The organism is Mycolicibacterium sp. TUM20985 (assembly GCF_030295745.1).
GTDB lineage: Bacteria > Actinomycetota > Actinomycetes > Mycobacteriales > Mycobacteriaceae > Mycobacterium.
Genome location: NZ_AP027291.1, coordinates 2,953,896 through 3,069,238 on the forward strand (window position 1 = coordinate 2,953,896; position 115,343 = coordinate 3,069,238).

99 protein-coding genes, 2 tRNA genes, 3 rRNA genes and 2 pseudogenes (2 of these 106 cut by a window edge) are annotated in these 115,343 nt (G+C 66.6%); 30 read left to right on the forward strand and 76 right to left on the reverse strand.

Annotated elements, in window-relative coordinates; all coding sequences use genetic code 11:
* Window positions 1–1,616: the 5' portion of an apolipoprotein N-acyltransferase gene (gene lnt / locus QUE68_RS14565; RefSeq protein ID WP_284235957.1), read on the reverse strand. Its footprint begins 1 nt before the window's first position; the window shows 1,616 of its 1,617 coding nt (coding positions 1–1,616); the start codon lies at window positions 1,614–1,616; its stop codon straddles the left edge of the window (only 2 of its three bases are visible, at window positions 1–2).
* A 159-nt stretch (window positions 1,617–1,775) separates the two neighbouring features.
* Between lnt and QUE68_RS14570 the strand changes: the two genes are divergently transcribed.
* Window positions 1,776–3,011, forward strand: a complete 1,236-nt coding sequence (locus tag QUE68_RS14570; RefSeq protein ID WP_284236232.1) for a L,D-transpeptidase — start codon at window positions 1,776–1,778, stop codon at window positions 3,009–3,011.
* Here QUE68_RS14570 and ripC read toward each other — a convergent pair.
* On the reverse strand, window positions 3,008–4,105 hold the full coding sequence (gene ripC, locus QUE68_RS14575; protein ID WP_454786507.1) for a peptidoglycan hydrolase RipC: 1,098 nt from the start codon (window positions 4,103–4,105) through the stop codon (window positions 3,008–3,010). The two genes, QUE68_RS14570 and ripC, sit on opposite strands and share 4 nt — an antisense overlap.
* 295 nt (window positions 4,106–4,400) lie before the next feature.
* On the opposite strand from ripC, the gene ctaE reads away from it, so the two are divergent.
* On the forward strand, window positions 4,401–4,994 hold the full coding sequence (ctaE, locus tag QUE68_RS14580) for an aa3-type cytochrome oxidase subunit III (RefSeq protein WP_284235955.1): 594 nt from the start codon (window positions 4,401–4,403) through the stop codon (window positions 4,992–4,994).
* 361 nt (window positions 4,995–5,355) lie between these two features.
* Here the strand turns inward: ctaE and QUE68_RS14585 are convergent.
* Window positions 5,356–6,504: pseudogene (locus QUE68_RS14585) on the reverse strand (hypothetical protein); the annotation flags it as partial.
* A gap of 139 nt (window positions 6,505–6,643) precedes the next feature.
* On the opposite strand from QUE68_RS14585, the gene QUE68_RS14590 reads away from it, so the two are divergent.
* Complete coding sequence (locus QUE68_RS14590; RefSeq protein WP_284235953.1) at window positions 6,644–7,270, forward strand: copper resistance CopC family protein; 627 nt, start codon at window positions 6,644–6,646, stop codon at window positions 7,268–7,270.
* A 560-nt stretch (window positions 7,271–7,830) separates the two neighbouring features.
* Here QUE68_RS14590 and QUE68_RS14595 read toward each other — a convergent pair.
* The 9 genes from QUE68_RS14595 to istA form a co-directional block, all read right to left on the reverse strand.
* Window positions 7,831–8,892 (reverse strand): tyrosine-type recombinase/integrase, encoded by a 1,062-nt coding sequence (locus tag QUE68_RS14595; protein WP_284235952.1) that lies wholly within the window; start codon window positions 8,890–8,892, stop codon window positions 7,831–7,833.
* A gap of 420 nt (window positions 8,893–9,312) precedes the next feature.
* Entirely contained in the window at window positions 9,313–9,486 is a 174-nt protein-coding gene (locus tag QUE68_RS29500) for a type II toxin-antitoxin system Phd/YefM family antitoxin (protein ID WP_353507029.1), read from the reverse strand.
* Between the two features lie 127 nt (window positions 9,487–9,613).
* Window positions 9,614–12,016 carry a hypothetical protein gene (locus tag QUE68_RS14600; protein WP_286275826.1) on the reverse strand — a complete coding sequence of 801 codons (2,403 nt, stop codon included), beginning with the start codon at window positions 12,014–12,016 and terminating at the stop codon, window positions 9,614–9,616.
* Complete coding sequence (locus QUE68_RS14605; protein WP_284235951.1) at window positions 12,016–12,540, reverse strand: hypothetical protein; 525 nt, start codon at window positions 12,538–12,540, stop codon at window positions 12,016–12,018. Before QUE68_RS14605 ends, QUE68_RS14600 begins: the two co-directional genes overlap by 1 nt.
* A 247-nt stretch (window positions 12,541–12,787) precedes the next feature.
* On the reverse strand, window positions 12,788–12,934 hold the full coding sequence (locus QUE68_RS14610; protein ID WP_284235949.1) for a hypothetical protein: 147 nt from the start codon (window positions 12,932–12,934) through the stop codon (window positions 12,788–12,790).
* A 220-nt stretch (window positions 12,935–13,154) separates the two neighbouring features.
* A complete protein-coding gene (locus tag QUE68_RS14615; protein ID WP_284235948.1) occupies window positions 13,155–13,769 on the reverse strand; it encodes a hypothetical protein in 615 nt (204 codons plus the stop codon).
* Between the two features lie 834 nt (window positions 13,770–14,603).
* Entirely contained in the window at window positions 14,604–15,881 is a 1,278-nt protein-coding gene (locus tag QUE68_RS14620) for an IS256 family transposase (RefSeq protein WP_286274351.1), read from the reverse strand.
* A 208-nt stretch (window positions 15,882–16,089) separates the two neighbouring features.
* The gene (istB, locus tag QUE68_RS14625; RefSeq protein WP_284226300.1) at window positions 16,090–16,890 is read right to left on the reverse strand and encodes an IS21-like element helper ATPase IstB; all 801 of its coding nucleotides are present in this window, start codon (window positions 16,888–16,890) and stop codon (window positions 16,090–16,092) included.
* Window position 16,891: 1 nt separating this feature from the next.
* Window positions 16,892–18,514: an IS21 family transposase gene (gene istA / locus QUE68_RS14630; RefSeq protein WP_284226301.1), complete on the reverse strand. Its 1,623-nt coding sequence runs from the start codon at window positions 18,512–18,514 to the stop codon at window positions 16,892–16,894.
* Between the two features lie 145 nt (window positions 18,515–18,659).
* Here istA and QUE68_RS14635 point away from each other — a divergent pair, with 145 nt between their 5' ends.
* The 4 genes from QUE68_RS14635 (at window position 18,660) to QUE68_RS14650 (ending at window position 22,576) form a co-directional block, all read left to right on the forward strand.
* A complete protein-coding gene (locus tag QUE68_RS14635; RefSeq protein WP_284236230.1) occupies window positions 18,660–19,424 on the forward strand; it encodes a helix-turn-helix domain-containing protein in 765 nt (254 codons plus the stop codon).
* A 284-nt stretch (window positions 19,425–19,708) separates the two neighbouring features.
* Window positions 19,709–20,311, forward strand: coding sequence for a hypothetical protein (locus QUE68_RS14640; protein ID WP_284235947.1), 603 nt, complete (start codon window positions 19,709–19,711; stop codon window positions 20,309–20,311).
* A gap of 561 nt (window positions 20,312–20,872) precedes the next feature.
* Window positions 20,873–21,055 carry a helix-turn-helix domain-containing protein gene (locus QUE68_RS14645; protein ID WP_284235946.1) on the forward strand — a complete coding sequence of 61 codons (183 nt, stop codon included), beginning with the start codon at window positions 20,873–20,875 and terminating at the stop codon, window positions 21,053–21,055.
* A 249-nt stretch (window positions 21,056–21,304) separates the two neighbouring features.
* Window positions 21,305–22,576, forward strand: a complete 1,272-nt coding sequence (locus QUE68_RS14650; protein ID WP_284235945.1) for a tyrosine-type recombinase/integrase — start codon at window positions 21,305–21,307, stop codon at window positions 22,574–22,576.
* A 111-nt stretch (window positions 22,577–22,687) separates the two neighbouring features.
* Here QUE68_RS14650 and QUE68_RS14655 read toward each other — a convergent pair.
* Window positions 22,688–22,761 (reverse strand) — tRNA-Pro (locus QUE68_RS14655).
* Between the two features lie 170 nt (window positions 22,762–22,931).
* Here QUE68_RS14655 and QUE68_RS14660 point away from each other — a divergent pair.
* Both QUE68_RS14660 and QUE68_RS14665 read left to right on the forward strand, forming a co-directional pair.
* Window positions 22,932–24,362 carry a cryptochrome/photolyase family protein gene (locus tag QUE68_RS14660; RefSeq protein ID WP_286275827.1) on the forward strand — a complete coding sequence of 477 codons (1,431 nt, stop codon included), beginning with the start codon at window positions 22,932–22,934 and terminating at the stop codon, window positions 24,360–24,362.
* 22 nt (window positions 24,363–24,384) lie between these two features.
* The gene (locus QUE68_RS14665; protein ID WP_284226763.1) at window positions 24,385–25,455 is read left to right on the forward strand and encodes an aldo/keto reductase; all 1,071 of its coding nucleotides are present in this window, start codon (window positions 24,385–24,387) and stop codon (window positions 25,453–25,455) included.
* Here the strand turns inward: QUE68_RS14665 and QUE68_RS14670 are convergent.
* From QUE68_RS14670 to QUE68_RS14790, 25 genes are all read right to left on the reverse strand, one after another.
* The gene (locus tag QUE68_RS14670; protein WP_284226764.1) at window positions 25,452–26,225 is read right to left on the reverse strand and encodes a sulfite exporter TauE/SafE family protein; all 774 of its coding nucleotides are present in this window, start codon (window positions 26,223–26,225) and stop codon (window positions 25,452–25,454) included. The genes QUE68_RS14665 and QUE68_RS14670 overlap by 4 nt on opposite strands.
* 36 nt (window positions 26,226–26,261) lie before the next feature.
* The gene (locus tag QUE68_RS14675; protein WP_284226765.1) at window positions 26,262–27,176 is read right to left on the reverse strand and encodes a sulfite exporter TauE/SafE family protein; all 915 of its coding nucleotides are present in this window, start codon (window positions 27,174–27,176) and stop codon (window positions 26,262–26,264) included.
* Between the two features lie 196 nt (window positions 27,177–27,372).
* Complete coding sequence (der, locus tag QUE68_RS14680; RefSeq protein WP_284226766.1) at window positions 27,373–28,806, reverse strand: ribosome biogenesis GTPase Der; 1,434 nt, start codon at window positions 28,804–28,806, stop codon at window positions 27,373–27,375.
* Window positions 28,803–29,474: a (d)CMP kinase gene (gene cmk / locus QUE68_RS14685; RefSeq protein WP_284230937.1), complete on the reverse strand. Its 672-nt coding sequence runs from the start codon at window positions 29,472–29,474 to the stop codon at window positions 28,803–28,805. Before cmk ends, der begins: the two co-directional genes overlap by 4 nt.
* Before the next feature lie 23 nt (window positions 29,475–29,497).
* On the reverse strand, window positions 29,498–30,244 hold the full coding sequence (locus QUE68_RS14690; RefSeq protein WP_284226767.1) for a pseudouridine synthase: 747 nt from the start codon (window positions 30,242–30,244) through the stop codon (window positions 29,498–29,500).
* 1 nt (window position 30,245) lies between these two features.
* Window positions 30,246–30,965 carry an SMC-Scp complex subunit ScpB gene (gene scpB / locus QUE68_RS14695; RefSeq protein WP_284226768.1) on the reverse strand — a complete coding sequence of 240 codons (720 nt, stop codon included), beginning with the start codon at window positions 30,963–30,965 and terminating at the stop codon, window positions 30,246–30,248.
* Window positions 30,966–30,975: 10 nt separating this feature from the next.
* Window positions 30,976–31,788 carry a segregation/condensation protein A gene (locus tag QUE68_RS14700; RefSeq protein ID WP_284226769.1) on the reverse strand — a complete coding sequence of 271 codons (813 nt, stop codon included), beginning with the start codon at window positions 31,786–31,788 and terminating at the stop codon, window positions 30,976–30,978.
* Window positions 31,785–32,666: a ParA family protein gene (locus QUE68_RS14705; protein WP_284226770.1), complete on the reverse strand. Its 882-nt coding sequence runs from the start codon at window positions 32,664–32,666 to the stop codon at window positions 31,785–31,787. The genes QUE68_RS14700 and QUE68_RS14705 overlap by 4 nt, the downstream gene beginning before the upstream one ends.
* A 111-nt stretch (window positions 32,667–32,777) precedes the next feature.
* Window positions 32,778–33,947: a flavin-containing monooxygenase gene (locus QUE68_RS14710; protein WP_286275709.1), complete on the reverse strand. Its 1,170-nt coding sequence runs from the start codon at window positions 33,945–33,947 to the stop codon at window positions 32,778–32,780.
* A 2-nt stretch (window positions 33,948–33,949) separates the two neighbouring features.
* Window positions 33,950–34,897, reverse strand: coding sequence for a site-specific tyrosine recombinase XerD (xerD, locus tag QUE68_RS14715; protein ID WP_284226773.1), 948 nt, complete (start codon window positions 34,895–34,897; stop codon window positions 33,950–33,952).
* Window positions 34,894–35,517, reverse strand: coding sequence for an NUDIX domain-containing protein (locus QUE68_RS14720; protein ID WP_286275710.1), 624 nt, complete (start codon window positions 35,515–35,517; stop codon window positions 34,894–34,896). Before QUE68_RS14720 ends, xerD begins: the two co-directional genes overlap by 4 nt.
* Entirely contained in the window at window positions 35,510–37,258 is a 1,749-nt protein-coding gene (locus QUE68_RS14725) for a CTP synthase (protein WP_284226775.1), read from the reverse strand. The genes QUE68_RS14720 and QUE68_RS14725 overlap by 8 nt, the downstream gene beginning before the upstream one ends.
* A 92-nt stretch (window positions 37,259–37,350) precedes the next feature.
* Window positions 37,351–38,292: a copper transporter gene (locus QUE68_RS14730; protein WP_286275711.1), complete on the reverse strand. Its 942-nt coding sequence runs from the start codon at window positions 38,290–38,292 to the stop codon at window positions 37,351–37,353.
* Window positions 38,293–38,323: 31 nt separating this feature from the next.
* Entirely contained in the window at window positions 38,324–39,508 is a 1,185-nt protein-coding gene (gene steA / locus QUE68_RS14735; RefSeq protein ID WP_286275712.1) for a putative cytokinetic ring protein SteA, read from the reverse strand.
* A gap of 93 nt (window positions 39,509–39,601) precedes the next feature.
* Window positions 39,602–41,374, reverse strand: coding sequence for a DNA repair protein RecN (gene recN / locus QUE68_RS14740; protein ID WP_284226778.1), 1,773 nt, complete (start codon window positions 41,372–41,374; stop codon window positions 39,602–39,604).
* A complete protein-coding gene (locus tag QUE68_RS14745; RefSeq protein ID WP_284226779.1) occupies window positions 41,364–42,296 on the reverse strand; it encodes an NAD kinase in 933 nt (310 codons plus the stop codon). Before QUE68_RS14745 ends, recN begins: the two co-directional genes overlap by 11 nt.
* Window positions 42,293–43,099 carry a TlyA family RNA methyltransferase gene (locus QUE68_RS14750; protein ID WP_286275713.1) on the reverse strand — a complete coding sequence of 269 codons (807 nt, stop codon included), beginning with the start codon at window positions 43,097–43,099 and terminating at the stop codon, window positions 42,293–42,295. Before QUE68_RS14750 ends, QUE68_RS14745 begins: the two co-directional genes overlap by 4 nt.
* A 6-nt stretch (window positions 43,100–43,105) precedes the next feature.
* On the reverse strand, window positions 43,106–43,273 hold the full coding sequence (locus QUE68_RS14755) for a hypothetical protein (RefSeq protein WP_284226781.1): 168 nt from the start codon (window positions 43,271–43,273) through the stop codon (window positions 43,106–43,108).
* 13 nt (window positions 43,274–43,286) lie between these two features.
* Window positions 43,287–44,291 (reverse strand): HAD-IIA family hydrolase, encoded by a 1,005-nt coding sequence (locus QUE68_RS14760; protein ID WP_286275714.1) that lies wholly within the window; start codon window positions 44,289–44,291, stop codon window positions 43,287–43,289.
* A complete protein-coding gene (locus QUE68_RS14765) occupies window positions 44,292–45,146 on the reverse strand; it encodes a tetratricopeptide repeat protein (protein ID WP_284226784.1) in 855 nt (284 codons plus the stop codon).
* Window positions 45,147–45,288: 142 nt separating this feature from the next.
* Window positions 45,289–45,401: ribosomal RNA gene (gene rrf, locus QUE68_RS14770) — 5S ribosomal RNA — on the reverse strand.
* A gap of 126 nt (window positions 45,402–45,527) precedes the next feature.
* Window positions 45,528–48,661: ribosomal RNA gene (locus QUE68_RS14775) — 23S ribosomal RNA — on the reverse strand.
* A gap of 384 nt (window positions 48,662–49,045) precedes the next feature.
* Window positions 49,046–50,565: ribosomal RNA gene (locus QUE68_RS14780) — 16S ribosomal RNA — on the reverse strand.
* The 16S, 23S and 5S rRNA genes sit together here, the layout of an rRNA operon.
* A 402-nt stretch (window positions 50,566–50,967) precedes the next feature.
* On the reverse strand, window positions 50,968–52,236 hold the full coding sequence (tyrS, locus tag QUE68_RS14785; RefSeq protein ID WP_284236229.1) for a tyrosine--tRNA ligase: 1,269 nt from the start codon (window positions 52,234–52,236) through the stop codon (window positions 50,968–50,970).
* A 39-nt stretch (window positions 52,237–52,275) separates the two neighbouring features.
* Window positions 52,276–52,938: a DNA-3-methyladenine glycosylase gene (locus QUE68_RS14790; protein ID WP_284235942.1), complete on the reverse strand. Its 663-nt coding sequence runs from the start codon at window positions 52,936–52,938 to the stop codon at window positions 52,276–52,278.
* A 3-nt stretch (window positions 52,939–52,941) separates the two neighbouring features.
* Between QUE68_RS14790 and QUE68_RS14795 the strand changes: the two genes are divergently transcribed.
* The 3 genes from QUE68_RS14795 to QUE68_RS14805 are packed head-to-tail and all read left to right on the forward strand — an operon-like array spanning window position 52,942 to window position 55,066.
* On the forward strand, window positions 52,942–53,706 hold the full coding sequence (locus QUE68_RS14795) for an ABC transporter ATP-binding protein (RefSeq protein WP_284226787.1): 765 nt from the start codon (window positions 52,942–52,944) through the stop codon (window positions 53,704–53,706).
* Window positions 53,640–54,458 (forward strand): ABC transporter permease, encoded by an 819-nt coding sequence (locus QUE68_RS14800; RefSeq protein ID WP_284235941.1) that lies wholly within the window; start codon window positions 53,640–53,642, stop codon window positions 54,456–54,458. Before QUE68_RS14795 ends, QUE68_RS14800 begins: the two co-directional genes overlap by 67 nt.
* Window positions 54,455–55,066, forward strand: a complete 612-nt coding sequence (locus QUE68_RS14805; protein ID WP_284226789.1) for a TetR/AcrR family transcriptional regulator — start codon at window positions 54,455–54,457, stop codon at window positions 55,064–55,066. Before QUE68_RS14800 ends, QUE68_RS14805 begins: the two co-directional genes overlap by 4 nt.
* On the opposite strand, the gene QUE68_RS14810 is transcribed toward QUE68_RS14805, so the two are convergent.
* From QUE68_RS14810 to QUE68_RS14820, 3 genes are all read right to left on the reverse strand, one after another.
* Window positions 55,063–55,269 (reverse strand): Trm112 family protein, encoded by a 207-nt coding sequence (locus QUE68_RS14810; protein WP_284226790.1) that lies wholly within the window; start codon window positions 55,267–55,269, stop codon window positions 55,063–55,065. The two genes, QUE68_RS14805 and QUE68_RS14810, sit on opposite strands and share 4 nt — an antisense overlap.
* Window positions 55,270–55,273: 4 nt before the next feature.
* Window positions 55,274–55,774, reverse strand: a complete 501-nt coding sequence (locus QUE68_RS14815) for a hypothetical protein (RefSeq protein ID WP_284235940.1) — start codon at window positions 55,772–55,774, stop codon at window positions 55,274–55,276.
* A gap of 118 nt (window positions 55,775–55,892) precedes the next feature.
* On the reverse strand, window positions 55,893–58,865 hold the full coding sequence (locus tag QUE68_RS14820) for an acyl-CoA synthetase (RefSeq protein WP_284235939.1): 2,973 nt from the start codon (window positions 58,863–58,865) through the stop codon (window positions 55,893–55,895).
* Window positions 58,866–58,969: 104 nt separating this feature from the next.
* Here QUE68_RS14820 and QUE68_RS14825 point away from each other — a divergent pair, with 104 nt between their 5' ends.
* Entirely contained in the window at window positions 58,970–60,718 is a 1,749-nt protein-coding gene (locus tag QUE68_RS14825) for an ABC-F family ATP-binding cassette domain-containing protein (RefSeq protein WP_284235937.1), read from the forward strand.
* Here the strand turns inward: QUE68_RS14825 and QUE68_RS14830 are convergent.
* The 12 genes from QUE68_RS14830 to pheS form a co-directional block, all read right to left on the reverse strand.
* Window positions 60,715–61,269: a dihydrofolate reductase family protein gene (locus QUE68_RS14830; protein ID WP_349816664.1), complete on the reverse strand. Its 555-nt coding sequence runs from the start codon at window positions 61,267–61,269 to the stop codon at window positions 60,715–60,717. The genes QUE68_RS14825 and QUE68_RS14830 overlap by 4 nt on opposite strands.
* Before the next feature lie 73 nt (window positions 61,270–61,342).
* Window positions 61,343–62,755, reverse strand: a complete 1,413-nt coding sequence (gene argH / locus QUE68_RS14835; protein WP_284226798.1) for an argininosuccinate lyase — start codon at window positions 62,753–62,755, stop codon at window positions 61,343–61,345.
* Window positions 62,756–62,827: 72 nt separating this feature from the next.
* On the reverse strand, window positions 62,828–64,036 hold the full coding sequence (locus QUE68_RS14840; protein ID WP_284235935.1) for an argininosuccinate synthase: 1,209 nt from the start codon (window positions 64,034–64,036) through the stop codon (window positions 62,828–62,830).
* Between the two features lie 13 nt (window positions 64,037–64,049).
* Entirely contained in the window at window positions 64,050–64,526 is a 477-nt protein-coding gene (locus QUE68_RS14845) for an arginine repressor (RefSeq protein WP_284226800.1), read from the reverse strand.
* Between the two features lie 7 nt (window positions 64,527–64,533).
* Window positions 64,534–65,469, reverse strand: coding sequence for an ornithine carbamoyltransferase (gene argF, locus QUE68_RS14850; protein WP_286275715.1), 936 nt, complete (start codon window positions 65,467–65,469; stop codon window positions 64,534–64,536).
* Window positions 65,466–66,614: an acetylornithine transaminase gene (locus QUE68_RS14855; RefSeq protein ID WP_286275828.1), complete on the reverse strand. Its 1,149-nt coding sequence runs from the start codon at window positions 66,612–66,614 to the stop codon at window positions 65,466–65,468. The genes argF and QUE68_RS14855 overlap by 4 nt, the downstream gene beginning before the upstream one ends.
* A 44-nt stretch (window positions 66,615–66,658) precedes the next feature.
* Window positions 66,659–67,534, reverse strand: coding sequence for an acetylglutamate kinase (gene argB, locus QUE68_RS14860; protein ID WP_286275716.1), 876 nt, complete (start codon window positions 67,532–67,534; stop codon window positions 66,659–66,661).
* Window positions 67,531–68,724 (reverse strand): bifunctional glutamate N-acetyltransferase/amino-acid acetyltransferase ArgJ, encoded by a 1,194-nt coding sequence (gene argJ / locus QUE68_RS14865; protein ID WP_286275717.1) that lies wholly within the window; start codon window positions 68,722–68,724, stop codon window positions 67,531–67,533. Before argJ ends, argB begins: the two co-directional genes overlap by 4 nt.
* Entirely contained in the window at window positions 68,721–69,755 is a 1,035-nt protein-coding gene (argC, locus tag QUE68_RS14870; protein WP_286275718.1) for an N-acetyl-gamma-glutamyl-phosphate reductase, read from the reverse strand. Before argC ends, argJ begins: the two co-directional genes overlap by 4 nt.
* Before the next feature lie 75 nt (window positions 69,756–69,830).
* The gene (locus QUE68_RS14875) at window positions 69,831–70,355 is read right to left on the reverse strand and encodes a GNAT family N-acetyltransferase (RefSeq protein WP_286275719.1); all 525 of its coding nucleotides are present in this window, start codon (window positions 70,353–70,355) and stop codon (window positions 69,831–69,833) included.
* Between the two features lie 5 nt (window positions 70,356–70,360).
* Window positions 70,361–72,862, reverse strand: coding sequence for a phenylalanine--tRNA ligase subunit beta (gene pheT / locus QUE68_RS14880; protein ID WP_284226808.1), 2,502 nt, complete (start codon window positions 72,860–72,862; stop codon window positions 70,361–70,363).
* Entirely contained in the window at window positions 72,862–73,911 is a 1,050-nt protein-coding gene (pheS, locus tag QUE68_RS14885) for a phenylalanine--tRNA ligase subunit alpha (RefSeq protein WP_284226810.1), read from the reverse strand. Before pheS ends, pheT begins: the two co-directional genes overlap by 1 nt.
* Window positions 73,912–73,966: 55 nt before the next feature.
* Here pheS and QUE68_RS14890 point away from each other — a divergent pair, with 55 nt between their 5' ends.
* On the forward strand, window positions 73,967–75,544 hold the full coding sequence (locus tag QUE68_RS14890) for an FMN-binding glutamate synthase family protein (protein WP_454786531.1): 1,578 nt from the start codon (window positions 73,967–73,969) through the stop codon (window positions 75,542–75,544).
* On the opposite strand, the gene QUE68_RS14895 is transcribed toward QUE68_RS14890, so the two are convergent.
* The gene (locus QUE68_RS14895) at window positions 75,451–76,284 is read right to left on the reverse strand and encodes a rhomboid-like protein (RefSeq protein WP_286274072.1); all 834 of its coding nucleotides are present in this window, start codon (window positions 76,282–76,284) and stop codon (window positions 75,451–75,453) included. The genes QUE68_RS14890 and QUE68_RS14895 overlap by 94 nt on opposite strands.
* A 3-nt stretch (window positions 76,285–76,287) precedes the next feature.
* The gene (locus QUE68_RS14900; protein WP_284235933.1) at window positions 76,288–77,157 is read right to left on the reverse strand and encodes an adenylate/guanylate cyclase domain-containing protein; all 870 of its coding nucleotides are present in this window, start codon (window positions 77,155–77,157) and stop codon (window positions 76,288–76,290) included.
* Window positions 77,158–77,265: 108 nt separating this feature from the next.
* Here QUE68_RS14900 and QUE68_RS14905 point away from each other — a divergent pair, with 108 nt between their 5' ends.
* Both QUE68_RS14905 and QUE68_RS14910 read left to right on the forward strand, forming a co-directional pair.
* Window positions 77,266–78,294, forward strand: a complete 1,029-nt coding sequence (locus QUE68_RS14905) for an oxygenase MpaB family protein (RefSeq protein ID WP_284235932.1) — start codon at window positions 77,266–77,268, stop codon at window positions 78,292–78,294.
* 4 nt (window positions 78,295–78,298) lie between these two features.
* Entirely contained in the window at window positions 78,299–79,549 is a 1,251-nt protein-coding gene (locus tag QUE68_RS14910) for an acyl-CoA dehydrogenase family protein (RefSeq protein ID WP_284226814.1), read from the forward strand.
* On the opposite strand, the gene QUE68_RS14915 is transcribed toward QUE68_RS14910, so the two are convergent.
* The 5 genes from QUE68_RS14915 to infC all read right to left on the reverse strand — a co-directional run bounded on the left by QUE68_RS14915 (window position 79,533) and on the right by infC (window position 83,312).
* Window positions 79,533–81,140 (reverse strand): GMC family oxidoreductase, encoded by a 1,608-nt coding sequence (locus QUE68_RS14915; protein ID WP_286274075.1) that lies wholly within the window; start codon window positions 81,138–81,140, stop codon window positions 79,533–79,535. The genes QUE68_RS14910 and QUE68_RS14915 overlap by 17 nt on opposite strands.
* A 75-nt stretch (window positions 81,141–81,215) precedes the next feature.
* Complete coding sequence (locus tag QUE68_RS14920) at window positions 81,216–81,962, reverse strand: TrmH family RNA methyltransferase (RefSeq protein WP_284226816.1); 747 nt, start codon at window positions 81,960–81,962, stop codon at window positions 81,216–81,218.
* A gap of 29 nt (window positions 81,963–81,991) precedes the next feature.
* Entirely contained in the window at window positions 81,992–82,381 is a 390-nt protein-coding gene (rplT, locus tag QUE68_RS14925; protein WP_284226817.1) for a 50S ribosomal protein L20, read from the reverse strand.
* Between the two features lie 35 nt (window positions 82,382–82,416).
* A complete protein-coding gene (gene rpmI, locus QUE68_RS14930) occupies window positions 82,417–82,611 on the reverse strand; it encodes a 50S ribosomal protein L35 (RefSeq protein WP_140694803.1) in 195 nt (64 codons plus the stop codon).
* A gap of 29 nt (window positions 82,612–82,640) precedes the next feature.
* The gene (gene infC / locus QUE68_RS14935; protein ID WP_284226820.1) at window positions 82,641–83,312 is read right to left on the reverse strand and encodes a translation initiation factor IF-3; all 672 of its coding nucleotides are present in this window, start codon (window positions 83,310–83,312) and stop codon (window positions 82,641–82,643) included.
* A gap of 195 nt (window positions 83,313–83,507) precedes the next feature.
* Between infC and QUE68_RS14940 the strand changes: the two genes are divergently transcribed.
* From QUE68_RS14940 to QUE68_RS14950, 3 genes are all read left to right on the forward strand, one after another.
* Window positions 83,508–83,843, forward strand: coding sequence for a DUF1844 domain-containing protein (locus tag QUE68_RS14940; protein WP_284235929.1), 336 nt, complete (start codon window positions 83,508–83,510; stop codon window positions 83,841–83,843).
* A gap of 46 nt (window positions 83,844–83,889) precedes the next feature.
* Window positions 83,890–87,204: a bifunctional lysylphosphatidylglycerol synthetase/lysine--tRNA ligase LysX gene (gene lysX, locus QUE68_RS14945; protein WP_284226823.1), complete on the forward strand. Its 3,315-nt coding sequence runs from the start codon at window positions 83,890–83,892 to the stop codon at window positions 87,202–87,204.
* A gap of 96 nt (window positions 87,205–87,300) precedes the next feature.
* Window positions 87,301–88,677, forward strand: coding sequence for an alpha/beta hydrolase (locus QUE68_RS14950; protein ID WP_284230943.1), 1,377 nt, complete (start codon window positions 87,301–87,303; stop codon window positions 88,675–88,677).
* On the opposite strand, the gene QUE68_RS14955 is transcribed toward QUE68_RS14950, so the two are convergent.
* Together QUE68_RS14955 and QUE68_RS14960 are read right to left on the reverse strand one after the other, a co-directional pair.
* A complete protein-coding gene (locus QUE68_RS14955; RefSeq protein WP_284226825.1) occupies window positions 88,671–89,756 on the reverse strand; it encodes a hypothetical protein in 1,086 nt (361 codons plus the stop codon). The two genes, QUE68_RS14950 and QUE68_RS14955, sit on opposite strands and share 7 nt — an antisense overlap.
* Window positions 89,753–91,102, reverse strand: a complete 1,350-nt coding sequence (locus QUE68_RS14960; protein WP_284226827.1) for a hypothetical protein — start codon at window positions 91,100–91,102, stop codon at window positions 89,753–89,755. Before QUE68_RS14960 ends, QUE68_RS14955 begins: the two co-directional genes overlap by 4 nt.
* A gap of 332 nt (window positions 91,103–91,434) precedes the next feature.
* Here QUE68_RS14960 and QUE68_RS29640 point away from each other — a divergent pair, with 332 nt between their 5' ends.
* Window positions 91,435–91,830, forward strand: coding sequence for a hypothetical protein (locus tag QUE68_RS29640; protein WP_455013462.1), 396 nt, complete (start codon window positions 91,435–91,437; stop codon window positions 91,828–91,830).
* Window positions 91,831–91,834: 4 nt separating this feature from the next.
* On the opposite strand, the gene QUE68_RS14970 is transcribed toward QUE68_RS29640, so the two are convergent.
* The 3 genes from QUE68_RS14970 to QUE68_RS14980 form a co-directional block, all read right to left on the reverse strand.
* Window positions 91,835–93,043, reverse strand: a complete 1,209-nt coding sequence (locus QUE68_RS14970; protein WP_286274077.1) for a CHAT domain-containing protein — start codon at window positions 93,041–93,043, stop codon at window positions 91,835–91,837.
* Window positions 93,025–94,758, reverse strand: a complete 1,734-nt coding sequence (locus QUE68_RS14975; RefSeq protein WP_286274078.1) for a hypothetical protein — start codon at window positions 94,756–94,758, stop codon at window positions 93,025–93,027. Before QUE68_RS14975 ends, QUE68_RS14970 begins: the two co-directional genes overlap by 19 nt.
* Before the next feature lie 110 nt (window positions 94,759–94,868).
* Entirely contained in the window at window positions 94,869–95,360 is a 492-nt protein-coding gene (locus tag QUE68_RS14980; protein WP_286274079.1) for a lipoprotein LpqH, read from the reverse strand.
* Window positions 95,361–95,466: 106 nt separating this feature from the next.
* On the opposite strand from QUE68_RS14980, the gene QUE68_RS14985 reads away from it, so the two are divergent.
* Together QUE68_RS14985 and QUE68_RS14990 are read left to right on the forward strand one after the other, a co-directional pair.
* Window positions 95,467–95,751 carry a hypothetical protein gene (locus QUE68_RS14985; protein WP_454786261.1) on the forward strand — a complete coding sequence of 95 codons (285 nt, stop codon included), beginning with the start codon at window positions 95,467–95,469 and terminating at the stop codon, window positions 95,749–95,751.
* Window positions 95,752–95,755: 4 nt separating this feature from the next.
* Window positions 95,756–96,922: a winged helix DNA-binding domain-containing protein gene (locus tag QUE68_RS14990; protein ID WP_286275830.1), complete on the forward strand. Its 1,167-nt coding sequence runs from the start codon at window positions 95,756–95,758 to the stop codon at window positions 96,920–96,922.
* A 3-nt stretch (window positions 96,923–96,925) separates the two neighbouring features.
* Here QUE68_RS14990 and uvrA read toward each other — a convergent pair whose 3' ends face one another.
* Window positions 96,926–99,814 (reverse strand): excinuclease ABC subunit UvrA, encoded by a 2,889-nt coding sequence (gene uvrA / locus QUE68_RS14995; protein WP_284230948.1) that lies wholly within the window; start codon window positions 99,812–99,814, stop codon window positions 96,926–96,928.
* Window positions 99,815–99,935: 121 nt separating this feature from the next.
* On the opposite strand from uvrA, the gene QUE68_RS15000 reads away from it, so the two are divergent.
* Both QUE68_RS15000 and QUE68_RS15005 read left to right on the forward strand, forming a co-directional pair.
* Window positions 99,936–100,613 (forward strand): MBL fold metallo-hydrolase, encoded by a 678-nt coding sequence (locus QUE68_RS15000; RefSeq protein WP_286274080.1) that lies wholly within the window; start codon window positions 99,936–99,938, stop codon window positions 100,611–100,613.
* A gap of 31 nt (window positions 100,614–100,644) precedes the next feature.
* A complete protein-coding gene (locus QUE68_RS15005; protein ID WP_284226833.1) occupies window positions 100,645–101,145 on the forward strand; it encodes a DUF427 domain-containing protein in 501 nt (166 codons plus the stop codon).
* A 9-nt stretch (window positions 101,146–101,154) separates the two neighbouring features.
* Here QUE68_RS15005 and QUE68_RS15010 read toward each other — a convergent pair whose 3' ends face one another.
* Window positions 101,155–101,598, reverse strand: coding sequence for a universal stress protein (locus QUE68_RS15010; protein WP_284226834.1), 444 nt, complete (start codon window positions 101,596–101,598; stop codon window positions 101,155–101,157).
* Window positions 101,599–101,846: 248 nt separating this feature from the next.
* On the opposite strand from QUE68_RS15010, the gene QUE68_RS15015 reads away from it, so the two are divergent.
* The gene (locus tag QUE68_RS15015) at window positions 101,847–102,062 is read left to right on the forward strand and encodes a hypothetical protein (RefSeq protein ID WP_286274081.1); all 216 of its coding nucleotides are present in this window, start codon (window positions 101,847–101,849) and stop codon (window positions 102,060–102,062) included.
* Here the strand turns inward: QUE68_RS15015 and QUE68_RS15020 are convergent.
* The 4 genes and pseudogenes from QUE68_RS15020 to QUE68_RS15035 form a co-directional block, all read right to left on the reverse strand.
* On the reverse strand, window positions 102,059–102,919 hold the full coding sequence (locus QUE68_RS15020) for an acyl-CoA thioesterase (protein ID WP_286274082.1): 861 nt from the start codon (window positions 102,917–102,919) through the stop codon (window positions 102,059–102,061). The genes QUE68_RS15015 and QUE68_RS15020 overlap by 4 nt on opposite strands.
* 62 nt (window positions 102,920–102,981) lie before the next feature.
* Window positions 102,982–104,250, reverse strand: a pseudogene (locus QUE68_RS15025) (amidohydrolase family protein).
* Window positions 104,251–104,283: 33 nt separating this feature from the next.
* Window positions 104,284–105,057: a class II aldolase/adducin family protein gene (locus tag QUE68_RS15030; RefSeq protein WP_286274083.1), complete on the reverse strand. Its 774-nt coding sequence runs from the start codon at window positions 105,055–105,057 to the stop codon at window positions 104,284–104,286.
* 73 nt (window positions 105,058–105,130) lie between these two features.
* Window positions 105,131–106,732, reverse strand: a complete 1,602-nt coding sequence (locus tag QUE68_RS15035) for a class I adenylate-forming enzyme family protein (RefSeq protein ID WP_286274084.1) — start codon at window positions 106,730–106,732, stop codon at window positions 105,131–105,133.
* Window positions 106,733–106,912: 180 nt separating this feature from the next.
* Here QUE68_RS15035 and QUE68_RS15040 point away from each other — a divergent pair, with 180 nt between their 5' ends.
* The gene (locus QUE68_RS15040; protein WP_286274085.1) at window positions 106,913–107,296 is read left to right on the forward strand and encodes a DUF4189 domain-containing protein; all 384 of its coding nucleotides are present in this window, start codon (window positions 106,913–106,915) and stop codon (window positions 107,294–107,296) included.
* Between the two features lie 120 nt (window positions 107,297–107,416).
* On the forward strand, window positions 107,417–108,772 hold the full coding sequence (locus tag QUE68_RS15045) for an RNA polymerase sigma factor (protein WP_286274086.1): 1,356 nt from the start codon (window positions 107,417–107,419) through the stop codon (window positions 108,770–108,772).
* Window positions 108,773–108,795: 23 nt separating this feature from the next.
* Here QUE68_RS15045 and QUE68_RS15050 read toward each other — a convergent pair.
* Together QUE68_RS15050 and QUE68_RS15055 are read right to left on the reverse strand one after the other, a co-directional pair.
* Window positions 108,796–108,866, reverse strand: a tRNA-Cys gene (locus QUE68_RS15050).
* A gap of 144 nt (window positions 108,867–109,010) precedes the next feature.
* On the reverse strand, window positions 109,011–109,676 hold the full coding sequence (locus QUE68_RS15055; RefSeq protein ID WP_286274087.1) for a DUF899 domain-containing protein: 666 nt from the start codon (window positions 109,674–109,676) through the stop codon (window positions 109,011–109,013).
* A gap of 150 nt (window positions 109,677–109,826) precedes the next feature.
* Between QUE68_RS15055 and QUE68_RS15060 the strand changes: the two genes are divergently transcribed.
* Complete coding sequence (locus tag QUE68_RS15060; protein WP_284226846.1) at window positions 109,827–110,531, forward strand: MgtC/SapB family protein; 705 nt, start codon at window positions 109,827–109,829, stop codon at window positions 110,529–110,531.
* Here the strand turns inward: QUE68_RS15060 and QUE68_RS15065 are convergent.
* Window positions 110,528–111,931: an MFS transporter gene (locus tag QUE68_RS15065; protein WP_286274089.1), complete on the reverse strand. Its 1,404-nt coding sequence runs from the start codon at window positions 111,929–111,931 to the stop codon at window positions 110,528–110,530. The genes QUE68_RS15060 and QUE68_RS15065 overlap by 4 nt on opposite strands.
* Window positions 111,932–111,984: 53 nt before the next feature.
* Window positions 111,985–114,147, reverse strand: a complete 2,163-nt coding sequence (gene uvrB, locus QUE68_RS15070; protein ID WP_284226848.1) for an excinuclease ABC subunit UvrB — start codon at window positions 114,145–114,147, stop codon at window positions 111,985–111,987.
* 69 nt (window positions 114,148–114,216) lie between these two features.
* Between uvrB and QUE68_RS15075 the strand changes: the two genes are divergently transcribed.
* Together QUE68_RS15075 and QUE68_RS15080 are read left to right on the forward strand one after the other, a co-directional pair.
* On the forward strand, window positions 114,217–114,723 hold the full coding sequence (locus QUE68_RS15075) for a DUF402 domain-containing protein (RefSeq protein WP_286275831.1): 507 nt from the start codon (window positions 114,217–114,219) through the stop codon (window positions 114,721–114,723).
* 11 nt (window positions 114,724–114,734) lie between these two features.
* Window positions 114,735–115,310, forward strand: coding sequence for a hypothetical protein (locus QUE68_RS15080; protein ID WP_286274090.1), 576 nt, complete (start codon window positions 114,735–114,737; stop codon window positions 115,308–115,310).
* Window positions 115,311–115,317: 7 nt separating this feature from the next.
* Here QUE68_RS15080 and coaE read toward each other — a convergent pair whose 3' ends face one another.
* Window positions 115,318–115,343 carry the 3' portion of a dephospho-CoA kinase gene (gene coaE / locus QUE68_RS15085; protein WP_284226851.1) on the reverse strand. The gene runs 1,150 nt beyond the window's last position, so only the last 26 of its 1,176 coding nucleotides appear in the window; its start codon lies off the right edge, out of view — the gene reads right to left on this strand; its stop codon occupies window positions 115,318–115,320.

Genomic DNA, 115,343 nt, shown 5'->3' on the forward strand with positions numbered 1-115,343 from the left:
TATCGCTGCTCGCCACTGGCTGCCACTCCCGCCTGCGAAACGGTCTGGCATGCCCGGCGTCTCCAGGTAGCCGCGGCGATCGCACCACCGCTGATGATGAGAAGCAGAGTTTGCAGGGACGGCGCCCACCGGGTCGCGGGGGACTCCTTAGACGTCGGCGTCACCGCGTCCACGAGGTATGCAGCCGTGAAGAATTCGGTCTCGCGCGTCACCGTTCCGTCGGGTTCGATGATAGCGCTGATACCGGTGGTGGCGGCGACGACGACGGGCCGGTCATGTTCTATTGCACGAATCTTGGCAAACGCCAACTGTTGTCGACTCATCGTTTCGTTGAACGTCGCGTTGTTCGACGGCACGACCAGCACTTGTGCACCGTTGCGCACGGCATCTCGCGGCGCCCGGTCGAAGACCACTTCCCAACACGTGGTGACGCCGACCGTCGTTCCCGCGACTTGGACTACGCCCGCGCCGTTGCCGGGCACGAAGTTGCCCGCTCGGTCGGCGTAGTTGGAGAAGTTCTGGACGACGTTGCGAAGGGGCAAGTATTCGCCGAAGGGCTGCAGGATCTTCTTGTCGTGGCGTTCGCCTGGGCCACTGCTGGGCGACCACACGATCACGCTGTTCGTGGCGGTGGCCGGCTCAGACGCCGCCGGGGTGGGCCCGGCCAGTACCGCTCCCACCATGATGGGCGCCGCTACGGCGTACACCGCGGACGATATCTGCGCTGCCGCGATGGGATCGAGGAGGGGATCGACGTCCGAGGAGTTCTCCGGCCAGATCACTAGCTGTGGTCGATCGACGGTGCCCGCAGCGACGTCGTCGGCGAGTCGCAGGGTTTCCTCGACGTGGTTGGCCAGCACCGCGCGGCGTTGTGCGTTGAAGTCCAGGCCAAGCCGTGGCACGTTTCCTTGCACTGCGGCGACGGTGAGCGTCTCGGATGCCTCGGCGCCGCTGCGCTTCCCGACGAGCATGCTCGACGCCAGGCAGCCCAGGACCACCAACAGCAACGCCAATGCCGCGTGAACCGCGATCGGGTCGGCGAGCAGGCGTGTTCGCCGCCGAACACGACCCGCCAGCACGGATACCAGGAATCCGGAGAGGACGACGATGAGCGACACCAGCGTCACACCGCCGATCCGCGCGTATGAGGCTAGCGGCCCATCAGCCTGACCGAAACCTACGACGCCCCAAGGAAATCCGCCGAACGGGATACTGCACTTGAGCCACTCGATGCTCACCCAACACGACGCCCACCAGAGCGGCCAGCCAGGGAGTCGGCGCAATGTGACCGCAACGCCGCCGAAGAGAGCGGGGAACAGTGCGCACATCGTGCTGAGGGCGACCCATGGGAGGGCTCCGACGAAGATGCCGGTCCACGGAAGCAGTGGCAGGTAGAACGACAAGCCGAACAGGAACCCGAACCCCATCCCACCGATCGCCGTCGTCGAACGGTCGCCGAGCACCCATGCCAGCAGAGCGAAGCCGACGATCGCGGCGGGCCACACACCGTATGGCGGGAAGCTGGCGCATACGGCCAACCCGGCGGCCACTGCCAACGCGACCCGACACCACTTCGCCCGCATCCAGCTACGGCGATCCCGACACTGGGTGGGCATTCCCGAACGTCGGGTCCGCGTCGTGGACAAGCGCTACCTCCGTGGCCAGGCAGAACGAGCGCGCCCGCCTCGGGACCGGAACATCTCGGATCTCCTCTACGTAGATAGTACGTAAGATGTTGGTGTGACAGTTCCACGACGAAGGACGGGATGACCCTGATGAGGGGGATCGACTCCGCGGCGACCACCCGGCGCAGGGGCATCTGGTGGACGACGGTGGCATTGTTGACCACCGCAGGCGTGGTCCTCGGCGTGAGCGCGTGCGGCGGTCCGACGCCGCCGCCCCAGCAGCCCGAAGCCATCGTCGACAAGGGCACCCCGTACGCCGACCTCCTCGTCCCCGATGTACGGACGTCGGTCACCGAGGGCGCCGTGGGAGTCTCGGTGGACTCGCCGGTGACGGTCAACGCGGCGACCGGTGTCCTCGGGGCGGTGACCTTGGTCAACGAACAGGGGCGCGCGGTCAAGGGTGACCTGAGCGCTGATGGCGTCACGTGGCGCTCGGCGGAGCCCCTGGGCTACAACCGCACGTACACCTTGAACGCCGAGGCGCTGGGCCTCGGTGGCGTCGCCCGCAGCACAGCGACGTTCGCAACCGCGTCGCCGAAGAGCCTCACCATGCCCTACGTGCTACCCAATGACGGTGAGGTCGTCGGCGTCGGCCAACCCATTTCCGTGCGTTTCGATGAGAACATCCCCGACCGGCTCGCCGCTCAGCGAGCCATCGCCGTCACGACCGAACCTCCCGTGGAGGGCGCCTTCTACTGGCTCAGCGATCGCGAGGTGCGTTGGCGCCCAGCGCAGTACTGGAAGCCCGGAACGGCGGTCAACGTCGAGGTCAACACCTACGGCGTCGACCTGGGCCAAGGATTGTTCGGCCAGGAAGACGTCTCACGCAACTTCACGGTTGGTGACGAGGTCATCGCGACGGCAGACGACGCCACCAAGACGATGACCGTGCGCGTCAACGGCGCGGTGGTCAGAACCATGCCGATCTCCATGGGAAAGAACTCCTCTCCCACCGACAACGGCACGTACATCATCGGCGACCGATACTCGTTCCTCGTCATGGACTCCTCGACCTACGGCGTCCCGGTGAACTCAGCCGAGGGATACCGCACCGAGGTCAACTGGGCCACTCAGATGTCCTACAGTGGGATCTACGTTCACTCCGCACCGTGGTCGGTGGGCAGCCAGGGCCGCGCCAACGTCAGCCATGGCTGCCTCAACGTCAACCCCGACAACGCCAAGTGGTTCTACGACACGGCCAAGCGCGGAGACGTCGTCCAGGTCATCAACACCGTCGGGCCCACGCTGCCCGGCATCGACGGGCTCGGCGATTGGAACATTCCATGGGATCAATGGAAGGCGGGCAACGCTACCGTCAGTGGCTAGTAGCGCCGCACGTTGTAGATGGGCGCCGACGATATCGGAGCCACCCTCACCGGCGTTCCATACGTCGAGGCGTGCACCATGTTTCCATCACCAATGTAGATGCCCGCATGTGAGGCGTCGGAGTAGAACGTGACGATGTCACCGGGCTGGACGTCGGACGCCGCGACGGGCTGTCCCCCCGCCGCAAGCGCTTGGCTCGATCGCGGGAGTGACTTGCCGTTCTGCAGGAACGCCCACTTGATCAGCCCCGAGCAGTCGAATGCGTCCGGCCCCGTGGCGCCCCAGGAGTACGGCGCACCCACCCGGGTCAGTGCCGCCTGCACGACGGGCATCCCGTCCCCCGCCGAACCGGGCAACGCTGCGGTGGTGTCCGGCAGCGACGGCTCGGGCATCGCGACGATGGCGGGGTCAGTGGGCGGCGGCGACTGCTCGGCGGGCACGGGCCCCGGGTCGGCCAGCACCGAGCGCTGCTCGGGAGTCAACACCCGGTACAGCGCCTCCACTTGGGTTATCTGCCCGCGTAGCCGACTCTGCCTGGCCTGCAGGCCATCACGGACCGACGTCGCCTGCTCGGCTGCCGCCCGTGCTTGCAGCGTCGATGCCTCCGCAGCGCGAGCGGCCACGTCGGCACGCGTCGACGCCGCCCGGAATGCCGTCATGCGCTCCGAGATCTGGCGGGCCATGACCTCCTTCACCGACAGGTCGTCGAGCAGTCGTTGCGGTGATTGCGCCGTCAACACCGTGCTGACACCGGTGGAACCGCCCATGTAGGACGCCGCCGCCGCAGCATCGACCGCGTCCTGATATCTGCCCAGGTCGGCTCGCGCGGCGGCCAACGCCCAGGATTCCGCACGCTGGCGATCCTCGGCCCCGCGTCGCGCTGCCAGCTTGGCCTCGAGATCCAGTTGAGCAGAGTAAATGGCTTCGGCGGTCCGCTCGGCTTCCCGTGATAGCTCCGTCATACGCGCCAACGCGTCGGATGCCGGGTCCGCCCGACCAGTGCCCGCTGAATTTCCGAGCGTCACCGCCACCAAGACTGCCCCGACGAGAGCAACAGTCGATTGGCATATCGGAGCAGAACGGCCGAATCTCAAGACGTGGATCCTCACACCGCAGGGACATCTATGGTTTAGCTACGTAGGTCACGGAAAGGTTACGATTAAACGCGCCCAATGTCCACGTATGCGAATCGTGTCGCGGCCGTGCACACCGGTTCGCCCGGAGGGTGACCCCTATAGGCATCGCGAAACCTTCACGAGTGCAACGTGTCACGAAGTGGCAGCAACCTTGTATTGACGTGAGTTCCGGCGACGACACGTCACTACCTACTATGTGCCACAGTAGGTAGTGACTCAGTAGATGAACCGTGGACTTGGCGCGAGGAACGACATGACAAGCGGAACCGCCATCACGGCGCGGGTTCACTCACTCAATCGACCCAACATGGTCGCCGTCGGCACCATCGTCTGGCTCTCCAGCGAGCTGATGTTCTTCGCGGGGTTGTTCGCGATGTACTTCACCGCCCGCGCGCAGTCCGAGGCGTGGCCCCCACCCCCCACGGAACTCAACCTCGCCCTCGCCGTACCCGTGACGTTGATCCTGATCGCGTCCTCCTTCACCTGTCAGATGGGAGTCTTCGCCGCCGAACGCGGCGACGTGTTCGGCTTACGCCGCTGGTACGTCGCCACCTTCGCCATGGGGCTGCTCTTCGTACTCGGACAGGCCTATGAGTACTACAACCTCGTGCGCGAGGGAACCACCATCTCCAGCAGCGCCTACGGCTCGGTCTTCTACCTGACCACTGGTTTTCACGGGCTGCACGTCATCGGCGGTCTTGTCGCCTTCATCATGTTGCTCATGCGCACGCGCATGAGCAAGTTCACCCCCGCCCAGGCGACGGCGGCCATCGTCGTCTCCTACTACTGGCACTTCGTGGACATCGTGTGGATCGCGCTGTTCGCCACCATTTACTTCGTACGGTGACCACGGGCCCGCCATGCTCGCATCGCCGAGTCTGGCGGGTGCTTGCTAGACGAACGGGTAGTGCGCTCATACTTTTGCTCACCACCGTCGTCCTCGAATGTGCGCCAACCGCGGCTTCGTCGGTCGCCGTAGAACCGGGGCGAGCGTCGTCGCCGACGGCGCCGGCCTCTCCGAGCCCTTCGGTTCCGACGCCCACCACGCACTCGTACGACGACGCGGACATCGAGCAACGATCCGAAGGTTCCAGTCCCGCGCTGTGGATCCTGGTGGGCGCCCTGGCCGGACTCGTCGCCATTGGGGCCATCTTGCTGCGCGCCGGCACGTCACCGCGCGATCACCACGTGTGAGGCGTGGTCCGGGTTCAGCCATCGAACAACAGATACAACCCCGAGAAGGTGTACCCCACCATCGTGAGCATGATCGCCAACTGACCGATGATCTGATGCCGTCTAGGAAGCAGGTGCAGAGCCCGGTCGTGGGCCTCGACGACCGCGACGATGCGCCCGATCACGACACAGGAAACCTTGAGTATCCACAACAACGACGGGTCCTGAGACAGCCGTAGAAGACGTCAGTGGAGTCCAATCCGAGCAGGTGCCAACCTCGACCCGGGGGTCGGCCAATCGCACGATCGTCTCCTGGCTGCGCTCCACCAGATAGGACAAGTAGTGGGCGAAGATGTAGCCGACGACGATCGGAATCAACGAGTGCGCCAATTCGCCGGGCAGCCACCGACGTCTGTCCGCCGTCACCCCGCCGGTGGCCCTTGCCGCGGCCCAGGAGGTCACGCCGACGACCGAGACGAACACAACCAGGCCGACGGTTCGGAGCAGGGAGGCGGCCCAGGCCTCGCTGGGCACGGGTACTGACGCCGCACACTGGTCGACGAGGTTTCGGAAGGCGGGCGACTGCGAGAAACCGCCGAAGGCCGTGGACCCGACCAGCACCGCGAGGACGGACACCCCTCCCGGACTCACGGGCATGGTCGTCAGATGGTCCATCGGATTGATCGCCGTGATCCGGCCAGTGACGGGGCTGCGACGGAACGGAGCCAGCCGCGACACCGCCATACTGTAGACCTCGAACGGAGCGGCCCGGGCGAAACACCGCGAGCCGAACGCCCACGCGCCCAACAACATCAGGACGGTGTACGCCAACAGCCAGGATCTGATTGCCACCAGCGAACCGGCATCAGGACTGGCCAGTTCGAGCCACGCGAAGATCAGCAGACCGAACGCCGCCGGCCGGCATCCCCATGTCAGCGGATACTTGCGCATTGCGGGCCGATCAGATGTCTTCCGGCGCGTCATCCCGCGTAAGCGCCACACCGTGCGCAACGGCGAGACGGCCCTCCAGACCGGGCCGATCAGCACCGAAACGGCGACCAGCCCGACCCAGAGCAGCACGCAGAACACCTCAGGCAAGGCGTTGTCGCTGCCGTCCGGCCCGAACAAGGCCGCGATACTACCCAGACCGCGAACAGGAGAGCCGTCAGCGCAACGCCCCAGCGCACGGGACACCGTCTCGGCAGAGGCGTCCGCACCTATCGCCTAGGTCCGTACGTACCATCCCCATAGGTCGCAGACCGAAACATACACTCGGGTGTGGGCGGCACGTAGCCGCACTTGCTATCGAACTGAAGGAGGACCGTGACCAAGACCGTCCTGCGCACCATCGCGGCGTCGCTGATAGCGCTGGTCCTCTCATTGCTGGGAGCGGGCATCGCCGCCGCTCACACTGCGCTCGTGGATTCCGATCCTGCCAGGGACGCGAACCTAACATCGTCGCCGACCGCGATCCTGTTGACCTTCAGCGAAGACATCAACCCCGCGTTCGCCACCGTCGTCGTCAGCGGTGCCGACGGCCGCAACTGGGTGTCTGGATCTCCCAAAGTAGAAGGGCCGCGTCTGACCGCTGTCGTGGGGCCGAACCGCCCCGCTACCGGCGTGTACACCGTCGGCTACCGCGTGGTGTCAACCGATGGCCACCCCGTGACCGGGTCCTACACCTTCACCATCGCCGGCGTTCCCGGCGAGGGGCCACCCTCGCCCGCACCGACCGAACCCGCACCGAACGCCGGCGCTGCGCCTTCACAATCAGCCCCCGAGGGGTCGGACACCAAGACAACGGTCATCACCGCAGCCGTTGCCGGCCTGGCCCTCGGTGCGGCGATCGCCTTCTGGCAATCGAGGAAGCACCGGCGCAAGGATGCAGCCGCCGACGCAATGGGACCGGCGAATCCCACCGACCTCGGCGAGGAATCTGACACGCGGTAACCGCGGTTCAGTGGCGCAACGGCGGCGTCATCATGGAACAGCGGCGGTCCGAGGTGACCAGCGCGGTCACCGGTACATGACCGACACTGCCAACCGAACCCGATGGCTGTGGCACGCCGGGCCCCGGGACTCACGGCTCGCTAATCGTCGAGTGGCACCTCGAGTTTTTCATGGATATCCGCAGTTATACATGTCCTTGCATACTGTAGGAGTGCTTAAATACGTTCCGCTGCAGCAGTTTGCACCGCCTTCCAATTGTTGCGCACGCGCCGCATCACGCAGCGGTGATGTTGCGCGACGTTTTGACGTCGCGGGGCGCAGACAGCGCTCTTAGGCGAGCAGCCGACCCATGGTGAGTACGTGACGTCCTACGCACACCTGGAGGTGGTTGACCGACATGGCCCCGTCAGCGGCGTATCGGGGACACTGGCGCGCCGTTGGCGAAGAGTCTCGCAGGGGCGGAACTGAGCTCAGTGCGGTTGCGAACGGGAGGAGTTCCGTGGACGCACCCAGCCCCGGTGGAGCAGCAGCAGGCCGGCACGCGGTGGGTGAGCCTCGGGTCACCGCCTTCGCGAATGCCGCTCGAGAGTTCGGAGCAGGTCGTAGAGGGGGTTGAGTTCGGCGGCGGTTCGGGTCTCGGTGCCGGCGCCATCGACGTAGCGTTGTGACGTGGCCATGGATTCGTGACCGAGCAGCTTCATAAGCGTGTAGACGCTGACGTTAGCGTTGGCGAGTTCGGTGGCGAACGTGTGGCGCAGACCGTGCACAAGGACACCGGGTGGTCGCTCGCCGTTGATGCCGGCTTTCTTAAAGGCTCTCAGGACTCGATACTGGAGCGTTCCGCGGGTGATGCGTCCTCCGTCGACGCCTAAGAAGAGGGGAGCAGTCGGGGGTAAATGATAGTGCAGCGCGTCACCCTCGGCTGTTTCCTCGCGCGTCTGAGGAAAACGGGTGGTGCGAGTTCGCAGGTAGTCGTCAAGCAGCTCGAGAAGGTCTCCGGCAACCGGTACGCGACGGTCCTTATTCCCTTTTCCGCGTACATGGAATACGCCGCCGTCGTCTGTTCGGCGAATGTCGCCGAAATTGGCGTTAAGCAGTTCCTCGGCCCTCAGACCAGCTAAGAGCGAGGTAAAGAGAATAGCGCGATCGCGTTCGGGCCAGTCGCTGTTGCGGGCGGATCCTCGGTCAGCGTCGATAGCGGCGACCAGATCGGTTACGGCTCGACCGGGGTAGCTCTTTGGGAGAGTCTTTGGCACCTTCGGGCGACCAATTAGCGGCATAGGATTGGTCTGGACGAGCTCTGCGGTTATTAGAAAGGTGCACAACGTGTTCCACGTCGACCAGCACCGCCGGACCGACGCCGCCGAGTGTGTGTCGGCGTAACCGGCAAAGGCAGAACGAAGCGATACTTTGGTCAGCTCGTCCGTTCGGAGGTTGCGAATGGCGTCGGCGGTACCGACTACCTGCCTAGCAATCGCGTGGAAGTCCTGACAATACGCCTTAATCGTGTAGGGCGAGAGCTTGCGAATTGCGCGATCAGATAGGAAGTCTTTGAACCATCCGGGGTAGTTCCGCGATGCATTCGCGGCATCGACTTCATGTTTCGCCCCGGCAGACGACATTGGCCTGCTGTTAGATGACTGGTTCATCATGAGCCCCGGTTTGTTGTCGCACTCGCGCTGCCCGGACACCCCGCGGCGACGACTCCGCTTGCGATAGGCGGCGCGTCGGATGCGGGCGCGGGCGGAACCCCCCGGTCACAAGTGAGGAAGAAGCGATGTGATCAATCGGCTGGATCGCAGCGGTCCGGATATCACAGTCCGAAACCGTTGGCTCACATGCGATGTAAGCGAAGGACGGGCGCTCTCCGCGGAATACAGACGCTGATCGGAAGATCGACGGCTTCAAATTCAGCCCGCCCGAGGCCGCCAGTACCGCCAGATTCTCAGAAGAATTCACCGGCCGAGGGCTCCACGCTGGCAGGGTCCGTGCACATCGACACGTCGTACACCGAACGCATGAGGATCGCCCCCACCACCCGCTCATTCGCGTCCTCTTTTTAAACGGCTGTACTCCGCAGCTGGGATGAGCAGAGCGACTTCGCGCCCACGCCTTGTGATTACGTAGGTGTGTCCCCGTTCCACTTCATCGAGTATTCGGCCGAATTGGCGGCGTAGGTCAGTCATGCTGACCCGCGGCAGCGAGGGATCGATCATCGGCACCAACGGTTTAAACCCGGCATCTCGTCCGCAAGTTTCCGAGGATTCGTTGGCTTCGCACACCTCGCGGGCACACGTACTGGTGGCTCGGGCCCCTCATGTTGGAGCTCCCACATGGCTGGACTCATGGGCCGACCGCGAGGTCCTCTTCGACGCTGGCAAGCGCGTTCACTATAAGGTCCCGGTGGTGGATGTTGCCGACGGCAGCGGCGGCATAGCACATATCGGCAAGCGGCAATGGACGTGTTGCCCACCCGCCGATGTGCTCGGCGGTGCGGGCCACTAGCCAGTGAGCTCGGTACCTTGCCAGTTCACCGATCGTGTCGCTGGGGTCGGCGGTGGAACCGTTGGCGAACGCAGGCCGGCAGATGGACGTCACCGTATTGAATGTTTTCGCGTCCTCGTCGTACTTAGCCCATTGTTGGGGGGTGGGCTCGCGGTCGCCACCGCGGGTTGACCATATCTGCCGCATGGAGTCGGGGATGCCGTCGTCGACCGCATTAACCTGCGTAGCCGCCGAGTTCACCAACGACGCGCTCGTCGCTGACACGATCCGGTCCTGGAAGATCGGGTGGGCATCCATGACGCGCAATAACCGTGGGTACACGTCGGGCCATAGCACCGCCAACCGGTGCACGTGCATGCTGTCGATGTGTTGGGCTGCCACCTGTTGGCCTGGCTGTAGAAGCGGGTTTGTCTGACGAGTGCACGACGGTGGGTGCTCCACCCCGGTGTCGCGCAGCACACTCACTCCGACCGTGGTCGCTGCCGCGACCAGACGCCAGCCAAGCTCGGCCCGCAGCTGTGCGTACTCGAGGAGGATCCGCGCGGGATCAGACCAGCCGAACCACAACTGCCGAAAATGGTCATCCACCAACGGATCTGTGGCCAATACACGAACCGATCGAGGAACGAATACGCCCGCGGGAATATAACTCGCACCGTCATTGGAAGTGATGACAGTTTCCGTGCCGATCGGTGAGCGGAAGACCCCCACTGCCCACTCGATCGGATAGTTGACTGCTTGAGCTGCGTGCTGAAGCTTCCAGGCCAGCTCCTTGGCCGCCGCGGCGTTGGCCGACTCCTGCCGATCGCGAGCCGCAGCCGTCTGCCCCGCGGCCACTACGCTCGCCGGAATCAGCGTCGCGCCCGCACCAGAGAGCGGCGGCGAAGCCGATGGAGTATTACTGGCGGCGCCAACCGGGACAGTCGCCGCTGGCGGCGGAACAGCACCAGCTGGCGGCCCCATCGAGCCCGGGGGAAGCATCATCGCCGCAACCCCGCCGGTACCCGTGCCCCCGGTCAGAGTCACAGCAGAAGCGGCAGGGGTGACCGTGCCTGGCTGCGCTGAGACCGGCGCCGCGCCACTGCCCGCCGTCGACACTGGCGTCGCAGACCCGCCCGCCGACAAGGCCTGCGACGGACTCGCCGAAGCGGGTGGCGGTGGGGGTGCCGTGGGCATCCCACCGCCGACGCCGCTCGTCGTCGACATTCCCTGAGTGAACGCAGACAGAGGTGACCCGGCCCCTGCACCTGAGCCGGGCACTCCCCCGGCATTCGGCAAACCGGTTACAGCTCCAGGCATTCGACCCGCACCGGTACTCAGCGGATTGGATCCCATTCCGGGCATGCCGCCACCTCCCAGGCCGCCAGGCATCTTCGGCACACCACCACCCGAACCCATCCCGCCACTGCCGCCTCTGCCGCCCACTGACGGCATACCGCTCAGCGGTGAGGACGCTGCTGGCGGAGAAGCCACACCCAGCGCTGCTTGGGTCGCAGGCCCACTCGTTTTCTTGATCCCTTCATCATCTGTAGTCGTCTTGATCCCGGGGCCGACTCCAGGCTGAGTGGTGGAAAAACCCGTGGTCGGATCAGCCGGCGCATCGGCAGGATGTTTCTCGTCGCTGCCGTTCTCCCGCGAGGTGTTCCACGGGTCATCTACTTGCTCGACGCCCGGCGACGTCTCATGATCGACCGGTTGCGCGGGAGGTGCCGCGGGAACGTCACCCCACTTCGCCAAAAGGTAGAGCGCTCTTGTACTTTCAGTACTCTTCTTGAACGAGGCGTGGGATGCCATCGCGGCGGTTACTCCCGCTTCGGTCTGGTACCGGGCTATGCCGTGGTACTCGGTCACCAGGGCTTCGGCTTCGCCCGGCAATTTCGCGCTCGCGATCTTGGCGTCCGCGTCGCGGACGAGTTGCTCCTGCCCTGACCGCGTATCGCGAAGCACCGTGGCGATATCGGCGCACTTGTCTCCCACTTTGGCGTGCCATTCCGCGATCGTCTTGGCTTCTTCGGCCAACGCCGCGTTCACCCGGTGAACTTCGTCGAAACCCTGTGAATCGGCCGCATCGCGTAATCTTGCGCTGTCAGTAACGATCTGCTGGTGGACTCCATTCCACGACGTCGCACCAGCTCGGTAGGTCTGCTCCTGGGCATCCCAACACGCCGCATCCGGTGGTTCCATATCGGGTGTAACTATCAGCCGCCCATACGATCCCACAGACCTTCCGGTATCTAGCATCAGCGCAACCCACATTCGATAACGATCTTCGAGGCCAGTTCGTTGGCCCGAGCGGTGGCTACGTTGGATGCGTTCCAGTCGCGCATATTCACTGCGTGCAGTCTGTCGATCTGCGCAACGATCCAGTTTCTGATCGGTGTCGAGACCGCCGCCGGTGCGCTTGGTCCCATCTTGGTTCTGAGATAGACCAGCACCGACACACCAACCCGCTTTTCATCGGTGCGAGCGTTCCGCGCCTCTGGGCTGGACCCGTTGTCCTCGGCTATTGCCGCGCGCAATTTCGATGTCGACGCAAGCGTCCGTGCGGCTTGGTCCCAAACCGCACATGTGGTGCCCCTGTCGGCCTCGACGTCACCCTTGCCGTACGTCAATGACGGTGGTGCCACGACTAGTGTGTGCCGCGCCGGTTCGATTGGACGGATAAGGGCCGAGCCGGTGGCCAGCACGGCACCTATTGTGACCAGGCACGCCACCGCGGCGGCAATCAGCCCGTTGCGGTGACGCCTCCAGCACTCCGCGGTCACGAAAAAGACCCTATTGCGAGTACGGAGTACTCGTCCACTAGCGCAGAAACATCTCCAAAATGCTTCATTCGCAGAAGATGTCGCCTATCGGCAACATCATGCAACTCCGTGCGGCGAAACGACATCTCGTCATCAGGCTCGAAATTGGGACGGCGACACTGACATGCAGACCGACCCATCTGGCGCTCCCCCAGCCCAGGTCCAAGTGTTCGACGGGCCGTCACACGACAAGAGGGCGTGCGGCGTCTCATTGGAGGATGGCGCGTGGCTCGAATGGTTCGCCAGCGTTGAGTTCACGTTCGAGCTGGTCGCACAACATCAAGATCGCCCGGCGGATGAACGCCTGCTGAGTGCTGATGCCGGTGTAGGGCTGTGTCCATGTAATGACGTTCACCATCCGCTCCTTCAACTCTTCAGGGACCGAGAGCAAGATATCGACGGCCTTCCGACCAGGGGCGCAACGCGCTTTTTCGACGTCCCCGGCTACGTCGCTCAATGCATCGCCCGTGAGATGTGGGGTCGAATGACACTGTCACTTGAAGCTGACCCCTCGGGCTCATGACGCACTCGACTAAAGCGGCCGGCCACGACACCAATTGCCGATATGACAATGCTCATTCTTCAAGCAGCCAAACACTTTTACTGTCAAGACAGTAGGACACCGCGTCGGGTGACGTCACTGCCGGATCACGCAATTCCGCGACACACTCGTCGAAGCTGAACCCACCATCAGCCAGCGCTTTCATCCACGCGACGAGTACGCGTCCCTCATCGGCTGGTGCCGCACGCGCCCAAATCCGTCCATACGTCGCCCCGACCGCGTTCGCATAGGCACTCCGTACCGTTGAAGAAGCATCATTGAAAAGTGCCTGTGAGATGGCGGCATACCGTTCCAGCTCGTCGGTACAGATACCGGCGACACTGAGATAGAGCGACGCGTTCGTCAGCTCGGTTCGCCAAAAGTCAAGCATGGTAGGGCCGTAGAAGCTTCTTGACTGCAGGAGACGCACGAAATACGCGCCTTGCACGTAATTCGTTGACTGACTTGCAGATTCGTCGCTTAGCTGCGTCGCTGAAATCTCTTGGCTATTCATGCCCTCACCAAGTGATGAGGCAAGGTCGGCGCACGCGCCACCGAGACGATCCCAAAGCTCGATCAGGTGGGCAGCATGACCCTCGAGCGGGGATGTCACGAATGCGGATCCGTCGGGTAGAAGATCTGCGGTCACGAACCTGAAAGTGCAGGCCCAGAGTGCGGCTTGCCCAATGACCTCCGCTAGCGCGGCATGCCTCCTGCCAAGTTCGAATCCTCGACTATTTGCCTGGCTCAGTTCATCGTTCAAGGATCACCTCCGCGACTCCGGGCAGTGTCTTGGCGCAGGGACGGGCCGCATACCACCGAGAACGACGAGCAGGTGTGGTCAGTGGACGTACAGCGCTTACTGGGGTCCTATAGCCACGTATGCGGTCCACCCTCCCTACGGTACTGGTATCCGGTATGGATTGGCCACCGATTGAAAGATATTGCCTAAGAATACATCTGGTCGACTTAGAGATCCGTGCGCGCTGAACAAGAATCTCATGGCAACAAGTGCACAAGCAGTGCTCAACTAGTGACCATCATTGCTCAACTAATGCACAACTAATGCACAACTAGTGCCTAACTACTGCCCAACTATGTTTCGTAGCCGGTGGTTTGAGTTTCTGCCGACGTGCGAACCTAGTGTCACAACGACGAACTTGATCACGACCGGTAGGCAGCCGGGATGGCGGATCATTTCGAGCATCAGCGCTTCTGCCAGAATTCGCCGATCGTCCCAGCCTGGTGAAGACAAGCGTTGATTCTTTCTCATGTTGCCCAGGGTGGTGGACGCTGTTTCACCCGTTCGTCTACGTTCCAGTCATTACATGTCCACGACATGCGCGGCCGACAGCGGGACGCCGCACCGACCGTCCACCAAACACGTTCTCCATCAGTAGATCCAAATACTGAATGGTCCAGGAGGCTCAAAGATGCGTGGGTATCGGGACTATCTCGTTAACGGTGTTTCCGGCGGTTTTCATCAGTAGGTTTCGGCTGCCGGGAATCGGTCGCCGAAGGTGATCGCGAACGCATTCAGCGCGGGTTTCCACCGCATCGTCCATCGTGCCCTGCCGACGCCGGTCGGGTCCAGGGATCGGGTGACGAGGTACAGGCATTTCAGGGCGGCCTGCTCGGAGGGGAAGTGCCCGCGGGCCTTGATTGCGCGGCGGTAGCGGGCGTTGAGTGACTCGATGGCATTCGTCGAGCAGATCACCTTCCGTATCTCCACGTCGTAGTCCAGGAACGGGATGAACTCGTTCCAGGCGTTGTCCCAGAGTTTGATCACCGCTGGGTAGCGCTGTCCCCATTTCTCGGCCAGATCATCGAACGCCGAGCGGGCCGCAGTAGCATTGACCGCGGTGTAGATCGGCTTCACATCGCGTTTGATCTCATCCCAGTACTTGCGGGACGTGAGCCGAAAGGTGTTGCGTATCAAGTGAATGATGCACGTTTGGACGATCGCTTGGGGCCACACGTTGCTCACCACTTCGGGCAGTCCCTTGAGGCCGTCGCAGACCACGAAGAAGGTGTCCTTGACGCCGCGGTTTCGTAGGTCGGTGAGCACGGCCATCCAGAACTTGGCGCCTTCACCGCCGGTGCCGGCCCACAGGCCGAGGATGTCGCGTTCCCCGCCCAGGGTGACCCCGATGGCGGCGTAGAACGGTCGGTTGGCGACCTGGCCGTCGCGGACCTTCACCACGATCGCGTCGATGAAGATCGCGGCGTAGGTCTCATCCAGAGGCCGTACCGTCCATTCGTTCATCTCCTCGAGTACCTTGTCGGTGATTCGGCTGATCGTCTCCTTGGAGACCGAGGCACCGTAGATCTCGGCGAAGTGCGCCGAAATCTCGCCGGTGGTAAGCCCTTTGGCGTACAACGACAGCACGACCTCATCGACACCGGTGAGCCGGCGCTGCCGTTTCTTGACGATCTGCGGCTCGAACGTCGCCGCCCGATCCCGCGGTACGTCGATCTCGACCGGGCCGGTGGTGTCGGTCAGGACAGTCTTGGACCGGGTGCCGTTGCGGATGTTGCTCGACCCCGCCTCGGGCGGGTCGTGTTTTTCATAACCGAGGTGCTCGGTCATCTCCTCGTTCAGCGCGGCCTCGATCACCGTCTTGGTCAGCTGTTTGAGCAGCCCATCGGGTCCGGTCAGTGACAGGCCCTGTTCCTGGGCCAGCCGCACCAGCTCGACCGCGGCCTTCTGCTCAGCGGACTGCTCAGCCTTCTTCTTGGTCACGTCATTCAGTGTCGTCATCGTGGCGACCTTTCTCGCCGAGCATCGCTCAGCGTGTCAGGCCGGAAACACCGTTAAATCCACAGTCCCTGGGTATCACGGATGAGCTGGAAAGCACTCAACTGGTCGTTAACCGTCGAGGTTGAAACCTCGATGATGCGTCTAGTTTGTCGCTTGCCAGGGTGATGGGACCACCTGATTGCCAGGAGGATGGGACCACCGTGGCGCGTTATTGAGGATGCTCGGCGGGGTGGTCTGGGTCAAGCTGGCCGGGCCGGGCGCGTTGGCGGTAGGACGGTCCTTCGATGACCAGGGTGTGGGCCGCCGCGGTCAGTCGGTCGATGGCTGATTGAGCCAATAGCGTGTCGGCGGTCATGGTCAGCCATTCGGCGGGTTCCCGGTTGGAGGTCACGATGGTGGTCTTGGTGCGGTGACGTTCGACGACGATTTCGTAGAAGTCGCTGGTTTCGGTGGCATCGAGCGAGCGCAGCGCGAAGTCGTCGATGATGAGGACGTCAATCGCGGCCAGGCGGCGGATCTCGGTGTCGACGGTGTGGTCGAGTCGGGCTGCGCGTAGCCGGGTGAACAGTTTGTCGGCGCGACCGAATATGACGGTGTGCCGTCGGCGAATAGCCATGTGCCCCAACGCTGTTGCCAAATGCGTCTTGCCTACTCCGACGGGCCCGAGGACGATCGCGGACTGGCCGGCGTCGAGGAACCGCAGCGAGGTCAGATCCCCGAGCAGGGTGCGGTCATAGCGGAGGTCCTCTTGTGCGGTCCAGGTGTCGAAACGCATGCTCGGGTCGAGTCCGGCTTTGGTCGCCCGTAAGGCGGCTGAGCGGGATTCGCGTCGGGATACCTCATCAGCCAGCAGAGTTTCGAGGAACCCGATGTGGCTGAGTTTGTGTTGGCGGGCCAGGGCGGCACGTTCGGGCAGGGTGTCGGCCAACGCGCCGAGTTTGAGTGCTTTGAGCAGTCGGAGCAGATCAGCGCCGACCGGGTCGGCGGCTGCGCGGTTGGTCGTGGTCATGTCAGCGGGTCTCCTCGGGTTGCGCATCGGCCACGACGGTCAATGATGCTGGGGTGTTGGTGAATTCGGATGGATCACGCGAGAACCGGGTAGCTGACTGCCCGACCGCCCGGGGCAATGCCGGAGTGGTGGTTTCGGTGGCGCGTTCCAGCATGGAAGCGATCTTGTTGACCGAGACGACGTCGAGGTCCAACGCGAGTGAACATGCTCGATCGACGCGCTCAGCGCCGTAACGGCGCACCAGACCCTGGAGCCGGTAGACGGTCCGCATCCGGGTCCAGGGCAGCGGGTCATCGAGGATGCGTTCGGCGTAGATCCCGACATTCGGCCCGTGGCTGGCACACGCCGCGATCAACGCCGCCAAGTCCCGCAGCGCATAGCTGGCCTTGTGCTCAGGCAGATCATTGCGGTCGGTGCTGCGCCCACCTGCCGGTTGGCGGGGATGGACCTTCACCAGCGTGCCGCGGTGATAGAACTTCACCAGCTCGCTATCGGCGCGCACGTCCACCGTGGTGCCGATCCACTGCTCGGGCAACGAGTACAGGGCTTTGCCGACCTCGGCGTGGAAGTCGCGGTGCACCTTGACCGCCTTGAACACCGGCACGTCGTAGGCCCCCGGCACCGGCAGCAGGAGTCGCTGTTCTTCGGCGGTGAACACCTCCACCGGCCGTGCGCAGGTGGTGCCGTGGATGCGCATACCGGCCGTCCGCTCACACCACGCGGTCGCCGCCTGCTGCGCCTGCTCGAGACTGGTGAATGTTTCACCGTCCCAGAAGTTTCCACGCACATACTGCACCGTGCGTTCGACCCGCGGCTTGTCCTTGGGCGAGCGCACCCGGGCCGGGTCGGTGAGGAACCCGCCATGACCGGCGTAATCGAGCCAGCCCGCGGTGAACCGGGGGTTGACCGCATCGGCAGCGGCGATCACCGGTTTCAAGTTATCCGGGATCAGCACCGCGAAGACGCCGCCGAAGAACTCCCACGCCGCCTGAGCGCCAGCGATCACCGCCGCCAAGGTCTGCGAATACGACAACCACACGAACATGTGCCGGCTGTAGACGGCGGTGAAGATCAACGCGTGCACCTTGCGGCGACGACCATCACCGGTGTCGGTGAGCATCCCCAGGTAGCCGAAATCGATCTGGCATTCCACCCCCGGGTCGCCGTCGGCGACTCGCACCGTGGTGTCCTTACGTCCGAAACCGCAACGTTCACTGGCGAATCGGTTCAACGTCCGATACGGAACCACACACCCTCGGCGGTCCAACAGCGTCGCGATCTTGGTGATCGTCAACGGCCGCGCCTCGCCCTCGCCGGCCACCCACGCGGTGATCTGCTCCTCGAATTCGAGCAGCCGATCCCAGGCCGCGCCGTGACCATCGGGGCGCACCGGGCGGACCGCTTCGGCGACCGCACCGATCAACCCGTCATCGAGCGCGCTGACATCGTCGTCTCGGCGCAGCCCCGCTGCCTGGGCGGCCTCCACGTAGCGGCGCACCGTTTTGCGGTCCACACCGCAATGCGCGGCGATCCTGCGGTACCCCGGCGCCGGTAACCCCACCACCCCGAGCCACACCCGCAGCACTTCCCTGATCTCGTTCACACTGACCTCCCGAAAAGCCATGCCCGTGCCTCCGTGACTTGAACTGTCACGGCGATCGAACGGGCAAACGAAGAGACCACCGACGCGGCGCGCCGGTGGTCCCATAACTGGCAATCCAGGTGGTCCCATCCCACTGGCAAAATCAGGTCACAGTGGTCCCATGCTCATGGCAAACGACATAGTTCTCATCTTGCTCGCGAATCGCGCAGACGAGAAGTTCTCATGCTACCCATCGGTTCGTACGCTCGCCTCTGAGTCGTGCGCCGCACGGAGCACCATCTTGGCGACGCTTGGCAAGCTCGAAAGGCAAGGGCTCATACAGCGAGTCGCGCAGTATCACGACTCCGGTGCCAGACGCCCAAGTAGTTACCTTCTCAATCATCCCGATGCGCCGCACAGGCGCGCCAGTCCAGATCTCGGACACCCCCAGTCCGTGGACACCACCGGGGCCGTCCGATCCCTGGAGAGGGAAGGTCCACCGCCTATACCTCAGCGGGTCCACGAGGCGGACCCCTTGAACCGTGTAAGAGAACCTCCATCTGAACCATCCACGGCATTCGTACTGGAATCGCTTCCCACGCCGTGGCGAGTTAGCGGTAAGGATGCAAGGAAGCTGTCACCCGCAATCGAGGCAGCCTTCGCTGCGGGCTGGACATCGCAGACTCTGGTGGCCCACCTGTCGTCTCGACCCGAGGGCGTCCGCCACCCCGCCGCCGTCCTCGCGCGGCGACTGAATGAGTTACCGACCCCACCTTCCATCTCGGCGGGACGGAGGACGCCGTGGTGCGGCGAGTGCGAGGACCCGCTGTCGCGCACCATCACAATCTCACAGTCGGACGGCACGGATGCAGCATCGTTCTGTCCACGCTGTAGCCCACAAATGCAACCAAGGGCCACCATTGAGCCGAATCGAAAAGACTATAGGAGCTGAACGTCGTTGTCATCCAATGTGTTTAACCCTCATCCGCTGCTCGTGCCTTCTCCCCGCGCAGTGAGTAATCCGGGGGTTAGGCGCTCTGCCACGTACCGGCTCGCTGCATCGGGAGAACTCCTAGTCGGCGAACGCTGGCGGAAATGTCGTCCGGACGTCCCGCCGTCCGCGGTTGCCCGGACCCCGCCATTACCAGCCTGGCCAGGAAAGTGTGAGCCGCAGCAGAGCACCGGACCCGAACCAGCCGGATCTGTTCAGGACCCTCCGCGAGGCAGGTGGTGACGATGATCGATCCGGAGATTGTGCGGGTGGTGCAAACGGTCTACACGACCGATCTGAGCCTGCCCGGGGAGTGGACACCGGAGCGCCGCAGCCAATTTCTGATGGCCGAAGCGGACAAGATCAGCTCGATGGCGTCCACCATGGCCGAAGATCTGTGGGAGAAGGCCATCGCGGTGTGGAGCCGCAACCGCAACGGAAAGACACTGAATCACGCAACCAAGGTGGCGCTGCTGGAGGCGGCGCGAGCCCAAGCAGCCCGGACGGTGCTCAAGAACGAGCTGTACGACCTGATTTCGACCGACGAGACCCCGCCGCCATGGGAGACACCCGACCCGATTCCGGACCGGGCCCAAGTCAGCTGGGAGCAACGCTGGACGAACCCGGCCCTGCAGAGCGAACCCAACGAGGACCACGAAGCGCTGATCGACCAACTGTGGCCGGCCCCGGACTTCTCGGGACCGTTCCGCATCAAGGCGGGATACCTGATCTCGGCCCGGGCTGAGGACGGCCTGGCGCCACCCGACCACCGCGAGGACCCGCAGACCGACGAGTTGGCGCTGATGATCTACCACGACCTACACGCGGACGGCCTACCCGAGCGGTAGGCCCAGATCCCACTCTTCGAAGACCCTGACGGCGCTAGCGAGCCTCCCGTGGTCGACGTCGAATCCGTTGCGACGCAACTGTCCCGGGGACAACAACCGTTCCCGAACTACTCGGCGCTACCGACTCTGCCGCCGAGGAGTTTCCGCGACAACCGGAAGGTAGTCGGCGGGCACGCGAGATAGAGCCGGTGGCAAGACGTGGGCATCGAGAAGTGTTGTGCAAAAGTGGCTTCAACATTGTCGACCCCCTTGAATCACCGACAGGCACGCGCACCTCGAATCGCATTTTGGAGTCATCGGCAGCTGCGACAGCCTATGACTACTGCCGTTCCGGTCAACAGGCATCCTGTCGCTACTTGTCCGCGTCCGATCGAGACACTCGACGAATTTCCCTGTTCAAAAACATGTCTCACCGGAAAGTGCCCGATGCTGGTGGACGCGGGGTCGCAATGTCTCATACGCTTCCAATCATCGCAAGGAGACATTCACGGCACCGCTAAGCGAATCGGTTCAGATCGTTCGCTCCTGGCGATGCCCTCGTCACTAAGGAGACGTAAAAGCATGTCCAGCAATACGTTTGAAGGACTACCACTTCTTCTGCCCGTACCGCAGGCGGCCAAGCTTCTGGGAATCAGTCGGGCCTCGGCCTACCGGCTCGCTGGCACGGGAGAGTTGCCGTCGCGACGGCTCGGCGGGCGTATCTATATCGTCACAGCTGAGCTGCGCGTAATCGTTGCCGCATGAGAGGTGGACGAGATTCACTCTAGCTCGTTCCTGCATGACGCGTCCCGGGCTGCTCGGTACCCGCGGCAGCTGACGCTCGCCTGGTGATCTCCTAGTCCTCACCGAAGAGAATGGATCACGTTGACTTCCCAAACTGGTGCCGGTTCGGACAGCAGCGGGGCTCCTCGGACCGTGCGCGCGCGGCGTGCTGAGCCAATCACCAGAAGGACATCGAAGAGCGGCTCGGTCACCTATGAGTTTCGGGCCGACGTGGGCAGCAAGCCGGACGGCACCCGCGACCGCAGGCGGTTTACGTACCGAACTTTGGCAGAGGCGAGACGCGAATTCCGTCGAATCACAACCGAAGTCGCTTCCGGTAGTTACGCACGGAAGTCCGCGATCACCGTCGAAGATGCATGCGAACAGTGGCTGGCAGGCCGCCGCGGCGTCCGTAGAGTGACTCTTGAGGGCTACACCCACGACTTGAAAGCCGTTCGCCGCTACCTTGGCGGCAAAAAGCTGCAGCAGCTAACCAAAGCTGACGGTGACGCCCTAGTGGACTGGATGCTCACCGAGGGACGCAGCTCGCGAAAACGCTATCAGGCAGAAAGCCTTGCAACGCGTGTTGCGACGCTCATCTCAAAGCACCCGCTTGGAGTGAGCGCGGCAGAATTGGCGGCCGCCTTTCCCGAGAATGACGTGCACACATGCTTGGCTGGCCTTCGAAGAGCGAACCGTGTTACCCGCGTGCGGCGAGGTGTCTACGTCCTCGACGAACTCGACACCGGAAGAAGTGCGGTGAGTGGCGTGAAGCCAATCACAGTCAGGTCGACGTTAACCACCTTCGGAATGGTCGTCCAATCCTTCGTTGATCAGGGTGCACTGACCCGCAACATCGTCTCGCTCGTCGAGCGCCCCACCGACGAGCTCATCGAGGACCGACCTGAGACAGCGAAGTCCTGGTCACTAGCCGATGTCGAACGGTTCCGCGCTTCGGTGCGTGAAGACCGCCTATTCGCCTGTTGGCTGCTGAGTTGCTACGGATTACGTCGTTCCGAGGTGCTCGCTGTTCGATGGTCCGCCCTGGACGGTGACACGCTTGCCATCCGCCGAAGCCGCGTCGTGGTGGGCAACCAGTCGATTGAGGGCCTGCCGAAGTCCCGACGCAGCTTGCGAGACCTGCCACTTCCCGCCGAGCTGTCGAACGCGCTCGGAGACCTTCGATCCCGTCAGCAGAAGGAAGCCGAAGCGTTCGGAGTTCCCTGGTCGGTCGATTGCTTGATCGCGGTGCGCGAAGATGGCACCCCCATCCGCCACGAGTGGTACTCCGACGAGTTCCAGCGGCTGCGTGCACGAGCCGGTCTGCGCCGGATACATCTCAAGGGACTCCGCAACACGAGCGTCAGTTTGATGTTGGCAGGCGGTTTACCGGTGCACGTCGTGGCCGCGTGGCATGGCCATGATCCGGCAGTCTCCCTGTCGATCTACTCCGACGCCCAGCGCGACGATTTGCGAGCCGCTGGCGCCGCACTCTTCGGCTAAGGACGGGACGCTCATGGGCCGTTGGGACACTCTTGGCCCACTGGCTCCAACCACCACAATCTGCAAGATGCGGAAACCCGCTCCGACCGTGGTCAGAGCGGGTTTTCACGGTCGGGCTGACAGGATTCGAACCTGCGACCCCTTGACCCCCAGTCAAGTGCGCTACCAAGCTGCGCCACAGCCCGCGACCGCTGCCGGGATCGCCGGCAGCGGTCGAAATGCTACCGCAGCGACCACCGGCAATCCCAACTGCGTCAGCTTCGACCTCGGCGATGCCGGGTAAGAAGGAGACGTGAGTCCGACGACGCGCGACGACACCCCCCTGTGGCTCTTCGCCGACCAACTCGGGCCCGCGATGTACGGCGGCGAGCACGCCCACCGCGAGGTGCTGCTCGTCGAGGCCACCTCCGCCCTTCGGAAGCGTCGCTATCACCGCCAGAAGTTGCATCTAGTCCTCTCGGCGCTGCGCCACGCCGACCAGGATCTCGGTGATCGCACCACCTTGCTCCAGGCCGACACCTACACCGACGCCCTCGAGCGATTTGGGCGACCGGTCCTGGTGCACCAGCCCACGTCGTTCGCCGCGGAGAGATTCGTCAACCGGCTGCAGGAGCAAGGTCTCGTCGCCGACGTCCTGCCGACACCCATGTTTGCGTTGCCACGCAAGGACTTCGAACACTGGGCCGGCAATCGCCAACGGTTCAGGATGGAGGACTTCTACCGCGACCAGCGCCGACGCTTCAACGTGCTGATGGACGGTAGCGAACCCGTCGGCAACCGGTGGAACTACGACGAGGACAACCGCGAGCCGCCGCCCAAGAAGCAGAAGACGCTCGGCCTGCCCAAGCCCTACCAACCCCGCGAGGACGAGATCGACGCGCAGGTGCGCCGCGACCTCGACGGGATGGACCTCGACACCGTCGGCGTCGACGGCCCGCGCCTGTTCGCCGTCACCCCCGACGAGGCCCAGCGCGCACTCAAGAGGTTCGTCGAGCAGCGGCTGCCGGATTTCGGCCGCTACGAGGACGCCATCATGGGTGAGGACTGGGCGATGTCGCACTCGTTGCTGTCGGTGCCCCTCAACCTCGGCGTCCTGCATCCACTCGACGCGGTCGAGGCCGCCGAACAGGCCTACCGCCGCGAGGAAGCGCCGCTGGCCGCCGTCGAGGGATTCATCCGCCAGATCCTCGGCTGGCGTGAGTACATGTGGCACCTGTACTGGCACTTCGGGCCGGAGTACACCGATAACAACGCCCTCGGTGCCACCACCGAACTGCCGCAGTGGTGGACTGATCTCGACGCCGACGCCGTCACCGCCGAGTGTCTACGGCACGCGCTGATGGGGGTCCGCGACCGCGGCTGGAGCCATCACATCCAGCGCCTCATGGTGCTCGGCAACCATGCGCTCCAGCGTGGTTACAAACCCGACGACCTGACCGAATGGTTCGCCACGGCCTACGTCGACGGGTTCCGCTGGGTGATGCCGACCAACGTCATCGGCATGAGCCAGCATGCCGACGGCGGCCGGCTCGCCACCAAGCCATACGCGTCCGGCGGCGCGTACATCAACAAGATGAGCGACCACTGCGGCGACTGCGCCTACGACCCGAAGAAGCGCCTCGGTGACGACGCCTGCCCGTTCACCGCCGGCTACTGGAACTTCGTCCACCACAACCGCGACATGCTGGCCAAGAACAATCGGACCCAACGGGTCGTCGCCAACATGGACCGGCTCACGGATCTCGACGCCGTTCTCGAGCAAGAAGCAGACCGCCAACAGTTCTGACCGTCAAACCTAGGAGTGACCCATGACCGACGACCTCGCCATCACCGACGTTCCCTTCACCCACGACCCCTGGGCGGCGGCCCGCGACCGATACGACGCGATGCCCTACCGACGCGTGGGCACCTCCGGCCTGCTGCTTCCGGCCATCTCGCTGGGCCTTTGGTACAACTTCGGCGACAACCGGCCCTTCGACGTGATCCGCGAGGTGCTCCGCCACGCGTTCGACCGCGGCATCACCCACTTCGATCTCGCCAACAACTACGGTCCGCCGTACGGATCCGCCGAGGAGAACTTCGGCCGGATGATGCGCCGCGACTTCAAGCCGTACCGCAACGAGATGATCATCTCCACCAAGGCCGGCTGGGACATGTGGCCTGGGCCGTACGGTCAGCTCGGCGGCCGTGCCTACCTGCTCGCGAGCCTCGACGAGTCGCTCGACCGCATGGGGCTCGACTACGTCGACGTCTTCTACTCCCACCGCATCGATCCGGTCACTCCACTCGAGGAGACCATCGGCGCCCTCGACACGGCCGTGCGCGCGGGAAAGACACGCTACGTGGGCATTTCGTCGTACTCGCCCGCCAAGACGGCGGAGGCATCGGCTATCGCGGAGCGCCTCGGCACGCCGCTGGTCATCCACCAGCCCTCCTACTCGTTGCTCAACCGGTGGATCGAGGGCGGGCTCACCACCGAGCTCACCAAGGCCGGCATGGGTGCGATCGCCTTCACCGCATTGGGCCAGGGCCTGCTGACCGACCGCTACCTTCAGCGGGCCGCGGCCGACGTCGACCGCGCCACGGCGCGACCCACCTTCGACGACGACCTCGTGACCGACGAGGTTCTCGACCAACTGCGGGGACTCGCCGGCATCGCCAAGCAACGCGGCCAGTCCTTGGCGCAGCTCGCGCTGGCCTGGGTGCTGCGTGACCCCGCGGTGGCGTCGACCCTCATCGGCGCGTCCAGCGTCGAGCAGCTCGACGAGAACCTCGGCGCCCTCGACAACCTGGACTTCACGGCCGACGAGCTCTCCGAAATCGATAAGTACGCCTCGGATTCGGGGATCGACCTGTGGCGTGAGAGCTCGGACGTCTAGACGGCCAGCAGGCGGTAGAGGCCGATCAGACCGACGACGACGATCACCACCCGCAGGGCGTTCGGGGAGAGCCGACGCCCGTAGTGGGCGCCCAGGAACCCGCCGAGCAGCGACCCCACGGCGATCAGACCCGCGGCCAGCCAACTGATCCGGTCGAACGCCACCAGCGTGTACGCGGCCGCGGCGACCACGTTCACCAGCAGAGACAGCAGGTTCTTCGCCGCGTTCATGCGCTGCATCGACTCCGGCAGCAGCGCGCCCATCACCCCGATCAGCAGAATGCCTTGCGCCGCAGTGAAATAGCCGCCGTAGATCCCGACCGCGAACGTGCCGAGCACCACTAGGACCATCCGCTTGGTCGACACGGGCTCGGCCTCGTCCGCCGATCTGCCCCGCGCCCAGGCCTGGATCCGCGGCCCGAACACCACCAGCAGCAGGGCACCGATCAACAGCACCGGCACCACGGAGATGAAGACCTTCTCGGGCAGGTGCAGCAGCAGCCACGCCCCGACCAGCGCGCCCAGCAGGGAGGCCGGGATCTGCCACTTCAGCCGGTCCCATTGCCCCGTGAGTTCCCGCCGATAGCCCCAGGTGCCCGAGATGCCGCCGGCCACTAGGCCCACCGCATTGGACATGGTCGCGGTCACCGGCGGCAAGCCGAGCGCGACCAGGGTCGGGAACGTGATCAGGGTGCCGGAGCCGACGATCGCGTTGATCGCACCAGCCCCCACACCCGCCAACGCGATCAGGATCATCTGGGCGACGGACATCGCTGACAACCCTATCGGGCGGCGAACTGCCCGCCGTCAGCGCGCGTCGGTCACCGGTTGTGGGTCAGGCACTTCGTCCGGCACGAACGTGGGCGCCTTCGACAGCTTCCAGGCGAGGTACCCGAACGCCGCCCACGCCACGACTATGGCCGCGAAGATCAGCGTGCCCCATGGGGATTCGATCTTGAAGTACGTCACCAGCTTCTGCGCATTCGTCAGCACGATGACGCCACCCACCGCCGCGCCCAGCATCGCCGGGCTGACCCGGCTCACCAGCCACGCGGCGAACGGCGCGGCGATCACGCCACCGGCCGCGAGGCCCAGCACGATGGGCAAGTTGTCGAAGAACTCCGCGCGCAGCCCGACGAGGAACCCCAGGGACGCCGACACCGCGACCAGGAACTCCGATGCGCTCACCGAGCCGATGACCGTCCGCGGCGCCGTCTTGCCTCGCGACAGCAGGGTGCTGGTCGTGACCGGGCCCCAGCCACCGCCTCCGGAGGCATCGATGAAGCCGCCGAACAGGCCCAGTGGCACCAGGAACTTCGCGCCGTGCTTGGTCGTGCCGACCTCGATCGAGGGCGGTGTCTTGAGCGAGAAGCGCAGCAGCACGTAGACGCCGATCGCCAAGAGGATCGCCGCCATCACCGGCGCCGCGTCCTCGGTCGACAGCGACGACAGCAACGTGGCGCCGAGGAACGCTCCGATCGCTCCCGGCACGCCGAGCCGAAGGACCAGCCCCCAGTCGATGTTCTTGAACTTCCAGTGGGAGAGGCCCGACGCGAACGTGGTGCCCACCTCGGCGAGATGCACGGCGGCGCTGGCCTGAGCGGACGCCACACCGCTGAGGACCAGCAGTGTGGAGGCCGTGACGCCGAACGCCATGCCGAGGGCGCCGTCGACCAGCTGGGCGCCCACGCCGACGAGGGTGAAGATGATGAGCGAACGCACGAGGTTCGTTACTTTCGATGAAACGGCGAGTGCGCCGACGGGTCAATGGACGCGAATCAGGTTCGCGTACAACACCATTCATCGAAGGCCATGAAACGGCGCGACGGCCAGAACGGCTCGAGCGCGCAGACCCGGGAGGGTGCGGTGCGCAAGGCGCGTTCGGCCATCATCATTCGAGCTTACCCACGGTCGAAACTCAACGCTTCTTCGGAGCTCCCCGCTTCTCGCGCACCCGGACGTTGATCTTGATGGGGCTGCCCTCGAACCCGAACTTCTCCCGCAGCTTGCGCTCGAGGAACCGTCGGTAACCCGCCTCCAAAAAGCCCGAGGTGAAGAGCACGAAGGTCGGCGGCCGCGCCGTCGCCTGGGTGGCGAAGAGGATCTTGGGTTGCTTGCCGCCACGCACCGGCGGTGGGGTCGCAGCGACGATCTCCTTCAGGAACGTGTTGAGCTGACCCGTCGTGATCCGCTTGTCCCAGGACGCCAGCGCACTCTCCAGCGCGGGCACCAGCTTCTGCACCGCACGGCCCGTCTTGGCCGAGATGTTCACCCGTTGCGCCCACTGCACCTGCTCCAGCGACAGGTCGATCTCGCGGTCCAGCAGGAAGCGCCGGTCCTCGTCCATCAGATCCCACTTGTTGAACGCCAACACCAGCGCGCGGCCCGCCTCGATCACCATCGTCAGCACCCGCTGGTCCTGCTCGGTCAGCGGCTGTGACGAGTCGATGAGGACGACGACCACCTCGGCCGCGTCGATCGCGCCATGGGTGCGCACCGAGGCGTAGAACTCGTGGCCGCTGGCCTGGCCGACCTTGCGCCGAAGACCCGCGGTGTCGACGAAGCGCCACAGCTTTCCGTCCAGTTCGATCAGAGAGTCGACGGGGTCCACCGTCGTCCCGGCCACGTCGTGCACCACCGACCGCTCCTCGTCGGCGAGCCGGTTGATCAGCGAGCTCTTCCCGACGTTGGGCTTGCCGACGAGCGCCACGCGCCGCGGCCCGCCCGTGGTCGAGCCCATCTCGGACACTTCGGGAAGCGACTCGAGCACCGCGTCCAGGAGGTCGGCGACGCCGCGCCCGTGCATGGCACTGACCGAATGCGGCTGCCCCAACCCCAGCGACCACAACAACGCCGCCTCGGACTCCATCTTCTCGTTGTCGACCTTGTTGGCCGCCAGGAAGACGGGCTTGCCGGCACGTTGCAGACGTTTGGCCGCCGCTTCGTCGGCGCTGGTCGCGCCGGTGACCGCGTCGACCACCAGGATGATCGCGTCGGCGGTGCGCATCGCGACGGTCGCCTGCTCGGCCACCAGCTGCTGCAGCCCCTTCGCGTCGGGCTCCCACCCGCCGGTGTCCTGCACCATGAACCGACGGCCGAGCCAGCTGGCGTCGTAGGAGACCCGGTCGCGGGTGACCCCGGGAATGTCTTGCACGACGGCTTCTCGGCGGCCCAGGATCCGGTTCACCAGAGTCGACTTGCCGACGTTGGGCCGTCCCACCACCGCGACGACCGGTGGCGGCGCGTACTCCGCCTCCAGATCGCCGATTTCGATCCCCTCGGGCGGCAGTTCCCAGTCGCCTTCGTCGACCCAGGTGCCATCCGAGTCGGGCACGCCTTCGATCTCGCTCATCGGGAGGCTCCCGCCCGTTGTGTCACGAGGTCGAGAAGGTATGCCACGACCTCGGATTCGGACATGTCGCTGCTGTCCACGACGACCGCGTCGTCTGCGGCCCGCAGCGGTGACACGGCGCGCGTGGAATCCAGATGGTCGCGGCGCTTCACGTCGGCCAGCACGGCGTCGTAGTCACCGGCGAGCCCCGAGGCGACGTTCTGGTCGTCGCGCCGCCGCGCCCGCTCCTCCGCCGACGCCGTCAGGAAGACCTTGACGTCGGCGTCGGGGAGTACGACGGTGCCGATGTCGCGGCCCTCGACGACGACGGGCACGGAACCGTCGGCGAGTTCACGCTGCCGGTCCACCAACCGGGTACGCACCATGGGCACCGCGGAGACCGCAGACACCGCCTTGGTCACCGCATCACCACGGATTTCAGCGGAGACGTCCTCTCCCCCAAGGAAGTAGAGATCCTCGTCTGGATCGAAGCCCACTGCCAGGTCGACCCGTGACGCGAGTGCGGCGATGGCCGCGACATCCTCGAGGTCCACGCCCGCACGCAGTACCGCCAGCGTCACGATCCGGTACATCGCGCCGGTGTTGAGATAGCGCGCACTCAGTGCCCGCGCCAAACCCCGTGACACCGAAGACTTCCCGGTGCCTGCCGGCCCGTCGACCGCAATCATCAGGGGCCGATCCGATGGGCCGCTCACATTCCCACCGCCTTGTACAGTTCGCCGACCTCTTTGCTGGTCAGGACTCGGATGCTGCCGGGTTTCTGTTCGCCGAGGGACACCGTGCCGATGTCGGTCCGCACCAGATCGGTCACCGGGAAGCCGACCGCGGCCAGCATCCGCCGCACGATCCGCTTGCGTCCCTCGTGCAGGGTGACCGTCACCAGCGACTTGCCCGGGATGGCGTCGACCATGGCGAAGTCGTCGACGTGAATGGGACCGTCGTCCAACTCGATGCCTGCCTTCAGCTTCTTGCCGAGCCCACGTGGCACCGAGCCGATGACCGTCGCGAGATAGGTCTTGGGCACTTCGTAGGAGGGATGCATGAGGCGGTGTGCCAGCTCGCCGTCGTTGGTGAGGATCAGCAGGCCCTCGGTGTCGGCGTCGAGGCGCCCGACGTGGAAGAGCTTCTTGTTGCCCCGAACCCGGTACTCGACCAGGTCGCCGACGCACGGCCTGCCCTGATCGTCGGACATCGTCGAGTGCATGCCGCGCTCTTTGTTGATCGCCAGGTACACCATGGTGTCGTCGAACCGGACCTTGACGCCGTCGACGCGGATCTCCGACGTCTCGGGATCCACGCGCGTGCCCATCTCGGTGACGATGTGCCCATCGACCTCGATCCGGCCGTCCCGGATCATCCGTTCGGCGACGCGGCGCGACGCCACTCCCGCCTGCGACAGCACCTTCTGCAGTCGGGTGCCTTCTTCATCGTCGGCCATGTCAGTCCTTGTCCACGTCGAAGGCCAGCGGTTGGTTGTTCGGCACGATGCCGAGTTTCACGAAGCGCGGCTCGTCACCGAGAGATTCGGTGATGTCGTCGATGTTGTCTATGTCGGGTAGAAGCGGTGCGATGTCGGGCAGATCGGTCAGCGACGACAACCCCAACCGTTCCAGGAAGAGCTCGGTCGTCGCGAATGTCGTTGCACCGGTATCGGAGTCGACACCCGACTCGATGATCAGACCGCGGGCCAGCAGCGTGCGCATCACCGCGTCGCAGTTGACGCCACGCACGGCACTCACCCGCACCCGGCTCACCGGCTGCCGGTAGGCCACGACGGCCAGGGTCTCCAACGCCGCCCGGGTCAGCTTGGAGCGGGTGCCGTCGAGCAGCAGTCGCTCGACGTACGGCGCGTAGCGCGCCCTGGTGTACATCCGCCACCCGCCACCCGCCTCGCGGAGGTCGATACCGCCCTCGCGGGCAGTCAAGTCGTCGGCCATCAGCCGCAGTTTGGCGGCCACCCGATACGCGGGCTGGTCCACCGCCGCCGCGAGTGCATCGACCGGCACCGGCGTGTCCACCACCAGCAGCAGGCTCTCCAGCACCGCACCCAGTTCGGCGTCGTCCATCTCGGGTTGCAGTGCGACGTCGATACCGAGATCGGAATCCACGGCTACCCCCAGATCGAGGGCAGGCGCGGGTTCGGGATGCTCGTCAGTCATTGCGTGTTTCTCACTCTTCCACCGCCGTGGCCAGGTACTCGTCGGTCGGGCGATCCCCGGTCCACGAAACCTGCAGCACACCAAGCGGTTCTGGCTGGTCAAATGCTACCGCGTGGGCACGGAACAATTCGAGCAGCGCCATGAAGCGGCCGACGATCTCGATCGTCGCCCCGCAGTCGGCGACCAGGTCCGAGAACGACGCCCACGCCCCGATCCCGCGCTCCTCGAGCATGCTCAGCAATCGCCGCGCCTGCTCGGGGACCGACACGCCTTGGACGTGCAAATGGTCGGTGCCGACGGTCGGGACCGGCCGCGGCGTGAATGCCGCCGCCGCGATCTGGGCGAAGCTATCGGCGTCGACACCCAGCATGACCTCGGGTAACAGGTCGGCGAACTGGTCCTCGAGCGACACCGCCCGCGGATAGCTGCGCAAGGCGGCGGCCTCGAGTTCGGCGAACATCACGGCGACGTGCTTGAACGCGCGGTACTGCAGCAGCCGAGCGAACAGCAGATCGCGAACCTCGAGCAGGGCGAGGTCCTCCTCGTCGTGCACCTCGCCCGCGGGCAGCAATCGGGCCGCCTTGAGGTCCAGGAGGGTGGCGGCAATCACGAGGAATGCGGTGGTCTCGTCGAGCTCCAGCTGCGGGCCGATGTGCTTGGTGTAGGCGATGAAGTCGTCGGTCACCTGGTGCAGTGCGACCTCGGTCACGTCCATCCGATGCGCGAAGATCAGCTGTAGCAGCAGGTCGAAGGGGCCTTCGAAGTTGCTGAGCCGAACCTGGAATCCCGCCTGCGGTGACGCTTCCCGTGCCGGCGAACTCACGCGCCGAACCGGTCGATGACCTCACGCGCCAGCGCCCGATATGCCACCGCGCCACCGGATTTCGGTGCCCACGTCGTGATCGGTTCACCGGCCACGCTGGTCTCGGGGAAGCGCACGGTGCGGGTGATGACGGTGTCGAACACCAAGTCGCCGAACTGTTCGAGCACCCTGGCCATCACCTCTCGCGAGTTGACGGTGCGTGGGTCGAACCGGGTGATCAGGATGCCGCCGATGTCCAGCTTCGGGTTGAGCCGGTCCTTCACCTTGGCGACCGTGTCGGTCAGCAGGGCCAGGCCACGAAGCGAGAAGTACTCGCACTCGGTCGGGATGATGACACTGTCTGCGCAGGCCAGCCCGTTGACGGTGAGCAGGCCGAGGGACGGCTGGCAGTCGATCAGGACGTAGTCGTACCGGTCCAGTACCGGATGTAGCGACCGGGACAGGGAGTGCTCGCGGCCGACCTCGTTGACCAGCTGGATCTCCGCCGCCGACAGGTCGATGTTGCTCGGCACGAGGTCCATGCCCTTGACGCGGGTCTTGATCAGTACGTCGTCGATCGACACCCGTGGCTCGATCAGCAGGTTGTGCACGGTGTGGTCCAGCTCGTAGTGCGGGACGCCGAGCCCGGCGGACAGCGCACCCTGGGGGTCGAGGTCGACGAGCAATACCCGTCGCCCGTACTCGGCGAGGCTGGCTCCCAGATTGATGGTCGACGTGGTCTTGCCGACGCCGCCCTTCTGGTTGCACATCGCGATGACCTTGGCCGGGCCGTGCACGCTCTTCGGTTTGGGTTCCGGGACTAGCCGGGGTGGACGACCCGTGTGCCCCGCCGCGTCTGAGATTCCAGAGCCGTCGGTGGTACCAGCGTCGTCGGTCACGCGGGACCGCCGCCGGTCAGACAACCTACGGGCTTGGCGAACATCGCTTGGAGTTTAACGGGATGAGAACGCCGTGGACGCCAGACCCGCGAGGCGGAGGTCGAGAACAATCTAGAAGAGCTTGTTCTTCTTCGGTCGACTGGCCTCCGCGATCGCCCGGGCGATGCGGGCCGCCATCCGCTCCGCCTGCGTGGACGTGTAGCCGATCAGCGACGGCCTCGACCACAGCCCGAGGAACCACAGCCCGGGTTCGGCGGCGACGTCACCACCAAACCAGGGCATACCTGCGTCGGTCAGCACCCCGAGGTGGCCCACCAGGGGCTCCAGCCCGCAACGGTAGCCCGTCGCGGCGATCACCACGTCGGCGTCCAGGCGGGTGCGGTCGGTCAGCACGGCCAAGCCGTCGTCGAACGAGGTCAGCGCCTCGACGACCTCGATGGAGCGGTCCCGGATCGCGTCGATCACCTCGTCGTCGACCAGCGAGGGCGCCACCTGCAACCGATGGGCCCGGGTGAACGGACCCTCCTCGGGGATCGGCAGGCCGAACTCGCTCAGGTCGCCGAACGCCGACAACCGGGCGCGCCGCGAGATTGCGTCCGCCAGCCGCGGCGGCAAATGGAACAACGGCCGTGAGACGACGTCGTTCGACCGGCCGGCGGGCCCATTGCGCGGCATCACGTTGGGCGGGGTGCGGACCGACAGCCACACCTTGGCGGCTCCCCCGGTCGCGAGGTCGTGGGCGATCTCCATGCCCGATGAGCCCGCGCCGACGACCACCACCCGCTGGCCGGCGAACGGCGTCGGGTTCCGGTACGCCGAGGAATGCAGCACCTCACCGGTGAACGACGCCGCGCCGGGCCAGTCCGGCAGGAAGGGCGTGTGGGCGTAACCGGTCGCGACCACGACGTGCGCGGCGCCGATGATGCCGTCCGGGGTGACGACGCCCCACCCGCTGGGCTTGCGCCGCACCACCCGTTCGACGGCTGTGCCGAGCCGGAGCTCGATACCCCGCTCACCGCAGTGTTCCTCGAGGTGGGCAACGACGTGGTCGCGTGTCGGGAATAGCGGAGTTCCCGTGGGATACGGGCGTTTTGGCAGATGTGAGTACTGGCGTCCGGTATTGAGGCGTAGCCGGTCATACCGGGACCGCCACGACGCTCCGACCCGTTCGGCTCGATCCACCACCACCGACTTGACCGAGAGGTCACCGAGGCACAGAGCAGCCGCCAGACCCGCCGTGCCCGCACCGATGACGACCACGTCGTTCTCCGGTGCGTTCATCGTCACCGCGCCCGCGGATGCGCGCCGGCCCACACCTCTCGCAGCGCCGACACCGTCACCAGCGTGTAGATCTGGGTGGTGGTCACCGAGGCGTGGCCCAGCAGTTCCTGCACGACGCGGACGTCGGCGCCACCTTCGAGCAGATGCGTCGCGAACGAGTGCCGCAGCGTGTGCGGTGACACCGACGCCGAGATGCCGGCTCGTTCGGCGGAGTCCTGCAGTACCTGCCAGGCGCTCTGCCGGGACAGTCGGCCGCCACGGGCGTTGAGGAAGATGGCGGGCGTGCTCTTGCCGCGCAGGGCAAGATCCGGACGGCCGCGGACGAAGTAGGCATCGAGGGCGCTGACCGCGGGTCTGCCGATCGGCACCAGCCGCTGCTTGCCGCCCTTGCCGCGGAGCAGAACCGACCGGGACTGGGTGTCGACGTCATCGACGTCGAGGCCCACCGCCTCGGAGATCCGCGCGCCGGTCGAGTACAGCACCTCCAGCAGCGCACGGTTCCGCAGGGTCAGCGGGCCGTCGGTCTCGCTGTCACCGCCCGCACCCTCCAGGAGCGCGACCACCTCGTCGAGGCTGATGCTCTTCGGGAGGCGACGGGTCGGCGTGGGCGGCTTGACCGCACGGGCCACGTCGAGTGTGGTCAACCCCTCGGCCTCGGCGAAGCGGTGAAATCCGCGCACCGCGATCAGGGCGCGGGCCGCCGACACCGCCGACAGCGGCACACTGCCCTGATCCTCGTCACCCAGTCGCAGCGCCACGAGGAAGTCGCTGACGTCGTCCTCGACGACCTTGTCCACGTCGTCGATGCCGCGCGCCGAGAGGTGTGCGGCGTACCGGCGCAGGTCCCGGCGATACGAGCTGAGGGTGTTGGCGGCCACGCCGCGTTCGATCGTCAGGTGGTCCAGGTACCCCTGAAGTTGGTCGTCGAGTAGCCGGACCGCGATGGTCACCCGGCGGTCTTCCTGGCGGCGAAGCGGGTGGGCTTGTCGGGCCATGGCGCATCGACCGGGCGGAGCTCGCGCACGTCGCGGTCGATGGTTTGGGCAGCCAGAATGCCAGCCACGGCAAGGGAATTCACGATCTCACCGCGAAGTACCATCTCGACGGCGTCGGCGAGCGGGAACCATTCGAGTCTCAGGTCCGCCTCTTCGTCGTGCGCGTCGGGCCTGCCGACGTCGGTGATGCCGGTCGCCAGGTAGATGCGCACGCACTCGTCGCTGAATCCGGCCGCCGAGATGACGTCGACCAGGACACCCCAGTCGCTCGCCTCGAGGCCGGCTTCCTCCTCGAGTTCCCGGGCGGCGCTGAGATGCGGCGCCTCACCGTTCACGTCGAGGAGCCCCGCGGGCAGCTCCCACAGCCGGTGACCCACCGGGTGGCGGTACTGGTACACCATGGCGACGTTGTTGCTCTCGTCGAGCGCCACGACCCCCACGGCACCGTAGTGCTCCACCACCTCGCGGCGGGCGGTCCGGTCACCCGGCATGCGTACTTCGTCGGCGCGCAGCGCGAAGATCTTCCCGACGTAGATCGTCTCGCTGTCGACCGTGACGAAGTCGTGGTCAGCCACGGCGTACGGGCTCGGGCAGCTCGGCGCCATTGGCCCGTTGGGTGGCGAGCTCGACGGGCAGGCGTTCGGCAGCCTTGTAGTCCAGGGCCGCCCCGACGAAGGCCACGAACAGCGGATGCGGTCGCGTCGGTCGGCTCTTCAGTTCGGGGTGGGCCTGCGTCCCGACGATGAACGGGTGCACGGCGCGATCGTATTCGACGAACTCCACCAGATGGCCGTCCGGCGAGGTACCCGAGAATCGCAGCCCGCTCTCCGCGATGCGGTCGCGGTAGGAGTTGTTGACCTCGTAGCGGTGGCGATGCCGCTCGGACACCCTGGTCGCCTGGTAGGCCTCGGCCACCAGTGAACCCTCTTGCAGGACAGCGGGATACGCGCCGAGACGCATGGTCCCGCCCAGATCGGCCTCGCCGGCCACGATGTCCTGCTGGTCGGCCATCGTCGAGATCACCGGGTTGAGGGTGTCGGGTTCGAACTCCGCGGAGTTGGCGTCCTCGATGCCCACCGAGCGGGCCGCCTCGATGACGATGCACTGCAGACCCAGGCACAGCCCGAGCACCGGAATGCCGTGCTTGCGGGCGAATTTGATGGCTCCGAGCTTGCCCTCGATGCCACGGATGCCGAACCCGCCCGGGATCAGCACCCCGTGCACGTCGTTCAGTGCCAACGCCGCGCTGGGATCGGTCTCGCAGTCGTCGGAGGCCACCCAGCGGATCTCGACCTTGGCGTGGTGACGGAAACCGCCGGCCCTCAGCGCCTCGGCCACCGAGAGATACGCGTCCGACAGGTCGATGTACTTGCCCACCAATGCGATCCGCACGGTCTCCTGCGGTTCGTGCACGCGGCGCAGCAGGTCGTCCCACTCGGTCCAGTCGACGTCGCGGAACGGCAGGTTCAGGCGCCGCACCACGTAGGCGTCGAGCTCCTCGCGGTGCAGCACCTTTGGGATGTCGTAGATCGACGGCGCGTCCGGGGTGGAGATGACGCCGTCGATGTCGACGTCGCACATCAGCGCGATCTTGTTCTTCAGCGGCTCGGGCACGTCACGGTCACAGCGCAAGATCAGTGCATCCGGACTGATGCCGATGCTGCGCAGGGCCGCTACCGAGTGCTGCGTGGGCTTGGTCTTGAGTTCACCGGACGGTGCCAGGTAGGGCACCAGCGACACGTGCAGGAAGAACACGTTGTCCCGGCCCACCTCGTGGCGGACCTGACGGGCGGCCTCGAGGAACGGCAGCGATTCGATGTCGCCGACGGTGCCGCCGATCTCGGTGATGACGACGTCGGGCCGGTGACCGTGTTCGTCGGGGTCGGACATCGCCAGGATGCGGCGCTTGATCTCATCGGTGATGTGCGGGATCACCTGCACGGTGTCACCGAGGTACTCGCCGCGACGCTCCTTGGCGATCACCGTCGAATACACCTGCCCGGTGGTCACATTCGCCGATCCCGACAGATTGCGGTCGAGGAAGCGCTCGTAGTGGCCGACGTCGAGGTCGGTCTCCGCGCCGTCCTCGGTGACGAAGACCTCGCCGTGCTGGAACGGGTTCATGGTGCCCGGATCCACGTTGAGGTACGGGTCGAGCTTCTGCATCGTGACCTGGAGGCCGCGGGCAGTGAGAAGCTGGCCGAGGCTACTGGCGGTGAGACCCTTGCCGAGTGAGGACGCGACACCACCACTGACGAAGAGATGCCTGGTCGTCGTCTGCGGGTGCCTGCGTAGCGGCTTCGATTGGCCTGGCAAGAGCGACCTCCGTGGCGAATGGCTGGGGGCCTGCCGACCCACGGAAATTCACCCTAACACCGACACCGACAAGTCGTCGCTGACGCGCCGGTCTACTGGGCGACGGTGACCGACGCGGCGCCACGGCCGATGCCGTACTGCCCGGGGCGACCACCATCGGTCATCTCCTGCAGTGCCAGCACCGCGGTGATGCGACCGGACGGACTGTCGACGTCGTCGACGGTGCTCACCGCATCGGCGAGGCCGGCGTCCGACCGGACCACCGCAACGGCACCCGTCCCGGTGGCCGAGCCGTCACGCCCCGCGATGAGCGTGCCGGCGCCGTGCGGTGCCAGACCCGCCGCGAATCGTGCGACGGTCGCACCCTGGTTGCCCGCGTCGTCGGCCAAGCCGCCGCCGGTGACCACGAGCGCCGTATCCGCCGCGCCGATCCGTTCCGTGCCGTAGGTGAGGAAGCCGGTGTCGCGCAGGGCCGTCAGCACCGCGTCGCGCTGGGGGTCGTCGACGGCCGGGGCGGCCGGGTCCCTGCCGGTCAACATCGCGATGCCGAGCAGGTCACCCGCCTGCGAACCCTGGTCGACCGACGTGGTGCTCAGCTGTCGACCGGCCGGCACGATCGGCGAATTCACCACGGACAGCAGCTTTTCCGAGGAGTTGGCGTCGACGAATTCCTGTGTCAGGGCGATGGTGCCCGTCACCGCGCCGCCGGCGTCACCGATCAGCCGTGACATCGCGTCGACGTCGTCGTCGGCGGCATCCGGGGTGCGGAACATCACCACCGACTTGCCCTTCAACGCGTCGCGCAGGATGCGCGGTGACATCTGCGCATCGAACTCGCCTGCCGCCCCGAGCTTCTCGTTGAGGACGTTCTTCTCGTCGGTCAGCCCGTTGATCTGATTCTGCATCTGGGTCTTGTCGTCCTTGAGACCCGCGAGGAGCGTGTTGGACAACAGACCGGACCCCAGGGCCACGCCGATCGCCAGCGCCAGGAAGACGGCGGCCAGCGAGATGGCATGCGAGCGTAGGGAAATCACGAAACCTCCGACAGAAGTGACGAGCTGAGGGTCAGGTGACCAGGCCCTGCACCCACAGGGAGAACTGATTCCAGTACTGCGTCACCCATTCGATGACGACGGCATCCGCCCGCGACACCCACAGGGCCGCGATGACGGCGATCAGCATCGCGAGCACCAGCAGGGCGATCGCCCCGCCGGACACCCGGCTGCGGTAGAGCGTGGCGACGGCCTTGGCGTCGACCAACTTCTCGCCGACCTTGAGACGGGTCAGGAACGTCGACGGGTTGCTCTGCTGACGGGTGCGATCGAAGAACTCCTCGATGCTGGCCTTGTGGCCGGCGGTGACGATCAGCGACGCGCCGTGGTGGTCGCAGAGCAGCATCGCCAGGTCGGCGGCCGACCCGGCGGCGGGGAACGTCATCGCGCCCACACCGAGGTCCTGAATGCGTTCGAGGCCCTTGGCGTGCCCATCGGCGTCGGCAGGCAGCACCACCTGGGCGCCGGACCGCAGTACCTCGACGCTCATCTCCTCGGGATCGCCGACGATCAGCGCCGGGCGATGACCCGCCTTGCGCAGCACGTCCGCGCCTGCGCCGACGCCGACCAGCACCGGCTGATACTCCTTGATGAACGGCTTGAGCGCCTTGAGGTCCTCGGCGGCGTCGGCCTCGTCGGCGACGATCACGACGTGTCGGCGGTGCAGATCGATGTCGATGTCCGGGATGCCCATGCCGTCGATCAGCAGCGGGCTCTCGCTGCGGATGAACTCGATGGTGTTGCCCGCGAACGCTTCCAGGTGCGCGACCAGACCGCTCTTCGCCTCGTGCATGAGGTCGCGGATCTCTTCGTCGGTGCGCTCGGTGCCTACCGCGAGGCGGCGGTCACCGGAGTACACGCCGCCGTTGTACAGCCGGACCTTGGCACCGTCCTTGATCTTCTTGAAGACCTCGGGGCCCGCCTCGTCGATCAGCATGACGCCGTTGGCCACCAACACCTCGGGGCCCAGGTTCGGGTAACGACCGGAGATGGACGGCGACGCGTTGACCACGGCGGCGACGTTCGCTTCGACCAGTGCATCGGCGGTGATGCGGTCGAGGTCGAGGGCATCCATGACGACGACGTCACCGGGTCCGACCCGTCGCAGCAGCCGGTCGATGTCGCGATCGACGCGGGCCGTGCCGGACACCCCGGGTCGTGAACCGGCATTACGCGAGAGCAACGCTGACATCTTCATGGTGGGGATTCTGTCGGCCAACCCTCAAGTTGAGGTGGAGGCGCGCCGTAACACCAGCCTCAGAAGTTACATTCCGTCACATCCGCAACACGATCAGGCGGGCGTTTGGGTCTCGGATTCCCGTTGCGCGGATTCGAGCAGTTCGCGCGCGTGGGCGCGACCGCTGTCCGACTCGCCGAGTCCCGCCAGCATCCGGGCCAGCTCGCCGACCCTGTCGTCATCGTCGAGGCGTCGCACCTCGCTGGACTTGCCCTTGCCGCTGCTGCTGTCGACGACGAGGTGGACGTCGGCGTAGGCGGCCACCTGCGGTAGGTGCGTGACGACGATGACCTGGTGGGTGCGGGCCAGGCGGGCCAGGCGGCGTCCGATCTGCACCGCGGCCCGACCGCCGACGCCGGCATCCACCTCGTCGAACACCATCGTCGTACCCTCTGCCGACGCGGCCAGTACCACCTCGAGCGCCAGCATCACCCGGGACAGCTCGCCTCCCGATGCACTCTTGGCCAGCGGCAACACGTCGGATCCGGTGTGCGGCGTGAAGCCGAACTCGACGGCGTCGACGCCGTCATGCCCGGCATGGACCGCCTCACCGGACGACAGTTTCAGAGGGGCGGAGTCGTCGGCCCGTGCCAGCAGAGGGCCCACCCCGATGCTGAATCCGGCCCCCGACATCGCCAGTCCGGCCAGCTCCGCGGTGACCGCCTTCGACATCGCCTTGGCGGCCTTGGTGCGTACCTTCGTGACGTCGGCCGCCGCGGCCACCACCTTGCCCTCGAGTTCGTCGACCCGTCGCTGCAGTCCGGTCAGAGCCTCTTCGGAGACGTCGAGCTGGGCCAACCGGGAGCGGGCGTCCAGGGCCCACGCCAACACACCGTCGACGTCGGCGGCGTATTTGCGGGTGAGGTTGCGCAGCTCGCCCTGCCGCGACAGCTTGCCCTCCAGAGTGCTTGCATCACTTGGTAATTCGGCCAGGTAGTCACCCAGCTCGGTCGACACGTCAGCGGAGATTGCCAGAACCTCACCGAGCCGGTCCCCCAGCGCACGCAGTGCCGAGTCGTCGGTCGCCTGCAGCGCGGCCTTGGCCTGACCGATCCAGTCGATCGCCGACACCGCGCCCTGGGCGGGCTCGTCGAGGTCACCGGACAGTGCCACCCGCGCCGTCTGGGCCGCGTCGCGCAGGGCATCCAGCTCGGACAGCCGGCGAATATCGGCCACCAGCGCGTCGTCCTCGCCGAGCTGCGGCGCGACGGCGTCGATCTCGTCGAGACCGAATTGCAGGCGGTCGGCCTCCAGCGCCAGTTCGCGGGCCCGTTGCCGGCGGTCGATTAGGTCGCGCCGCAGCGTCAGCCACTCGTCGCGCAGCGCCCGATAGCGCGCCAACGGCGACTCGACGTCGGCGAATCGGTCGAGTGCGGAACGCTGTTCATCGGACCGCATCAACCGCAGCTGATCGTTCTGACCATGCAGCGCAAGGAGTTCGGTGGTGAAGGTGCTCAGCGACTTCGCAGGCACACTTCGACCGCCGAGGTATGCCCGCGACGGACCGTCCCGGCTCACCGAGCGCGCGGCGATGACGCTGCCGTCGTCGTCGCGGTCCGCCCCCGAGGAGTCCAGGATCTCGTCCACGCGCTCGGCGACCGTTCCGGCGAGCTCGGTGGTGGTGAAGCGACCCTCGACGACGGCGCGCTCCGAACCCGACCGGACCCGGCTGGCGTCGGCGCGCGCCCCGCCGAGGAGGTGCAGGCCGGTCACGACCATCGTCTTGCCCGCGCCGGTCTCCCCGGTCAGGACGGTGAGCCCACGGTCGAACTCGGCGGTGGCAGTCCTGATCGCGCCGAGTTCCTGGATGCGGATCTCAGCGAGCACTTTGCCCCCGCCAGCCGGTGACGGGCAACTGGAACTTGCGTACCAGTCGGTCGGTGAACGGTGCGCTGTCCAGGCGGATCCACTTCAGCGGCGTGCCGCAGCGGGTGACCTCGAGGCGTCCGCCGGCGGGCACCACCATTTCGCGACGACCGTCGCAGAACACCATCGCGTCGTAGCCGGTGGACTCGACCTCGATCGCGATCGACGCGTCCGGACTGGTCACCATCGGCCGCGCGAACAGGGCGTGCGCATTGTTGGGGACCACCAGGATCGACTCGAGGTCGGGCCACAGAATGGGTCCGCCCGCCGAGAACGCGTACGCCGTGGACCCGGTCGGCGTCGAGACCAGCACGCCGTCGCACCCGAACGCCGAGACCGGGCGGCCGTCGACCTCGAGCACCACGCCCAGCACGCCCAGCCGCGGCCCCTTCTCGAGGCTGGCCTCGTTCAGCGCCCACCCGCGCTGCGTGATCTGGCCGTCCACGCGCACCACGATGTCGAGCGTCATCCGCTCCTCGACGCGGTAGTTGCGGGTGACCACCTGGTCGAGCACGGTGTCGATGGCGCCGGCCTCGGCTTCGGCGAGGAATCCGATGCGGCCGAGGTTGACCCCCAGCACCGGGATCTCGACGTTGCGCGCGAGCTCGGCGGCACGCAGGAAGGTGCCGTCGCCGCCGAGGACGAGCACCAGCTCGCACCCCTCGGCGGCGTGTTCGTCGGCGTCGACGACGTGGATGTCGGTCCCGAGCGCGCTGATGTCGGCGGCACCGGAATAGAACGGCTGATGGTCCACCTGCTCGGCGGCGAGCACCTTCAGCCCGATGCCGTGCTCGGTCAGCACCTTCTCTACGCGGCGGGCGGTGTCGGTGGCCTCGTCACGACCGGTGTGCACGACGAGCAGAACCTGGCGTTCGCCGGTCATTGGGGCCCTTCTTCGATGGCTCGGCGCACGGCATCCTCCAGTGACTCGCCCCGGAGGGGACTGTCGGTGGTGGCGCGAAGGCGGAGGAAGAACTCGACGTTCCCGGATGGGCCCGGCAGCGGACTGGAGGTGACGTCGACAGGATGCCAGCCGAGGTCGGCGGCCCGCCGCGCCACCGAGAGCACCGCGTCGGCCCTGATCGCTGGATCCGATACGACGCCACCCGGTCCGACGCGGTCCTTGCCCACTTCGAACTGTGGTTTCACCATGGGAACGATATCCGCGTCCGCCGACGCGCAGGACACCAGCGCAGGCAACACCGTCGCCAGCGAGATGAACGACAGGTCGGCGACCACCAGGTCGACCGGTCCGCCGATGGCCTCGGCGGTCAAGGCGCGGACGTTGGTGCGCTCCATGACGACCACCCGGTCATCGGACCGCAACGACCACGCCAGCTGGCCGTAGCCGACGTCGGCCGCGACGACCTCGCGCGCGCCACGATCCAGGAGCACCTCGGTGAAGCCGCCGGTCGACGCACCGGCATCCAGGCATCGGCGGCCGTCGGCCGTCACACCGAACGCGTCCAGCGCGCCGATGAGCTTGTGCGCGCCGCGCGACACCCAGCTGCGTTCGTCGGTGGTCACGGTGAGCTTGGCGTCGAGGCTCACGGCCGTCGCGGGCTTGGCGGCCGGCAAGCCGTCGATGCTGACGCGGCCGGCGCCGATCAGCTCCGCCGCCTGCTGGCGCGACCGCGCCAGGCCACGCCGGACCAGCTCGGCATCAACACGAGCGCGCCGAGTCACGTGTGCTTACCTCTCGACGGATTCCAGCGCCCGAACCAGCAGATCGTGTGCCTCTTCGAGGCGCGACGCGATGGTCTCCACGTCGACGTGGGCGGCGTCCTCGGCATTCGGGTCGGGCAGCTCGGCGAGCAGTGCCGCAACGCGAGCGCGGATCTGGTCGGGATCGGTCGTCATCTCGACGTTCACGCTATCGGATCAGCGACCAGCGGTGCAGCGCCTCCCGCGCCGTGTCGTCGCCCGCGCGGACGGCGAATTGCACGCCGTCCAGGCTCGAGCCCCACACGGTGTTGGCGAGCGCGCGTACGACGCTCAGCGCGTTCTCGGGCTCGCTTCCCGTCGAGTGCACGGTGGCCTCCTGCAGGCCGACCTCGACGCGCCACGCGGGATGCGGTCCGACGCGCAGCGTGCTGCTCTCGGCGTACAGCGATCGCAGATCGTCGGCCAGGTAGGTGGGCCGTTCGGCGGCGTCTGCGTGCAGCATGTCCACGACCGTGCTGACACCGGTGAGCACCAGCAAGCTCGGCAAACCGGTGGCGTTGGCGCCGGAGATGTCGGTGTCGATGCGGTCGCCGATCACCAGCGGACGCTCGAACTCGTCGCGGGCGAGCGCATCGAGGAGCAGTGGTGGCTGCGGCTTGCCCGCCACCTGTGGTCTCTGGTCGGTCGCGGTCTCCAACGCAGCGACCATGGACCCGTTGCCAGGCAGCAGACCGAGTTCGGACGGCAGGGTGCGGTCGACATTCGCCGCTACCCACAGCGCGCCGTCGCGGATGGCCAGCGCGGCCTCGGCGAGGTCGGCCCACCCGGTCTCCGGTGAGTGGCCCTGCACCACAGCCGCGGGCTTGTCGGCGAATTTGCGCACGGGCCGCAGACCGACCTTGCGAACCTCGTCGGCCAGCGACTCTGTACCGATCACCAAAACGCTTGAGCCGGAGGCGATTTGAGTGGCTAGCAGTCGCGCGGCACTCTGCGCGCTGGTGACGACGTCCTCAGGCGCGGCGGCGAATCCCATCGCGACGAGGTTCTTCGCGACCTCGTCCGGCCCGCGGGACGCGTTGTTCGTGACGAACAGCGTGCGGGCCTCGATCGTCGCCAGGGTCTCGACGGAGCCCTCGGTGGGCTGCTGTCCCCGGAACACGGTCCCGTCGAGGTCGAGCAGCAGGCAGTCGTGTTCTTGCGCAAGTGTCGTCACTCAGCTGAGCTCCGTGATCCGCTCGTCGGCGTCGGTCACGCCGTCGACGTCGGCCGCCTCGGCGTTGATGAACCATTGCAGAGCCTCGTCATTGCGGCCCAGTGTCAGAAGGATATCGGCGTAGGCGTAGAAGAGTCGTGTGGCGGTGAGCCCGGTCCGCTCGGGGTACAGCGCGGGTGTGGAGAGGGCCGCGAGGGCTTGTTCGAGCTGGCCGAGATCGGAGCGTGCGCCCGCGACGACGATCCGCAGTTCGTCGGCGTCGTCGCCGGTCAGCTCCTCTGCCTCGGGGGTGCGCGACAGGTCGATCGCCCGCTGCGGACGGCCGACGCCACGCTCGCAGTCGGCGATGAGCGGCAGGAGTGGCGACTTGCTGCCCATGCGTCGGGCTGCCCGGAACTCCGAGAGTGCCTGCGCCCAATCGCCACAGTGGTACGCGGCGATGCCGACGGCCTCCCGCACGGCGGCGATGCGACCGGACCGCGTCCGTGCCGCCTGCGCGTGCTTCAGCGCCAGCTCGGGATCGACCTCGAGGAGATCGCCGGCCGCGACCAGATGTTTGGCCACGTAGTCGGCGGTTGCCTTGTCGAGGGTCATCAACTCGCCGCGAACGTCGGGCGCTAGCTGCTTGGCCTCGACATCGGCGGGGATGGGTGGTGCGTCCTTGTCCGATCGAGCATCGTCGGAGCGCGGTGGTCTGGGACGCCCACGGTCGGGCCCCGACGAACGTGGGGCACCTCGGCGATCACTGGAACCGGCACCCCGTCGAGGATCCGCGGCACCCCGTCGAGGCGCGCCGGCGCTGGGCGGACGCGGCGGCCTTCGCTCGTCGCCGCCGCGTTGCGTGTCCTGGGCCACGTGTGCCTTCCCGTTCTACTCGTCGTCTCGTAAAAGGATACGGCGACAATCGAATACACGCGATTGATGCCCAATTGAATGGCACCGTCGCTTAAAAGAGAATCACCCCCCACGCGAACGTGGGGGGTGATTCTTAAAGGGTGTTCGGCGGTGTCCTACTTTTCCAACCGTATGGTTAGTATCATTGGCGCTGGTAGGCTTAGCTTCCGGGTTCGGAATGGGTCCGGGCGTTTCCCTACCGCTGTTGCCGCCGTAACTCTATTTTATTTTCAGCCCCGTGTTATTTGGTGGTGGGGTGTGGTCTGTTCGTTTCGTGAACATGGTGTGGTTGCGAGGTCAGTGTGGTGTTACACGATTCCTGGCCAATTGGCTCTTTTGGGTGTGTGTAAGTTTTCGGCCGGTTAGTGCCAGTTCCCTGCGCCCCTTGCGGGGTTTCTAGGTCTGGTCTATCGATCCCGTGGTCTGCGGGGGGCCTTATCCCACTGAATGGGTGAGAAACCTGGTCTTGGAAGAGGTTTCCCGCTTAGATGCTTTCAGCGGTTATCCTGTCCGAACGTAGCTATCCAGCCGTGCCCCTGGTGGGACAACTGGTAGACCAGAGGTTCGTCCGTCCCGGTCCTCTCGTACTAGGGACAGGTTTCCTCAAGTTTCTGACGCGCGCGGCGGATAGAGACCGAACTGTCTCACGACGTTCTAAACCCAGCTCGCGTGCCGCTTTAATGGGCGAACAGCCCAACCCTTGGGACCTGCTCCAGCCCCAGGATGCGACGAGCCGACATCGAGGTGCCAAACCATCCCGTCGATATGGACTCTTGGGGAAGATCAGCCTGTTATCCCCGGGGTACCTTTTATCCGTTGAGCGACACCCCTTCCACTCGGGGGTGCCGGATCACTAGTCCCGACTTTCGTCCCTGCTCGACATGTACGTCTCGCAGTCAAGCTCCCTTGTGCACTTGCACTCAACACCTGATTGCCGTCCAGGTTGAGGGAACCTTTGGGCGCCTCCGTTACTTTTTTGGAGGCAACCGCCCCAGTTAAACTACCCACCAGGCACTGTCCCTGAACCGGATATACGGTTCGAAGTTAGAAGCCCAATACGATCAGAGTGGTATTTCAACAACGACTCCACCAATACTGGCGTATCGGTTTCACAGTCTCCCACCTATCCTACACAAACCGTAACGAACTCCAATACCAAGTTGTAGTGAAGGTCCCGGGGTCTTTTCGTCCTGCCGCGCGTAACGAGCATCTTTACTCGTAGTGCAATTTCGCCGAGTCTATGGTTGAGACAGTTGAGAAGTCGTTACGCCATTCGTGCAGGTCGGAACTTACCCGACAAGGAATTTCGCTACCTTAGGATGGTTATAGTTACCACCGCCGTTTACTGGGGCTTAAATTCTCAGCTTCACCCTTACGGGTTAACCGGTCCTCTTAACCTTCCAGCACCGGGCAGGCGTCAGTCCGTATACATCGTCTTGCGACTTCGCACGGACCTGTGTTTTTAGTAAACAGTCGCTTCTCACTGGTTTCTGCGACCCCCCACCGCTGCCGGCAGCAAGTGCCATGACAGTAAGGGGTCCCCCTTCTCCCGAAGTTACGGGGGTATTTTGCCGAGTTCCTTAACCATAGTTCACTCGTACGCCTTGGTATTCTCTACCTGACCACCTGTGTCGGTTTGGGGTACGGGCCGTGTGAGCACTCGCTAGAGGCTTTTCTTGGCAGCATAGGATCACCGAATTCGCCTCACTCGGCTATGCATCACCTCTCGGACTACGTGAACGACGGATTTGCCTATCGTTCGTCCTACGGGCTTGCCCCAGTATTACCACTGACTGGTACGGCTACCTTCCTGCGTCACCCCGTCGCTTGACTACTACCAACTCGGGTCCCGCGCAGCCAGCGGTCCTCGCCCCCCGAAGGGATTGATGAACCACCTTTTGGGCGGTTAGCAGAACTGATTCGTCACGGGCGCGCACACACGGGTACGGGAATATCAACCCGTTGTCCATCGACTACGCCTGTCGGCCTCGCCTTAGGTCCCGACTCACCCTGGGCGGACTGGCCTGGCCCAGGAACCCTTGGTCTTTCGGCGGGCAAGGTTCTCACTTGCCTTATCGCTACTCATGCCTGCATTCTCACTCCCACACCCTCCACCACACCATCACTAGGTGGCTTCACCGGTGTGCAGGACGCTCCCCTACCCAACGTCACACCCGAAGGTGTACTCGTTGCCGCGACTTCGGCGGTGTGCTTGAGCCCCGCTACATTATCGGCGCACAATCACTTGACCAGTGAGCTATTACGCACTCTTTCAAGGGTGGCTGCTTCTAAGCCAACCTCCTGGTTGTCTTCGCGACTGCACATCCTTTTCCACTTAGCACACGCTTAGGGGCCTTAGTCGGCGATCTGGGCTGTTTCCCTCTCGACGCACGGAGCTTATCCCCCGCCGTCTCACTGCCACACTGTTGCCTTACCGGCATTCGGAGTTTGGCTGACGTCAGTAACCTTTTAGGGCCCATCGGCCATCCAGTAGCTCTACCTCCGGCAAGAACCATGCAACGCTGCACCTAAATGCATTTCGGGGAGAACCAGCTATCACGGAGTTTGATTGGCCTTTCACCCCTACCCACAACTCATCCCCTCAGTCTTCAACCTAAGTGGGTTCGGGCCTCCACAACATCTTACTGCTGCTTCACCCTGGCCATGGGTAGATCACTCCGCTTCGGGTCCAGAACACACCACTACACCACACACTGTTGTGTGGATACGCCCTATTCAGACTCGCTTTCGCTGCGGCTACCCCACACGGGTTAACCTCGCGACATGTCCCTGACTCGCAGGCTCATTCTTCAAAAGGCACGCCATCACCCCACTCTAGGAGAGGGCTCTGACGGCTTGTAGGCACACGGTTTCAGGTACTATTTCACTCCCCTCCCGGGGTACTTTTCACCATTCCCTCACGGTACTAATCCGCTATCGGTCATCAGAAGGTATTCAGGCTTACCGAGTGGTCTCGGCAGATTCACAGCAGATTTCACGGGCCCGCTGCTACTCGGGAACACCACACAAGGCAGGCGTCGGGTTTTCACGTACCGGGCTCTCACCGTCTACGGCAGGCCATCCCAAGACCACTTCCGCTAACCACGACACTTTCTTACTGCCCTCCAGGAAGGTAGTCCTAGAAATATGGGTCCCACAACCCCGCACACACAACCCCTACCCGGTATCACATGCATACGGTTTAGCCATCCTCCGCTTTCGCTCGCCACTACTCACGGAATCACTATTGTTTTCTCTTCCTACGGGTACTGAGATGTTTCACTTCCCCGCGTTACCTCCCGCACCCTATGAATTCAGATACGGGTAACACGACATCACTCGTGCTGGGTTTCCCCATTCGGACATCCTCGGATCAACGCTCGGTTGACAGCTCCCCGAGGCTTATCGCAGCCTCCTACGTCCTTCATCGGCCTCTGATGCCAAGGCATCCACCATGCGCCCTTAAACACTTACAACACAAAAACCAATTGTCAAAAATCGAAATTACACCACAACAACCCACAACACGACAGACCACCCGAAGGCAGCCCGCACTGCTGCGAGTTGATGCTCGCAACCACTATCCACGAATCAAACACCACACCCCACCACCAAAACCTGGGGCAACAACACGCCTCCCACCACACGCAGTGGCCAGGGAAGAACGGGCCTGTTGTCTCAAAGCCCAACAGTGTGTTTGATGATCCCACCCACCTCGACGAATCGAAGCCAGCAGGTTTTTGACGTTCGTCATGTGCACCAGACCCGCGCCCACTACAGGCGCCGGCCATCTCACGATTCGTCCGGGACACGGTGATCCGCGACATGCGGGCCGGCCCGAAACTCGTGGTGCTCCTTAGAAAGGAGGTGATCCAGCCGCACCTTCCGGTACGGCTACCTTGTTACGACTTCGTCCCAATCGCCGATCCCACCTTCGACGGCTCCCTCCCACGAGGGGTTAGGCCACCGGCTTCGGGTGTTACCGACTTTCATGACGTGACGGGCGGTGTGTACAAGGCCCGGGAACGTATTCACCGCAGCGTTGCTGATCTGCGATTACTAGCGACTCCAACTTCACGGGGTCGAGTTGCAGACCCCGATCCGAACTGAGACCGGCTTTCAAGGGATTCGCTCCACCTCGCGGATTCGCAGCCCTTTGTACCGGCCATTGTAGCATGTGTGAAGCCCTGGACATAAGGGGCATGATGACTTGACGTCATCCCCACCTTCCTCCGAGTTGACCCCGGCAGTCTCTTACGAGTCCCCGCCATGACGCGCTGGCAACATAAGATAGGGGTTGCGCTCGTTGCGGGACTTAACCCAACATCTCACGACACGAGCTGACGACAGCCATGCACCACCTGCACACAGGCCACAAGGGAATACCCATCTCTGAATACGTCCTGTGCATGTCAAACCCAGGTAAGGTTCTTCGCGTTGCATCGAATTAATCCACATGCTCCGCCGCTTGTGCGGGCCCCCGTCAATTTCTTTGAGTTTTAGCCTTGCGGCCGTACTCCCCAGGCGGGGTACTTAATGCGTTAGCTACGGCACGGATCCCAAGGAAGGAAACCCACACCTAGTACCCACCGTTTACGGCGTGGACTACCAGGGTATCTAATCCTGTTCGCTCCCCACGCTTTCGCTCCTCAGCGTCAGTTACTGCCCAGAGACCCGCCTTCGCCACCGGTGTTCCTCCTGATATCTGCGCATTCCACCGCTACACCAGGAATTCCAGTCTCCCCTGCAGTACTCCAGTCTGCCCGTATCGCCCGCACGCCCACAGTTGAGCTGTGAGTTTTCACGAACAACGCGACAAACCACCTACGAGCTCTTTACGCCCAGTAATTCCGGACAACGCTCGGACCCTACGTATTACCGCGGCTGCTGGCACGTAGTTGGCCGGTCCTTCTTCTGCACATACCGTCACTTGCGCTTCGTCTGTGCTGAAAGAGGTTTACAACCCGAAGGCCGTCGTCCCTCACGCGGCGTCGCTGCATCAGGCTTGCGCCCATTGTGCAATATTCCCCACTGCTGCCTCCCGTAGGAGTCTGGGCCGTATCTCAGTCCCAGTGTGGCCGGACACCCTCTCAGGCCGGCTACCCGTCGTCGCCTTGGTAGGCCGTGACCCCACCAACAAGCTGATAGGCCGCGGGCCCATCCCACACCGCAAAAGCTTTCCACCACAAGACATGCATCCTGAGGTCATATCCGGTATTAGACCCAGTTTCCCAGGCTTATCCCGAAGTGCAGGGCAGATCACCCACGTGTTACTCACCCGTTCGCCACTCGAGTACCCCGAAGGGCCTTTCCGTTCGACTTGCATGTGTTAAGCACGCCGCCAGCGTTCGTCCTGAGCCAGAATCAAACTCTCCAAACAAAAACAACCCACCCCACAAAGGGGACAGGTGGAATCCGAATCAGAACAAGCCTGACCAAGCAACCAGTCAAAACTGGCAAAAAAACAAAACCACCCATGAAAAAAGGAAGACGAGGAGTCCCCCACCACAGGCAGCCAAAAACAACAAACAAAAACCACCAAACACACTATTGAGTTCTCAAACAACACACCTCGGCATCCTCGCCCGACCGCGCATCTACCCCGCGGCTTTCGCCGCGTGCTAGTCGTGCGGGCGGTTGGAAGACCGCTCGTATCCGGGCAGGTCTTCCTCGGTGATGCCGTCGCGCTCCTCGGCTTGACCGGGTCGCGGCGACCTCCATAAGTTACGTGCCGGATAACGGAGAGTCAAATGCGCAGGTAGAATACGTGGCGGACACAAGTTCAGGCCTTGAGAGTGCGCTCAACCCCTGCCACGTTGCGCTTCCCGCGCCGCAGGACGAGCCACTTGCCGTGGAGGAAGTCGGCGGGCTGGGGAGCCCAGTCATCGCCCTCGATGCGGACGTTGTTGACGTAGACGCCGCCCTCGGACAGGGTGCGCCGCGCCTCCCCCTTGCTCTTCGAGAGCCCAGAGGCAACCAGTAGGTCGCCGATCGCGTCGGGACCTCCGGCAGGCAGTGTGGCGACCGACGTCTCGCGCAGCGCGGCGGCGAGCGTGGGTTCGTCGAGTTCTGCCAGCTCACCGCGACCGAACAGCGCCCGGCTGGCCAGTTCGACGGCATCGGTGGCGGCGTGGCCATGCACCAGGGTCGTGAACTCCTGGGCGAGTCGTCGCTGCGCAGCCCGTTCGTGCGGTCGTTCTGTCGTCGCGGTCTCGAGCTCGCCGAGTTCGTCGGCCGAGAGGAACGTGAACCAGCGCAGATACCGGACGACGTCGGCATCGGCGGTGTTCACGAAGTACTGGTACCAGGCGTACGGGCTGGTCATCTGCGGGTCGAGCCACAGACTCCCGCCTCCGGTGGACTTGCCGAACTTCGTCCCGTCGGCGGCCGTGACCAGCGGAACCGTCAGCGCGTGCACCGTCGCGCCCACTCTCTGACGGACCAGTCGTACGCCGGCGATGATGTTGCCCCACTGATCGGAGCCGCCGATCTGGAGGGCACATCCGTGCCGTTGATGCAGCTCGACGTAGTCGTTGGCCTGCAACAACATGTAGCTGAACTCCGTGTAGGAGATGCCTTCGCCGTCGAGGCGTCGGCGGATCGTGTCCCGGTCGAGCATCACGTTGACCGAGAAGTGTTTGCCGACGTCGCGCAGGAACTCGATGGCCGAGAGCTGCGACGTCCAGGTCAGGTTGTTCTCGACGATCGCGCCGGTGGGTGAGTCGTCGAAGTCGACGAACCGCTCCAGTTGACCCCGGATGCGGTCGGCCCAGTCGGCGACGATGTCGACCGTGTTCAGGCTGCGTTCGCCGGCGTCGCGGGGATCGCCGATCATGCCGGTGGCGCCGCCGGCCAGCACGATCGGTCGGTGCCCCGCCCGCTGGAACCGCCGCAGCGCCAGCAGCGGCACCAGGTTTCCGGCGTGCAGGCTCGGCGCCGTCGGGTCGAATCCGGCATAGACCGTCAGCGGGCCCGGCTGCGTCGCAGCGGTGAGGGCCTCGCGGTCGGTGGACTGCGCAATCAAGCCGCGCCAGTCCAGTTCGTCGAGGATGCCGGCGCCCTGGGAAGTCACGGGGTCAATCCTTGCGCATCAGTCGCTCCCGCCCGGCGCGGGTGCCCGCGGACTCCTGCGGTAGGACGAGACCTCCGGGCACTCGGCAAGCCAGAACCGCCACGGCCGGTCGGCGGCCTTGCTCACCCCGACCCGCGGCCCACTGGTGACGGGTCCGATGGCGGACAGTTCGAGAGTGATGGGCCCGTCGGCGTCGAAGAGGTCGATCCCGTTGTCGTCCATGGTGATTCCGAGCGCCGAGCACAGATTGCCGGGACCGCGCGCCAACGCCTTCGTGGTCACCGGACCGCGGCGGGCGTGGGCGGCGTCGAATCCGTCCGTGACCACCGCGGCGCGGAGGAGCACTGCGGCGGCCACGCCATCGGCGCCGCACACGACGTTGGCGCAGACGTGGATGCCGTGGCTACGGTAGGTGTACATCCGGCCCGGGGGTCCGAACATGACGGCGTTGCGTCCGCCACGGCCGCGAAACGAATGAGCGGCCGCGTCCGGCCACGGCTCGTCCGGCGGTCCGCCGTACGCCTCGACCTCGACGACCACCGCAGACGCTCCACGGCCGGTCAGCACCGCCCCGACCAGCAATCGGGCGGCCGACACGGGGTCGGTGGTCAACCGTTCCGCGCTCACGGGGTGATTCTGCCCGCCGCCCTTGACTCGCGGTGCGCCGGGGAGGATATTCATCGCATGATGACTTCATCGCACGATGAATTAATCCGCCGACACGTCGAACCCGCCGTCTCCGTCGAGCATCTGACCGTCGTCCGCGGCAAGCGCCCAGCTCTCGACGACGTCACCCTGCACATCGCCCCCGGGACGATCACCGGCGTCCTCGGCCCGTCCGGATGCGGCAAGAGCACGCTGATCCGGAGCATCGTCGGCACCCAGATCATCGCCAGCGGAACCGTCACCGTGCTCGGGCGGCCCGCCGGCTCCGCCGAGTTGCGGCACCGCGTCGGGTACGTGACGCAGGACGCCACCATCTACGAAGATCTCCGCGTCATCGACAACGTGCGCTACTTCGCGTCGCTGTACGGCTCCAACGCGCAGGCGGCGGACGAGGCCGTCAACGGGGTCGGGCTCAATGACCACCGAACGGCGTTGTGCGGCAACCTCTCCGGCGGTCAGCGGACCCGCGCATCCCTGGCGTGCGCACTGGTGGCGCACCCCGACCTGCTGGTGCTCGACGAACCGACAGTCGGTCTGGACCCCTTGCTCAGGATCGATCTGTGGGAGCAGTTCCACCACCTCGCCCGCAGCGGGACGACGCTGCTGGTGTCGAGTCACGTCATGGACGAAGCCGACCACTGCGGCGACCTCCTGCTGTTGCGGGAGGGACGCCTGCTGGCACACACGACGCCTGCCAAATTGCGAGAGGACACGGGATGTCAGTCACTGGAGGAAGCGTTTCTCTCCGTCATTCGGCACAGCACCGCAGCCGCGGTCGGCTGAGCCCGCAGGCCTATCTGGCCACCACCGGGCGAATCCTGCGGCAGCTCGCGGGCGATCACCGCAGCGTCGCGATGATCCTCGTCGTTCCGGCGCTGATCATCACGTTGATGTACTTCATGTTCTCCGGCGTGCCGCACCGCCCGGGCACGCCTTCGCCGTTCAACAATGCGTGCCTGATCATGCTCGGGGTGTTCCCGCTGATCGTGATGTTCCTGATCACGTCGATCACGATGCAGCGCGAGCGCGTCTCCGGAACCTTGGAGCGGATCCTGACCACTCCCCTGCGTCGGCTCGACCTGCTGGCCGCCTACGGGACGGCGTTCTCGATCGCCGCCGCAGCGCAGGCCACGCTGGCATGCGTGATCTCCTTCTGGCTGCTCGGGCTCGACACGGCGGGCAGCCCGGGTCTGGTCTTCGCCATCGCCATCATCAACGCCGTACTCGGCGTGGGGCTCGGGCTGCTGTGTAGTGCGTTCGCGCGCACGGAGTTTCAGGCCGTCCAGTTCATGCCCGTGGTGATCGCCCCGCAGCTTTTGCTGTGCGGGATCATCGTCCCGCGCGACATGATGCCGGACTGGCTGCAGTGGATCAGTAACGCCCTCCCCGCCAGTTACGCGCTCGAGGCCCTGAAGGAGGTGGGCGCCCATCCCGAGCTCACGGCCACAGCGGCGCGTGACATCGCGATCGTCGTCGCGTTCGCGGTCGTAGCGATGGCGCTGGCGGCCGCCACCCTGCGCCGCAGGACGCCGTGACCGCGTCGAGCCGCAAACGCCCCGGCCGCCCGCCGGGTACCTCCGACACCCGCGAACGGATTCTGACCAACGCGCGAGAACTGTTCGCCCGCAACGGGATCGGCAATACATCGATCCGTGCGATCGCCACGGCCTCCGAGGTGGATCCGGCGCTGGTCCACCATTACTTCGGCACCAAGGAGCAACTGTTCGCCGCCGCCGTACACATCCCCATCGATCCGATGCAGATCATCGGGCCGCTGCGCGAGGTACCGCTCGAGGACCTCGGCATCACGTTGCCCTCGTTGCTGCTGCCGCTGTGGGACTCCGAGATGGGGACCGCCTTCATCGCGACCATCAGGTCACTGCTGGCCGGCGATGACGTCAGCCTGATCCGGTCCTTCCTACAGGACGTGATCACGGTCGAAGTGGGTGCGCGCGTCGATGATCCGCCGGGGTCCGGTGCGGTCCGCGCGCAGTTCGTCGCGTCGCAGTTGGTCGGCGTCGTGATGGCGCGCTACATCCTCGAACTCGAACCGTTCAAGTCGCTACCCGTCGAGCAGATCGCCGAGACCATCGCACCCAACCTTCAGCGCTACCTCACCGGCGAGCTGCCCGGATTCGCCTAGGGTTCGGCGCGTTCCATCAATGCCGCGTGTTCGGCGTCGTCGCTGATGGTCACGGCCTCGTCGATCAGCAGGACGGGGATACCGTCCTGGATTCGGTAGAACAGGCGCAAGCGCGGGTTGTATAGCGCTTCGTCGTCGATCAGGAGTAGGGGCCCGCGATCCTGCGGGCACACCAGGAGGCTGCGTAGACGTTGATCGAGCATGGCGTCAGGCGAGCGGGATGTTGATGCCGCCACTGTTATTGGGGTCGATCGCCCCGTTGCCCCCGCTGCCGCCGATGCCGATCGTCGGCGGGTTCAGCACCGGACCACCGCCGCCGCCTCGCGCGGCCTGCCGCAGCTGGAACGTCAGGGTCGACTCGAGCGCGGCGACCAGCGGTGCCTGATTCGGTCGCTTGTCCAGCGCGGCCACGATGGCCTCCTTGTTCGCGCTCGACGGGTAATACCCCTGCTGACGCATCTTGAGGACCTTGTGAATCAGCGTCGACAACTGCCCGCCACCAGCGCCCATGTCGTAGTCGGAGGCGACGATGGCGAGAGCCTGATCGGCGGTCATCTCCGGGGCGGCGGTCACATCATCGGTCGCGGGGTCGGCCCACGCCGGAGCAGCACCTGCGCCGACCACCAGCCCGGTGGCCAACGCGCCACCAACCATCGCTCCTGCCACGGCGCGACGCCAATCGAAACTCTTGCCGGTCCGTACAGCCATCAATCCTCCATCGTCGAGCGTCCAAGAGCCTCCGGCCCGACCCGGGTGGCCACGCACAGCCAGCTGGAGCCTAACAAAGCCCAAAGCTCGTGGCAGCGCGTCACTCGTTTCACTCTGCTCACTCCTCGGGTGCCGCCTGGGTGATCTCGGCACGCACGGCAGCCGTCAGTCGTTTGTAGGTTCCGGTGTCGGCGTCGCGATACCAGGCATGACGGGACGGTTTCGGGATGCCGGCCGACCGCAACGGGCCGAGCAGCGGCCGGTACGTCGCGCTCAGCTTCATCTCCGGCACGACGTGGACGAAGTCCGGGGCCGCACCCACGGGCAGCCTGGCGAGCGCCTCGTTCAGGTCAGCCGTCGGCACGCTGCCCCCGGGCCTCAGCACCACCGCCGACACCGCGAGCTCGCGGTCGCCGACGGCCACCCGATACGTCACCGCCAGATCGACCGCGCCGATACGTCCGACGGTGTCGTTGACCGCAGCGCTGAACACCGGGCCGCGATCTGTGCGGATGACCGTCCCCCGGTTGTCGACCAGCCAGTAGTCGCCGTCCTCGTCGCGTCGGAACAGGTACTCCGTCGACACCCACAGGTCGTTGGGTGCGAACACGCCACGCTTGATCGACGCCGTCGGATCGACGGGCCCTCGCGGGTGGGCCAGCAGCACGCCGACCTCGTTGGTCCCCGCCAGTGCGACGAAGCCGCGGTCGTCTTCGAGGATGAGGTCATCGTCGGGGTCATACGCGGCGAGCGCGATCTGTCCGCCACCCGGCAGCGGTCTGCCCTCACTGCCGATCTTGGCAGCCGAGACGTTGGCCAGCACGGCCTGTCCGTCGGTGGTGGCGAAGAACTCGACGATGTGGGCTGGGGCGAACTCCTCCTCGACGCGCTTCCACAGCCCGGTCGGCATGCCGGACCCGATGAACAACCGGACCGGATGGTCGCCGTTGAGCATGAACGCCGGGTCGTCGATCACCTCGCGAAGCATCGCCCACGTGTAGGACACCACGGTCACGCCGTACTGCCGCAGCTCGTGGACGAAGCGGTCTGGACGCAGACCCCGCGACAAGGCGATGCGCGTACCGCCGACCACCGCGCCGCCCAGGCTGACGAGAAGCCCGGACTGATGATGCAGCGGAGTCAGGCAGTACACCGTGTCCCCAGAGCCAAGATTGGCCGCCGACGCCGTGCCGATGGCCGAGAGGGCCCACCGGAAGTTCGTGATCTGACGAGGGACCAGCTCACCGCCCACCGTCGCGAAGGCCACGTAGGCCAGGTCCCTGGCGTAGCCGGGGTTGGGCCGATACCAGCCGGGGAGCGCGACGACGTCGGGGTCGATCTTCTCCATGTCGACGACGTCATCATCGGCTCCGAGGTCCAGGTCGCGCGCCTCGCCGCCGCCGAGGACCAGAACCCGCAACGGGAGCTTCTTGGCCGCCTCGAGGTGAAGCGGATCGGCGATCACGTCGGAGACCGAGCCGAGCCGGGCCGCCTCTGTCAGGTCGGCGTCGGGTGGCATCAGCACGGCGACCGCGCCGAGTCGCGACAGCGCAGCGATCGCGACCAGCGCGCTGGGCCTGGTCTCCATCAGCACGCCCACGTGGGCGCCCTGCCGCACGCCGACGTCGATGAGACCTCGGACGACGTTGTTGATGCGGCGATCGACCGCCTCGTAGGTGTGCACGCGCCCGTCGAACAGCAGGAACTCGCCGTCCGGGGTCGCCCGCGCCTGCTCGGTCATGATGCGCCCGAGCGAGATTCGGGTGTGGTCGTTGACCTGACCCAGGCGGGCCAACCGCGGCAGGGTGCGGGCGGTCTCGGCGATCAGGGCACGCGCTGACTTGTTGGCGGCCAGCAACGTGCCCGCCGCGGCGCGCGCCACGCCGAACGACATCTCCGCCGCCGCACCCGCCCCGTGGACGAGGCGGGCGCCCAGTGCGACGCCCGACTCGTTGCTCTGCTCGGGCTGCAACGCCATCGGAACGACGTCGGCGGGCTGCTCGCCGTCGCCGGTGAGCCACTTCACCCACGCCGCCACCGTCGGCCACGTCTGCGTAGCCGCCTTCGATCCGACGACGAGGCCGAAATGGCCTGAGCGGATGAGGTATTCGTAGACGTCAGCCCTCGGTGACGCCCGCTTGATGCCACGCACCGAGGCGGGCTGGCCGATGTCGTCGACCTCACCGACGACCGCGAGGACGGGGCATTCGATGTCACTGAGCGTGACGAGTTCGCCGCGAATCGCGAAGCCGCCGCTCATCATCCGGTTGTGGGAGATGAACTGCTTGAGCAGCTCGGCGATGGCGGGGCCCGACCACGCGATGTAGCCGTCGGAGGCGAGGAATCGGCGTTGCTGCTCGCGGGGCAGCAGGGCCTCGCGATCGTGCAACTGACGGACGAAGTCCACCCGCGACTGGGCGGTCTTGATCGGGTCGAGCAGCTGAAAGCCCGTGCGGGCCAGCCAGCCGGGGATGTCGAGGCGACTGAAGACGTGGTCGGCCATGAAGTCCGCCGCCCCGACGGCCAATCCGGCGGGAAGGTTCATGGGCAGGGCGGCCAGGGTGTCGACGGGCGATCCGAACGCGACGATGCTCGCGAGATCCTTGGACCGTCGGTAGGCGGCCGTCTGGTAGGCGAACATCCCGCCCTGCGAGTAGCCGGCCACGTGGACGTCCCGATCGGTGATCTTCCTCACCGTGTCGATGGCTTCGCTCAGGGCGATGATGTGATCGGAGAGGTTGCGCTGCATCCCGCCCTCGATCTGATCGGGCGAGCCGAAGTCGATCACCCAGGGGTCGATACCCGCCTCGTGGAGGATGCCGACCGCACCCTCGTCGCGGGTGACGTCCCACATGTCGGCCGACATCATCATCGGATGCACCATCAGCACCGGCGGACCGGGCGGCGTGGCGCCCGGCCTGCTGTCGGGCGGAAAGTACCGGCGCAGCCGATACATGGGGACGCTCTCGACGATCTGGAAGGGCGAGGGCACCGCACCGGTCTCGAGGCCGCCGTACCGAAGGACTTCGAGACCGTTCTGTGCCGTCGCCACCAAACGCCCCACGGGCCCGGTGATGGGCGAAAGGTCCACTACGATCGTCCCCTTTCGTGCGCCCCGCGAATCCCCCGATCCGAGGTCATCATGGCACAGCGCCCGCGAAGCCCATGGCGATCGCACCCTATGATCGGCGGCTGATGGCGAACCTCATCAACCTCGAACGTGCAACCGTTGGTTACGGCACGCGCACACTGCTCGACGGCGTGAGCCTCGGCGTCGACGCGGGCGACGCGATCGGCGTCGTCGGCCGCAACGGCGATGGCAAGACCACCCTGCTGCAGATCCTCACCGCGACCCGGCCGCCCGACTCCGGCCGCGTCACCCACACGTCGGGATTGAGCGTCGGCTACCTCCACCAGTCCGACGACTTCCATCCCGACGCGACCGTGCGCGACGTCATCGTCGACGGGCAGGCCGACCACATCTGGGCGGCCGACGCCGAGACGCGGTCGGTGGTGGAGAACCTGCTGACCGAGGTGTCGATGGACCGGGAGGTGAACAACCTCAGCGGCGGTGAGCGACGTCGCGTCGCACTGGCGGCGATCCTGCTCGCGGGTCACGACGTCCTCGTCCTCGACGAACCGACCAACCACCTCGACGTCGAGGTCATCGGATGGCTCGCCGGACACCTCTCCAAGCAGACCGCCAAGACGATGGTGGTCGTCAGCCACGATCGGTGGTTCCTGGACGCCGTGTGTACGCGCATCTGGGAGGTCCACGGCGGCGCCATCGACGCGTATGAGGGCGGCTACGCGGCGTACGTCCTTGCCAGGGCGGAGCGATCCCGGGTGGCCGCCGGCACCGAGGCGCGACGCCGCAACCTGATGCGCAAGGAACTGGCGTGGCTGCGACGGGGACCGCCCGCGCGGACGTCCAAGCCGAAGTTCCGCATCCAGGCCGCCAACGACCTGATCGCCAACGAGCCCGAGCCGCGTGACTCCCTTGCGCTGCAACGCTTTGCGACGGCGCGGCTGGGCAAGGACGTGTTCGACCTGCACCGGGTGACGTTGCAGGCGGGCGACAAGACGATCCTCGACCACCTCGACTGGTCGATCGGGCCCGGCGTGCGGATCGGACTGGTGGGCGTCAACGGCACCGGCAAGACGACGGTGCTCAAGCTGCTGACCGGTGAGTTGCCGCCGACCTCGGGCACCGTCAAGCGCGGCAAGACCCTGCGGATCGGCTATCTGAGCCAGGCGCTGGTCGAGATGAACGGCCACGAACGCGTGCTCGACGCGGTGGAGAATGCCAAGCGGATCTCCGAACTCGCGGGCGGCAAGGAAGTCAGCACGGCCACCCTGCTCGAGGACTTCGGCTTCACCGGCGACAAGCTGACCACCCGCCTCGCTGAGCTCTCGGGTGGCGAACGGCGGCGCTTCCAATTCCTGCGGCTGCTGCTCGACGAACCCAACGTGCTGCTGCTCGACGAGCCGACCAACGATCTCGACATCGACACCCTCAACGTCATCGAGGACTACCTCGACGGCTGGCCCGGCACGCTGATCGTGGTCACCCACGATCGCTACTTCCTCGAGCGGGTTAGCGACGTGACGTATGCGCTTCCGGGTGAGGGCCGTTGTGTGTTGCTGCCCGGCGGGATCGAGCAGTATCTCGCCGAACGCCCGAGCGCCAACGGCGCGTCGCCGACGCGGCCGGCCGATCGAAACGAGACCGCCTCGGCGCGCGAACGCAAGGCGGGAAAGCAGCTGTCCCGCATCGAGAGTCAGCTCAAGAAGCTCGACGAGCGGATTGCGAAGCTGCATGTCACCATGGCCGACGCGGCCGCCGACCACGTGCGGCTCGGCGAATTGAACGGCGAACTGTCCGAGATGGTGGCGCGCAAGGAGTCACTCGAAGAGGAGTGGCTGTCGCTCGCCGACGACTAGCGCACCACGCGGTGGTGGAGGAACACGACTCCCGACCTGAAGGTGCGCGTGCCGACGAGCTCGAGCTTCACCTGCCGCCCGAGCGGGGCGAAGAACGGGACGCCACCGCCCAGCAGCACCGGATAGACCCTGATTCGGTATTCGTCGATCAGATCCAACGCGGCCGCCTCCGCCGCGAGGGCGGCGCCGCCGATCGCGATGTTTCCCGGGCCAGGCTCCGCGCGCAGTCGCCCGATCTCCTCTGCCAGGCCGGCCGACGCCAGGCGGGCATTGCCCTGCACGGCTGACAGCGTGCGGGAGAACACCACCCGCGGGAGCGCCTGCCAGAGAGCGGCCCACTCGAGCTCGGCGTCGTCGAGCGGTGGGTCGTGGTCGGTGGTCTCCCAATACAGCATCGTCTCGTAGAGTCGTCGGCCCAGCAGATGGACGCCGATCCCCGAGATCTCCTCGAGGCAGAAGGCGAAGACCTCCTCGTCGGGCACCGCCCAGTCGATGCCGCCGTCGGGGTCCATGACGTAGCCGTCGAGGGTTACGCCCAATGAATAGGTCACGCTGCGCACAGAATTCCTCCCTGAAAAGGTGTCCGACAGTACGACTGCGGGACACGGGAGAACTCATCGCGGGCTAGGACTGCAGCCGGATCCAGAGTCGATCGGCGGTGTCGCGGACCACCTGAAGCTGCTTGGCGACCTGCGAGGGCGCGGTGCCACCCCGGGCGTCGCGTGAGTTCACCGAGCCCTCCACCGTGAGCACCTCGCGCACCTCGGGTGTCAGCCCAGGATGGATGGCCTTGAACTCGTCGTCGGTCAGCTCCTCGAGCCCGACCCCGCGAGCCTCGGCGGTTCGCACTGCGGCGCCCGCGGCTTCATGGGCAACGCGGAACGCAAACCCTTGTCGCACCAGCCATTCCGCGACATCGGTGGCGAGCGTGTACCCGCGCGGTGCGAGCTCCGCCATGCGTTCGGCGTCGAAGATCAGCGTGCCGACGAGCCCGGTCATCGCCGGCAAGAGCAGCTGTAGCTGGGCGACTGAGTCGAAGACCGGCTCCTTGTCCTCCTGCAGATCCCGGTTGTACGCCAACGGTTGCGCCTTCAGCGTGGCCAGCAGACCGGTGAGGTTGCCGATCAGCCGACCCGACTTGCCGCGCGCCAACTCGGCGATGTCGGGATTCTTCTTCTGCGGCATGATCGAACTACCCGTCGACCAGGCGTCGTGCAGGGTGACGTAGCCGAATTCGGTTGTGCTCCAGAGGATCACGTCCTCGGCGAGCCGGGACAGGTCCACGGCGATCATCGCGAGCACGAACGCGGCTTCGGCGGCGAAGTCACGCGACGCCGTCGCGTCGATCGAGTTGTCGGCGGCGGCCGTGAAGCCGAGGTCCGCGGCGATCGCGTCGGGATCCAAACCCAGCGACGATCCGGCGAGCGCCCCGGCGCCGTACGGGGAGATCGCCACACGGTCGTCGAGATCGAGGATGCGGTCGACGTCGCGAAGCAGCGGGTGTGCGTGTGCGAGCAGGTGGTGTGCCAGCAGGATGGGTTGCGCCGACTGCAGGTGCGTCTTGCCCGGCATGATCTCGGTCGGGTGCGATGCCGCCTGGGTGGCCAACGCCCCCACCACGTCGAGCACGCCGGTGCCGACGGTCCGCATCGCGTCGCGCAGCCACATCCGAAACAGCGTGGCCACCTGGTCGTTGCGCGATCGGCCCGCCCGCAGACGGCCGCCGAGGTCCTCACCGGCGCGTTCGATCAGCCCGCGTTCGAGGGCGCCGTGAACGTCCTCATCGCTGGGCAGCGGCTGGAAGCTGCCGTCGTCGACGTCCCTGCCGAGGGCGTCCAACCCCGCGAGCAGGCCGTCGCGTTGCGCCTCGGTCAGCAGCCCCGCGCGGAACAGCACCAGCGCGTGCGCCTTCGACGCCTTGACGTCATGGGGTGCCAGCACCCAGTCGAAGTGTGTCGACTTGCTCAAGGCGGCCAGCGCGTCGGACGGGCCGTCGGCGAACCGGCCGCCCCACAGCGAGCCCTCGTTGGTGCTCACGTCAGACGTTCGCGAGCGTGCGCGAACTCCGAATTGTGAGCGGCGTGTCGCCCGCAGACACGCACGCTCGCGCTAGTGGGGGGCACCGTCGAGGTCCCGGCGGGCGGCGATCTTCGAGGACAGCCCGTGCACGTGCACGAAGCCCTTCGCGCTGGACTGATCGAAGGTGTCACCCTCGTCGTAGGTGGCGAGGTTGAAGTCGTACAACGACTCGGCGCTGCGCCTGCCGTTCACCGCGATGTGGCCGCCGTGCAACACCATGCGGATCTCCCCCGTCACGTGTTCCTGGGTGCTCGCGACGAACGTCTCCAGGGAACGCTTCAGCGGCGAGTACCAGAGCCCGTCGTAGACCAGTTCGCCCCAGCGCTGATCGGTGGTCCGCTTGAACCTGGCCAGCTCGCGCTCCAGCGTCACGTGCTCGAGTTCGGTGTGCGCGGTGATCAACACCATGGCGCCGGGTGCCTCGTAGATCTCGCGGCTCTTGATGCCCACCAGCCGGTCCTCGACGACGTCGAGCCGGCCGACGCCCTGCGCCCCGGCGCGACGGTTCAGCTCGACGATGGCCTCAAGGACGGACACGCCGCGCCCATCTATGGAGACCGGCCTGCCCTTCTCGAAGCCGACGATCACCTCGTCGGGTGAGCTCCAGTTGACCGTCGGATCCTCGGTGTAGTCGTAGACATCCTTCGTGGGGGCATTCCAAAGATGTTCCAGGAAGCCCGTTTCCACCGCCCGTCCCCACACGTTCTGGTCGACCGAGAACGGCGACCGCTTGGTGACGTTGATGGGGATGGCGTTCTCCTCGGCGAAGGCGATGGCCTTCTCCCGTGTCCACGCGTAGTCGCGGACGGGCGCCAGCACCTCGAGATCGGGTGCCAGCGAAGCGAACCCGACCTCGAACCGCACCTGGTCGTTACCCTTGCCGGTGCAGCCATGCGCCACGATGCCGCCGCCGTACTCACGCGCGGCGTCCACCAGGTGCTTGACGATCAGCGGTCGGCTGATCGCCGACACCAGCGGATAGCGGTCCATGTACAGCGCATTGCTGGTGATGGTTGGCAGGCAGTATTCGTCGGCGAACTCATCGCGGGCGTCCACCACGACCGCCTCGACGGCGCCACAGTCCAGGGCGCGCTGCCGGACGAGCTCCATGTCCTCACCGCCCTGGCCAAGATCGATCGCGACGGCCACGACCTCGCGCCCGGTCTCCTTGCCGATCCAGCTGATCGCCACGGACGTATCCAGACCGCCGGAGTACGCCAGGATGACGCGTTCGGACATTGAATCGATCTCCTTATTTCAGTTCTTCGAGAGTGCTGGCCAGCTCGGCGCCCGTCATGGGTTCGCGCGCGACCACCAGGATGGTGTCATCCCCGGCAATGGTGCCGACGACGTAGGGCAGGGCCGAGCGGTCGATCGCGCTGGCCAGATAGTGGGCACCGCCGGGCGGGGTGCGGAGAACGGCGAGGTTGCCGCTGGCGTCGGTCGACACCAGCAGATCACCCAGCAGTCGCGACATGCGGTCGGTGCCGCCGGCGACCCCGCGTACCGGGCTGCCGTCCTCGGGCACCACGTAGACGCCGATTCCGCCGTCGGCACCCCGCAGTTTGACGGCGCCGAGTTCCTCGAGGTCCCGTGAGAGCGTGGCCTGGGTGACGTCGATCCCCTCGGCCGCCAGGATCGCGGCAAGCTCGCTCTGACTGCGCACGGACTTCGATGACAGGAGCGTCACGATGCGCGCCTGTCGACCTGCTCTGGTAGCCGTGCTCATGCGCACCTCACGACTGTTCCAACAGCCACACCAGCAGCGCCTTCTGCGCGTGCAGCCGGTTCTCGGCCTCGTCCCAGACCGCGCTCTGCGGCCCGTCGATGACGTCGTCGGTGATCTCGTGCCCGCGGTGGGCGGGCAGGCAGTGCAGCACCACGGCGTCCTGGTCGGCGAGCGCCAACAGCTCACCGTTGACCTGGAACGGACGGAACGGACGCACCCGGTCGAGGCCGTCGTTCTCCTGCCCCATCGACGTCCAGGTGTCGGTGACCAGGACGTCGGCACCCGTGGCGGCCGCCTTCGCGTCGGCCGTCACGGTGACGGTGGCCCCGGTGTCGGCAGCGCGGCGTTCCGCGGCCGCAACGAACTGCCGGGCAGGCTCGAAACCCGTTGGTGCGGCGATGGTCACGTCGATGCCCGCGGTGACACCACCCAACATCAGCGAGTGCGCCATGTTGTTGGCACCGTCACCGAAGTAGGTCATCTTCAGCCCTTTGAGGCCCGACATTCCCCCCTTGCGTTCGGCCAGCGTCTGCAGGTCGGCCAGCACCTGACAGGGGTGGAACTCGTCGGACAGCGCATTGACGATCGGCACCGTCGAGCCCGAGGCCATGGCGGTCAGTCGTTCCTGCGCGAAGGTCCGCCACACGATCGCGTCGACATACCGGGACAGCACCTTTCCGGTGTCCTCGAGTGTCTCCTCACGGCCCAGCTGCGTGCTGCGGCCGTCGACCACGACGGCATGACCGCCCAGTTGGGCGATGCCCATCTCGAACGAGAAGCGCGTCCTGGTGGAGTTCTTCTCGAAGATGACCGCAACGCCGCGCGGCCCATCCAGCGGGCGTCTGCTGAACGGCTCGGCCTTGAGTTCGGCTGCGAGAGAAAGAACTTCGGCCTGCTCACTGGGAGAGAGGTCGTCATCGCGCAGGAAGTTCCGGACGGTCACGAGGCCTCCATCGCGGTGTCGAGGACTGCGGGCAAGGCGGTGAGGAAGGCGTCGATCTGCGCGTCGGTGACGACCAGGGGCGGGGCCAGCCGCACCACGTTCGGCGTGGCGGCGTTGACCAGGAAGCCCGCCTCCCGGGCTGCCGTCTCGACCGCCTTGCCGTGCGGTGCCGTCAGGACGATGCCGCGCAGCAGGCCACGGCCCCTGACGTGGTCGACGAGCGGATGGCCGATGGCCTCGATGCCGTGGCTGATGGTCTTGCCGAGGACGTCGGCGCGCGCGATGAGGTCGTCGGTGGCCAACGTCGCCAGAACGGCCAGCGCTGCGGCGGTGCACACGGGATTGCCCCCGAAGGTGCTGCCGTGCAGGCCAGGGGTCAGCAGGGCGGCGGCGTCGCCAATCGCGAGGCAGGCACCGATGGGTAGACCACCGCCAAGCCCCTTGGCCAGGGTGACCACGTCGGGGGTGATGCCGTCGTGCTGATGGGCGTAGAACGAGCCCGTCCGGCCGACACCCGTCTGCACCTCGTCGAGCACCAGCAGAGCACCGTGCCGGGCGGTGATCTCGCGGGCCGCGGCGAGGTACCCGGGTGGCGGCGTGACGACCCCGCCCTCCCCCATGATCGGTTCGAGGAAGACGGCGGCAGTCTCATCGGTGACGGCGCCGGCGAGTGCGTCGACATCGCCGTAGGGCACGTGGGTGACGTTGCCGGGCAGCGGTTCGAACGGCGCCTGCTTCGACGGCTGACCGGTCAGCGACAGCGAGCCCATGGTGCGGCCGTGGAACGCGCCCTCGGCGGCGACCAACTCGGTGCGGCCGGTCAGGCGGGAGATCTTGAAGGCCACCTCGTTGGCCTCGGTGCCGGAGTTGCAGAAGAAGACTCGCGCCTTGGTGTCACCGCCCAGGTGTGCCACCAGGGCCTCGGCCAGGGCGATGGCGGGCTCGGTGGCATACAGGTTGGACGTGTGACCGAGGGTGTTCAACTGCTTGGTGACGGCGTCGATGACCGCGGGATGTCGATGCCCGAGCACGTTGACCGCGATGCCGCCGAGTAGGTCCACGTAGGACTTCCCGTCTGCGTCGGTGACGACGGCACCGTCACCGCTGACCAGCGCGACCGCGGGCGTGCCGTAGTTGTCCATCATCACGGCCTGCCAACGTTCCTGCAGCGCTTCGGTATTCGTGTTGGTCACTTCATCACCACCTTCGTCCCCGATCCTTCGTTCGTGAACAACTCCACCAGTACGCAGTGCTCGACCCTGCCGTCGATGACGTGGGCGCTGGGCACTCCCCCCTCGACCGCGCGCAGGCACGCCTCGATCTTGGGCACCATGCCCGACTCCAGCGTCGGCAGCAGCCCCGTCAGTGTCGTGACGTCGATCTCGCTGACGAGTGACGAGCGGTCGGGCCAGCTGGTGTACAGCCCCTCGACGTCGGTGAGCATCAGCAACTTCTCGGCCGAGAGCGCCTCGGCCAGGGCGGCGGCGGCGGTGTCGGCGTTGATGTTGTGCACCACGCCGGCCTCGTCGGGTGCGATGGTCGAGATCACCGGGATGCGGCCTGCGGCAATGAGATCCGTCACCGCTCGGGTGTCGACCTTCTCGACGTCGCCGACCAGCCCGATGTCGGTGGCCACCCCGTCCACCGTCACGCTGCGCCGCACGGCGGTGAACAACCGGGCGTCCTCGCCGGTGATGCCGACGGCGTAGGGGCCGTGCGCGTTGATGAGACCGACGAGTTCCCGGCCGACCTGACCGAACAGCACCATCCTGGCGACGTCGAGGACTTCCGGTGTGGTGACGCGGAATCCGCCCTTGAAGTCGCCTGCGATCCCGAGCCGCTTGAGCATGGCACTGATCTGCGGGCCGCCGCCGTGCACGACGACCGGATGGATGCCGCAGTTGCGCAGGAACACCATGTCCGCGGCGAAGGCGGCCTTGAGGTCGTCGTCGGTCATGGCGTTGCCGCCGTACTTGACGACGACGATCTTGCCGTGAAGCTGCTTGAGCCAGGGCAGGGCCTCGGCGAGCACCGCGCCCTTCGTGTGCGAGACGGTAGGGCTCACGAGCTGTACGCCGAGTTCTCTTCGACGTAGGCGTGCGAGAGGTCCGTGGTCCGAACGGTGGCCTCGCCGGAACCGACGGCCAGGTCCACGGTGACGGAGATGTCGGTACCGGACAGGTCGACGTCGCGGGCTCCTGGGGCGCCCGTACCGTCGATGCACACCGGAAAGCCATTGAATGACACGCTGATCTGGTCCGCGGCCATGTCGACGGGTGCCATGCCCACCGCTGCGAGCACTCGTCCCCAGTTGGGATCGGAGCCGAAGATCGCCGTCTTGACCAGGCTGTCGCGCGCGATGACACGGGCCGCGACGACCGCGTCGTCCTCATTCGCCGCGCCGGTGACCGTGACGGCGACGCGCTTGGTGACGCCCTCCGCATCGGCCTGCAGCTGTGCACACAGGTCGTCGCAGACCGCGCGTACCGCCGCGTCGAGTTCATCCTGCGTCGGGGTGACCTCGCTGGCACCGGAGGCGAGCAGCAGCACGGTGTCGTTGGTGGAGCAGCTGCCGTCGACGTCGAGCCTGTCGAACGTCAGGGCCGCGGCGTTGCGCAGCGCGCGGTCGAGCGCGTCGGCGTCGGCGACGGCGTCGGTGGTGATGACGCACAGCATGGTGGCCAGTGACGGCGCCAGCATCCCGGCGCCCTTGGCCATGCCGCCGACGGTCCACTTGCCCTGATGGTGCAGTGCCACCTGCTTCGGGACGGTGTCGGTGGTCATGATCGCCTGCGCCGCCTCGGCGCCACCGCTCAAGCCACCGGCCATCTCGTGCACGATGTCCTTGACGCCGCCGAGGACCTTGTCCATCGGCAGTCGGTCGCCGATCAAACCCGTTGAGCAGACCGCGACTTCGATGGCCCCGGTCTCGGTGCCCCAGTCCGACAACGCGTTGGCCACGGCCTCCGCGGTTGCGTGCGTGTCTTGGAAGCCCAGGGGGCCGGTGCAGGCATTGGCGCCGCCGGAGTTGAGGATGACGGCGCGAAGCCGTCTGGTGGTCATCACCTGCTGGCTCCACAGCACGGGCGCGGCCTTCACCTTGTTGCGCGTGAAGACGCCGGCGGCGGCGTAGTCGGGGCCCTCGTTGAAGACCAGCGCCAGGTCGGGCCTGCCGGAGGCCTTGATGCCCGCGGAGATGCCGGTGGCGCGGAAGCCCGACGGTGCGGTGACGCCCTGATTGCGTACGAGATTCATGGTGCCACCCCCACGATCGAAAGTCCTTCCGTCTCGGGCCAACCCAACGCCAGGTTCATCGACTGCACGGCCGCCCCTCCGGTGCCCTTGACGAGGTTGTCGATCGCGCACAGCGCCACCAGCACGCCGGCGTCCGCGTCGACGGCGACGGCGACCTGGGCGGCGTTGCTGCCGATCACAGAACCCGTGGAAGGCAGTCGGCCCTCCGAGAGTAGATGCACGAACGGCTCACCGCCGTATGCCTTCTCGTAGGCCGCGCGGATCTCGGAGAGCGAGGCCTCGGTGCGGGCGGTGCAGGTCGCGAGGATGCCGCGCGACGTCGGGATCAGTACGGGGGTGAACGACACCGTGACGTCCTTGTCGGTGACGGTCCGCAGACCCTGCGCGATCTCGGGGGTGTGCCGGTGCGCGCCGCCGACGTTGTACGCCCTGGCCGAGCCGATGATCTCGGCGCCGAGGAGGTCGACCTTCGCCGCGCGGCCCGCACCGGAGGTGCCGCTCACGGCGACGACCGTAACGGCGGGTTCGACGAGGTCCTCGGCGAGCGCGGGAAGCAGGGCGAGCAGCGCGGCGGTCGGGTAGCAACCGGGAACGGCGATGCGCTTGGCGTGCCGCAGCGCCTCTCGTCCGCCGGGAAGTTCGGGCAGCCCGTAGGGCCAGCTGCCCGCGTGGGCCGAACCGTAGAACCGTTCCCACGCCGCGGGATCGGTGAGCCGGAAGTCGGCGCCGCAGTCGATGATCAGCGTGTCGGGGCCGAGTTGCTCGGCCAGCGCCGCGGAGTGCCCGTGCGGCAGGGCGAGGAAGACGACGTCGTGGCCGGCCAGCACGTCGGCGCTGGTCGGTTCGAGGATCCGGTCGGCGAGCGGCAGCAGGTGGGGGTGGTGTTCGGTCACGCTGGTGCCTGCGCTCGCCGCGGCGGTCAATGCTCCGAGGGTCAGGCGCCCGTCCGCCAGGGCCGGGTGGCCGAGCAGCAGTCGGAGTATCTCGCCGCCGGCGTACCCGCTGGCTCCGGCCACCGCGATGGAGATCATGCATGGATTCTGCATGTTTATGCAGGCCATCGCAAATCAATTCCATGGCCGACGCCGCCCCACACCGGCCCCGACCTACTCCGGCGTGTCGTCCTCCGCGGCGGCGAAGGCCGGGTGGAAGGCGACCATCCCGGCGGGCACCTCGTCGTCCAGGGCTAGCGCCAACACGTTCTCGGGCGGCACCCCTGGCATGACCAGCGACGAAGCGGAGGTAAAGCCGAACCTGCGGTAGTAGTCGGGGTCACCAACGAGGACGCATCCCCGTGCCCCGATGTCCCGCAGACGTTCGAAGGCGGCCCCAACGAGCGCGGTGCCGATGCCGTCGCGCTGTCGGCTCGGGCGCACCGACAGGGGGCCACCGCCATACCAGTCGACATCGGCTGCACCATCGATCGTGACAGGCGACACCGCGACGTGACCGACGATCTCGTCGTCGGCGTCGACGGCCACCAGCGAGAGAGTCAGCGCCCCGGCTGTCCGCAGGACGTCGATGATCGCCGCCTCGGTCTGACGACTCTGCCGTACGTCGGCGAAGGCCGCCGTCGTGACCGCGCGGATCGCGGTGACGTCGGATGGGCGCTCATCCCGGATGGTGATCATCGCCGTCAGCGCCGTTGCGTCGCGCCAACGCGCGCGGCCGCGGCCTCGACCGCCGCGTCGCGTGCCGCGCTGGCCTGGTCCTCGGTCAGCGTCCGGTCCGGCGCCCGGAACCGCAGCGCCAACGCCAGCGACTTGTTGCCCGCGCCGACCTGCGGGCCCGTGTACACGTCGAAGATCCGGACGTCCTCGAGCAGCTCGCCGGCCCCGGCGCGCACCGCGTCCACGACGGATTGGGCCGCCACGTCGTCGGCGACGATCAGGCTGACGTCCTGGAACACCGCGGGGAACGGTGACACCGCGGGGGCGGGCAACGGCTCGACGACCGGGACGGCACTCAGATCGAGTTCGACGGCGCAGACCCCCTTCGGGAGGCTCATGCGTTCGATCACCGCAGGGTGCAGCTGGCCGGCGTAGCCAACCACCTTGTCGTTCAACGAGATCTGCGCACAGCGACCGGGATGCCAGGGCAAGTGCTGCGCGGCTCGGAACTCGAACTCGACGTGGCAGGCCCGTCCGACGACGCGCACCGCCTCGAACGCATCCATCGCGTCGACGGGACGGCCGGGTCCCCACGGACCAGCGGGCTCCCGCAGGCCGGTCAGCACGGCGGCGACGTACAACGGCTGTCTGGGCAGTGCCGCATCGATGCTGGCGATCTCGGCTTCGGAGGGGCGGCGGTCGACCGGCAGCGGATCGAGTGGCGCCGTGTGCGGTGTCCTGAGCACCACCTGCTCGATGCCGTACAACGCGTCATCGGGCGCGCCGCGCGACACGTTGCGCACCAACGCCTCGAGCAGTCCCGGCACGAGCGTCGACGCCAGTTGGGGCCGGTCTGCCTCCAGTGGGTTGAGCACCTGCATGGTGTTGCGCCGCGGATCGTCGTCGGGCAGTCCCCAGGCGTCGAAGATGCCGGCGGGTAGGAACGGCGTCGGCAGTACCTCCACGAAACCGTGCAGTGCCAACGACTTTCCGACTGCACGCCGACGCCGCTGGCCGGGGCTCATCCCGCGTCCCGCCGGTGCCGTCGGCAACACCGAGGGGATCCTCTCCAGACCCTCGAGCCGCAGCACTTCCTCGACGAGGTCTGCGGGCTGCTTGAGGTCGGGGCGCCAACTCGGCGGAACGACGGTGACGATGCCGTCCTCGGTCGTCACCCGCCCCCCGATCTGGGTCAGCCGTCGCACGGTGGCGCCGGCGGGATACTCGACGCCGGCCAGCCGGTCCGGGAGATCCTCCGGCATGCGGACCGCCGCGGGAGACCAGTCGTCGCGGGGTGGGTCGCCGCGCCAGTCGGTCAGCGTCGGTTCGGCCGTCCCCCCGGCGATGTCGGCCAACAGGGTGGCGCAACGGTCCAGGGCGGCCACGGAGATGGCGGGGTCCACGGTGCGCTCGTAGCGCCGGCCAGCTTCACTGACCAGCCGCAGTCGCCGCTGGGTGCGCGACACCGCCGCCGGATCCCACACGGCCGCCTCGAGCAGCACGTCGGTGGTGCTGCCGCGTACCTCGGTCGTTCCGGCGCCCATGACGCCGCCGATGGCGGCAGTCGCCACGTCGTCGGCGATCAGCACGTCACCGGGATCGAGCGTGCGCGTGACGTCGTCGAGGGTGACGACGGTCTCCCCCGGTTCGGCGAATCGCACGTCGAAGCCGCCCGTGATGAGACTGCGGTCGTGCGCGTGCATGGGGTGACCGATCTCGAGCATGACGTAGTTGGTCACGTCGACGGCCGGTGAGATCGCCCGGATCCCGCTCAGCAGGAGCCGGCGCTGCATCCACCATGGAGACACGGCGGTTGGGTCGATACCGGTGACCGGTCGCAGCCCGAAACGTTGGACGCCGGTGCCGGATTGGACCCTCAGCGGCCACGCGTCACCCGTGACGGGCAAGGGCTCGACGTCGGCCGGGTCGACGAACTCGAGGTCATAGGCGCAGGCGAGTTCGCGCGCCATTCCGCGGATCGAGAGGCAGTACCCGCGGTCGGGGGTGATGGCCAGGTGGAAGACGACGTCGTCGAGGCCGAGCACGTCGAATGCCGAGTCACCGGGGTTGGCAGTACCCGGGGGCAGTACCAGGATGCCGGCGTGGTCGCTGCCGAGGCGCAGTTCGGAGGCCGAGCAGATCATCCCGTCGGAGGTACGACCGTAGGTCTTGCGCTTGGCGATGGTGATACCGCCGGTCGGCTCGGCGGTTGGCAACACAGTGCCGGGCAGGGCCACGACCACCAGATCGTCGACCGCGAAGTTGGTTGCGCCGCAAACGATGTCACGCGGCTCCGCCTCGCCGACGTCGACCTTGCACGCCCGGATGGGTTTCTTGAACTCGGTGAGGTCTTCGATCTCGGTCACCCGGCCGATCGTCAGCGGCCCCGACACCGGGCCCACCGGAACGATCTCCTCCACCTCGTGACCGACGCTGATGAGCGCGCGTTCGAGTTCGGTGGGCGAGACGTCCCAGTCGGGTGAGCCGGCCCGCACGACGTCGCGCAGCCAGCTGTAGGGAACGCGCATCAGGCTCCGACTCCGAACGGGAGCGAGAACCGGACGTCACCCTCGACCATGTCCCGCATGTCTGGAATGCCGTTGCGGAACTGCAGAGTTCGCTCCAACCCCATACCGAAGGCGAAGCCGGAGTATTCCTCGGGGTCGATGCCGCACGCGCGCAGGACGTTCGGGTTGACCATGCCGCAGCCACCCCATTCCACCCAGCCGGGGCCGCCCTTCTTGTTCTCGAACCAGATGTCGACCTCGGCCGACGGTTCGGTGAACGGGAAGAAGTGCGGGCGCAACCGGGTTCGGCCCTGAGGACCGAACTCGGCGCGGGCGAAGGCGTCGAGCGTGCCGCGAAGGTTGGCCATCGTCAGTCCGCGGTCCACGGCCAGACCCTCGACCTGGTGGAACACCGGCGTATGGGTGGCGTCGAGCTCGTCGGTCCGGAAGGTGCGGCCGATCGACACGATGTACACGGGCAACTCGCGTTCGAGCAGCGCCCGGATCTGCACCGGCGAGGTGTGGGTGCGCAGGACCTGCCGCGATCCCTCGGGTGCCACCTGGAACGTGTCCTGCTCGCTGCGCGCCGGATGGTCGGGAGGGAAGTTCAGCGCGTCGAAGTTGAACTGTTCGGATTCGACCTCGGGTCCCTCAGCCAGCTCCCAACCCATCGCGATGAAGACGTCGGCCACGTGGTCGGTCAGGATCGTGATGGGGTGCCTGGCACCGATCGGTCCGCGCGTCGAGGGCAGCGTCACGTCGATGCGTTCGGCGACCAGCGCCGCGGCGTCCCGTTCGGCGCGGAGCACCTCGATCCGGGCGTCGAAGGCGCTCTGCGCGGCGGTCCGGGCCTCGTTGACCCGGCGGCCGGCGTCCGCGCGCTCGGTCTTGGCCAGTGTCCCAAGCGCCTGGCGTGCCAATGCGATAGGCGACTTGTCGCCGAGATGCTCGGTCTTCGCGCGCGCCAAGGCGTCCAGATCGCCCGCCTGGTCGAAGGCCTCGCGGGCGGCGTCCACGGCGGTGGTCAATGCCTCCTGCGACAATTCCGACGAGCCCGGCTGATCTACCACCCGGCGATCATAGCGACGGACGAGGTGTGAGCCGCGCTACCCTCACGCCGTGATCATGCGATCCGTGATCGTGGCCGGTGTCTGGTTCGTCGCCGTGCTCACCGCGCTGGCGGCCACCTTCGTGTCCTGGTGGTGGGCGCTGCCGGCGCTCGTCCTGTTCGGGCTGGCGGCCCTGGGCACCTGGGACGTCGTGCAGACCAGGCACACGATTCTGCGGGTGTATCCGATCCTGGGCCACGTCCGCTTCTTGATGGAGCTGCTGCGCCCGGAGATCAGGCAGTACTTCATCGAGTCGAACACCGAGGCCACTCCCTTCGACCGGGAGACGCGCGACCTCGTCTACGAACGGGCCAAGGACACCAAGGGTGACGAGCCGTTCGGCACAGAGAGCGACGTCGGCGCGATCGGCTACGAATTCCTCCGGCACTCCATCCGGGCTCGCTTCGCGGAGAACCTCGACCCGAGGGTGCGCGTGGGCGGGGACGACTGCCTGCAGCCCTACGACATGGCGATGCTCAACGTCTCGGCGATGAGCTTCGGCGCCCTGTCGGCGAACGCCATCGAGGCCTTGAATACCGGCGCGGCCCAAGGCGGGTTCGCACACGACACCGGCGAGGGTGGCATCAGCCCGTACCACCTGCGGGGCGGAGGCGACCTGATCTGGGAGATCGGCTCGGGTTACTTCGGCTGCCGCGACGCCGACGGGCACTTCGACCCGGTGGCGTTCGCCGAGAAGTCGACGCTGCCCGCGGTCAAGGCGATCTCCATCAAGCTGTCGCAGGGGGCCAAGCCCGGGCTCGGCGGCGTGCTCCCCGGCGCCAAGGTGAGCGCCGAGATCGCCGCCACCCGCGGTGTGCCGATCGGCCGGACGGTCATCTCGCCGCCGTCGCACAGTGCCTTCACCACTCCCACGGAGTTCACCACCTTCATCGCGACGTTGCGACGCCTGTCGGGTGGCAAGCCGGTCGGGTTCAAGCTCTGCGTCGGCGCCCGCACGGAGTTCCTGTCCATCTGCAAGGCGATAGTCGCGACCGGGATCGCACCGGACTTCGTCATCGTCGACGGCGGCGAGGGGGGTACCGGAGCGGCTCCCCAGGAATTCGAGGACCACGTCGGGATGCCGTTGACCGAGGGTCTGATGCTGGTCCACAACAGCCTGGTGGGCACCGGGCTGCGCGACCGGATTCGCCTCGGCGCGTCGGGCAAGGTGGCCAGCGGCGTCGACATCGTCAGCCGTGTGTGCCAGGGCGCGGACTTCCTGATGTCGGCCCGCGCGATGATGTTCGCCGTCGGCTGCATCCAAGCGCTGAAGTGCAACACCAACCGCTGCCCCACCGGCGTCGCCACCCAGGACCCCTCCCGCGCCCGTGCACTCGACGTCCCGGACAAGGCGACGCGGGTGTTCAACTATCAACGCGCGACGGTCGCCAGCGCCGCGCAGATCGTCGCGTCCATGGGTCTCGACGGTTTCCACGAGCTGTCGCCGGCGATGCTGAACCGGCGCGTCGAGGGCCAGCGCACCCGGACCTACGCCGAGATCTACGACTGGCTGATGCCGGGTGAGCTACTCGAGGATCCACCCGACGCGTGGCGTTCGGACTGGATAGAGGCGTCCGCCGACCAATTCAGCTGAGCCTGCGCGACGGCCATGCCGAGGATCGCGCCGGCGAGACCGCAGACCGCCGCCAGCACCAGCGTCCCCTCGCTCGCGAGCACGAGGAAACCGAACGGCGCACCAATCGCCAGCAGTGCGAACAGGTTCCACGTCCACCCCCGCGGCGAGCCGAACCGCGTCGCCACCACCATGCCCACGACCAGGGCTAGCAGGTGCCCGACGGCGGTGAAGTCCCGATCGACGCCGACCACGGCCAGGGCGACGGCCAGCCACCACCCGATCCACGCCGGACGCCACCGACTGGGGATCGCCGGGGTGAGCGCACCGAGGACGGCCGTCGCGCCATAGCTCATTCCCACATCGGTGGCGTGTGCAACGCTCGTCGGCAGCCACCCGCGGCTGACGGCCGCGGTGAGCCCGACCGCCACCAGCAGCGTCGCCCCCACGTGGCCCGCAACGAACACCACCACCAGTCGGCCACTGCACCAGAGGAGTTCACCGAGGGCGAGGAGACACACCAGGCCCGGCAGCCAGTAGAGGATCGGTCCTGCGTCGACGACGAAGGCACTTCCGAACAGGGTGCCGACACGGCCGTGGCTCAGGTTGTGCAGATTGGTACTTGCGTGCCGGATGACCTGGTCCTGCATCCCGGGGCCGAGCCTCGGCAACGCGATCGCCACGGCGCTCAGCGCGAGGGCATAGGCCATCGTCACCCGGACCCGGGCAACCCCGGACAACATTGCAGGCAGCACCGGCATCGACTATGCCTCCGACGCCTGCCCGGCGACGGCATCCCCGCCTGGCAACTCCCTGCGAGTCTTCACCCAGTACATGGTGAGATCGTCGGGCACACCCGCCACCTTCGGCGAGAAGAGTTGCTTGCGTACGCGTTTGACGCTGATGGCCAACGCCTCGAAGTCCTCCTCGGAGATCCCCGCCAGGGTGGTGTTGGACACGATCAGCCCGCCCCTGGTAGCGCGGTCCATGACGCGGGCGGCCACGTTGACGTCGACGCCGAGCCAATCGGAGCCGATCCGCTGCGGGCGTCCGGTGTGGATACCGGCCCGCATCACGGGCGTATATCCGCCCACCTCAACGGTTTTCACGGCTTCGAGGGCGTCGAGCACCGCTGCCACTGCATTCGAGGGTTCGGGGAACACGACCATCGCCCCGTCCCCCATCCGCTTGACGATCCGCCCGCCGGCCTTCAGCAGTGGTGGCTCCGCGACCTGAGTGACCCGTCGCAGCATCTTCAGAGCCGCGTCGTCCCCGGCGCGGAGCGACCAGTCCGAGAACCCGACCAGGTCGGTGAATACCAGCGTGACCTCGTGGTTCGCCGGCCGGCCCGAGACCCGTTCGGTCAGCGCCTGCCATACCTGCAGGCCCGCCAGGCTCACCTCACGCGATGCGGCGTAATGGTCCAGGATGCGGTCGGCGGCACGCGCGGCGGCTCGCGGACCTCCGACTCCCGCCACGGACAGCGGATCTCCGAAGTCCGGATCACCGGGCAGCACCCGACGGGCGCGTTTGACGAAGTCGACGACACCGGGACTGCGGTTGGTGTTCCGCAACCACGACAGCGGGCCACCGGAATCCTCGCCGGACCGTTCGGCGAACGATTCGACATCCACGGCGTCCAGCCTAGGTGGGCCACGACGCGCGGGTGCGCCTCGTTGGACAACGGGCGTTGTCATGCATATCGTGAAATAGACGCACGGCCGGGAGTGGGCGACGACGAAATGACCACCGAATCGACGACGACCGACGATCCACTCGGCCCCGACTCCCTCACGTGGAAGTACTTCGGGGACCTACGCACGGGCATGTTGGGCATCTGGATCGGCGCCGTCCAGAACATGTATCCCGCGCTCGGTGCTGGAGTAGATGACCATTCGATCCTGTTGCGGGAGCCGTTGCAGCGGGTCGCGAGGTCCGTCTACCCGATCATGGGGGTGGTCTACGACGGCGACCGCGCGGCCGGCACCGGAGCCCAGATCCGGGGATATCACGAGACGATCAAGGGCACCGATGACTCGGGCCGCCGCTACCACGCGCTAGACCCGGCAACCTTCTACTGGGCGCATGCGACGTTCTTCATGCTCATCATCAAGACGGCCGAATACTTCTGCGGCGGATTGACCGAGGCCGAGAAGTGTCAGCTGTTCGACGAACACGTCCAGTGGTACCGGATGTACGGGATGAGCATGCGACCGGTGCCGGCCAGCTGGCCCGACTTTCAGCGCTATTGGGACACCACGTGTCGCGACGAGCTCGAGATGAACCGAGCGGCGCTGGAGATCCTGTCGATCCGCATCCCCAAGCCGTGGTTCATCGCGATGCCGACTCCGGTGTGGGATCAGCTGTTCAAACCGATGGTTGCGGGCCAGCGCTGGATCGCCGCGGGCCTGTTCGACCCCGCAGTCCGCGAGAAGGCAGGCATGCGGTGGACGCCCGGCGACGAGGTGGCGCTTCGACTCTTCGGCAAGCTGGTGCAGATGGCGTTCGTGGTCGTGCCCGACGAGATTCGGCTCCATCCAAGGGCATTGGCGGCCTATCGGCGGGCGTCGGGCCGCTCCCCCGCCGACGCCCCGCTGGTCGAGGCGCCCAGCTTCACGGGTCCCCCACGCGATCGACGTGGATTGCCGGTCCACTATGTGCCTGGTGGCAAGTCGTTGTTCGAACGCGCCGGATCTCTGGTGCACACCACGTTCTCGCTCGCCGGCCTGCGCCCCGCCCGCGGTCGGCAGAAACCCGGAAAGGCAGCCTGAACACATGCTGGAATGGTCAGAGGTCGACGTCGCCGTGCGCGATGCGGTCCGTGAGTTCGTGGACAAGGAGATCCGGCCCCACGTCGACGCGCTGGAGAGCGGCGAGATGGAGCCCTACCCGATCGTCCGAAAACTGTTCTCGGCCTTCGGTATCGACGTCATGGCCAAGGAATCGCTGGAGAAGCGGCTGGCCAAGATGCGCGAGGGCACCGGCTCGTCCGGTGCGGCGGCCTCGGGCGGCATGTTCGGCGGCGGCGGTGACCAAACGGGAATGGGCTTCGCGCTGATCAGCGAACTGTGCCGGGTCAGCATGGGCGTGGTGACGGGGATGGGCGTCAGCCTGGGTCTGACCGTGCCGACGATCGCCTCCCGCGGCACACTCGCGCAGCAGGAGCGCTGGCTGCCCGGCCTCGTCACCTACGAGAAGGTCGGCGCGTGGGCGATCACCGAGCCGGATTCGGGCTCCGATGCGTTCGGCGGCATGAAGACCTATGTCGTACGCGACGGTGACGATTACGTCCTCAACGGGCAGAAGACGTTCATCACCAACGGCCCCGACGCCGACGTGACCGTCGTCTACGCCAAGCTGGACGAGGGCGATGCGGGGGTCGACAAGCGCGACCGCAAGGTCCTGACGTTCGTCCTCGACAAGGGCATGGACGGGTTCGTGCAGTCGAAGCCGTTCCGCAAGATGGGCATTCACAGCTCCCGAACCGGTGAACTGTTCTTCCACGATGTCCGGCTCGGCCGGGATCGACTCCTCGGCGAGACCGAGGACAACGAAAAGGGTGACGGTCGCGACAGCGCCCGCTCCAACTTCTCCGCCGAACGCATCGGTGTCGCCGCGATGGCGCTCGGGGTGATCGAGGAGTGCCTCAGGCTGAGCGTCGACCACGCCAAGTCGCGGACGCTGTGGGGCCAGGAGATCGGCCAGTTCCAGCTCATCCAACTCAAGCTGGCGAACATGGAAGTCGCCCGAATGAATGTGCGCAACATGCTATTCCGCGTCATCGAGGCGGCGCAGACCGGCGCCTCCATCTCGCTACCCGAGGCATCGGCGATGAAGTGGTATTGCTCGCAGGCCGCCACCGACGTCGCAATGGAGGCCGTTCAGCTGTTCGGTGGCAACGGCTACATGACCGAGTACCGCGTCGAGCAGCTGGCCCGTGACGCCAAGTCGCTGATGATCTACGCCGGAAGCAACGAAGTGCAGATCACCCACGTCGCGCGGGGTCTTCTCAGCGATCCTCGATGATCATCTGGGCGGCGCGACCCGCCATGGCCATCACCGGTCCGTTGAGGTTGCCCGCCATCATGATCGGCATCGCCGAACAGTCCACGACACGTAGACCGTGCACGCCCCTGACCCGTAGCCGGTCATCGACGACGTCGCCGTCGCTCGGCCCCATCGCGCAACTACCGACGGCGTGATAACCGGTGTAACCGCCGTCCAACGCGGAGTCGACCAAGTCATCGTCGCTCTGTACGTCCACGCCAGGGAACATCTCGTGGTCGATCCGGTCGGCGATGGGCGACTGCGCGAACAACTCCCGGGTTCGGCGAATGACGTTGGCCGTGGTGGTGCGGTCATAGGCGCTGGTGAGGTAATTCGGGTCGATGCGCAGCGGCGCATCGGGATCGGCCGACGTGATCGTCACGCTGCCCTCCGACGTGGGCCGTAACGCGAATCCGAGGCACGACAGTCCCGGTTCGCGTTCGATCGAAATCGGTGCGCCCGTCTGATACGCGGGAATCGTGAAGGGCCCCAGCAACAATTGCCCGTCGACGCGGTCGGCGTCTGCCCGGCTCTTTAGAAAGGCCAAGACCTCGAAGGTCGGGGTCGCCAACATTCCCTTCCTGGTCGCCACGTAACGCGCCGCAGCCGACGCCTGGCCACGTCTGGAGGACAACCGGCGGTTGTAGCCGAGGTCTGCGTTCAGCCGGAATCGGAGGACGAAGCAGCGGTGCTCCCGCACCCGCCGTCCCACGTTCTCACGATCGACGCGAACGGGGACGCCGGCGTCTTCGAGGACGTCGCGGGGTCCGATGCCGGACGACTGCAGCAGCTGTGGGCTACCCATACTGCCCAGAGCGCAGACGATCTCACGGCTGACCCGGAACTCGGCGGTGGAGCCGTCGGCCATGCTCACCTCCACGCCGACGGCACGATCGTTCTCCAGGATCAACCGACGGACCGTGGCGCCGGTGAGGACGTCCAGATTGTCGCGCCGCCGGGCGGGTTTCAGAAAGGCGTCGGCGGCGCTAACGCGCCTCCCGTTCCTGATCGTCGCCGGTGCATACCCGATCCGGGGACCATCGGATTCGTTGACGTCTTCCATTTCGGTAAGCCCCGCCCGCGCACCCGCGGTGATGATCTCGGCGCACATCCGGTCCGGGCCACCACGTCCCACCGAAACGTGCAACGGTCCTCCAACACCGCGGGTCGGCGACGGCCCGAACTCGTGGTCCTCGAAGTCCTTGAAGATCGGCAGGACGTCTTCCCAACCCCAGCCCTTGTTGCCGAGGCGCTCGAGCTCGTCGTAGTCGGCTCGATGGCCCCGGTTGTAGACCATGCCGTTGATGGAGCTGGACCCGCCGAGCACCTTGCCGCGCGTCCAGAACTCCGACCGTTGGTTGGGGCCGAAGGGCGTAGTGCGGTAGCGCCATGCGTACTTCTCGTTCTCCATGAGCGTTCCCGAGCCCTTGGGCACGTGGAACATCGGGTGCCGATCGGCGCCACCCGCCTCGATCAGCAGCACCGTCGTGCGGGGATCGGCGGACAAGCGGTTGGCCAGGACGCATCCCGCTGAACCGGCACCCGCGATGACATAGTCGTACCGGGTCATCGGGGGCCTCCGCAGCGACTGGAGTGACGTTACACAAAGTGCACGAGTTGTAGCGTCGAACAGTACACCCGGGCGTTAGTCGCGGCGGGCGCTTCGCGAACTCTGGTATAGGCAGATGGCTGCTGCCGCAGCGACGTTGAGGCTCTCCGCGCTGCCCGACATCGGAATGCGGACCCGAGCGTCGGCGAGCGCCGCGACGTCGCTCGGCAGCCCGTGGGCCTCGGCGCCGAACAGCCAGGCCGTCGGTGCAGACAGGTCGGCATCGTCGAGGGAGACGTCACCGTCGAGGGTGGTGGCGAGGACCCGTAGCCCAGCACCGCGAAGCCCGTCGACCAACGCTTCGGTGTCGGCCACCTCCAACACCGGCAGCGCGAAGATACTGCCGGCGGATGCGCGCAGGCACTTGCCGTTGTAGGGATCGACACCGTGCCCGGCGAGGACGACCGCATCGGCGCCCATGGCGTCGGCGAGGCGGATCAGCGTGCCGGCGTTCCCGGGCTCGGAGGTGTCGACGGCCACCGCGACCAGACGCGGCGAGCCCGCCAGCACGTCGTCCAGGCGGGATGTCGGCATCGAGCAGACCGCGACCAGTCCGACGGGAGTCACCGTGTCGGACAAGGACTTCGCCGCCTTCTCGGTGACGACGTGAACGGATGTCGAACCGAGAAGGGCGTCGAACCGAGCGAGCGCGGACTCCGTCGCGAAGACGTCGGTGACCAGTCCCCGCACCAACGCGGCCTCGACCATGTTGGCGCCTTCGGCCAAGAATAGGCCGGTACGTTTACGGCCCACGTGCCGCAGCAGCTTGGCTGCTGCGACCACGCGGGCCGAACGTTCGGTGAGAGGTTCTATCAGGCGGCCTCGCCCGAGGGCGCGTTCACGTCCTCGGGAAGGGCGGCCTTGGCGACCTCGACCAGAGCCGTGAACGCCGCCTCGTCGCTGATCGCGATCTCGGACAGGTTCTTGCGGTCGACCTCGACCCCGGCCAACCTGAGGCCCTGGATCAGCCGGTTGTAGGTGATGCCGTTCGCGCGGGCCGCGGCGTTGATCCGGGTGATCCACAGCTTGCGGAAGTCGCCCTTGCGCGCCTTGCGGTCACGGTAGGCATAGGTCAACGAATGGAGCTGCTGCTCCTTGGCCTTGCGATAGAGGCGCGACCGCTGGCCGCGGTAGCCCTTCGAGGCCTTCAGTACGGTACGCCGCTTCTTCTGGGCGTTGAGTGCGCGCTTCACGCGTGCCATGGGGTGTTCCTAAATCTCGTAGGGGAAAGCTGCGGTCAGCCGTTCAGCATCTTGTTCACGCGGCTGGCGTCGTTCGCCGCGACGACCGTGCGTCCATCGAGACGACGGGTGCGCTTGGTTGCCTTGTGCTCGAGCAGGTGGCGACGACCGGCCTTCTGGCGCACGATCTTTCCGGTGCCGGTCTTGCGGAAGCGCTTCGACGCTCCGCTATGAGTCTTGGCCTTGGGCATGAGTCCTCAGTTCTCGTGGTGGATCAGTTCTATGGTGACGCTGGTGGTGCGTCCGCAGGCGGTGCGACCGCGGGCTCGGCCGGGGCCGGTGCCGGTGCCGCCCGCTGCGCCTGCGGGGCCGCGGCATCGTGAGCGGCTCTGGCCTTGGTCTTCGCGCCACGGTGTGGTGCCAGCACCATCGTCATGTTGCGGCCGTCCTGCTTGGCGGACGTCTCGACGAAGCCGAAGTCGGCGACGTCGGCGCCCAGCCGCTGCAGGAGCCGGTAACCCAGTTCGGGCCGCGACTGCTCGCGTCCACGGAACATGATGGTCACCTTGACCTTCGAACCCGCTTCGAGGAACCGCACTACGTGACCCTTCTTGGTCTCGTAGTCGTGGTCATCGATCTTGGGCCGGAGCTTCTGCTCCTTGACGACGGTCTGCTGCTGGTTCTTGCGAGACTCGCGCTCCTTGAGTGCCGTCTCGTACTTGAACTTGCCGTAGTCCATGATCTTGCAGACCGGGGGCTTGGCGGCTGGAGCAACTTCGACGAGGTCGAGATCGGCATCCGCGGCGACGCGGAGTGCATCTTCGATGCGCACTATGCCTACCTGCTCACCGTTGGGTCCGATCAAGCGGACTTCAGGTACACGTATGCGCTCGTTGATGCGGGTCTCAGTGCTGATGGGGCCTCCTATGTAGTCTTGGCGGGGCCCAGCCATCAGCAAGAAGGCCCTGCACATTGCAGGGCCCGATGCCGACCGATCACGACTTGCGTCGCCTGCGTGAAACGCAGAACACGCACCTCTCGGTGTGTGTGACCGGACCGCTGTACCTAGGTGGCCAGCGGTGGGAGCGGGACTCCACTTGCTGTCCTGGCGTATGCCGGGACGGTCGCGCGTGCAAGTCTAGCAGGCATGACCGATGTCCCTAACATCCGCGAACTGGCCGAGATTCCCGCCGTCGAAGTGATCACCAGAGCGGCCGTGATGCTGATGAGCGCCGCCGCCGAGAAGTTGGGACTTTCCGAGGACGATCCCGAGGAATCGCCCTACCGCGACCTGGACGAGGCACGTCGTCTGATCACGGCGCTGGCCGGGCTGGTGAAGGCGTCCGCGGAGTACCTGGGACCGCATGCCGGTCCGGTTCGCGACGGCCTCAAACAACTTCAGTTGGCGTTCCGCGAGGCCTCCGCCTTTCCCGACGAACCCGGCCACGGCCCAGGAGAGAAGTACACCGGCCCCGTCTGGTAACCACGTTCGACCCATTTCACGGCCAGAGCGAATATCCTCGCGGCCTATGACGCTGACCACGCCGAAGCAGCATCGAACGTCGACCTTCCGGTGGGTTCCCGCCGCCGCCGGTTGGCTCGTCGGCGTGATCGCGACCCTGTCGCTCATCGCCAGCATCTCACCGCTGGTGCGGTGGACCATCAAGGTGCCGCGCGAGTGGGTGAACGACTACATCTTCAACTTCCCGGACACCAGCTTCGCCTGGGCCTTCGTCCTGGCCCTGCTCGCGGCGGCGCTGGCGGCCCGCAAGAGCCTGGCGTGGTGGATCCTCGTCCTCTACATGGTCGCCGCGATCGGCTGGAACGTCGCCGACCTGTCCACCGGGCCGGAGTCGGTCACGGAGGACATCGGCGAGGTGATCGGCCTCGGGTTCCACGTCGCGGCGATCGCCTTCCTGGTGCTGGCGCGCAAGGAGTTCTGGGCGAAGGTGCGGCGGGGGGCGCTCTTCAAGGCCGCTGCGACGCTGGCGGCCGGCATGGCGATCGGCATCCTGATCGGCTGGGCTCTGCTCGAGATGTTCCCGGGGTCCCTGGACCGCGACGAGCGACTCCCGTACGCCGCCAACCGCGTCGTCGTGTTCGCCGGGGTCGACGCCGACGCCTTCTCCGGGCATCACCCACACGTCTTCGTCAACGCCTTGCTGGGGCTGTTCGGCGCCCTCGCGTTGATGGTGGCGGCCGTCGTGTTGTTCCAGTCGCAGCGGGCCGAGAACGCGCTGACCGGCGAGGACGAGTCGGCCATCCGCGGCCTGCTCGAACTGTGGGGCAAGAACGACTCCCTCGGATACTTCGCCACCCGTCGCGACAAGTCGGTGGTGTTCGCCCCCAATGGGCGGGCCGCGATCACGTACCGCGTCGAGGTCGGCGTCTGCCTGGCCAGCGGTGACCCGCTCGGCGACCCCCGCGCCTGGCCCGCCGCGATCGATGCGTGGCTGACGCTGTGCCAGTCCTACGGTTGGGCGCCCGGCGTGATGGGCGCGAGCGCTACTGCGGCGCAAGCGTTTCGGGAGGCCGGCCTGAACGCGCTGGAACTCGGTGACGAGGCCATCCTGTACCCGGACAAGTTCAGACTGTCAGGATCCGACATGAAGCCCGTGCGTCAGGCGGTCACCCGGGCGCGACGCGCGGGGCTCACCGTGCGCATTCGCCGCCATCGTGATCTCACGCCCGACGAGATGGCCAACGTCATCCGGCGCGCCGACGACTGGCGCGATACCGAGACCGAACGTGGCTTCTCGATGGCGCTGGGGCGACTAGGTGATCCGGCCGACGGCGACTGCATGTTGGTGGAAGCGATCCAGCCGGGCGACGACGGGCAGGACACTGTGGTCGCCATGCTGTCGCTGGTGCCCTGGGGTACCAACGGCGCGTCGCTGGACCTGATGCGGCGGTCCCCGCAGTCGCCCAACGGCACGAACGAGTTGATGGTCAGCGAGCTGTGCCTGCAGGGCGAGGACATCGGCATCACCCGCATCTCGTTGAACTTCGCGATGTTCCGCTCGGCGTTCGAGGAGGGCGCCCAACTGGGCGCGGGCCCGGTCGCGCGGCTGTGGCGAGCGCTGCTGGTCTTCTTCTCCCGCTGGTGGCAGCTGGAGACGCTGTACCGGTCCAACATGAAGTACATGCCCGAATGGGTACCGCGGTTTGCCTGTTACGAGGATGCGCGCCTCATCCCACGCGTGGGAGTCGCGTCGGTGATCGCCGAGGGCTTCCTCATCCTGCCGTTCAGTCGTCGGACCAAACAACACACCGGCCAGCACATCTCGGCACCGGAGAACCTGGTCAGGTCGGGCCGGCTGCAGCACGACGGCAGTGCCCCCGACCTGAGGGGCCTCGAGATCGAGGGTCCGCAGGACGAGGTGGTCCCCCGGCTTCCCGAACAGGTGCGAGTCCGGATGGCCAAGCTGAAGTCCCTGCAGGACAAGGGCATCGACGCCTATCCCGTCGGAAGGGCGCCGAGTCACACCGTCGCCCAGGCGCTCGAGACCACGACCGGGCCGGTCACGGTATCCGGACGGGTGCTTCGCCTTCGCGACTACGGTTCGGTGTTGTTCGCCGACTTGCGCGACTGGTCCGCCGAAGTTCAACTGCTGTTCGACAATTCGCGTCTGGCCCAGGGCAGCACGTCCGACTTCACCAAGGCCATCGATCTGGGGGACCTCGTCGAGGTCACCGGCAGCATGGGCGCCAGCAAGTCCGGTACGCCCTCGCTGCTGGTGGACGGCTGGCGGCTGATCGGCAAGTGTCTGCGCCCGCTCCCCGACAAGTGGAAGGGGCTCACCGACCAGGAGGCCCGCGTCCGTACCCGCTACGTCGACCTCGCCATCAACACCGAGTCCCGCGACCTGATCAAGGCCCGCAGCCACGTGCTGCACGCAATTCGAGAGACCTTGTTCGCCAAGGACTTCCTCGAAGTCGAGACGCCGATCCTGCAACAGATCCACGGCGGTGCGAACGCTCGCCCGTTCGTCACGCACATCAACGCCTACGATCTGGACCTCTACCTGCGGATCGCGCCGGAGCTCTACCTCAAGCGGCTCTGCGTCGGCGGGGTGGAGCGGGTGTTCGAACTGGGCCGTGCCTTTCGCAACGAAGGCGTCGACTTCAGCCACAATCCCGAATTCACCCTCCTGGAGGCCTATCAGGCGCACGCGGACTACAACGTGTGGATCGACGGCTGCCGAGAACTGATCCAGAACGCGGCGATGGCGGCCAACGGAGCTCACGTCGTCATGCGCCCTCGGGAGGATGGCAGCCTCGAGCCCGTCGACATCTCCGGTGAATGGGCCGTCAAGACCGTGCACGGCGCGGTCTCCGAGGCGCTCGGCGAGCACGTCGACACCGAGACGGACCTGCCCACCCTGCGCCGCTACGCCGACGCCGCGAAGATCCCCTATCAGACCCACTGGGACCCCGGCGCCGTCGTGCTCGAGATGTACGAGCACCTCGTCGAGGACCGCACCGAGAACCCGACGTTCTACAAGGACTTCCCGACGTCGGTGTCACCACTGACCCGGCCACACCGCAGCCTGCCCGGCGTCGCCGAACGATGGGACCTGGTGGCGTGGGGCGTGGAGTTGGGCACCGCGTACAGCGAGCTGACCGACCCCGTGGAGCAGCGCCGCCGCCTCCAGGAGCAGTCCCTGCTCGCCGCAGGCGGTGATCCCGAGGCCATGGAGCTCGACGAGGACTTCCTGCAGGCGATGGAGTATGCGATGCCGCCGACCGGCGGGCTGGGCATGGGCGTCGACCGGGTGGTCATGCTGATCACCGGCCGCAGTATCCGCGAGACGCTGCCCTTCCCGCTGGCCAAGCCTCGGTAGGAGCATTCACAGCCAACCGTCAGCGAAGGCATCCACCATGGCGTCGTGACACTGTGGTCGGCAGCCGGAGACTTTCGGCAACAACACCTCTCGCTCATGCACGGCTGGCTGCCGTGGACGATTCAAGCCGTCACCGTGGCGGTCCTGCTGGCCGCGATCGGCTGGCGCACACGCCGCTGGCGCCTGGTGTGGCTGCCCGTCGCGGTCGTCGTCGGCATCGGGGTGGCGACGGTGGCCTACTGGATCATCTCCTCACAGGGGATCTCGGACGACCCAGCTCCCAAGTTGCTGTGGGTTTGGCTCGTCGTGACCGGCGGTGCGGCGGTGTTGTCGGTCGTCGGCTGGCGCGACGCCCGGTGGTGGCGTCGAACGGCATCGGCCGCCGGGCTACCGCTGTGCCTTCTTTGCGCGGCGCTCGCGGTGAATCTGTGGGTCGGTTACTTCCCCACCGTCCAGACCGCGTGGAACCAGCTGACCGAGGGTCCCCTGCCCGATCAGACCGACCAGGCGACGGTCACGGCGATGCAGATCAGGCACCAGATCCCGGCCAAGGGTGTGGTGGTCCCGGTCGACATCGGCGCAGGCGCGTCGGGTTTCAAGCACCGCGGCGAGCTGGTGTACCTGCCGCCCGCGTGGTTCGCGACGAACCCGGCACCACATCTGCCGACGCTGATGATGATCGGTGGCGAGTTCAATACCCCCGGCGACTGGCTACGGGCGGGAAATGCGATCAAGACCATCGACGACTTCGCCGCGGCCAACGGAGGCAATGCTCCGGTGCTGGTCTTCGTCGACACCGGCGGCGCATTCAACAACGACACCGAATGCGTCAACGGTTCGCGGGGGAACTCCGCCGATCACCTCATCAAGGACGTGGTGCCCTTCATGGAGGCCCACTACGGTGTCAGCACCGACCGGGCGAACTGGGGCCTCGTCGGCTGGTCGATGGGTGGCACCTGCGCGGTGGATCTGGCGACCATGCACCCGGACATGTTCAGCACCTTCGAGGACATCGCGGGTGATCTGGCACCCAACTCCGGGACCAAGCAGCAGACCATCGACCGGTTGTTCGGTGGCAACGCCGCGGCATACGCGGCGTTCGATCCCACCACCGTTATCACCCGGCATGGCCCCTACACCGGGCTATCGGGGTGGTTCGACATCAACGGATCGGGTTCGTCGGGTGGGCCGACGGTCATGAACGCAGCCAACGCGGACGGAACCGGGCTCGGCGGCAAGGATGCGGCCACCCACGTGAGTGATCAAGCGGCCGCGGCGAACTCACTGTGTGCGCTGGGCGCGGCCAACGGCATCAGCTGCGCGGTGGTGATGCAACCGGGCAGGCACGACTGGCCCTTCGCCGAGCAGGCCTTCGGCGCTGCGCTGCCGTGGCTGGCGGGCAAGGTCGGCACACCCGGAGTCCCGGTCATCGGGCTGCCCGGCCCGCCGCCGGTCCCGTCGCACAGTCAGTAGTCGGATTCGGCTGCCAGGATCTCGGCGAGGAACGCATCGGGCCCGGGCTGAGCCAGCCGTGACCTCGCGACGTCGCGTACTCGCTGCCGCAGGGCCGCCGCCTCGGTGGCGGCGACGGAGCGGTCGTGGCCGACGGTGATGCGGGTCGTCGACCAGTCGTGGTCCCAGGCCTGGTTCTCGGTCAGCGGCGTGCCGTCGTCATGCGTGACGGTCATCGCGGCCGTTCCGTTGGCGTCGAGGACTCCGCGGCCGCTCACCGAGTCGGAGTGCAACGCGACGTCGATCCCACCCGCGGACGCCGCACCGGTCAGCGCGACGCGAACGGTGGCGATCACCGATGCGTCGGCCGGCTCCACCGACCAGTCGATCGTGTGCTCCGCGGCGTCGAAGATGCCCGGCGGCACGGCGACCCAGTCGACCGATGCGACGCCGCGGGCCATCCCGTCCGGAGTGCGGTCGGCTCGACCGGCCGCCAGCGCGTAGTCGTCACGGCGCTGATCGGCCGCGGCGAAGGAAGGTTCGGGCAGCCCGGTCGACCACGCGCCGACGTCGTCGGCCAGCTCGGCGCAGGCGTGCACCAGCTCCTCGACCCGCGGGTCGCCGCCGAGCTCGAAGGCATGCAAAGCCGCCCGGTGCGGGGTGAGCAACCCCTCGACGTCGGAATCCAGGGTGTCCTCGGTGAAGAACTCCTGCGCCGCGCTGACGAGGACCGCCAACTCCGCGTCGAGCAAGGCGCGGTCCAGACGCACGACCCCGTCCCGGCTGCTCTGCGGCCACCACCGACGTAGCCAGAACCCGATGGCGAGACGCCGCAAGGGTGCGACCGCGGCGTCCTGAAGGTCCACCTCACCCGGTGCGACACCCGAGGCGATCGCGGCGTGCCCCGCGGGACCGACGACACGCCACAGCCAGTCCGCGGCAGCGACGTCGGTCACCGACATCCGCACCGCCGATGCGCCTCCCGGGTCGTCGACGGTCCACTCCAGAATCGCGCCGCTGACCTCCAGCACCGCCACCGCGGGCACGTCGGCAACGGGTGGACCCATGACCCACAGGCCCGATTCGGCCACGAACGTCACGTGAGCACCTCGTACTCCTGAAGCTCCAGCATGGACTTGATGCGTTGACGGTGATCGAGACTGACCGAACGCGCGACGCCCTCGAGCAACATCCTCAGCTCGTCGACGTCGTCACAGGGCTCCTGCCAGACGTCGCGTCCGTGCAGCCGGGCCCACAGCCTGCGCAGGTAGGGCCTCGCGAAGTGCGACAGATCGTCGATCACCTGGCGTTGCCGGGGATGAATCGGTCCACCGTCGACCAGGTAGCGACGTGCGTGCAGCACGTAGGCCTCCTTGCGCAGCCGGGCCGCGATGCAGTCCGAGAGCGCGTAGCGGGACTTCGACGCGCCGCTCAACGGATCCAGACCGACCGACAACTCGATGCCGACGACGAGCGCGGCCTGCTTGTCCTCGGCGAGCAGCCCCCAGGGAGCGCACGCCCGGTCGACCTCCTCGGCGCACAGCTGCGGAATGTCGGGCAGCTCATCGCGGTCCAACGCACGGCGCAACGTCGCCCTGACCCGGTCGACCACGCTCCGATTCAGCGGCGGGTCTCCCTCGGTTCCCCACTGCATGGGCGGACGCGGTTGCGGTGCAAGCGAACTCAGCCCGATGTCCACGATCGACCAGGGCAGCTCTGCGTCGCGGAGGCGAGCCTCGGCACCGAAGTTGTAGGGCGTCGCGTCGGCGATCAGCGCCGACCAGACCCGCTGCCTGGCCATCTCGGCGTTGTGTCCCCCTGCGGCGCCGAGCACGGTGGTGAGGCCGGCCAGGAACGGCCCCGTGATCGCGCCTCCGGGTCGGACGTCACACCAGCTGCGCTCCAGCTGACGGGACAGCTGCGCCACCACCTGCTCGTCGCCCACGAAGCGGTTGAGCACCTCGATGCCGGTGCGGTCCCGGTCGTCGTGCAGGCCGCGCAGCACCGCCGCGGCGGCGGCACGGTCGTCCGATGCCGGGACGCCCCTGTTCACCGCCAGCTCGAAGCACACGGGGAAGTACAGTTCCTGCGCGTTGCCCGCCGTGATGCGCAGCTTGCGGCGTTCGAGCTTGAGAAGCGCGAACCAGGCTGCGGCAGCACATAACTGGGGTGCCCGCTCGACCACCAATTGCCGCATGGCCGCAGCCGTGGACGGTGCTACGACGGGTGCCGAGAACTGCGGGTTGGCCCGCAGCCGAAACACCAGCGGGTCCAGAATGCGCTTGACGGTCCTCCTCAGTGGAGCGCCATCGATGCCGCTCAACACCTCGACGCCCGGCCCGATCGCCCGCCAGGCCTCGTCGATCACCGCCCGGCGCGGCAGTACGGCACCGGCGTCGGGGGCCAGGGCGCCGGTATCGGCCACCAGGCGGCGAGCCGTGGTCATCGGCTCACAATAGGCCGTCCCTCCCCGAACCCGGCACCCAAAAGTTGGGTTCGGTAGGGACTGCGCGACCGGATGCTGATGGCATGTCCGACGCCCTGCTGTTCACCGTTGTGCTCGCTCTCGCCGCCGCGATCGGCACGCTCCTATGCAGAGCGCTCTCGCGCGCCCTGCGTGCCGCGCCGGAGCCCCTGCCCGCCGGCACATCTCCGGGGGTCGGCCTCGGCACCGTCCGCACCGTCGATGGCCTCATCACGGTCGATGTCGAGTGCATCTCGGGACAGCACTTCGTCGGTCGGCTGGGTCGACCCTCCGACGAAGCGGCGCTGAACGGGATGCGCCCCGGCGTGCTCCTTCTGGTGACCTTCGATCCGACCATGCGCGAACGGCTTTCGCTCGCCGACGACATGGCGGCGGTACGCACGGCGTTCGATCAGATGCTCGTGCGCAAGGGGCTGGTGACCAGTGCGCAGATGGATCTGATCAGGAACGGGACCAAGTCGAGGTGCGTGGTGACCGCGATGAGGGCGACGGGCGCCGCCCGCGAGGACTACCGCGAGGTCGAACTCGACCTGATGGTTCGCCGACCCGCAGGCGGACAGTTCCCCGCACACGAGACCGCGCTGATCCCCGAGTCGGCGATGACCAAGGTGGCCCCCGGATCCGTCGTCGACGCCTACTACCGCAGCACTGACGAAACCGCCGTCGCGGTCTCGGTACCGCCCGCCTGACCGATCAGCGAGCGCCGTCGACGGCGAAGGTGACGAGTGCCGCCCAGTACAGCGGGCTCGCCGTCGCGTCGCCGGAGCGCCACTGGCGCAAGCATTCTCGCTGCCACTCGTTGATCGCAGAGCCGCCGTGGTGCTCGTCGTGAGCGTCGTCCACCGCGATGACGAGATCCGCCATGGGATCGGCCGAACCGCCGATCGAGTGCCGGTACCCCGCGGTGGTCGGCAGTGACCACAGCGTGGCAGTCACCAGTTGTGCACCGCACAGGATCATCGCCGCGACCAGTCCCGTCGCCTCGTCGAACCGGTAGTCCCCGCCGGACGCGCACGCGACGAGCGCCACCCGGGGCGGCATCGGCATCCGGCGTCCCATGATGGCCGCCGCCGTGAGGGGCTCATCCTCCGCCAGGTGCAGCGCGGCCTGATCCGCCCGCCCGGACCGGTCCTCGGCGACGCTGGCGTGACCGACGTACAGCAGTCGGCGGGGCTCCTCGGCCAGCATCGCCGCGAACCAGTCCCGGTCGGCGTCGGTGCGGCGGAACAGTTCGGTCGAGGCGGCCACCTTTGGTAGGACCCGCTGCACGTCGTCGGCGAAGTGCTCGGCCAGCCGCGTGTGCGCCGACGGCCGGCCCAGGACCGAACCGAGAGCCGAGTCCGGACGTTGGCCCGGCACCCGCGGATCGAGTACCAGTAACGGCAAGCGGTGCCGACGATCGGCCCACGCCGTCCGTGGCCGCACGGCGTTGACGATGTTGGGCGGGACGGCCATCAGCACGTCGGCGAGCTCCACCAATCGGTGCGCATCGGGCCCGTCGTCGGGCGGGGCCAGGAGTACCCACGGCACGCGCCCCAATCTCGCACTCGGCGAGACGAACAGCGCCGTCCCCGACGTGGACCCGCAGTCCCTCAGCAGATCCCAGGCGGCGGCGGAGAGGATCGCCGCACCGAGACGTCGAGCAAGCGACAGTTCGGTGGCCGCGGTGGCGAACGAGCCCTCCGTCAACGCTCTGGCCAGTGCGTCGGCGACCGGCTCCCCCGCCGTCGGCTCGGGCAGCGCTTGGCCGAGTTCGTCGAGCACCGCGTCGACGTCGACCCCCTTGACCACCCAGGTGAGCGTGCGGGCCGGCTCCCCGACCACCCGCAGACTGGCGTAGGTGGCCACCCCGACGTCGGCGAACCGCAGGATCAGAGTGGGGCTCAGGACCCCGCCTCCCATGTCTCCCATACCGCTTCGGCCGCGGTGACGCATTGCCCGTACCGCTGCTGTGCCAGTTCCCGGTAGTGGTCCAGCACCGGGCCGGTGGTCGGGTCCATGCGCAGCGGAGGAAGGGGCCCCAACCGGGTCAACCCGGTGCCGTCGGTGATCGGTGGCCCCGCCGCCACCAGGGCCAGCTCGTCGACGTCGGTGATCGGGGCTGCCGCCGTGGACACCGTCGACCACTCCGTCATTGCGGAATCCAACGGTTCTGCACTGAAGGTTCCACGGGCACTGTGATATTCGATGAGCTGGCTGACGAGGTCGGAATTCTCCCAATCCGACGCGACGGCGAAGGCGCCGGCCAGCAGCGGTGCCGACACGCACGTGGCCCACTGCGCCCGAGCCTTCGCGTCGGCCACCGAGTACCGCACCGAGTCGACGGCCAGCGACGCCGGGACCTTGAGTTCTGCGGCCCGCTCCAGCTTCTCCATCGCCGAGCGGTGACGCGGCGAGCCGGCCTCCACCCCGGTGATGACACCGGAGGACGAGCGGTACCTGGCCTCGGCGGCATCCCAGTCCAGATCGGGGTCGCCCGCACCGTCGAAGCCGAGGTCGGCCAGCGCCTCGGCCCGCCATACGTTGCCCAGGTGATCGTCGAGCCTCGCGTAGGCCAGCCAGCTGCTCCGCGGCGAGGAGTCCAGGCAGGCGCGGGCCTGCGTCACCATGTCGATGGCCTCGGCGTAGCGCCCACTGAAGATGGCGATCCAGCTGCGCTGCAATAGAATACGATGAATGTGCAGTGGCTTCCCCAGCTCGCGCCAATGACGTTCGGCGTGCTCCCAGCACTCGTCGGCGGCCTTCAGTACACCCGCGGACATCCTGGTGAGCCCGAAGAACAACCAGCACCGCGAGACGTCGTTGGCGCGGGCATACCGCGCGATCACCGGATACGCCTCGTACATTCGCGCCTCGGTGCCCGCCCGGTCGCCGGCCGACCAGCTGGCTGCGCCGCGCTCCAACTGGGCTCGCGCGGTGGCCAATTCCCAACCCCGCGCCTCGGCTCGGGCCTCCGCCCGGCGGAGCCAGGGTGCGGCGTCGTCGAGCCGGCCGGTCTCGATGCAGAATCTGGCGTACCCGAGAGCGCCCAGAACCAACAGGTTGTCGGCGGATTCGCCGGACCGGGAGGATGTTTCGACGTGCTCGATGACGCTCTTCCATAGCGACACCGACCGCACGTGCAGATCGTCGTCGCACAAGCCCTCGGCGCAGACGATTCGCGCCAGGGTCAGCAGATAGTCGTGTTCTTCGGCGAAATCGTCGTCTCCGTCGTCCAGGGCGGCGAGCGCGACCGCCGCTCCTTCGTGGTCTCCGTTGGCAGCGGCCAGGCCCGTCTCGAGGAATCCGGCCCGGCGTCCGTATCGGCGGATCAGGTGGCGCATCTCGACCGTCGTCATGGTCGATGCGGCAGCCTCGTCCGGCGCTGCGGTGCCCTCCAGAATGGACGAATACACCGCGAGGCAATCGCGGATGCGACGGGCGCCCTCGCGGACGCCGTCATACGCCGTGCGGACCAGATAGAGCTCGCCGAGTTGGGCCAGCGTCTCGAGCATCCAGTCGTCCCGGTCGGCCGCCTCGATCTGGGGCATCAGTGACAGCAGCAGTTCCTTGGCCTCCGTCTCCTCGGAGGCCAAGGCCAGGTGGCGGGCCCGCTCCAGCTCCCCTGGGATCGACACGGCTGCATCATAGGTCGCCGTGGACGCCCACGGCGCAAGTCGGAACTGGCGAAAGTGGCGAAAGTGGCGGACGTGCCAGGCACGTCCGCCACTCCTCGCGGGATGACCTCTCAGTTGCAGGTCACCTTGATCTCGAACTTCTTCGTGATCATGCCCGCCATCGGGTTCTTCATATCGGCGCCCTGTGCTTCACCGGTGATGGTGTAGGTGCTGCCGTCGACCGCGACGTCCGCGGACCCGCTCTTCATGCCACCCATCTGGGCGACGGCGAGCGCGTTGCCGTCCACGACCAGGCCCAACGACTCGACGACCGGCGTCGCCTCGTCCGTCATCACGACGCCGACGCCCTGCTGCCCGCCGACCGCGCCACTGGCCACGTTGATCTTCCCCGCCGCCTTGACACAGGTCACCGACTTGAGGTCCAGCCCGGACAGGTCCTGACCCTCGACCTTGACCTCGGTGTTGCCGCTGGTACTCACCTGGGCGGCGGTGCTGGCGGCGGGCGTGCTGGACGCGGGCGTCGACCCCTTGTCGTCCGAACAGCCCACCAGAACCAATGCGGTTGCCGCGATACCGATGCCCGCCGTCACGATCTTCTTCATCAGGAGTTCCCTTCATTCGCTCCGCCCCGATGGCGTCGTCGTGAGGCAAGTACAGGCGAGCCGAATTGCTACCGATCCCAACAATCGACGGGGGTACGGTGAGCACGTGGCCGAACCGGATGACGAGATCATCGACGCGGAAGTCGTACCGGACCCGCTCCCGGCGGCACCGCTCGATACCGGCTACACGCCCGAAGGCGTTCCGACCTTCGACGGTGTGAGGGAGAAGATCGAGACCCGCTACGGCACCGCCATCGGATCCGCGGAGTTGGCGTCGGAGACCGCCGAAGGCCGTGACGTCGAGGAACGATACGAAGCCCGGCAGCGCGCCGCGCACGATCGGCTCGAGGAGATCAGGGCGTCGATGCGGGACCAGCCCGACGGGAGCTGACGTGCTGCGGTCCTTCACCGTCCAGGAGCGGCGGGCGAGGCTGGCGCGCCGCCACTTCCTCGCCGAGCCGACCGACCTGACCGTCGCCGGCCTCGCCCGCACCTTCGTGGGGCTGCACGCCACCGATCCGGCCACGCCGTATCTGTCACTATGGGCGCGCCGCAACGGGTTTGGCGTCGGTGATCTCGACGCCGCCCTGTACGACGATCGCGACGTGGTCAAGCACCTCGCCATGCGGCGCACGCTGTGGGTGTTCGACGTCGACGACCTGGCGGCCGTGCAGGCGGCGGCGAGCGCTCGGGTGGCGGGCAACGAGCGCAAGAGGCTGATCGCCGACGTCGTCAGGGCAGGCATCGCCACAGACGGTGAGGCGTGGCTGGCGGCGGCGTCGAGCGCGGTCCTCGAGCACCTGCACGAGCACGGCCATGCCAGTGCGCGTGAGCTTCGTGCGGCCCTGCCCGAGTTGGCGGGCACCTACGACCCGGCGCCCGGCAAGAGTTGGGGTGGGCCGGGGCCCATCTCACCCCGGGTGCTGACGGTGCTGGGCGTCGAGGGGCATCTGCTCCGCGGGCCCAACGAGGGCCGCTGGACGACGTCGCGCCCGAAGTGGTCTGCCGCCGTCGAGTGGCTCGGGACGATCGAAGCACCGATGGATCACGACGCAGCCCGGGCGCACCTGATCGAGACGTGGTTGCGGACGTTCGGACCCGCGACCGTCAACGACGTGAAGTGGTTCTTCGGACACACCCTGACGTGGGCCAGGGAGGGTCTGCGCGACGTCGGCGCCGTCGAGGTGGACATGGACGGGACCGCCGGGGTCGCGTTACCCGACGACCTGGAGGCCGACGCTCCGTGCGAGCGCTGGTGCGCCCTATTGCCCGGCCTCGACGTGACGACGATGGGCTGGCAGGACAGGGGCTGGTATCTCGGCGAGCATCTGGCCCAGGTGTTCGACCGCAACGGCAACGCCGGCCCGACGGCGTGGTGCGACGGTCGGATCGTCGGCGGCTGGACTCAAGACGGCGACGGCCGCGTCGTCGTGCAGCTCCTCGAGAAGCTCGACGCCAGGGCGTCGAAGGCGTTGGCGCGCAAGGCCGATCAACTCACCGAATGGCTCGACGGGGTGCGGATTGCCCCTCGCTTCCCGTCTCCGCTGTCCAAGGCGACGTAGCGCTCAGGAGACCTTGCGCCGCCTCTTCGCGGGCGCCGGCGTCGGCAACATCTCGGCAAGGAACTGACCGGTGTAGCTCTCCGACACCGCGGCTACGTCCTCCGGGGTGCCGGTGGCGACGACCATACCGCCCCCGCCGCCGCCCTCCGGACCCATGTCGACGATCCAGTCCGAGGTCTTGATGACGTCGAGGTTGTGCTCGATGACGATGACCGTGTTGCCCTTGTCGACCAGGCCGTTGATGACCTTGAGCAACTTGCGGATGTCCTCGAAGTGCAGCCCGGTGGTCGGCTCGTCGAGCACGTAGACCGTGCGTCCCGTCGACCGCTTCTGCAGTTCGGCGGCCAACTTCACGCGCTGGGCCTCACCTCCGGACAGCGTGGGTGCCGGCTGCCCGAGCCGCACGTAGCCGAGCCCCACGTCGACGAGGGTCTTCAGATAGCGGTAGATCGACGTGATCGGCTCGAAGAAGCCCGTCGCCTCCTCGATCGACATGTCGAGGACCTCGGAGATGGTCTTGCCCTTGTAGTGCACCTCGAGCGTTTCCCGGTTGTACCGGGCGCCGTGGCAGACCTCGCACGGCACGTACACGTCCGGGAGGAAGTTCATCTCGATCTTGATGGTGCCGTCACCCGAGCACGCCTCGCAGCGGCCGCCCTTGACGTTGAAGGAGAACCGACCCGGCTGGTAGCCGCGGACCTTCGCCTCGGTGGTGGCCGCGAACAGGGTCCGAATCTTGTCGAAGACACCCGTGTAGGTGGCGGGGTTGGACCGCGGCGTGCGTCCGATCGGCGACTGGTCGACGCGCACCAGCTTGTCGAGCTGGTCGACTCCGTTGATCCGGGTGTGGCGACCGGGAACCTGACGCGCGCCGTTGAGCTTGTTCGCCAGAACGGACGCCAGGATGTCGTTGACGAGCGTGGACTTGCCGGACCCCGAGACGCCGGTGACCGCGGTCAGCACGCCCAGCGGGAAGGACACGTCGATCTCGCGCAGGTTGTTCTCCCTGGCGCCGACGACCGTGAGCTGCCGCTTGCGATCGATGGGACGCCGAATGGCCGGCACCTCGATGCTCTCCTTGCCGGAAAGGTAGGCACCGGTGATGGATTCGGGGTTGGTCAACAGGTCGGCATACGTGCCGCTGTGCACGATGAGGCCACCGTGCTCACCCGCCGCGGGACCGATGTCGACGACCCAGTCGGCGTGGGCGATGGTATCGAGATCGTGTTCGACGACGATCAACGTGTTGCCGAGATCCCGCAGGCGGACCAGCGTGTCGATCAGCCTGCGGTTGTCGCGCTGGTGCAACCCGATCGAGGGCTCGTCGAGCACGTACAGCACACCGGCGAGCCCGGAGCCGATCTGAGTGGCGAGCCGAATGCGTTGTGCCTCACCGCCGGAGAGCGTGCCTGCCGCGCGGGACAGCGTCAGGTAGTCCAGGCCGACGTCGAGCAGGAAGCCCAGCCGCGACTGGACCTCCTTGAGCACCTGGCCCGCAATGGCATGCTCACGCGTGCCGAGCGTGAGCCCGTTGAGGAACTTTGAACAGTCGGCGATCGACAACTCGCAGACCTGCGCGATGGATTTCGCGTCGTCTCCCGCGGCGAGGCTGACCGCGAGGATCTCCGGCTTGAGGCGCGTGCCCTCGCAGACCGGACACGGGACGTCGCGCATGAAGCCGTCGTAGCGTTCCTTCATCTGTTCGGACTCGGTCTGCTCCATGCGGCGGTGCAGGAACGCCATCACGCCTTCGAAGTCGGCGTAGTACGAGCGAGTGCGGCCGTACCGGTTCTTGTATCGGACGTGCACCTGCTCGTCGCAGCCCTCGAGGATGGCCTTGCGCGCCTTGGCGGGCAGCTTGCGCCACGGGGTGTCGACGTCGAATCCCAGTGTCTCGCCGAGCCCTTCGAGCATCCGGGTGAAGTAGTCGGCGTTGTGGCCCATCGCCCAGGGTGCGATGGCACCGTCGGCGAGGGTCAGATCCGGGTCGGGCACCACGAGGTCGGGGTCGACCTCCTTGCGGATGCCGAGACCGGTGCACTCCGGGCAGGCGCCATAGGGCGAGTTGAACGAGAACGACCGCGGTTCGAGGTCGTCCACCGCAAGGGCGTGCCCGTTGGGGCAGGCGAGTTTCTCGGAGAATCGTTGTTCACGATGCGACGCATCCTCGTCCGCGTCGACGAACTCGAGCACCAGGATGCCGTCGGCGAGCCCGAGCGCCGTCTCGACCGAATCGGTCAGGCGTTGCTTGGAACTGGCCTTGACGCTGAGGCGGTCGACGACCACCTCGATGTCGTGCTTCTCCTGCTTCTTGAGCTTCGGCGGATCGGTCAGGGTGTGCACGACGCCGTCGACGCGTACGCGGCTGTACCCCTGGGCGTTCAGCTTCTCGAACAGGTCGACGAACTCGCCCTTGCGCGTCCGCACGACCGGAGCGAGCACCTGGAACCGGGTGCCCTCCTCCATCGCCAACACCTGGTCGACGATCTGTTGCGGCGTCTGCCGGGCGATGCGCTCACCGCACACGGGGCAGTGCGCGGTGCCCGCGCGGGCGTAGAGCAGCCGCAGGTAGTCGTAGACCTCGGTGATGGTGCCGACGGTCGAGCGCGGGTTGCGGTTGGTCGACTTCTGGTCGATCGACACCGCAGGCGAAAGACCCTCGATGAAGTCGACGTCGGGCTTGTCCATCTGGCCAAGGAACTGCCTGGCGTAGGCCGAGAGCGACTCGACGTAACGCCGCTGTCCCTCGGCGAAGATGGTGTCGAAAGCCAACGATGACTTGCCCGAACCGGACAATCCGGTGAAGACGATCAACGAGTCGCGTGGCAGGTCGACGTCGATGCCTCGCAGGTTGTGCTCGCGCGCTCCCTTGACGATCAGGCGGTCAGCCAACTGATCCCTCTCTGGTTCCATACCGCTGTCCAAACCCCGCGACAGCGCTCCGCACCATGCTATGTCCAGGGTCCGACACGTCCCGAGTCACGCCCCCGCCGAAACGGCTACCGTGACGGACATGACCGTCGTCGACGACAACTACACCGGCCATGTCGAATCTGGTACCGCTGCGCGGCGCACCCTCCCCGGCGCGACGATCGTGAAGGCGTCGGTCGGCCCCATGGACAACAACGCGTACCTCATCACGTGTTCCGAGACCGGTCAGACGCTACTGATCGACGCCGCCAACGATGCGCCGATCCTGCTCGACCTCATTGCTCGGCACGCGCCGACGCTGTCCCTCATCGTCACCAGCCACCAGCACGGCGACCACTGGATGGCGCTCGAGGAGGTGGCCAAGGTCACCGGCGCGCCCACGGCTGCCCATCGGCTGGACGCCGAGCCGCTACCCGTGCCACCCGACCGCATCCTCGCGCACGGCGACACCATCGACATTGGCGCGCTGACCTTCGACGTCATCCATCTGCAGGGCCATACGGAGGGTTCGGTGGCGCTGGCGCTGAGCGGGCCGGCGGCGGGCGACGCCGTTCAGTTGTTCACCGGTGACTGCCTCTTCCCCGGCGGCGTCGGCAAGACGTGGCGCGACGGTGACTTCGACCGGCTGCTCGGCGACGTGTCGATGCGGTTGTTCGACGTCTATCCCGACTCGACCGTCGTCTACCCGGGCCACGGTGACGACACCACGATCGGGAACGAACGGCCGCACCTCGCGGAGTGGAAGGAACGGGGCTGGTGATGGTGATGGTGATGGTGGAAGGTGCCACGCGATGAGCGGATGGCCGAAACCCGACAAGACCGGACCCGGTGAGGAGTCGGTGTGGGATTACCCGCGACCGCCGAGGCTCGAGGAGTTCCGCGGCTCGATCACGATCGAACTGGACGGTCAGACCATCGCCTCCACCGATCACGGATGGCGGGTACTGGAGACCAGCCACCCACCCACCTACTACCTGCCGCCCTCCGCGTTCGCGGACGGCGTGCTGCGTGAGGCGCCGGGGTCGTCGTGGTGCGAATGGAAGGGCGTGGCGTCCTACTACGACCTCGTCAGCGGTGCGCGCGTGGCCGAACGAGCCGGCTGGACCTATCTGGAACCGACGCGGGGTTTCGAACCGCTGACCGGCGCCATCGCCGTGATGGCGGCGCAGGTCGACCGGTGCACGGTGAACGGCGAACAGGTCGAATCGCAACCGGGCGGCTTCTACGGCGGCTGGATCACCAGTTGGGTCAAGGGCCCGTTCAAGGGCATTCCAGGATCGAGGGGCTGGTAGCCCCCACCGTCAGGAGGTGTGGACGATCAGGACGTCGGACTTGGACCGACGCGCGACGTTCGCGGGCACCGAGCCGAGCAGTCGGCCTGCGATCGTGCTCAGCCCCACGTTGCCGACGACGAGGAGGTCGGCCTTGATCTCTTCGGCCAGATCGACCAGGGCGTCGACCGGAGCGCCGACGACGGCCTTCTCCTCGACGTCCTTGGCGCCCGCGGCGTGGGCCCGTTCCCTGGCCTCGCGCAGGATGGCGTAGATGGGCGCATTGCCCGACATCTTGTAACCCTCGTCCTTGAGGACGTCCGCAGCCCGCGCGTCCTCGCTCTGGGGGAAGTATGCCGTCGCCACCACGAGCTTCGCCTCCGCTCCCGCAGCGATCTGGGCGGCCCGATCTACCGCGCGCAGCGATGAGTCCGAACCGTCAGTGCCGACCAAAACGGTCTGATAGGCGCCCATTCATGCCCTCCAGTGTCGATTGCCAAGCCACCCGAGACAGTAGCCCGTCGCTTACCGACAGGGGCCGATTCGCTCGGATGACATGCGTACTGCCGGAGCTGATCCTAACCGGAGCTCGCACCGAGGCTACTCAGTTGGTGACCAACGGTACCCAGATCGATGCATCGCGCGGCGGATCGCATTCGCTGTCGCCACGTGACCTGGGTCATCGTTGTTCCGATGATGGAGCCTGAAATGCTTTTCGCGCAATGACTTTCAAAGACGACACCGAGCCGGTCGCGCTGCCGAGGATCCAAGGTGGCGGGCTCGGCTGCCTCGACGTCGACGGGGAGTGCGCCGCCGGTGTCGGAGAACGTGTCGCGGTGTCACGGTTCGTCGTCGCACCGCCCGGGCCGGTGCCGGAGATTGCTGAAGGATCTCCTTCCACGCCCGCGGCAGGTCGGTGGCTCCAGATCAGGGCCTAACCGGTCCGTGGTTTGCCGAAGTACAACTCCTGGGTGGCGATGCACACCACCTGGCCGGTGCGGTTGTACATCGTCGCCGTGGCCAGTCCGCGGCCACCGATCCCGCTGGGCGAGAACTGATCCGACAGCACCCAATCCGACAGGTCGACCGGTCGGTGGAACCAGAGGGCGTGGTCGATCAACGCGTTGTACGTCGTGAGCGGCGTGGCGCGCCGCATCGCGATCGCCGTCTCTAGCATCGTGGTGCCCGAGAGGTACGTCAGAAGGCAGCTGTGCAGCACCTCGTCATCGGGCACGGAATCGGTTGGGCGCCACCACATCCGGATGCGGGGTGAGGGCTCGGGCAGCTCGATCGCGAGCCGGGGCGGCGGGTCGACGTAGCGAAGCTCGAAGGGCTGCGGACGCACCCAGTGACCGTCGAATTCGTCGGCGTAGTCAGCCAGTTGGCTGGCGACGGGAAGCACTGACTCGGGATCGGGTGTGTCCGGCATCGGGGCGTGATAGTCGACACCGTCCACCGGCGTGCTGAACGACGCCAGTGCCTCCAGCAGCACCTCGCCGTCCTGTCGCGCGGTGACCTGTCTGGTGGACAACGTCCCACCGTCGCGAGATCGCACGACGTGAAAGTCGACAGGACGCCGGGCGTCACCGGCGCGCAGGTAGTACACGTGCACGCTGTGCGGCGTGCGACCCGGCGCGGTGCGACTCGCCGCCATGAGCGCCTGGCCGGCGATGTGCCCGCCGACGATGTGGTGGGCGGGGTTGTCGAGTTGGGCGGCCACGAAGACGTCGTCGGTGATCTGATCGACCTGCAACGTGGCGATGACGTCGGCGAGTGCCGGCGAACGGTAGGTCACCACGGCATCATGCCGCAGCGCGGACCGTCAACCCCGGCCGCATCGTTGCCGCGCGGTCTGGTTCAGTACGCGTCCGGATTCTGCTGTATCGCGAGCGGCACGGGGTGTTGGTAGAGCCGCGAGGCGTTCTCCCACGTGACCTTCCGGATGATCTCGTCCGGGAGGCCGCTGATCTGTTCTGCGATCGTGCGCTGAGTGTGCGGCCATGTCGAGTCACAGTGTGGGTAGTCGGCTTCGAGCAGGATGTTGTCCGCGCAGATCCGCTCGTACTGGATGAACGACGACTGGTCCTCCACCGCGCAGAACCAGAAGTTCCGCGTGAACACCTCCGCAGGTGTCAGGGTCTCTCCCAGATCGCGCCACGTCCCGTACATCTCGTGGTAGCTGAGCATGTGGTCGAGCCGATCGAGAAGCCCAGCCACCCAACCGATGCCACCCTCGGACATACAGATCTTGAGATCCGGATAGCGGGTGCACACGCCGGAGTAGAGCCAGTCGACTGCGGCGGAGATGGCGTACGCGAAGAAGAGCACCCCCTGAACGTCGGGGGGCGCGTCATCGGTGGTCGACGGCGACGTGCCCGAGGACCCGATGTGCAGATTCACCACCGTCCCGGTCTCGGCGCATGCGGCCATCAGCGGCTCCCAGTATCCGGAGTGGATGGTCGGCAGGCCCAACATTGCCGGGTTCTCACTGAACGTCATCGCGTGGAAACCGCGATCGGCGTTCTCGCGGATCATCGTGGCGGCGACCTCGGGATCGAGCAGCCACGGCAGTTAGCACGGGATGATCCGGTCGGGGTAGGCACCCGCCCACGCCTCGAGGTGCCAGTCGTTCCACGCCCGAACCGACGCCATCGCAAGGTCGCGATCGCTTGTGACCTGCTGCAACCGCTGACCGGCGAACCCCGGCAGGAACGACGGGAAGTTCAGCGACGCATACACGCCATTGAGGTCCATGTCCTTCACCCGCGCATGGATGTCCCAGGCACCGCGCCGCATCTCGTCGAACCGGGTCGGCTCGAAACCGTATTCCGACACCGGCCTACCGACCACCGCGTTGAAGCCCACGTTGGGCAGTGACTTTCCGTCGTACATCCAGGTCTGCCCACCGCCCTCGGTGTCGACCACCCGCGGGGCGCGGTCGGCGAACTTTCGCGGCACCCGCCCCTCGAAGGTATCCGGCGGCTCGACGATGTGGTCGTCGACCGAGATCACCGTGTACTGCCGCGCCGCCCTTTCGGGCTCAGGCAGGAACGTCACCGTCCGCTCGGCCCCGGTCCCCGCGGTGGTGAAGTTCAGGTTCGCCGACATCTCGTCGATGGAGGCCATACGCCTATCTCCCTCTCTCGTCAGCGAATTCGTTCAGTCGAGGACGCTGCGGTCGGCCTTGATGGTCATTCGCGTCGCTCCAGCCCAGTACACGTCGGCTGCCCGCTCGATCAGCGACGCCTGCATCCCGACCATGTCGCCCCGATCCATCTGCGACGGGGTCCGGCCGGTGAGCAGCACGTCGTAGGCCAACCGGCACACCCGCTCGATGGACACCGCGCGGTACACCGCCTGCGCCAGGTTGCGTCCGGTCGCGATCACGCCGTGATTGGCCAAGATGACGAGGTTGGCCGAGCCGACCTGCTCAGCCAGCTCACCCGCCCGCCACGGCGCATCGATCTCGCCGTCGTAGGTGGGCACCAGGTACATGTCGTCGAGGAACAGCGCACCGGTTTGGTGAACCAGTTCCGGCAGCATGCCGAGGGCGGCGATCAGACTGACGTAGTAGGGGTGGTTGTGGATCACCACCCTGGCGTCGGGTCGCTTCCCATGCAGTTCGGTATGGAGGTGGATGGCCGGGGTGACATCCCAGCGGCCGCGGACCACCCGGGCGTTCTCGTCGACGACGCAAATGTCCGACGCGGTGAGCTCCTGCCACCACAAGCCCCATGGATTGACGAACATGTCGGTCCGATCGTCGGGCTGCCAGGTGATGTGCCCCGCCATGTTCTCCGCGAACCCGACGTCGGCGAGGTGACGGAAGGCCACCGCCAATTGTTGTTCGTCGTTGAGGTCCACGCCGATGGGTGGCACCTTCGTGGGCGCCCACACACCCAAGCCGCCCCGTCGAACCCGTTCTTCGGTCATGGCTCGACTCCCGCTCGCTCCGGTCCTCGCTCGTCCCTCGCTGCGATCCTCACTCCCGCTCGTCTTCGGAAGGTCACGGCTCCAGTGTCGATCGGATGAGGTCGCGAAGTTGGCCTTTGGCGATCTTGCCCCCCGAGGAACGCGGCAGTTCGTCCAGGACTTCGAGCCTTTCTGGCAGCAGTCCCTTGGACACGCCGAGCCCCAGCAGGTGCTCGACGAGGGCGGGCAGGTCGAGCATGACCGCATGCTTCAGCTCGACGTAGACACACACCCGTTCGCCGAAGCGGGGGTCTGGCATCGCGACCGCCGCAGCCACCGCGACGGCCGGATGGGTGGCGACGACCTCCTCCACCGCGACGGCGCTGATGTTCTTCCCGCCGCGCAAGATGAAGTCGGACGTCCGGCCGGTCAAGCTGAGATAGCCCTCGGCGTCCAGTTCGCAGATGTCACCCATCCGCATGCCGCCGTCGGGGGTGAACAATTCGTCATGACCCACGCCGTCGAGATAACCGAGGCTGGTCGCCGGGCCATGGCAAACCGGTTGTCCTCGACCAGATTCCGTGACGTCGAGGTCACCATCGAACAGTCGGACGTGCATCTCGGGGACGATCCGTCCTGCGGTCCGAAGGCGGCGGTGCAACGGATCCGCCAGTGTGGTCGCGCTCAACATGCCGGTCTCGTTGGAGCCGTAGAACTGCAGGATCGTCACCCCCGTCAGCTCCTCGAACTGGGCGGCCTGCGCGTACGGCAGCGGCTCGCCACCGGTGAACACGATGCGCAGGCTCGTCAGATCATGCTCGCGTGAGGCCGGATTCGCCAGGAGCATCGCTAATTGCGTACTGACGCAACATAATACGGTTGCATGGTGACGTTCGACCGCGGCGCAGGTGGCGACGGGGTCGAAGCGTTCGATCCTGACCGTCGTCGCGCCCAGATGGATTGGAGTGGTGTGGGAGGTCCAGATTCCGAAGCCGAACGGTGTGGGAATGACCGGAAGGAACACGTCGTCGGCGGTGAGCTCGGCGTTCGCGACCGCCTTCTGATGGAAGTAGTACCAGCGATTCTGGGTATGCACGACGCACTTGGGCGTGCCGGTGGTGCCCGACGTGGAGTTGATGAGGAAGACGTCGTCGGGGCCGACCGGTGAAAGGCGGCTGTCGACGACCGGTTTCGAGTCGGGATCGACGACGAGCTCGTCGGAATCGAGTCCGAGGACGACGGCACGCAGGGCCGGGTCGGCTGCCGCAGCCGCCTGCGCCGCTGCCGCTCCTCGGTCGGTGTCGCTGACGAGCAGGGATGGCGTTGCGGCCAGAAGGATGTTGGTGACCTCGCGGACGCCGGCCCGCGCTCCTAGCCCTATCGCCACTGCGCCGCAGCGCTCGATCGCCAGCAGCAGCACGTGGATCTCGGAGCTGTCCCGGTGCCACACCGCCACGCCGTCAGCGGGCGTCACCCCCAGGCCTTGCAGTTGGCGGGCCAGGTTGGTGGCGGCCCGGTCAACCTCGGACCACGTCAGGACGCGGTCGGGTGAGTGGAGCGAGAAGTCGACGAACGCCCGCTTATCCGGAAATGTCGCGGCATTGCGCCGTACGCAGTCCGAGAGCGTGGTGTCCGACCACCAGCCGGCCGCTCGGTAGTGCGCGGCCTCGGCACTGTTGACGGCGCCGACGACCATCGCCGAATCATAGGGAAATGAGGGGTCGGCGTCTGCCAAGTGCGAATGAAACCTCGTCGCGGGCGTACTGCGACGCGTTCGCGAAGACTCTTCGAAAAAAGTGTGCGAACCGTGGCCGCTCGCGCCCCCTAGCAGGTGAACGCAGCCAAACCTGGCGGCGACACCTCGAAGGAGTACGACATGACCACCACGATCACGACGCGCCGCGGCAGGTCCATTGCCGCCACGATGCTCGCTGCGGCAGCCATTACCGGCGCCCTCGGCACCGCGGTGCCCGCCGACGCTGCCCCCGCCAAGTACATCGCCATCGCGTACTCGCCGGCGAGCGGACACATCGGCACTGGTCAGAATTCCAACCTCGATACTGCCGTGGCGGGCGCGCTGAGCCAGTGCGGTGGGCACTGCGCGGTCGAGACGTGGTCCAAGAACGGATGCGTCGCGATCGCCGTCAGCGGTCAGTATCACTTCGGCTGGTACGGCTCGAACCTGAGGGATGCCCAGCAGGGCGCCATGCAACGAACCGGGCCCGGTTCGTACGTGGCATGGTCCGGTTGTGTGAAGTGACGAACTGGTCGGCCCGCCGTCCGTCCGAAGGCAGGCCGACCCGTTCTGGTGAACGATTTGGGCGGTGCCCGCGTGTTGTGAGAGACACGTATTCTCACAGCGACCTGACAGGAAGATCGCATGACCGTCGCACCGGCCGAATTCGATGACGCACCCGACGATGCCGAGCTCGCGTCGGCCGCCGCCCAGGGCGACCGAGCAGCCTTCTCGGCGATCTATGACCGATACGCCGATCGGCTGTACGACTTCTGCGCGGGTATGTTGCGCGACACGGATGCGGCGGCCGACTGCGTGCAGGACGTGTACGTCGACGCGGCGACCCAACTCGTTGCTCTGCGTGATCCGAGCCGATTGCGGCCCTGGCTCTACTCCATGGCGCGCAACCAGGCATTGAAACGCATTCGGGCCCGTCGTCGCGAAATGCCAACCGATGAGCTGCCCGAATTCGACAGTGGCGAGCCTGATTTGGCGACGCTGGCGGCCCGCAGCGAACTAGCCGACCTCATCGCCGATGCCTGCGGAGGGCTTTCGGAGCGGGACCGCACCGTCTTCGAACTGACGTACCGGCACGGTCTCGACGGCACCGAACTGGCCGACGCGCTCGGGGTCAGCCATACGAATGCGAACACCCTCACCGGGCGGCTGCGCGACGGCATCGAGCGATCGCTGGGGGCGTTGTTGGTGTGTCGCGGCGCGAAGACCGACCCGTCGCGCTGCCCCGAACTGGCGTCGATGCTCGACGATTGGGATGGCACGTTCACCGTTTTGATGCGCAAGCGCGCTGCTTGGCACATCGACGGCTGCACGGTGTGCGAAGAGGAGCGCCGTCGCAGGGTCAACCCGGTGGCCCTGCTCGGCGGCGTCCCGGTCTTCATCCCCGCGCCCGCCGCGTTGCGCGAACCCACGCTGACCGCAGCCTCCCGTCGGCTGCCCGCCGCCCCACAGCCAACCCGGGCGGTCGTCAAGCCGCACCTTTCGGGGTCGCAGGGGCGTCAGGTACGGACCGCACTGGTCGCGGTATTCGTCATCCTCGGCATCGCGGGGGTGGCTCAGGTGTGGGCGCCGATGCTCGTTCGAGAGCAGCCGGTGAGTCCGGTCAGCGAGGTCGACCTGGCGTCCACGGACCCGCTGCCAACCAGGACGCCGCTGAACGGGTCGGCCTCCTTGGCCCCGAGTGTGCCATCGACCACCGCGGCGCCGAGCGAACCGGTTCGACGTCCGACCACGACGGTGGTCACGACTGCGGAGACCACTGCTGCACCAACGCGTACCACTGACAAGGCCGCGCCGACGACATCGACGACACGAGTCAGCTCGTTCAGCCCGACCAGGTCTTCGTCTTCGACCGAGCGGACAACCCAAACCCGAACGCGCACGTCGACTTCGACGGCGACCGCGACATCGACGGTGACCAGCTCGAGCAGCAGTAGCGCGCCGCCAACGCCCACCACCATGACCAGTGACCCGATCGAGTAGCGTCTGCGCCAGCGGCGAGATCGAGCGAGTGACGGGATTTGAACCCGTGTGAACGGCTTTGCAGGCCGGTGCCTAGCCACTCGGCCACACCCGCGATGTCGATGACGATGCCACGGGTCCTCCAAGGCGACCATGGTTGGAATCGACGTGATCGCTAGTCGTTGGTGTTCCCCCGGCGCACCTCGAACGTCCGGGGCCCAAGCTCTCGTCGACGCCATGCCCCAGCAGTAGACGTTCGTCACACGAGCGGGACGCCCGTAGCAAGCCCACCCCGGGGCCAGCCCTCTGGAGAATTCTCCCACTCCTCCTGCCGTCCGTATGGCGTCAAATCCAAGAACGGATAGCCGGCGGACGAGTGGTCGAGTCCGCGCGCAAACGCCGAATAGGTGTGGAACACCTCGTCGCCACGGCGAAGGAAGACGCTGGCCCCCGGCCAGTCGCCACGAAGGTCCTCGTCGGACCAACCCTCGGCGTGCAACTCCGCAAGGGACTTGTAGTTGTATTCCACTGGCGCGCGGGAAGAATCGAGCGTCACGTGGAAGTCGTAGGTGAAGTCGCCGTCGCGCGACGAGTACCACGGAAACGTCCACCCGTGCTGGTCGCGGTAGCGGGCGATGCTCGCGTACGGGGCGCGCGACACGCAGGCGAAGGTCACGCCCCTGGACTCCAGCAGTGCCCGATCCTTCGCGGTGAACGTGAGATCAGCTGCCGCGGTGCAGCTCGGACAACCCCGATCTTCGGCGTCGATCCACATGAAGTGGTGAACGTACAGCTGCGGCCTCGACTCGAACATGTCGAGCAGCCGCACTTCGCCATCGGGCCCTTCGAAGACGTAGTCCTTGTCCACCTTGACCATTGGCAGGCGCCGCCGGTCGGCGTTGACGGCATCCCGAAGGTGCGTCACTCTCGCTCGCGCGCCAGTAGTCGTCGGCGGGCGGCCAGCCATTCTTCGCGGCTTACGGCGTCGGGGTACGCATTTGGTGTCATGAACGGGTAGACCCGCCGACCGTCGAAGAATCATCGCGGTGCAGGCCCAACGCGATACCTTGTCCGCATGGATATCTGGCTGGCGGATCCGCCGTTCTTCGGCGGCCCGGGTCAAGGCACCCGTCAGATCATCGAGCTTTTCGTGGCGTTCGGCCTGACGGCGCTCATCGGTCTCGAGCGCGAAGTCCAAGGCAAGAGCGCCGGGCTACGGACGCAGACCATCGTCGGCACCGCGGCGGCGTTGATCCTGCTGGTGAGCAAGTATGGCTTCCAGGATGTGTTGGTCGACGGGCTCGTCGTCGTCGACCCGTCCCGCGTCGCAGCGCAAATCGTTTCGGGCATAGGCTTTCTCGGCGCCGGGATCATCATCTTTCGGCGTGGCTCCGTGCACGGCCTGACGACGGCGGCCGCGGTGTGGGAGTCCGCGGCCATCGGCATGGCGGCCGGGGCGGGCTTGCTGCTCCTGGCGTGCACCGTGACAGCGATGCACTTCCTCATCATCCTGGGGTTCATGCCCGTCGCGAAGCGCCTCGCCGCCCGACTCAGCGGTTCGGTGCGCTTGCACGTCACCTATGTGGAGGGCCGCGGCGTGATGTCGGCCATCTTGCAGGCGTGCGACCGACGCAACTGGCAGTTGGCCGAGCTCGAGTCGGATCCCACCGGCGGCGTGCTGCTCACCCTGTCCGGCAACGGCATCCTGGGGGCGCCGACCCTGCTGGCGGGCATCGACGGCGTGACGGCGATCCGGCAGCTCGACGACGATCCCGACTAAGCGGTCACCCGGTAGCGGCTGGCGCGGTACGAGGCGATGACGCCGACGGCTGCGAGGGCTGCCATCACCGCGAACATCCACCTCGCACCGGCGGCATCGCCGCGATCGGTCAGGTTGACCACGATGCCGGCCAGTCCCGCTCCGAATGCGCCACAGATGAGCTGCACGGTGTTGATGGCCGCCGCTGCGGTGCGTCGCTCGGCGGGATCGTCGCTGCTGCCCATGGCCCAGGCCGACAGATGGGGCCACGCCATCCCCACCCCGGTGCCGGTGACGACCAGGGCCAGCACCCATACTCCGATGACCGGTCCTGGTGCGTCCTCGACTTGGCTGGCCGCGGCGAGCCCCAGCCCGATGGCCATCACCAGCGGCGCGACGGCGACCACCCGTGCGATGACGCGGGTCTTCGTCAGGGACGCGCTAGCGATCTCACTGAGTGTCCATCCGACGGCCACCGAGACGCCGAGGAAGCCGGCCGCCACCGGCACGAGATGCGCCAGCCGCTGACCGAAGAACGGCACGTACATGTCCGCCATCGTCGCTGCCATCAACACCCCGAGCGTGAGGTAGATCCACTTCAGCGGACCCGGCCGAAAGGCCATGGGCGGCAGTACCGATGCCGTGGTCCGCCGATCCACGACGACGAACACCCCGACGAGCGCCACGCCCAGCGCGAGCAGGCCGCCGGTCGCGGCGAGGTTGCGCACGATGCCGGCCACACTGACCGCCAGCGCGGCCACCCCGAGCAGCAGCAAGGACCACACCGGTATGCGGTCGGCGCCGGGCCGGTCCGCGTCCGCCGTCCGACCGGGAAGCACGAACGGCACCAACGCCGCCATACCCGCTGTCAACAACGCGAGCAAACCGAACGCCCAACGCCAGGAACCGAATTGAGCGAACAACCCACCGGCTGCCGGGCCCACCAGGGTGCCGACGCCCCACATCGCCGACACGAGCGCGGACGCCTTGGTCCACAGCGACTGCGGTAACGCGGAATTGATGACGGCGTATCCCAGACCGGCGAGCAGCCCACCGGCGGCACCCTGGACCACGCGACCGAACAAGAGGAACTCCATGCTCGGCGCCACGGCGCACAGCACGCTGCCCACACCGAACACGCCAAGACCGGACACGTAGGCCCATCGCGGCCCCAGCTTCGTCAGCACCGAGCTCACGGTGGTGGCCGCCACCACCGATGCGACCAGGTAGACGGTGGTGACCCAGGCGTACAGACGCTCGCCGCCGATCTCGGCGACCGTGCTGGGCAGCAGGCTGATGGTGAGGAATTCGTTGGTGGCATACAACGCCACCCCACCGGCCAACACGGTCGAGGCCCCAAGGTTCTTCGGCCCCAACAGTTCGGCCCAGGTCCCGGCCGGGGTGCTCTCGGTCTGCGTCACGCCGCCAACCGTACGAGCTCAACCACGGTTGAGATCAAGCGTCATCCGATCATCTACTTCAGGCCTGCGGCGTCCATGCCCCGAAGCTCCTTCTTCAAGTCGGCGATCTCGTCGCGGATGCGCCCGGCCAGCTCGAACTGCAGATCCCTTGCCGCAGCCATCATCTGCGCCGTGAGGTCCTTGATGAGATCGGCGAGCTCGGCGCGCGGCATGTTCGACGTGTCCCGGCCTTCGAAGATGCCCGCGCTGACCGCACGACCGGGTTCGCCTTGCGCGCGTCGTCCGCGTGAGGAGTTGCGTCCGGACCCACCCACGTCGACGGTCGCGTCGGTGTCGTCGGCCTCCCGGTAGACCTGGTCGAGGATGTCGGCGATCTTCTTCCGCAGCGGCTGTGGGTCGACGCCGTGCGCTTCGTTGTAGGCGATCTGCTTGGCCCGGCGCCGATCGGTCTCCTCGATGGCCTGCTTCATCGAATCGGTCATCTTGTCGGCGTACATGTGTACCTCACCCGACACGTTGCGCGCCGCACGCCCGATGGTCTGGATGAGGCTGCGCGCCGATCGGAGGAAGCCCTCCTTGTCGGCGTCGAGGATCGACACCAGCGACACCTCGGGCAGATCGAGACCCTCGCGGAGCAGGTTGATCCCGACCAGCACGTCGTACTCGCCGAGCCGCAACTGTCGAAGCAGCTCGACCCGACGCAGCGTGTCCACCTCCGAATGGAGGTAGCGCACCCGGATGCCGAGTTCGAGGAGGTAGTCGGTGAGGTCCTCGGCCATCTTCTTGGTCAGCGTGGTGACCAAGACACGTTCGTCGAGTGCGGTTCGTTTGCGGATCTCGCCGATGAGGTCGTCGATTTGCCCCTTCGTCGGCTTGACGATGACCTGCGGGTCCACCAGGCCGGTCGGGCGAATGACCTGTTCGACGAACTCGCCGGCCGACTGGCTGAGCTCATAGGGACCCGGCGTCGCCGACAGGTACACCGTCTGCCCGACGCGTTGGGCGAACTCCTCCCACGTGAGCGGCCGGTTGTCGACCGCCGACGGCAACCGGAAGCCGAAGTCGACGAGGTTTCGCTTGCGCGACATGTCGCCCTCGTACATGCCACCGATCTGCGGCACGGTGACGTGGGATTCGTCGATGACCATGAGGAAGTCTTCGGGGAAGTAGTCCAGCAGCGTCGCGGGCGCCGTACCTGGTCCACGGCCGTCGATGTGGCGCGAGTAGTTCTCGATGCCCGAGCAGAACCCCACCTGCTTCATCATCTCGACGTCATAGTTGGTGCGCATCCGAAGTCGTTGCGCCTCCAGCAGTTTGCCCTGACCCTCGAGTTCGGCCAGGCGCGCCTCCAGCTCCTTCTCGATGCTGGAGATCGCCATTGCCATGCGCTCGGGCCCGGCGACGTAATGAGTGGCGGGAAATACGCGCAGCGAGTCCACCTTGCGCACCACGTCACCCGTCAGCGGATGCATGTAGTAGAGCGATTCGATCTCGTCGCCGAAGAACTCGATGCGCACCGCGAGCTCCTCATAGCTCGGGATGATCTCCACCGTGTCGCCGCGGACCCGGAACGTTCCTCGGGTGAACGCCATGTCGTTCCTGGCGTACTGCACGTCGACCAGAAGCCGCAGCAGCCCGTCCCGAGGCACCTCGTCCCCCACGGACAACTCGACCGAGCGGTCAAGATACGACTGCGGGGTACCGAGGCCGTAGATGCACGACACCGACGCCACTACGACCACGTCGCGACGTGACAGCAGGTTGTGCGTCGCGGAATGCCTGAGCCGCTCCACGTCGTCGTTGACCGAGCTGTCCTTCTCGATGTAGGTATCGGTCTGCGCGATGTACGCCTCGGGCTGGTAGTAGTCGTAGTACGAGACGAAGTACTCGACGGCGTTATTGGGCAACATCTCCCGGAGCTCGTTCGCCAGCTGGGCCGCGAGCGTCTTGTTCGGCGCCATCACCAGCGTGGGCCTCTGCAGCCGCTCGATGAGCCAGGCCGTCGTGGCCGACTTGCCGGTACCGGTGGCGCCCAACAACACCACGTCGCGCTCTCCGGCGTTGATCCGACGCTCCAGTTCTTCGATGGCAGCGGGCTGATCCCCGGCCGGGGAGTACTCGCTGACGACCTGGAACTCGCCGCCGACGCGCACGACGTCGTCGACGGCGCGGTATTCCGATTTCGCGACGACGGGGTACTCGGTAGCAAAAGCCATTTCACCAGGGTAGAACCAACCACCGACAACTGCGATTCCCCGGTCGCTCCGCTCGCTACGCTCCTTCTCATCCACCCGCCAAAACGCGAGACCTTCGACCTCGCCGCCCGCACGAACACCGATCCCAAGGGCATCGTGCGGGACGTCGACGTGTACGCCAAACAGCCGTGGGGGCTGTACATGGCCAGGCCAACGCCGGGCCGGGCGCAGTTTCACTACCTGGAGTCATGGCTGTTGCCGTTGCTCGGACTCAGGGTCTCGATCTTTCACTTCAACCCCGGCTACGAACGTGATCAGGACTTCTACCTCGACGTCGGCAGTTTCACCGTCGACGGTGACGTCTGGCGTGCCGAGGACTATTACCTGGACCTCGTCCTCCGGACGGGCGCGGGAGTCGAGCTCATCGACGTCGACGAGTTGCTCGAGGCGGTCCGACAGGGCCTACTGAGCCCGGCGACGGCGACGGCGGCAGTACAGACCGCGGTTGCCACCATCGACGGGCTGGCCCGCCACGGCTACGACCTCGGGCGGTGGCTCGCGAACCGCGAAATGGTCCTCACCTGGCGGGGAGCGTAAAGTCTGCGTTCATGGGCATGACCATGCGCGGGTTGACGGCGGCGGTTTCGACGACCGTTCTGCTGCTCGGCGCACAGGTGCTTCCGACCATCGCCCAGGCCGACCCGGGCGTTCCGCCCTCACCCGGTGCCACTGAGCAGTCGGCGGGCACGTTGCCACCGCCATCCGATCCAGAGACTCTAGATCTCGGGCCGGGTCCGTACAACGTGGTGTACCGGGCCCGCGTCGACGGCGTCTCCCGCGGTGCAACGATCAGCTACGCCATGGCAGACGACCAGGTCAACACCGCCAATCCGACGATGGTTCCCGGGCGCACCTTCGAGGCGACGGGCGTGGTGTCCCAGATGCAGAAGGCAGGCATGCAGGTGTCCATTCAATGGCCCTACTCGGCCAGCCTGCACTGCGAGATCCTCGCGAACGATCAGATCGTCGCGGCGGCCGACCAATTCGTCGCGCCGCGGTTCACGCCCCAGCACAACGACCCCGGTTACGGCGTTCTCAGTTGCGGAACGGTCACCAACTTCCCGACCGGCAACACTGCCCCCGTCGATGCCCCTGCGCCCGTGGAGCCTGCTCCGGCCGCCTAGCGTCGGGTCAAGCGCGCCAGCCCGTGTTCTCGG

Bases quoted from the DNA above. Each gene is read 5' to 3' on its own strand.
- QUE68_RS14570 (WP_284236232.1), top strand. From the start codon at position 1,776: ATGAGGGGGATCGACTCCGCGGCGACCACCCGGCGCAGGGGCATCTGG.
- ctaE (WP_284235955.1), top strand. From the start codon at position 4,401: ATGACAAGCGGAACCGCCATCACGGCGCGGGTTCACTCACTCAATCGA.
- QUE68_RS14595 (WP_284235952.1), bottom strand. From the start codon at position 8,892: ATGTCGTCTGCCGGGGCGAAACATGAAGTCGATGCCGCGAATGCATCG.
- QUE68_RS29500 (WP_353507029.1), bottom strand. From the start codon at position 9,486: ATGATCGATCCCTCGCTGCCGCGGGTCAGCATGACTGACCTACGCCGC.
- QUE68_RS14600 (WP_286275826.1), bottom strand. From the start codon at position 12,016: ATGCTAGATACCGGAAGGTCTGTGGGATCGTATGGGCGGCTGATAGTT.
- QUE68_RS14620 (WP_286274351.1), bottom strand. From the start codon at position 15,881: ATGACGACACTGAATGACGTGACCAAGAAGAAGGCTGAGCAGTCCGCT.
- istB (WP_284226300.1), bottom strand. From the start codon at position 16,890: ATGACCACGACCAACCGCGCAGCCGCCGACCCGGTCGGCGCTGATCTG.
- istA (WP_284226301.1), bottom strand. From the start codon at position 18,514: ATGGCTTTTCGGGAGGTCAGTGTGAACGAGATCAGGGAAGTGCTGCGG.
- QUE68_RS14635 (WP_284236230.1), top strand. From the start codon at position 18,660: ATGGCAAACGACATAGTTCTCATCTTGCTCGCGAATCGCGCAGACGAG.
- QUE68_RS14640 (WP_284235947.1), top strand. From the start codon at position 19,709: ATGATCGATCCGGAGATTGTGCGGGTGGTGCAAACGGTCTACACGACC.
- QUE68_RS14645 (WP_284235946.1), top strand. From the start codon at position 20,873: ATGTCCAGCAATACGTTTGAAGGACTACCACTTCTTCTGCCCGTACCG.
- QUE68_RS14660 (WP_286275827.1), top strand. From the start codon at position 22,932: ATGTACGGCGGCGAGCACGCCCACCGCGAGGTGCTGCTCGTCGAGGCC.
- QUE68_RS14665 (WP_284226763.1), top strand. From the start codon at position 24,385: ATGACCGACGACCTCGCCATCACCGACGTTCCCTTCACCCACGACCCC.
- QUE68_RS14670 (WP_284226764.1), bottom strand. From the start codon at position 26,225: ATGTCCGTCGCCCAGATGATCCTGATCGCGTTGGCGGGTGTGGGGGCT.
- der (WP_284226766.1), bottom strand. From the start codon at position 28,806: ATGAGCGAGATCGAAGGCGTGCCCGACTCGGATGGCACCTGGGTCGAC.
- cmk (WP_284230937.1), bottom strand. From the start codon at position 29,474: ATGATTGCGGTCGACGGGCCGGCAGGCACCGGGAAGTCTTCGGTGTCA.
- QUE68_RS14690 (WP_284226767.1), bottom strand. From the start codon at position 30,244: ATGGCCGACGATGAAGAAGGCACCCGACTGCAGAAGGTGCTGTCGCAG.
- scpB (WP_284226768.1), bottom strand. From the start codon at position 30,965: ATGACTGACGAGCATCCCGAACCCGCGCCTGCCCTCGATCTGGGGGTA.
- QUE68_RS14710 (WP_286275709.1), bottom strand. From the start codon at position 33,947: ATGAACGCACCGGAGAACGACGTGGTCGTCATCGGTGCGGGCACGGCG.
- steA (WP_286275712.1), bottom strand. From the start codon at position 39,508: ATGAAGATGTCAGCGTTGCTCTCGCGTAATGCCGGTTCACGACCCGGG.
- QUE68_RS14745 (WP_284226779.1), bottom strand. From the start codon at position 42,296: ATGACCGGCGAACGCCAGGTTCTGCTCGTCGTGCACACCGGTCGTGAC.
- QUE68_RS14755 (WP_284226781.1), bottom strand. From the start codon at position 43,273: ATGACGACCGATCCCGACCAGATCCGCGCTCGCGTTGCGGCACTGCTC.
- QUE68_RS14790 (WP_284235942.1), bottom strand. From the start codon at position 52,938: ATGAATATCCTCCCCGGCGCACCGCGAGTCAAGGGCGGCGGGCAGAAT.
- QUE68_RS14795 (WP_284226787.1), top strand. From the start codon at position 52,942: ATGATGACTTCATCGCACGATGAATTAATCCGCCGACACGTCGAACCC.
- QUE68_RS14800 (WP_284235941.1), top strand. From the start codon at position 53,640: ATGTCAGTCACTGGAGGAAGCGTTTCTCTCCGTCATTCGGCACAGCAC.
- QUE68_RS14810 (WP_284226790.1), bottom strand. From the start codon at position 55,269: ATGCTCGATCAACGTCTACGCAGCCTCCTGGTGTGCCCGCAGGATCGC.
- QUE68_RS14815 (WP_284235940.1), bottom strand. From the start codon at position 55,774: ATGGCTGTACGGACCGGCAAGAGTTTCGATTGGCGTCGCGCCGTGGCA.
- QUE68_RS14825 (WP_284235937.1), top strand. From the start codon at position 58,970: ATGGCGAACCTCATCAACCTCGAACGTGCAACCGTTGGTTACGGCACG.
- QUE68_RS14840 (WP_284235935.1), bottom strand. From the start codon at position 64,036: ATGTCCGAACGCGTCATCCTGGCGTACTCCGGCGGTCTGGATACGTCC.
- QUE68_RS14845 (WP_284226800.1), bottom strand. From the start codon at position 64,526: ATGAGCACGGCTACCAGAGCAGGTCGACAGGCGCGCATCGTGACGCTC.
- QUE68_RS14855 (WP_286275828.1), bottom strand. From the start codon at position 66,614: ATGATGGACAACTACGGCACGCCCGCGGTCGCGCTGGTCAGCGGTGAC.
- argJ (WP_286275717.1), bottom strand. From the start codon at position 68,724: ATGAATCTCGTACGCAATCAGGGCGTCACCGCACCGTCGGGCTTCCGC.
- argC (WP_286275718.1), bottom strand. From the start codon at position 69,755: ATGATCTCCATCGCGGTGGCCGGAGCCAGCGGGTACGCCGGCGGCGAG.
- QUE68_RS14875 (WP_286275719.1), bottom strand. From the start codon at position 70,355: ATGATCACCATCCGGGATGAGCGCCCATCCGACGTCACCGCGATCCGC.
- pheT (WP_284226808.1), bottom strand. From the start codon at position 72,862: ATGCGCGTTCCCTACAGCTGGCTGCGCGACGTCGTGCGGGCCGGCTCA.
- QUE68_RS14890 (WP_454786531.1), top strand. From the start codon at position 73,967: ATGCGATCCGTGATCGTGGCCGGTGTCTGGTTCGTCGCCGTGCTCACC.
- QUE68_RS14895 (WP_286274072.1), bottom strand. From the start codon at position 76,284: ATGCCGGTGCTGCCTGCAATGTTGTCCGGGGTTGCCCGGGTCCGGGTG.
- QUE68_RS14905 (WP_284235932.1), top strand. From the start codon at position 77,266: ATGACCACCGAATCGACGACGACCGACGATCCACTCGGCCCCGACTCC.
- QUE68_RS14910 (WP_284226814.1), top strand. From the start codon at position 78,299: ATGCTGGAATGGTCAGAGGTCGACGTCGCCGTGCGCGATGCGGTCCGT.
- QUE68_RS14915 (WP_286274075.1), bottom strand. From the start codon at position 81,140: ATGACCCGGTACGACTATGTCATCGCGGGTGCCGGTTCAGCGGGATGC.
- rplT (WP_284226817.1), bottom strand. From the start codon at position 82,381: ATGGCACGCGTGAAGCGCGCACTCAACGCCCAGAAGAAGCGGCGTACC.
- rpmI (WP_140694803.1), bottom strand. From the start codon at position 82,611: ATGCCCAAGGCCAAGACTCATAGCGGAGCGTCGAAGCGCTTCCGCAAG.
- infC (WP_284226820.1), bottom strand. From the start codon at position 83,312: ATGGCTGGGCCCCGCCAAGACTACATAGGAGGCCCCATCAGCACTGAG.
- QUE68_RS14940 (WP_284235929.1), top strand. From the start codon at position 83,508: ATGACCGATGTCCCTAACATCCGCGAACTGGCCGAGATTCCCGCCGTC.
- lysX (WP_284226823.1), top strand. From the start codon at position 83,890: ATGACGCTGACCACGCCGAAGCAGCATCGAACGTCGACCTTCCGGTGG.
- QUE68_RS14950 (WP_284230943.1), top strand. From the start codon at position 87,301: ATGCACGGCTGGCTGCCGTGGACGATTCAAGCCGTCACCGTGGCGGTC.
- QUE68_RS14960 (WP_284226827.1), bottom strand. From the start codon at position 91,102: ATGACCACGGCTCGCCGCCTGGTGGCCGATACCGGCGCCCTGGCCCCC.
- QUE68_RS29640 (WP_455013462.1), top strand. From the start codon at position 91,435: ATGCGCCCCGGCGTGCTCCTTCTGGTGACCTTCGATCCGACCATGCGC.
- QUE68_RS14970 (WP_286274077.1), bottom strand. From the start codon at position 93,043: ATGGGAGGCGGGGTCCTGAGCCCCACTCTGATCCTGCGGTTCGCCGAC.
- QUE68_RS14980 (WP_286274079.1), bottom strand. From the start codon at position 95,360: ATGAAGAAGATCGTGACGGCGGGCATCGGTATCGCGGCAACCGCATTG.
- QUE68_RS15000 (WP_286274080.1), top strand. From the start codon at position 99,936: ATGACCGTCGTCGACGACAACTACACCGGCCATGTCGAATCTGGTACC.
- QUE68_RS15005 (WP_284226833.1), top strand. From the start codon at position 100,645: ATGAGCGGATGGCCGAAACCCGACAAGACCGGACCCGGTGAGGAGTCG.
- QUE68_RS15010 (WP_284226834.1), bottom strand. From the start codon at position 101,598: ATGGGCGCCTATCAGACCGTTTTGGTCGGCACTGACGGTTCGGACTCA.
- QUE68_RS15015 (WP_286274081.1), top strand. From the start codon at position 101,847: ATGACTTTCAAAGACGACACCGAGCCGGTCGCGCTGCCGAGGATCCAA.
- QUE68_RS15030 (WP_286274083.1), bottom strand. From the start codon at position 105,057: ATGACCGAAGAACGGGTTCGACGGGGCGGCTTGGGTGTGTGGGCGCCC.
- QUE68_RS15035 (WP_286274084.1), bottom strand. From the start codon at position 106,732: ATGGTCGTCGGCGCCGTCAACAGTGCCGAGGCCGCGCACTACCGAGCG.
- QUE68_RS15040 (WP_286274085.1), top strand. From the start codon at position 106,913: ATGACCACCACGATCACGACGCGCCGCGGCAGGTCCATTGCCGCCACG.
- QUE68_RS15045 (WP_286274086.1), top strand. From the start codon at position 107,417: ATGACCGTCGCACCGGCCGAATTCGATGACGCACCCGACGATGCCGAG.
- QUE68_RS15060 (WP_284226846.1), top strand. From the start codon at position 109,827: ATGGATATCTGGCTGGCGGATCCGCCGTTCTTCGGCGGCCCGGGTCAA.
- uvrB (WP_284226848.1), bottom strand. From the start codon at position 114,147: ATGGCTTTTGCTACCGAGTACCCCGTCGTCGCGAAATCGGAATACCGC.
- QUE68_RS15080 (WP_286274090.1), top strand. From the start codon at position 114,735: ATGGGCATGACCATGCGCGGGTTGACGGCGGCGGTTTCGACGACCGTT.